This window comes from Stenotrophomonas sp. YJH_SMC_57 (assembly GCF_059369755.1).
Window position 1 is genome coordinate 228,013 of the sequence record NZ_JCAFSZ010000001.1, and the last position, 114,124, is coordinate 342,136.

Genomic DNA, 114,124 nt, shown 5'->3' on the forward strand with positions numbered 1-114,124 from the left:
CATCGCCGCGATGAAGATCATGCCTGACCACTACGCCAGCCACCGCACCCGCTTCGACCTGCGCGGCTACGTCATGCTGGCCTTTGCGATGGTGGTGTTGTCGCTGGCGCTGGACGGCATCTCCGGCCTCGGCACCCCGCACGCGCTGGTGATGCTGATGACCGTTGCCGGCCTGGCTGCGCTGGTGGGTTACTGGCTGCATGCCGCCAACTCCACCGCGCCGTTGTTCTCGCTGGCACTGTTCCGCGTGCCCAGCTACCGCATCGGCATCCTTGGCAACCTGTTCTCGCGCATCGGCAGCAGTGCCATGCCGATGCTGATCCCGCTGCTGCTGCAGGTCGGCCTGGGCCTGGGCCCGATGAACGCCGGCCTGATGATGGTGCCCGTCGCTGCGGCGGGCATGGTGTCGAAGAAGCTGGCGGTGAAGCTGGTCGAGCGCTACGGCTACCGCCGCGTGTTGATGATCAACACCGTGCTGGTGGGGCTGGCGATGGCCAGCTTCATCCTGATGACACCGGGCCAGCACCTGGCGTGGCGCCTGCTGCAGCTGGCGTTCTTCGGCGCGGTCAATTCGCTGCAGTTCACCGTGATGAACACCGTGACCCTGCGCGACCTCGACCGCGAGTTCGCCAGCTCCGGCAACAGCCTGCTGTCGATGGTGATGATGCTCGCCGCCGGTTTCGGTGCCGCCGCGGCGGGCAGCCTGCTGGCTGCGTTCGGTACCCACTTGGACAGCAACAGTGCCACCGCCGCGCTGCATGCCACGTTCCTGTGCGTGGGTGCGATCACGCTGACCTCGACGATGATTTTCTGGCAGTTGCCGGACACCAAGCCGGAGCCACGACAGGTCGAGCACGTAGCGGAGTGAGGGGGTCGGCAGGGCCTGCGGCCCTGCACCTGCTGCAGGCAACGGCAACGGCAACGGCCAAAGCGGCATTCCGTGGGGTGGCGGGGCGGTGTCGGGTCGCGGGGACGCCGTGAACCCGTCCTTGGGGGCTTGGCCGCGGCATCCATGCCGCGGACACCCCGCAACCCGACACCGCCCCACCTCTGACAGATTCCGGCGGCTGTGGGTAGGTGTCGACCTTGGTCGACACATCTGTCAGATATCGAAATACATCTGGGGTCAGATCCGACAGATCGCGGAAAACTGTCGAAGGCGGGGTGGGTCCGGTTGCGGGGGCGTGAGCAGCATGGATGCGGCGACCGAGCTTACATGGACGTACTTGCAGCGGCCCCCGCAACCGGACCCACCCCGCCATCCCACGGAATGCACGCTTTTGATGTTGACGTTGATCCGGCGGGTGCAGGGCCGCGGGCCCTGCCGAACCCCTACCTGCCCATCACCCGGGCGATCGCTTCCACCAGCAGTTCCCCGGTCACCGGCTTGCGCAGGAAGCCACCAATACCTGCCGCTTCCACCTGTTGCTGCAGGTCCGGATCGGTACGCGCAGTCACCGCCAGCAGCGGCAGCATGTAGCCCTGGTTGCGCAGGTGCTGGGCCAGCTCGAATCCGCTCAGGCCCGGCAGGTCCAGGTCGAGCAGGCCGACGTCGAAATCGCCGGCACTGATCTCGCGCAGCGCCGCCAGCGCATGACCCGCATGGGTTACCTCATGGCCTCGTGCGCTCAGCAAGCCGCGCACCACGTCGGCCACGGTCGCGTCGTCCTCGACCAGGAGCACCCGCAGCGGCGGCATGTTCGCAGCCTCCTCGCGGTGCGTTCCGCCCTCGGCCTCGGCACTGGCATCAACCACCATCGGCAACGGCAGGGTAACGCCGAAGCAGGTGCCGCGGCCCAGCTGGCTTTCCACCTGGATGCGCCCCTGCATCGCCTGCGCCAGTTCGCGGCAGATCGCCAGGCCCAGGCCGCTACCACCGTACTGTGCGGCGGTACGTGCACCGTCGGCCTGCTCGAAGCGCCGGAACAGGCGCTGCTGCTGTTCCTGGCTGATGCCGGGGCCGGTATCGCGCACCTCGAAATGCAGCGCGCGCAGCTCGCCATCGCTGCGCGCGTGCAGCGTGATGGTGCCACGGCTGGTGAACTTGACCGCGTTCGAGAGCAGGTTGAGCAGGATCTGGCGCACCCGCATCGCATCGCCGGTGGCCTGCAGGCCAGGCGGCAGCTGGTTGTCAAGGGTGAAGCGCAGGCCCTTCTGCGCAGCCAGCGGCCCCATCAGCGCGGCCAGATCCTGCAGCAGGCAGCTCAGCGCGAACGGCTTGTGCTGCAGTTCCAGTCGCCCGGACTCGATCCGTGCCAGGTCCAGTGCATCGTTGACCAGGTGCAGCAGATGCTCACCGGCGTGCCGGATCGACTGCGTGTAACCGCGCTGCTGCGGGTCCAGCGGCGACGCCAGCAGCAGTTCACTCATGCCCAGCACGCCGGTCATCGGCGTGCGGATTTCATGACCGAGGTTGGCCAGGAAGCGGGTCTTGGCGGCCGAAGCCTGCTCGGCCAGTTCCTGCTTGTGCAGCGCCAGCTGGTAGGCATGACGACGCTGCAGGCGACGCCGGTACAACCAGGCGAACCAGCTGGTCAGCAACAACGCGATGGACGCCAGCACCAGCAGGCCAGACAGGCTGCGCCACCACGGCGGCTGCACACGGAACTCCAGGCTCTGCACCCGCGACCAGACATGGTCGGCCGAGCGTGCCTGCACTTCCAGCCGATAACTGCCCGGGGGCAGGCGCGAGAACAGGCGCTCACCGGCCGGTCCGACTTCGACCCAATCCGGATCGTAGCCGGCCAGGCGGTAGCGGTACGTATTGGAAGCCGAATCGGCGAACGACAGCAGCCGCGCGACGATGCGCAGGTCGCGATCGCCATCGGCGATCTGCAGCGGTGCGTCATGGGTCAGGTCGAGCACCTGCTCGTTGCGGCGCACCTCGACCCGTTCGATCACCAATGGCGCACGCCGCACCGACGGCCGTACCTGTTCCGGATCGAACACCACCACGCCGGCCGGCGTTCCGGCCACCAGGTGGCCGTCACCCGACATCACCAGGGTGTGCTCGCGGAATTCCTGGCTGGGCAGGCCATCGTGCACCCCATACAGGCGCACGCTCTGGCCGTCGGTGCCGATGCGGACCAGGCCGCGCGCACTGGTGGCCCACGCGACGCCCTGCGCGTCCACCACCAGCCCGGACGCGGAGATCGCCGGATAGCCCTGCTCGGCGCCGACCACCGCCTGCCTCTCCAGCCGCCCCTGGCTCCAGCGATAGCGCGACAGCCGGCCATCCTCGGACAGCCACACCTGGCCATCGCGGCCCACATGCAGCGCGTGGATCGCGGTCGCCGGAGCGCCCGGCACCGGCTGGAAGCGCTCGCTTTCCGGCAACCACTGCAGCAGGCCACGGCTGCTGGCCAGCCAGATGTGATCCTGTGGCCCGCATTCCACATCCAGGTTGAGCTGGCCCTGCTGCAGGCCACGCTGGCCGTTGTCCAGCTGGCGACGCAGGCGCCCGTCCAGGTCGCGCTGCTGCAGGCCGGATGACAGCATCAGCCACAGGCTGTCGCCATCGCAGGTCATCATCGATTCGATGACCCCTTCCATGGTGGCATCGGCACCGGCATCACGCCCCCAGCGGCGCAGATCGCGCAGCTTCGGGTCATAACGCAGCAGTGCATCGTTGGAACCAATCCAGACCTGCCCGCGCCGATCCTCGCGCACCGAGCTCAGCCAGTGCATGCCATTGACCCAGGTGCGGTGCTGTTCGACCTTGCCGGTCTTCGGATCGAAGCGGTCCAGCGCACCATGGCTGCCGACCGTCCAGATGCCACCATTGCTGGACGGGCTGGTACCCAGGACGAAGGCGTTGCGCAGCGAGCTGGGGTCGTCCTCCAGCCGTGACAGCACCGAGAACTGCCACCAGCGGGGCAGCAGGTGCCACAGCCCGGCGTTGGTACTGGCCAGCCAGATTCCGCCCTCGCGGTCCTCGTAGGCGCCAGTCCAGTTCGGCCGTACCGGGCCACGCGCCACCGCGCTGTACAACGGCACGGCCTGGTACTGGCCATCGACCGCACGGCCGAGGCCGGTCCGGGTGTCCAGCCAGTAGCCGCCCTGTTCGTCGCGCAGCATCATGCCCAGCACCTGCTCCCCTCGCGGAAGCTTCCACGGCGGCGTCTCGAAGCGACCGTCGGGGCGGCGCACGGTGGCACCGGCCATCGTGCTGATCCACAGGCTGCCGTCGGGCTCGGCGGTCAGGCCATTGATCAGCAGGCTGGGGATGACGTCGGTGCCGACACGTTCGAAGTCGGTTCCGGTCCAGCGCGCTACGCCATGCTTGGTACCGATCCACAAGCTGCCGTCGGCCAGGGTTGCCAGATACGGAACCGATGCGGCCGGCAGGCTGCGCGGATTGTTGGCCTCCGGCAGGAAGCGCTGCAGCCGATCCTGGTTGTCCAGCCGGTACAGCCCTCCCTCGTGGGTGCCGAACCAGACCGAACCATCCGGCGTGGCCGCCAGGCTCCAGACCGTATTGGTTCCCATCAACGGCTGGCTGCTGCGGTCGTAGAAGTGCAGCTGGCGGCGGTCGGCCGACATCCGCACCAGGCCGGCATTCTCGGTCCCGATCCAGAGCTGGTTGCGCGCATCGACCAGCACCGACCAGATCCGGTTGTCGCGCAATCCATCTTCCGAACGCCAGATCCGGTAGTTGCGCCCGTCGTAGCGTGCCAGACCGTCGTTGGTGGCAATCCACAGGTAGCCGTAACGGTCTTCGGCCATGCGGTTGACGGTATTGGACGGCAGGCCGTCAAACACCGTCACCTGGCGCGGACTCGGTGGCACGGGCTGTGCGGCAGCGGGTGACAGGCAGCACAGGAGGATCAGCAGCAGCATGGCCGCCCGCAGATACGCCACCGATTGCCTCCTCACGCTGTCCTGATGATTCCCGCGCCGCGGGCGTCGGCATGGTAAACCGAAAGTCGCGTCGTTCACGCCTGGCGCCGACGCTTTCAGGGCATGTCCTGTCGCTTGGCGCGAGCTTGAACGATCGCCGCCACCAGCATGTCGCCAGTGACCGGCTTGCGCAGGAAACCATCGAACCCGGCGGCGAGGACCTGCGACTCGGCATAGGCATCGGAACGCGCCGTCACCGCCACCAGCGGCAGCTCATAGCCCAGCGCACGCAGCTGGCGGGCGATCGCGGTGCCATCCAATGCCGGCAGATCGAGGTCGAGCAGGCCAACATCGAAGCCGTCGGTGGCGATCTCGGACAAGGCCCCCAGGCCGTGCAGCACGTGCACGACCTCATGCCCCCGGCTGCGCAACAGGCCGGCGATGACCTCGGCCACGGTGGCATCGTCCTCCACCAGCAGGATGCGCAGCGGCGGCAGTACCGGCAACGCCGAAACTTCACCTGCTGCGGCGGCCACCTGCCGCGTCCAGGGCAGCGGCAACCGTACCCTGAAGCGCGCGCCCTTGCCCGGCGAGCTCTCCACGTCGATGCGCCCGCCCATCGCCACCGCCAGCTCCTGGCAGATCGCAAGGCCCAGCCCGCTGCCGCCATAGCGCGACGCCGTGCGCGGGCCATCAGCCTGCTCGAAACGGTGGAACAAGCGTTCCTGCTGCTCTGCGTTGATGCCCGGCCCGCTGTCGTACACCTCGAAACAGACGCCCCCGCCGTTGTCCTCCAGGCGCACGGCCAGGCCGACATGGCCGCGCTCGGTGAACTTGATCGCGTTGCCCAGCAGGTTGAGCAGGATCTGGCGCACCCGCATCTCGTCACCGCTGACGCTGATCGGACCCTGCGGGTCATTGCCACGCTGGAAATCCAGCCCGCGCTGCCTGGCCATGGGCTGCATCAGCAGCTGTACCTGGTCGAGCAGGCCGGCCAGATCGAACGGACGCAGGTCCAGCTCCAGCCGTCCGGCCTCGATGCGGGCGAGGTCCAGCGCATCATTGACCAGCCGCAACAGATGGCTTCCGGCCTGCTGGATCGAGCCGGCATAGCTGCGCTGCACCGGGTCCAGCGGCGTGGCCAGCAGCAGCTCGCTCATGCCAAGCACACCGGTCATCGGCGTGCGCACCTCATGACCCAGCGTGGCCAGGAAGCGGCTCTTGGCCTGCGAAGCCTGCTCGGCCAGTTCCTGCTTGTGCACGGTCAACTGCCATTGCTGGCGGCGACGCAGGCGGACCCTGATCGACCAGGCCAGGGTGAGCAGCAGCAGTGAACCGATCAGGATATAGCCGAAGATCGCCATGCCGCTGCGCCACCACGGCGGCAGCACCTTCACCTTCAACTGCTGCGAGGCCGTCCATGCACCGTTGGCGGTGGCCGCCTGCACTTCGATGACGTAGCTGCCAGTGGGCAGCCGGGACAACGTACGCTGGCCATCCCCGCCCTGCTCCACCCAGTCCTGGTCATAGCCGCGCACCCGGAAGCGGTAGCGGTTGCCCTGCGGATTGGCATACGACAGCAAGCGTGCGTCGATCTGCAGGTCACGATCATCCGGCCCCAGCAACAGCGTGCCGGTGTCCGGCAGGCGTTGCCAGCCGCGCGCATCATCGCGGCGCACGCGCACCTCGGCAATCACCAGCGACGACGCGGGCAGTGCGACGTCAACGGCATTCACATCGAACGCGACCAGGCCGGTCTGGGCCACGGCGAGGACGCGGCCATCGGCGTTCACTGCCGGCGGCCGGCTGGTGAACTCGGCATCGGACAGGCCATCGCGTTCATTGAACAGTTGCAGCCGTCGCGCCTTGGGATCCCAGCGCAACAGACCGCGCGGCGTGGTCGCCCACACCCGGCCGTCGTCGGCCAGCGCCAGGCCGCCCATGCTGACCGGCGGCACGCCGGCACTTCCATCAACGCGCTGGATCAGGCGCAGGCTCATGCCATCCCACTGGTAGCGTTCGAGCGCGCCCTGCCGGGCCAGCCACAGCTGCTGCGGGTCGACCCACACCAGATCGAAGATCAGCCCGCTGGAAACGCCCGGCACCGCCTCGAAGCGCCCCGCCTGCTCGCGCCAGATGCCCATCTCACCCATGACCCACGCCTTGCCATGGGCATCGAAGCGGATCTGCTCGATCGGTGAATCGGCCGCCTTGCGGAAATCGTCCAGCGGATAGCTGCGCAACACGCGGCCATCGGCACTGCGCTGCTGCAGGCCCAGGTTCATCACCGACAGCCAGACCGTGCCATCGGGAGCCTGCCGCATCAGATCGATGCGCTGGCGCAGGTCGGCGCCACCGTCAATCCGCCAATCCTGCAGCGCGCGGCTGGCCGGGTCGTACACGCTGATGCGGCCAGCACGGCCCAGCCACAGACGCCCATCCGGCCGCGGCAGCACCGACCACACCGCGCCACTGCCGATCTCGCGGTCGCTGGCCAGCAGGCGCAGCGTGCCGTGCGCATCCAGCTGGTACACGCCATGTGCCGAGCCTACGTAATACGCCTGGCCGTCGCTGGCCGCGCTCAGCAGATATTGGCTGTCCAACGGCTTGCCATCGAGCTGGTTCCAGATCGAGAAACGGCGCCAGTCCGGCGGCAGGTAGGCCAGACCCTGGGTCAGCAGCGCCACCCACAATCCACCCTCGTGGTCCTGCAGCAGATCGAGCACCCCGCTCTGGGCGGTGAGGAAACCACTGCCACGGTCGCCGCCGAGCCGCCACAACGCGCTGGCATCTCCGCGCAGCAGACCGTCGGACGTACCCGCCCAGTAGCCGCCCTGGCGATCGGCCAGCACCAGTGCCGAACGCAGGCGGGCACTGTCGGCCCAACGCGGGCGACTGACCCGGTCCTGCGCATCGATGCGATAGAGACCGTCGTTCTGGCTGCCGATCCAGATCGAGCCATCCGGATCGCGGCTCATCCGCAGCACGCTCAACGTGCCCAGCTCCCGCGCCGCCACCGGCTCGAATCCATGGCCGTTCCAGCGTGCCACGCCGGCCTCGGTGCCGATCCACAGGCGCCCGCGCGCATCGACCAGGCTGCTGTAGATGGTGTTGCTGGGCAGGCCGTCCGCGCGCGCAGGATCATGCTTGAAGAAGCGCAGGCTGCCGTCCTCTCCAAACCGGCAGACCCCTTGGCTGCTGGTACCGATCCACAAGGCGTTCTCGGCGTAGGCCAGCGTCCAGAACTGGCCCAGGCACGGGCCGTTCACTGCATCGAAGGTGCTGAAGTGCTCCCGGTCGGCATCCAGGCGCGCCAGCCCCTTGCCGTTGATGCCCACCCATACGCGGTCCAGCGGATCGACCAGCAGCGTCTCGATCTCATTGCCCGGCAGCGAGCCCGGCTGTTCCGGATCATGCTCCCAGACCCGCAGGCTGGCACCGTCGTAACGCACCAGGCCGCCATCGGTGGCAGCCCAGACATGGCCCTGGCGATCCTCGGCCAGCGCCAGCACCATGCGCGAGGGCATGCCTTCGGCCGCGCCGAAACGGCGCAGGCGCGGTGTTTCCGCCATATCCAGGGGCGCAGCCACTGCGGCGAACGCCATCAGCAGCAGTCCCATTCCCGCGATGCCCCGCCACCACAGGCGCCAGCCGCTCTTCATCCTGAACCCCCTGTCCAAGCCTGATTGTCACACAGGCCCGCGTTCATGACTGCAACAGCCTGTTTCCACGGGCAATGGCACCACGAACTGTTGCAGCCATGCACGCATCGTTGGCAGGGGCCTGTGCGTATGATCGCAACGTCCCCCTTCCGGAGCCCGCCATCGATGCGTCCCTGCCTGGCCCTGCTGCCGATGCTGCTCGCCACCGCCCCCGCCTGGGCGGATGCGGACACCTACCGCCTCGATCCGGTGCATACGCGGGTGTTGTTCAGCATCGACCACGCGGGTTACTCGCAGGCCATGGGCACGGTCTCGGGCAGTGAAGGCCGCCTGCAGTTCGATCCCGACAACTGGCGCGAAGCCACGCTGGACGTCGAGGTGCCCGTGTCGCGATTGGACCTCGGCGACGCCAAGTGGAACCAGGCCACGCTGGCCCGCAGCCTGCTCGACGGCGAACGATTCCCGAACGCCCGATTCGTCTCCAGCCGGGTCGAGCCCATCGATGCCAAGCGTGCCCACGTGATCGGCACGCTTACCCTGCGCGGGGTCAGCCAGGAGGTCACGCTGGAGGTGACCCTCAATGCCATCAAGCGCTATCCGCTTCCCCCATTTCGACGCACCGCCGGTTTTTCCGCCAGCACCACGCTGAGCCGGCGCGCGTTCGGCATCACCGCCTGGCCGGGCGTCATCGGTGATGCAGTACAGCTGAGGATCGAGGCTGAAGCCACTCTCGACCGCAGCGACGCCCCGGGAACTCCCGCTCCCGTTCCGCACTCCGACCCCAAGACGGCCCGCTAGAGGACCTTTCATGACCGCCAAGAACACCCCCGCCGCCTGGGGGAGTGTCAGCCAGATCCTGCATTGGTTGATCGCACTGCTGATCCTCGCCCTGGGCGTGGTCGGCCTGACCATGGGTGAATTGCCCAAGACCCCGAAGTATTTCTGGGTCTACACCGCGCACAAGTCGATCGGCATCACCGTGCTGGCGCTGGTGCTGTTCCGCCTCGGCTGGCGCCTGTATGCCGGCGCGCCCAAGCCGGTGCCGGGTGTGCCCAGCTGGCAGGAGCGCATCGCCAGTGCGACCCACGTGCTGTTGTATGTGCTGATGTTCGCCATTCCGCTGTCGGGCTGGCTGTACGACTCGGCCAGTGGCCTGCGCCCGTTCCGCTGGTTCGGGCTGGTTGACGTACCCAAGCTGAGCGGCCCCGACCCGCAGGTCGTCGCGGTGTCCCATGCCATCCACGAATACGGCTTCTGGCTGTTGATCGCAGTGGTGCTGGCCCATGCCGGCGCTGCTTTCTACCACCACCTGTTCCAGCGCGATGCGACGTTGTCCCGCATGTTGCCGCGCGGCTGGCTCGCCTCCCCTCAGAAGGACTGACCGATGACCCTGAAACTGACCACCCCGGCCGCCGTGGCCGCCGCCCTGGCCGGCATGCTGGCCACTGCCCCGGTGCTCGCCGCCGACTACGCGCAGGCCCCCGGTGCCGGTTCGATCCTGGTGTTTGCCACCAAGTACGACGGTGAAGTGTTCACTGGCAGCTTCCCGGGCTTCGCCACCAAGCTCAGCTTCGATCCGGCCAACCCGGCCGCCGGCTCGCTGGACGTGGTGATCCCGCTGGCCGGTGCCAAGAGCGGCAACAGCGACCGCGACTCGACCCTGCAGACCGCCGACTTCTTCAACGTCGGCAAGTTCGCCACCGCACGCTATACCGCCAAGGGCTTCCGCGCGGTGGGCAACGACCAGTTCGCCGCCGATGGCACGCTGGAACTGCGCGGCGTCAGCAAGCCGGTCACCCTCACCTTCACCTGGAAGCCGGGCACCCAGCCGGTGCTGACCGGCAAGGCCACCGTGAAGCGCCTGGACTTCGGCGTGGGCGGCGGTGACTGGGCCGACACCAAGACCATCCCCGACGAAACCGCGATCAGCACGATCGTGAAGTTCAACGCGAAGTAAGACGATCCCGGTAGTGCCGGGCGCTGCCCGGCATTAACGGATATCGGGTGGTTGCCGGCCAGCGGCCGGCACTACCTGATCGCATTCGGCCAGCCAGGCCTGCACGGTGGCCGCATCGAACGGCCAGTCCAGCTCGCGCTGCCTTGCCTCGTCGCGCAGCACCGGTACCCGCGCGCCATAGCGCGTCTCCAGCGCAGGCTGGTCGTCCAGGAACACCGACTCGAACTCCGGTGCCCGCGCCTTGGCCAGTTCGGCCAGGGCCAGGTCGCACAGGTGGCAATCGTCACGCTGGATCAGGGTCAACACCGGTTCGGCTCCCGTGGCGGAAATGCTGCGCCGCAGCCATCGGATGGCCCGGCAAGCCGCTAGAATAGCGGCTTGTCCGGTACCCGCAGTTTGGCATCCATGGCTGTCAGCACGTTCGACGTTTTCAAGATCGGCATTGGTCCGAGTTCCTCGCACACCGTCGGGCCGATGAAGGCCGCCGAGCGATTCATCCATCGCTGGCTGCTCGATCCGGGCCGCCTGCACGAGGTCGCACGCATCCGCGCCGATGTCTATGGCTCACTGGCGCTGACCGGCCGTGGCCATGGCACCGACAAGGCGATCCTGCTCGGCCTGGAAGGCCAGCGGCCGAACCTGATCGACCCGGACATCATTCCGGCCACCCTGGAGCGCATCCGCAGCAGCAAGCGCATCCAGCTGATGGGCCAGCACGAGATCGCCTTCGACGAGAAGCGCGACCTCGGCATGAACAAGCGCCAGAAGCTGCCGTACCACACCAACGGCATGCGCTTCACTGCGTACAACGCCGACGACGAAGTGATCGCCACCCGCGACTACTACTCCGTTGGCGGCGGTTTCGTGGTCAACCAGGACGACGCGGCCGATGACCGCATCGTGCCCGACGAGACGCCGCTGCCCTACCCGTTCAAGAGCGGCGACGAGCTGCTGGCGCAGACCGCGCGCAGCGGCCTGAGCATCGCCCAGCTGATGTTCGAGAACGAGAAGTGCTGGCGCAGCGAGGACGAGATCCGCGCCCAGCTGCGCGAGATCTGGAGCGCGATGCAGTCGTGCGTGACGCGCGGCATCCGTGAGGAAGGCGTGCTGCCGGGTGGCCTGAAGGTGGGCCGTCGCGCACCGGCGCTGTACCGCGAACTGTCGTCGAAGCCGGAAGCAGCAATGCGCGACCCGCTGACCACGCTGGACTGGGTCAATCTGTACGCGCTGGCAGTGAATGAGGAAAACGCCGCCGGTGGCCGTGTGGTCACCGCGCCGACCAACGGTGCCGCCGGCGTGCTGCCTGCAGTGCTGCACTACTTCGACCGCTTCTGCCCCGGCGCCAACGAGCAGCGCGTGTTCGACTTCCTGCTGACCTCGGCGGCGATTGGCATCCTGTACAAGGAGAACGCCTCGATTTCCGGTGCCGAAGTGGGCTGCCAGGGCGAAGTGGGCGTGGCCTGCTCGATGGCGGCCGGCGGCCTGGTCGCGGCGCTGGGCGGTAACCCGAGCCAGATCGAGAACGCCGCGGAAATCGGCATGGAACACAATCTGGGCCTGACCTGCGATCCGATCGGCGGCCTGGTGCAGATTCCGTGCATCGAACGCAACGCGATGGGCGCGGTGAAGGCAATCAACGCCTCGCGCATGGCCATGCGTGGCGACGGCAAGCACAAGGTATCGCTGGACAAGGTGATCAAGACCATGCGCGATACCGGCCGCGACATGCAGGACAAGTACAAGGAAACCAGCCGCGGTGGCCTGGCGGTGAACGTCATCGAGTGTTGAGGTGTAGAGCCGGGCCCATGCTCGGCTTCGCATGACCGGATGCATTACGCTGGGGGCTCCCTCGCCCCCGAGAACGCCATGCGCCTGCTCGCTGCCGCCCTGCTCGCCTGCCTGCCGATGTCCGCCCTGGCCGCGCCGACCTATGGTCCGCGGCTGGAAGGTTTCGACTACGGCTATCCGGTGAAGACCTTCGCGCTGGAATCGCAGCAGCAGCCGCTGGAAATGGCCTACCTGGATGTCCTGCCCAAACGACGGGCCATCGGGGTGGTGGTGTTGCTGCACGGCAAGAACTTCTGCGCGGCCACCTGGCAGCAGACCATCGCCCCGCTGCTGGCCGCGGGCTACCGGGTGATCGCACCGGACCAGGTGGGTTTCTGCAAATCCAGCAAGCCCGAGCGCTACCAGTACACATTCGCGCAGCTCGCCGCCAACACCCACGCCCTGCTGCAGCAGCTGCAGCTGGGTGATGTGCCGGTGCACCTGGTCGGCCATTCGATGGGCGGCATGCTCGCGGTACGCTATGCGCTGATGTACCCGCAGGACCTGCGCAGCCTGTCGCTGGTCAACCCGATCGGGCTGGAAGACTGGAAGGCGCTGGGCGTGCCGTGGCGCAGCGTCGACGAGTGGTATGCCGGCGAGCTGAAAACCAGCTACGACAGCATCCGGCGCTACCAGTTGGACGTCTATTACGATGGCCAGTGGAAACCCGATTACGAGCCGTGGGCAAGGATGCAGTCGGGCATGTACGAAGGGCCGGGCAAGCAGGCCGTTGCCTGGAGCCAGGCGCTGGCCTCGGACATGGTGTTCAACCAGCCGGTGGTCTACGAACTGAAGCACCTGCAGGTGCCGACCACCCTGTTCATCGGCCAGAAGGACCGCACGGCGATCGGCCGCGACCGCGCATCACCTGGGCTGAAGGCCACGCTGGGCAACTACCCGGTGCTGGGCAAGGCCGCGGCGGCGGCGATTCCCGGCGCAACGCTGGTCGAGTTCGCCGGGCTGGGCCATTCGCCGCAGGTGCAGGATCCGAAACAGTTCAACGCCGCGTTGTTGAAGGCGTTGAAGTCGCGCTGAGGGGGGCGCGCCGGGCGATGCCCAGCGATCCCTTACCGCACGATGCGCAGCACGTCATCCAGCAACGCGGCGGCGGTGACTTCCGCGCCCGCGCCCGGTCCCTGGATCAACAACGGCTGGCGCTGATAGCGATCGCTATGGATGGCCACGCGGTTGTCGGTGCCCGCGCCCTGCGCCAATGGATGATCGGCAGGCAGCTCGCGCAGGCCCACCTGCGCACCCTGGCCATCGACGCGACCGACAAAACGCAGCACGCGCCCATTGTCGCGCGCCTGCTGCCAGCGTGCCTGCAGCGGCGCATCCAGCTGTTCCAGCGCGGCCACTGCATCTTCCAGCGGCAACGCGGCGAGCGCTTCAGGCACCAGCGAATCCACCTGCACCTGCGACGCATCCAGCGCCAACCCGCTGCTGCGGGCCAGGATCAGCAGCTTGCGGCGTACATCCTCGCCGGACAGGTCCAGCCGCGGATCCGGCTCGGTGTAGCCAGCCGCCAGTGCTTCGCGCACTGCGGCCGAGAACGGTGACTGGCCGTCATAGCGATGGAACAACCACGCCAGCGATCCGGACAGGACGCCCTCGATGGCATGGATATGGTCACCGCCGGCCACCAGCGCACGCAGGCTGCTCAGCAGGGGCAGGCCTGCCCCCACGGTGGCGCTGTCGCCGTAGCGTGCGCCACTGTCGGCGCAGCTTTCGGCAATCGCCTGCGCGCGCGCCAGCTGCGCGCCTCGCCCCAGCTTGTTGGCGGTCACCACGTGCACACCGCGCGCCAGCCACTGCACGTGCCGTGCGGCCACGTCTTCACTGGCGGTTGCGTCAACCACTACGTCACCACGCTCCAGCCCTTCCGCACTCGCCCACGGCGGCGAACTCTGGCCATCGCGCGGTGCTCGCCGTGCAAGTTCCAGCGGCAACGCCAGGTCGCGATCGATCTCCAGCGCAGTGCGCGAATTGGCCAGCCACTGCACGCTGGGCAGTTCCAGCCCGCGTGCCTGCAGCACCTGGTAGCGCTGCACGAACGCCGAACCGACCGTGCCGGTGCCGAGCAGCGCCAGGCGTCCCGCGCCCAGCGCAGGAATGTCAGCGGCCAGTGCGCTCATGCGTCCACCACCTGCTTGCGGCGTGCAGCGGCATCGATCACCGCTTCGGCGCGCTGCAGCGCGGCGCCGAGATCGGCCAGCAGGTCACGCTCGGCCTCGATGCCCACCGACAGGCGCAGCAGCCCTTCGCTGATCCCGGCCGCCGCACGCGCTTCGGCGGTCATCGCCGCATGGGTCATGGTCGCCGGATGCGCGATCAGGCTTTCGACGCCGCCCAGCGATTCGGCCAGGGTGAAACAACGCAGGCCATCAACGAACGCGCGCACCGCCGCGTGCGGATCGTCGCCGGCACAGTGCGCCAGCTCGAACGACAGCATCGCGCCGAAGCCCTCCTGCTGGCGTGCGGCGATGGCATGGCCCGGGTGATCGGCCAGGCCCGGGTAGTACACCGCGCCGACCGCCGGATGCTGCTCCAGCAGGGCAACAATCGAGGCGGTGTTTTCCTGGTGCACGCGCAGGCGTGCATCCAGCGTGCGCAGGCCGCGCAGGGTCAGGAACGCATCGAACGGCGAGCCGGTCAGGCCCAGCGCATTGCCCCACCACACCAGCTGCTCGTGCAGTGCCGGATCGCGCGCAACCACTGCGCCACCGACCACGTCGCTGTGGCCGTTGATGTACTTGGTGGTGGAATGCAGCACCAGGTCCGCGCCAAACGACAGCGGCTGCTGCAGGGCCGGCGACAGGAAGGTGTTGTCGACCACGACCAGGGCGCCGGCCTTGTGCGCGGCATCGATGACGAAGCGCAGGTCGGTGATGCGCAACAGCGGGTTGGACGGGGTTTCCACCAGCACCAGCTTCGGCTGGGTGGCCAGCGCCTGCGCCAGCGCACGCGGATCGGTCAGGTCGGCGGTGACCAGTTCGAAGTGGCCCTTCTTCGCCAGCGCGTTGAACAGCCGCCAGCTGCCGCCGTAGGCATCGTGCGGCACCACCAGCGTGTCGCCCGGCTGCAGCAGCGCGTTCAGCACCAGATTGATCGCGCCCATGCCGGTGGCGGTGACGACCCCACCGGCGCCGCCCTCCAGATCCGCAAGCGCTTCACCCAGCAGGTCACGGGTCGGGTTGCCACTGCGCGTGTAGTCGTACTGGCGCTTGTTGCCGAAGCCTTCAAAGCTGAAATTCGACGACAGCACGATCGGCGGAGTGACCGCACCATGCGCGGTATCACGATCGATGCCGGCACGGACAGCGGCAGTGGTACGGCTACAGGACGGCTCGTTGGCGTGCAGGCTCATGCGGACTCTCCAGAGGTACGGAAGGCGGTGGCGAGGATCGCGTCGATGCGATCGGTTTCTTTGAGGAAGGCGTCGTGGCCATAGGGCGAGCGCAGCACGCGCAGGCTGCCGCGCGGGCCCAGTCCTTCGACCAGGCCGACCAGGTCAGCCAGCGGCACCAGGCGATCGCCCTCCACAGCCACCACCACGGTCGGTGGCAGGATCGCGGCAGGGTCCACGCGGTGCAGGTCGATCGATTCGGACAGGCGCAGGTAGGCGGTCACCGGCGTGCGCGCGACGTACTGCGCCCCGGCGGCGTCGAGATAGTCTTCGGCGGCCACGCGCACGCGGCCATTGATCACTTCCGGCGCCGCATCGAAGCGCTCGCCGAATTCTTCCGGGGTGCGGTAGCTGAGCATGGCGAACTGGCGGGCCAGTGCCAGCCCGTGATCTTCGCCGCACTGCAGCTGGCCGAGCGCGACGGCGCGGCGCTGCAGTGCGCGCCAGGCCGCGGCATACGGGTGCGGGCGATGTGCGCCGCTGGCCAGCACCAGCTGGCGCACGCGGGCACGATGGCGGATCGCGAACTGCTGGCCCACCAGCGCGCCATACGAATAGCCGACGAACGCTTTCAGCGCGCGGATGCCCAGATGATCCAGCAGCAGCGCCAGCGCATCGGCCTGGTCGGCGGTATCGATCGGAACGTCCAGCGCACCGTCGGCCCCGATGAAGTCAAAGGCCAGCACGCGCAGCTGCTGTGGGTCCAGCGCGCGGCCACTACCGACCAGGTCTTCGGCCCAGCCCTTCTCGCTGAACTGCGGGTTGGACGCCACATGGCGGTGGGCGGAAATGCCACCGGCCAGCACCACCACCGGCGCATTCGCCGGGCCGACCCACTCATAGCGCAGGCGAACCGGGCTGGGGCCGGCGTGGCGCATCGACAGCACCGCGGCGAACTCACCGCGCTCGGCATGCACGCGGTCATCGACCGGCACGCTGACGGGGACAAAGGGTTCGGGGCGAAGCGCGGTACTGGCGGCGAAGCTCATGGCGGGATCCGGTTGGGGAATCGGCCATCGAGCCTTCGCGGGGCCCGCGTTCGAGATGCACGTGGGGTGCATGGTTCGAACCATCTTTCGGTGGACGCCACGGTCCCCGCAGGATTTGGCACCTACGCAGTCGCTTGCGCGCCTGCGGGCTGCCCCGGCTTCAAAGGGCCTGTCCCTCTGCCGGTCTCGATGGTGGGGCCACGATGCCAGCCCTTTCCAGCACTGTCAATCCCTTCATGCGGATAAAGCGATGGATATTTGCAGATGAACTCTGCGGAGGCCGTCCCGGTCGTCCCGTTCAGGATCGGGTACAGTCCCGGCGGCCCCTTTTGACCGGAACCACGGATGCCACGCCTGCCCCTGACCTGCCTGCTGCTGTGCCTGCTGGCGAGCGCGACGGCCCATGCAGGCGACTGGCGCCAGGGCTGGGGGCTGGTGCCCAAGGCCGCCCCTGCCACCGCTGGGGAATCTGCCCGGGATGCCACGCCGATGGCTCGACTGCGCCTGCAGCCGGTCGGCGAACAATGGCAGGCGCGGATCGACAACGGGCTGGCGGGGCCGTTGCAGATCGAACTGCGCGCGGCGCCGGGACACCCGGTCGAAGGCCTCCCGGTCGAATCACTGCTGCAGGGTGACAGCAGCCTGGTGGTCGGCCATCTGCCCGCCCCGATCGATGGCCGCATGCTCGATCTGCGCCTGCAGTCGGTGCCAGGCAATCCGTCCGCACAGGCAGAAGACGTCGCCTATCGCCTGCCCTTCGAGGCCGCCCGCCTGCGCGTGGACCAGGCGCCGCAGGGCCGGTTCAGCCACGATGACGAGGAGAACCGCGAGGCGGTCGACTTCGCACTGCCGGAGGGCACCCTGGTGCTGGCCGCGCGCGAGGGTACGGTGATGCAGATCCAGGATGGCTTCCAGGGCAACGGCCAGGACCGCGAACGCGATGGTGCCCGTGCCAACTTCATCCGCGTGCTGCACAGCGACGGCAGCATGGCCCTGTATGGCCACCTGCAGGCCGGTGGCATGCGCGTGCGTCGCGGCCAGGCGGTGCAGGCCGGGCAGCCGATCGGCCTGTCCGGCAACAGTGGTTACAGCAGTGCCCCGCACCTGCACTTCGTGGTGCAGGTCAACCGCGGAATGGGCCTGCGCTCGGTGCCGGTGCGCATCTTCGCCGCACAGGGCCAGCTGCAGTTCGCCCGCCAGGCCGGGGCAGACGGCGGCATCGGGCGCTGACCGGCGCCGGCCGGTATAATCGGGCGCTTATCTCTTTGAAAAGCGCCCCGGGCGGGCGCCACTGCCATGTCCGAAGTCGCCAACGAAGCGTCGCGTCGCCGCACCTTCGCCATCATCTCCCACCCTGACGCCGGCAAGACCACGCTGACCGAAAAGCTGCTGCTGTTCGGAGGCGCGATCCAGATGGCCGGTTCGGTCAAGGGCCGCAAGGCCGCCCGCCACGCCACCTCCGACTGGATGGCACTGGAAAAGGAGCGCGGCATCTCCGTGACCTCCTCGGTGATGCAGTTCCCGTACGAAGGCAAGATCGTCAACCTGCTCGACACCCCCGGCCACGCCGACTTCGGCGAGGACACCTACCGCGTGCTGACCGCGGTGGACTCGGCGCTGATGGTGATCGACGTGGCCAAGGGCGTGGAAGAGCGCACCATCAAGCTGATGGAAGTGTGCCGCCTGCGCGACACCCCGATCATGACCTTCATCAACAAGCTCGACCGCGAGGGCAAGGACCCGATCGAGCTGCTGGATGAAGTGGAAACCGTGCTCGGCATCCAGTGCGCCCCGGTGACCTGGCCGATCGGCATGGGCCAGCGCCTGAAGGGCGTGGTGCACCTGCTGACCGGCGAAGTGCACCTGTACGAACCCGGCCGCAACTTCACCCGCCAGGACTCGACCATCTTCCCGTCCATCGATGCCCCCGGCCTGGCCGAGAAGATCGGTGCGCAGATGCTGGCCGACCTGCGCGACGAACTGGAACTGGTGCAGGGCGCCAGCCACCCCTTCGACCTGGACGCCTACCGCGCCGGCAAGCAGACCCCGGTGTTCTTCGGTTCGGGCGTGAACAACTTCGGCGTGCAGCCGCTGCTGGACTTCTTCGTCGAGCACGCCCCGCCGCCGCAGGCGCGCACCACTACCGGCCGGATCATCGCACCGGAAGAAAACAAGCTGACCGGCTTCGTGTTCAAGATCCAGGCCAACATGGACCCGCAGCACCGTGACCGCGTGGCGTTCATGCGCGTCTGCTCCGGCCGTTTCAGCGCCGGCATGAAGACCTTCCACGTGCGTACGGGCAAGGAGATGAAGCTGGCCAACGCGCTCACCTTCATGGCCAGCGACCGCGAGATCGCCGCTGAAGCCTGGCCGGGCGATGTGATCGGCATCCACAACCACGGCACCATCTCCATCGGCGATACATTCACCGAGGGCGAAGCGGTCACCTTCACCGGCATTCCCAACTTCGCCCCGGAACTGTTCCGCCGTGCCCGCCTGCGCGATCCGCTCAAGCTCAAGCAGCTGCAGAAGGGCCTGGCCCAGCTGTCCGAAGAAGGGGCCACCCAGTTCTTCCGCCCGCTCACCAGCAACGACCTGATCCTGGGTGCGGTCGGCGTGCTGCAGTTCGACGTGGCCGCCTATCGCCTGAAGGACGAGTACGGCGTGGAAGCCACGTTCGAGCAGGTCAGCGTGACCACCGCGCGTTGGGTCCACTGCAGCAACGAGAAGAAGCTGGAAGAGTTCCGCGAGAAGAACGCGCTGAACCTGGCCCTGGACGCGGCCGGCCACCTGGTCTACCTGGCTCCGACCCGGGTCAACCTGCAGCTGGCGCAGGAACGTTCTCCGGATGTGCGCTTCTCGGCCACCCGCGAAGCGGCGCATACGGTGTCGGCCGGCTGAACCGCAAGGAGGCCCGCGGCGGTTCATCCACGCATGGCGTGGATCTACTGATCGCGGGCGCATCTGCGCAACGCGGGGATTCACCGACCATACGGTGATGGGCGTGCATGCGCCGCCCATCGCGGCGATGATAGAGGGGTGCGGGTCCCCCTCCCCGCGAACGATGCCCACGCCATGTCCACGACTTCCGTTGCTTCGATCCGCGAAGAAATCGCCAGCGCCCTGACCCACGGCCTGGGCGCCGTGCTCGCCCTCGGCGCGGGCGCGGTACTGATCACCCTGGCCGCCATCTACAGTGACGGCTGGCAGCTGGCCGGCGCCATCGTGTTCGGCATCGCGCTGCTGCTGCTGTATACGGCTTCCACCCTCTATCACGCCATCCAGCACCCGGTCGCCAAGGGTCGCCTGAAGGTGTTCGACCACTGCGCGATCTACGTCCTGATCGCCGGCACCTACACCCCGTTCACCCTGATCGGCCTGCGCGGCCCGTGGGGCTGGGGGCTGTTCGCGGCGATCTGGACCCTGGCCCTGGCCGGCGTGGTGTTCAAGCTGTTCTACACCGGCCGCTTCAAGCGCCTGTCCACCGCCATCTACGTGGCCATGGGCTGGCTGGTGATCGTGGCGGTCAAGCCGATGCTGGCCTCGATCGACGGCTGGACGCTGGGCTGGCTGCTGGCCGGTGGCCTGTCATACACCCTGGGCACCTACTTCTACCACCGCGAATCGATCCCCTATTCGCATGCGATCTGGCACCTGTTCGTGATCGGCGGCAGCGTCTGCCACTTCGTCGCGGTCACCATGCAGGTGTTGTAAGACAGGGCCCGCGCGCGGGTTGTGCACACCGCGCACATGGGTGCTTCGCGCCCTGTCCACGATGAGGGGGCAACCATGGCAGCGTGAATGCTGCCGCCTCCCCCGCCACATCGCGCACCTCCCGCTGGCGCCTCCGCCGACCCGGCCCGCGCGGCCGGCGCTGGCTGACGGTCCTGATCTTCCTGCTGGCGGCGGTCCTGCTGCTGATCGCACTGTGGGACTGGAACTGGTTCAAGGGGCCGGTCGAACGCGCCGTGCAGGCGCGCACCGGCCGGGCACTGCACATCGGCCAGCTGGATGTGGATCTCGGCCGCACCAGCACGATCCGCGCCGACGCGATCACCTTCGCCAATGCCAGCTGGGCGAAGCAACCGGACATGGCCAGCGCCGACCGCGTCGAGATCGACGTGCGGGTGTGGCCGCTGCTGCGTGGCAGCGTGCAGCTACCCGAAGTGCGCCTGACCCGGCCGGACGTCCTGCTGGAAACGGCCCCGCGCAAGGGTGAGCCGGGCAACTGGGATTTCCTCGGTGACAGCGCTGGCGGGCCAGGCCTCCAGCTCAAGCGCCTGCGCATCGACGACGGCCGCCTGCAGTTCCTCGATGCACTCGGCCGCACCGACATCCGCCTGGATGTGCGCAGCGGCCAGCCGAAACAGGCCGATGCCGCACCGCCGCTGCTGGTGCAGGGCAAGGGCCGCTGGCAGGGCAACCCGTTCACCCTGCGCGGCGGCACTGAATCACCGCTGCAGCTGACCGACAGCGACCACCCGTTCCGCATCCACCTCGATGGCCGCGCCGGGGCAACCCACGCGGTGGCCAACGGCACACTTACCAATCCGTTCCAGCTGCGCGTGTTCGACCTGCAGTTCGCACTGAGTGGTCAGGATCTGGCCGACCTGTACCCGCTGCTCGGCATCGCCATTCCGTCCTCGCCGCCGTACGCGTTGAATGGCCGCCTCAAGCGCGACCACGACACCTGGCGCTACGAGCAGTTCACCGGCAAGGTCGGCGACAGCGATCTTGGTGGCAACCTGCAGTTCGACGTCGGCGGCGCACGCCCGCGGCTGACCGCCACGCTGGAATCCAGGCGACTGGACTTCGACGATCTGGCCGGCTTCGTCGGTGCACCACCGAAGACCGGCAGCGGCGAGACCGCGAACGCCGAGCAGAAGGCCGAGGCCGCGCGCATCGCCGCGCGTGCCCGGGTACTGCCCGACACCCCGTACAACCTCGGCAAGCTGCGCGCGATGGATGCCGATGTGCGCTGGAAGGCCCACCGCATCAACGCGCCGTCGTTGCCGCTGGACGACATGGATGCGCACCTGCTGCTGGATGACGGCGTACTGCGGTTGGACCCGCTGAACTTCGGCGTGGCCGGCGGCGATATCCGCAGTACGATCCGCATGGACGCGCGGCAGGCGCAGATCAGCACTGCACTGAAAGCCAGCGTGCGCGGTGTGCAGCTGGGCCAGCTGTTCCCGGATGCAAAACTGGCCGAGCAGGCCAAGGGCGGCATCGGCGGCGAAGTCGACCTGAGCGGCCGTGGCAACTCGATCGCCGCGATGCTGGGCAGCAGCAGCGGCAAGGTCGGCCTGGCGATGGGTCGCGGCCATGTCGGCAACCTGGTGATGGAACTGGCCGGGCTGGATGTCACCGAGTCGTTGAAGTTCCTGGTGACCGGTGACAAGCAGATTCCCCTGCGCTGCGCCTTCGCCGACTTCGGCGTGCGCGACGGCCTGATGACCAGCCAGGCACTGGCGGTGGATACCACTGACACGATCATCATTGGCGAGGGCACGGTCAGCCTGCGCGACGAGACCCTCGACCTGCTGCTGAAGCCGCGTCCGAAGGACAAGAGCATCCTGGTGCTGCGCTCTCCACTGCACATCAGTGGCACGTTCAAGGACCCCTCGTTCCGGCCGGACTTCAAGGCGCTTGGCATTCGTGGCGCGGTGGCCCTGGCGCTGGGCAGCATCGCCCCGCCGGCGGCGCTGCTGGCGACCATTGAACTGGGACCGGGCAAGGATGCCAATTGTGGCGGGCAGTATGCGAAGTAGAAGCGTTGTTCGCGGCGCCTGAGTGAAGCGTAGTTTGAGGGTTACGGGTGACGCAGGCAGGACACGCCGTGAACCCATCCATGGGGGCTCGATGGCGCCATCCATGGCGCCAACGGTCCTGCCTGCGTCACCCGTCCCCCTCCCGACAGTTTCCCGCGCGCGCGGAACGAGAATGGAAATTCAAGGTCAAAAGAAAAAAGCAGAGTCAAAAGCTGTTGCCAACCAAGGTTGGCAGCTACCAAAAGCAGATCGTCTGCGGCGAATCTCACCGCGCTCGCGGCAATGTATCCAGAGGTAGAGGGCATGGGCGTGCAGGACCGTTGGCGCCATGGGCCCGAGGCATGCCTCGGGCGGGTTGGGCAGGACGCCCAACCCCGGTCTTGCCGTGTGCGCAGGACAGCGCACACGAGCAAGGCGCCATCGAGCCCCCATGGATGGGTTTACGGCGTGTCCTGACCAGCCGCACCCTCCGCCTCCCAACGTATCAGGAAAGCGCTGCTTTGGCTTTGGCTCTGGCTGCAAAAAGCGGGCCGGCGGGCCGCAGGCCCGCCAGCGAACAACTCATCCCGCCACGATGTACTGCTGCAGCTGATCCAGCTCCCTGCGCTGTGCATCGATCACCGACTTCACCAGATCACCGATGGAAATCACCCCCAGCACCTGCGCGCCTTCCACCACCGGCAGATGGCGGATGCGGTAATCGGTCACCAGCTGCAGGCAGTGCTCCACCTGCTCGCCCGGCGACACTGTCACCACCTGGGCCGTCATGATCTCGGCCACCGCCGTATCCCGCGACGAACGATCGCGCAGCACGATCTTGCGCGCGTAATCGCGCTCGGACAGGATGCCGACCAGTCGCGGCCCATCCATCACCAGCACCGCGCCGATACCCTTCTCCGCCATCAACCGGATCGCATCGATCACCGCCGCATCCGGCGCGACCGCATGTACTTCAGGAGACTTGCCGTCCAACAGTTGCCGTACCGTGGTCATCCGCCTGCCCTCCAAGGGTGGGTTGCAGGGCCGAGTCTGCCACGGCCGATGCTAGCCACGCGTCAACCAGGTACAGCGGCCGCTGCTTGGACTCTTCATACAGCCGCCCCAGGTATTCCCCGATCAGGCCCAGCGCGATCAGCTGCACGCCGCCCAGGAACAGGATCACCGCCATCATCGTCGGCCAACCCGCCACCCGATCGCCATACAGCGCCGCCTTGACGATCACCCACAGGCCGAACACGAAGGCCACCGCCGCCGTTGCCAGCCCCAGATAGGTGGCGGCCCGCAGCGGCACGGTAGAGAAACCGGTGATGCCCTCCAGGGCGAAGTTCCACAGCCGCCACAGGCTGAACTTGCTGGTACCAGCCACGCGCGCATGGCGGTGATAGGGCACCGCCACCCGCTTGAACCCGACCCAGCTGAAGAGGCCCTTCATGAACCGATGACGCTCGCGCATCTCGCGCAGTGCGCTCAGCGCGCGCGGCGACAACAGGCGAAAATCCCCGGTGTCGGCAGGGATCGGCGTGCGCGACAGGCGCCCCATCACCCGGTAGAACATCGCCGCCGTGGCGCGCTTGACCCAGGCCTCGCCATCGCGGGCCATGCGCGTGCCATAGACGTTGTCGTGCCCCTCGCGCCAGCGCGCGACGAACTGCGGCACCAACTCCGGTGGGTCCTGGCCGTCCGCATCGAGGATCATCGCCGCCCCCTCGCGCACCAGGTCCAGGCCGGCCGTCAGCGCGGCCTCCTTGCCGAAGTTGCGCGAGAGCTTCAGCGCCGAGACCCGCGCATCGGCCTGGGCCAGGCCGGCGATCACCGGCCAGGTGTCGTCGTGGCTGCCGTCGTCCACATACAGGATGTGGCCTTCGATGTCGGGCATGCCATCCAGCACCGCGCACAACCGCGGATGCAGCAACGGCAGTGCCAGGGCCTCGTTGTAGGCGGCGATGACAAAGGTAAGCCGTTCACGGGTCATGCCCGGATTGTACGTTGCCGGCGCGCATGCGGGCCGCCACCTGCAGACCCGGCAGGCCGCGCCCTCACTCCTCCGACAGGTACGCCGCCCCCCCCAGCTGCCGCGCCTGGCGCTGGATCCATGCCGCACGCCGCTGTACATAGGGCCCCGGCGCCGCCGCGTTGTAGCGCCGTGGTGCCGGCAGCACCGCCGCCAGCCGCGCGCTTTCGGCCGGGCTCAGCCGAGCCGCGTCCTTGCCCCAGAATTTCTGCGCCGCGGCCTGTGCGCCATACACACCATCCCCGAACTCGGCGATGTTGGCGTACATCTCCAGGATGCGCTCCTTCGGCCACAGCGCTTCGATCAGCACCGTGTACCAGACCTCAAGGCCCTTGCGGACCCAGCTGCGGCCCTGCCACAGGAACAGGTTCTTGGCCACCTGCTGGCTGATCGTGCTGGCACCGCGCAGGCGGCCCCCCTTTGCGTTGTGGTCGCGTGCCTTTTCGATGGCCTGCAGGTCGAATCCATTGTGGTCGGGAAAGCGTTGATCTTCGGCCGCCACCAGCGAGATCGGCAGGCTGGGCGCCATCTGGTCCAGGTCGCGCCACTGGTAATGCAGCCGATAGGACCAGTCCGCCTCACCCAGCGCCTCACCGTAGCGCCACAGCATCACCATGGACCCGGGCGGGTCGATGAACCGCAATACCAGTACCTGCAGGCAGCTGAAGGCGGCCAGCAGCACCGGCAGCCACAGCAGCCGCTTCCAGCGCCAGCGCCTGCGGCGAGGGACGTCCGCCCCGGCCTCGACCTTGTGCTGCTCTCCCGCTGCCCCCATTACTGGTGCATCCTTCTTCTGTCTGGTTGTCGGCGCATTATCCGGCAACCGCCTCCGTTTACGCGCGATGTGAGCCGATGACCGCCAACTCCGATTCCCTGATCCGCTTCCTGCTGCCCGACGCCGGCGTCCGCGGCGTGCATGTGCACCTGCAGGCCACCTGGCAGGAAATCCTGTCCCACGCCCAGTACCCGGATACCGCTGCCGAGCTGCTCGGCGAGGCCTGCGTGGCCTCGGCGCTGTTCACCGGCCACACCAAGATCGATGGCCGCCTGTCGATCCAGCTGCGCAGCAGCACCGCCCTGCGCACGCTGTTCGCCGAATGCACCGCCGCCGGTACCCTGCGCGGCATCGCCCAGCTCAGCGACGGTGCCGACGCGCCGCGCGACCTGTCCAGCCTGGGCGATGACGCCCTGCTCGCGATCACCATCGAGAACCCGGGCCTGGACCCGCGCGAACCGCAGCGCTACCAGAGCCTGGTCGGCCTGACCGCACCGGAACTGGACGAAGCCTTCGAGGACTACTTCCGCCAGTCCGAGCAGCTGCCGACCCGCCTGCTGCTGGCCGCCGACCGCAACGGTGCCGCCGGCCTGCTGCTGCAGAAGCTGCCGGGCGACGAAGGCGACGAGGACGGCTGGGCCCGCGCCAGCGCCCTGTTCGAGACCCTGGGCAAGGCCGAACTGCTGGCCACCCCGGCCGAGCAGTTGCTGCACCGCCTGTTCCACGAGGAGAAGCCCGAGCTGATGGGCAGCAAGCCGCTGTCCTTCGCCTGCTCCTGCTCGCGTGAACGGGTCGCATCGATGCTGCAGTCGCTGGGCGAGGAGGAGGCCCGTGCCGCCGCCGAAGCCACCAACGCAGTCGAGGTGCGCTGCGAATTCTGCGGGCGTGAGTATCACTTTCCTTTGACGGAGTTCGGCATACTGTTCCACGGTGCCGAGGGGACTGTGCCGGCACCTGAACGGCTTCAGTAATCGGCTGGTCTTGCATCTGGGGGGATCAAGGCTTGTTAAGAATTCATAAACGCCCTACGATCAAGTTCCCGTTTCCGCGGGAACTTCCGTTGTTCATCCCTGTCTGAACTGGTCCGATGCGTACCTTCCTGCGTCTACCGCTGGCCCTGCTGATCGCCCTTGGAGCGATTGCGGGCGCGCATGCGCAGAGCAAGGACACCCGTACCGTGCTGCCGGTGTGGAACAAGGGCAGCGGCAAGGTCGAGGCCCTGCTGTATCTGGAACCCACCGGCGAACAGGCAGCCGGCGCCCGCTGGCACTTCGGCCGCAACTCGCTGGATGCCGCCTTCGGCCTGTCCTCCGGCGATTCGCTGGGCCTGCTCTGCAACAGCAGCAGCGGAACCAGCATCAGCGGCCTGGCCAGTCACTGCATGCTGGCCAGCCTCGGCGACGATGACGACCTCAACAGCCGCCGCTTCACCGGCACCGCCGCACTGAACCGTGGCAACAGCCGCCTGGGCATCACCGCCGGTACCGGCCGTGAAACCCTGCCGGCCTGGCTGTCAGGCCCGAACAAGACCCCTTCGCTGCGCGCCGAGCAGAACGACCTGACCGTGTTCGCGCAGAAGAACATCGGCCGCGAGGGCTTCGTCTCCATCGCCGGCACCTATGCCAAGGCCCGCCTGGTACCGCTGGCTGATGCCTCACCGGCCATCGTCGATCGCTGGGACAGCAAGAGCCTGAGCATCGGCGCCGGCTACGGCAACTTCACCGGCAGCATCATCGGGCGTGTCGTCGACGTGCCGGGCAAGCCTGGCAAATGGGAAGGCCTGGGAATCGGGCTGACCTGGCGTACTCCCTGGTCCGGCCAGCTCACCGTTGGCGCCGAGAACGTGATCAGCCGCGGCAAGAATCCGTTCTCGCCGCGCAATGAAAGCAACGATGACGGCACCGTGCCGTACGTCCGCTACGAGCAGGATCTCTGACCGGACAGCACCGGCGGGGCTCACAATCCGGGCGTTGAATGGGAACGGGTGCCGCAGGGCGCCCGTTCTTTTTTTGCGCCGCAGCAATCCTGAATGGCCGATGGACGGAAAGAATTCTTTCGCCTGCACACTGCAACAACCGAAATATTTTCTTTCACATGAAACTAACGCCAGGCTGGCGAGCTGGGCTGGAACGGCCTCAAGTCATTGAATTCAATGACGTCAATGACCTGCCCCCATCGCATTCAGCCCTGCCACGCCCTGTATTAACACACCTTTAATTTTTGGGAACGCACCAGTACTATCGGCTCAGCCTCGCGTTTTTTGGAGCGCCTTTTCGCTCCGTACGCAGGCAATCACCCAGCCAAGATTTCTTGGAGAGAGAGAGCCAATGAACTTCAAGTCCAACAAGCTGCGCGACGCCGTCCTGGTCGCGCTCGTTGCCGGTGTGGCGTCCACTGCCACCGCCCAGGCTCAGGAAGCGACCAACCTGGACCGCATCTCGGTCACCGGTTCGCGCATCAAGAGCACCGACATCGAAACCTCGCAGCCGGTGCTCAGCCTGACCCGTGCCGACATCGAAAAGCAGGGCGTGACCTCGGTCGCCGACATCCTGCAGCGCGTCGCCGCCAACGGTGCCGCCCTGAACCGTACGTTCAACAACGGCGGTGACGGCTCGGCCGGCGTCAGCCTGCGCAACCTCGGTTCCGAGCGCACCCTGGTGCTGGTCAACGGCCGCCGCTGGACCACCGGTCTGGATGGCAGCGTCGACCTGAACACCATCCCGACCGCGATGATCGAGCGCATCGACGTCCTGAAGGACGGCGCCTCGACCATCTACGGTTCGGATGCCATCGCCGGCGTGGTGAACATCATCACCAAGCAGAACTTCGATGGTGCTGAAGCCAACGTCTACAAGGGCCAGTACAGCGCCGGCGACGGCGAGCGCACCGCGGCCGACTTCACCCTCGGCACCACCACCGATCGCGCTTCGCTGGTGCTGGGCGTGTCCTACGTTGACGAGAAGGCCGTGATGGCCGGTGATCGCAAGATCTCCGCCGGTGGCCCGCCGTTCTTCAGCGGCCAGAGCGGCACCGGTATTCCGGGCTCCTATGTCCGCAATGATCAGCGCTACGTCATCATCAATGGTGTGGAAACGCCGTTCGTCTCCAACCAGCACGGTTACAACACTGCGCCCGACAACTACCTGCTGACCCCGAACGAGCGCACCTCGCTGTTCGCCGTCGGTTCGTACAACATCACCGACAACATCACCTTCCGTACCGAGGCGATGTACAACGAGCGCAAGTCCGAGCAGCTGCTGGCTGCGATGCCGGTGACCGGCATGACGCTGTCCGCTGACAGCATGTACAACCCGTATGGCGTCGACCTGACCGGCGTCAACCGCCGTTTCAATGAAACCGGCGGCCGTTCGTTCAACCAGAACGTCAAGAACTGGCACTTCTACGGTGGTTTCGAAGGCTTCTTCGAGTTCGCCGGTCGCAACTTCGACTGGGATGTCGGCTACCGCTACGACAAGACCGACCAGAACGATCTGACCTACGGCCTGTTCAATGTACAGCGCCTGGAAGAAGCGTACGGCCCGTCGGCCATCCGCGATGGCAGCCCGGTCTGCTTGAACTCGGCAGGTGCCGTCATTGCCGGTTGCGTGCCGATCAATCCGCTCGGTGGCCTGGGCTCGATCTCGCAGGGCGCTCTGGACTACACCTCGTTCACCGCGCACGACTCGGCGAGCCTGGTATCGAAGAGCTACTACGCCAACATCTCCGGCGAAATCGTGCAGCTGCCGGCCGGTGCGCTGAGCTTCGCTGCCGGCTACGAAGGTCGTAAGGAAAGCGGCCAGTTCGATCCGGACGCCTTCATCGCCTCGGGCCTGAGCACCGGCAACGGTGCAGCACCGACCAAGGGTGCCTACGACCTGGACGAGTTCTACGTGGAACTGTCGATCCCGGTGCTGGCAGACCTGCCGGGCGCCAAGCTGCTGGACTTCAGCATCGCCTCGCGCTTCTCGGACTACAGCAACTTCGGCAACACCACCAACAACAAGTTCGGCTTCCGCTGGAAGCCGATCGATGACCTGATGGTGCGTGGTAACTACTCCGAAGGCTTCCGCGCACCAAGCATCAACAATCTGTACCGCGGTGACACCGACTCGTTCGAGACCTACGCCGATCCGTGCGCCCGGGCCAACAACCCGACCGGCGCCGTGCTTGCCCAGTGTATTGCACAGGGCGTTCCGGCCAACTTCGTCCAGCCGAACACCGATGGCGAGCCTGGCCCGCTGCAGACGGTCGAGCCGTTCACCTGGAAGTCGAACCCGAACCTGAAGCCGGAAACCTCGACCAGCAAGACGCTGGGCCTGGTGTGGAGCCCGAGCTTCGTCACCGGTCTGAACGTCACCCTGGACTGGTGGCAGATCAAGATCGAAGACGCCATCACCCGTCCGGCGATCGGCGACATCATGGATCGTTGCTACGGTGGTACCGCACAGCAGCAGGCAGCCTACTGCGGCCTGATCACGCGTGATCCGAACTACGGCACCGCCAACGAGCGCTACACCATCACCAACGTCGACATGCCGCTGATGAACCTGGCGTCGTACAAGGTGGAAGGCTGGGACCTGGGCGTCCTGTACCGCCTGCCGGAAACCTCGTTCGGCCAGTTCACCGTCAGCCTGGACGGCACCTACCTGTCGAAGTGGGAAACCAAGTCGACCGAGGATGCCCCGGTTGAAGGTCGCCAGGGTCGCTACCTCGACCAGGATCCGTACTGGCGCGTCCGTTCCAACCTGTACGTCGACTGGTCCTACGGTGATTTCGGCGTCAACTATGGCCTGCGTTACAAGTCGGGCATGACCGAGGTCTGCTCGCTGGGCGGCGCACTGCGCAGCTACTGCTCGGATCCCGACAACCGCGAAAACCACATCGGCGCCACCACCTACCACGACGTCCAGTTCCGCTACAACACGCCGTGGAAGGGCACCATCATGGTCGGCCTGAACAACGTGTGGGACAAGAACCCGCCGGTGTCCTACTCGGTCCGCGCCAACATGTTCGACCCGCAGTACGACCTGCCGGGCCGCTACATGTACATGCAGTACAAGCAGAAGTTCTGATCGATCCACTGATCGGCTGATGCAGCAACGGCCCCGCAAGGGGCCGTTGTTCTTTGTGGCGCCGGCCATACGTGGATGGCACGCAATAAAAAAGCCGCGGCAGTGCCGCGGCTTTCTCGTGACCAGCTACGGCGATCTTCAACCGTTCGGAATCAGCGTCTCGATGAGGTGCTCGACATAGGCCTCGAAATCCTCGCGGGCCTGCTTGGGCTGCTGCAGCTGCAGCGACAGCTGCAGGAAGCCGACATACGCGGCATAGGCCAGGCGCGCGCGATGCCGCGCATCGGTGGAGCTGAGCCCGGCCTGGCGGAACGAGGCAATCAGGTAGTCCAGGCGACGCTGCGACACGCGGTCGATCACCGGGCGTACCATCGGATGATCCAGCGCTTTCAGCAGTTCGCTGTAGATGATGTGCGGCTGCACTTCGTGCGCCACCATCTGGAACAGCTGGCGCAGGCGTACGCGCGGATCGGGCACATCCTCGAGGCTGCCGAACACCTGTTCCTGTTCGAACAGTTCCCAGCGTTCCAGCGCCGCCTGCAGCAGGGCATCGCGGGAAGGGAAATGCCAATAGAAACTGCCCTTGGTCACACCCAGGCGCCGTGCCAACGGTTCCACCGCGACGGCACCCACACCTTGTTCAGCAATCAGGTCGAGGGCCGCCTGGGCCCAGTCTTCGGCACTCAGGCGGCTGTTGCGGCCGGCGCGCGGTTCGCCGGCGGAAGCGTCAGGTTGATTCATGGGCTGATTTAACCATACGCCGGGGTTCGTTGCAGTACGCCGTTGCGGTCGAAACCGTTACGCCCCCCGCCGGACTACCTGCCGCAGTGCACCATACCCTGCAGTATTGACTTCGCCCTCAAGCAATCCATACTATCCGGTATGGTTACGTCCCCTACTCCCGCTGCGTTCCATGACCTGCGCCTGGACGCTGCCCATGGCGCGCGTTTGGCGGCGACCGCCAGTGACCACGGCCGCCGCGGCCGGGTGCTGTTCGCGCATGGCTTTGGCCAGACCCGCCACGCCTGGAATGCCACTGCGCGCGCACTGAACGCGGCCGGCCTGCAGACTCTGGCCTACGATGCCCGCGGCCATGGTGATTCGGACTGGAATGCCGCCGACCTGCCGTATCACGGCGAACAGTTCGCCGATGACCTGATCGTCCTGGCCGGCGAGCAACCGCGCCCGCCCGTGCTGGTTGCCGCGTCGATGGGCGGCCTGTTCGGGCTGCTGGCCGAATCGCGCTGGCCCGGCCTGTTCTCGGCGATGGTGCTGGTCGACATCACCCCGCGCTGGGACACCGCCGGTGTCGAACGCATCCTTGCGTTCATGACGGCCCACCCGGACGGTTTCGCGTCGCTGGCCCAGGCCGCCGATGTGATCTCGGCCTACATGCCGCACCGCCCGCGCAAATCCGAGCAGTCGCTGCGTGCGCTGCTGCGCGAGGACGGCAACGGCCGCTGGCGCTGGCATTGGGATCCGCGCCTGGTGGCCGAGCTGGCCCGCGACAGCGAGCAGCACCAGGATGCGCTGGCCGAAGCCGCACGTCAGGTGAAATGCCCCCTGCTGCTGGTCAGCGGCGGCCGCAGCGACCTGGTCACGCCGCAGACCGTGGCCGAATTCCTGGCGTTGGCGCCGCACGCGCGCCATGTGCAGCTGCCGCAGGCCACGCATATGGTCGCTGGCGATGACAACGACGCCTTTACCGCTACTGTGTTGGACTATCTGGACGTGTTGCCCGCAGCGGATGCTGCAGCTTCGTCCGCCACAAACGAGCACGTCACCGGAGCACGCTCATGAGCATCGTTCTTCCCTTCCTCGCCCTGCTGCTGGCAGGCGCGTTCGTCGCCTACCACCGCATGCGGCTGGTTACCTGGACGCTGATCAGCGTGGCCCTGCTGGTCGCCTGCTGGTTCATTCCCTACGTCAACCAGACCGCCACGATCGTCGCGGCCGCGGTGCTGGCGGTGATCGCCGTGCCGCTGCTGCTGCCGTTCATCCGCAAGCCGCTGCTGACCGCCCCGATGATGAAGGTGTTCCGCAAAGTGCTGCCGCCGCTGTCGCAGACCGAGCGTATCGCGCTGGAAACCGGCTCGGTCGGTTTCGAAGGCGAGCTGTTCACCGGTGATCCGGACTGGAACATCCTGCTGAACTACCCCAAGCCGCAGCTGACTGCTGAAGAGCAGGCCTTCCTCGATGGCCCGGTCGAAGAGCTGTGCACCATGGTCAACGACTGGGAAATCACCCATGTCCATGCCGACCTGCCGCCGGAACTGTGGGCCTTCATCAAGAAGAACAAGTTCTTCGGCATGATCATTCCGAAGGAATACGGCGGCCTGGGCTTCTCCGCGCTGGCCCACCACAAGGTAATCCAGAAGCTGGCCTCGGTGTCCTCGGTGGTCAGTTCCACCGTCGGCGTGCCGAATTCGCTGGGCCCGGGTGAACTGCTGGTGCATTACGGCACCCAGGAACAGAAGGACCAGTACCTGCCGCGCCTGGCCGATGGCCGCGAGGTGCCGTGCTTCGGCCTGACCGGTCCGTTCGCCGGCTCCGACGCCACCTCGATTCCCGACTACGGCATCGTCTGCAAGGGCGAGTGGAACGGCGAGCAGGTGCTCGGCGTGCGCCTGACCTTCGACAAGCGCTACATCACCCTGGCCCCGGTCGCGAGCCTGATCGGCATGGCCTTCCGCATGTACGACCCGGATGGCCTGATCGGCGATACCCGCGACATCGGCATCACCCTGGGCCTGCTGCCGCGCGACACCGCCGGCGTGGAAATCGGCCGTCGCCACTTCCCGCTCAACTCGACCTTCCAGAACGGACCGATCAAGGGCAAGGATGTGTTCATCCCGCTGACCCAGCTGATCGGTGGCGCCGCGATGGCCGGCAAGGGCTGGAACATGCTCAACGAGTGCCTGGCCGTGGGCCGCTCGATCACCCTGCCCTCCACCGCCAGCGGCGGTGCCAAGGCCGGTGCCGCCGTCACCGGCGCCTATGCGCGCATCCGCAAGCAGTTCGGCCTGTCGGTCGGCCGCTTCGAGGGCGTTGAGGAAGCGCTGGCCCGCATCGGCGGCAAGGCGTACAAGATCAGCGCGCTGTCGCAGGCTACCGCTGCGGCGGTCGATCGTGGCGACGTGCCGTCGGTGCCGTCGGCGATCGCCAAGTACCACTGCACCACCATGAGCCGCGAAGTGATCTCGGACATGATGGATGTGATCGGCGGCAAGGGCATCATCCTGGGGCCGCGCAACTTCGCCGGCCGCAGCTGGCAGGCCGCACCGATCGCGATCACCGTGGAAGGCGCCAACATCATGACCCGCAGCCTGCTGATCTTCGGCCAGGGTGCGATCCTCTGCCACCCGTGGGTGCTGAAGGAAATGAAGGCGGCGCAGGATCCGGACACCCGCGCCGGCCTGCAGGAGTTCGACCGCAGCCTGTTCGGCCACATCCGCTTCGGCATCTCCAATGCCGTGCGTTCGTTCTGGTTCGGCCTGACCGGCGCGCGCTTCGGTGCTGCTCCGGGCGATGACTACACCCGCCGCTACTTCCGCAAGCTGGACCGTTACTCGGCCAACCTGGCGCTGATGGCCGACATCTCGATGATGACCCTCGGCGGCAAGCTGAAGTTCAAGGAATCGCTGTCCGGACGCCTGGGCGATGTGCTGAGCCATGTCTACATGACCAGCGCCATGCTCAAGCGCTACCACGACGAAGGCGCACCGCAGGCCGACCAGCCGCTGCTGGCCTGGGCCTTCCATGACAGCGTGCACAAGATCGAGGAATCGCTGTCGGCCGCCCTGCGCAACTTCCCGATCCGTCCGATCGGCTGGCTGATGTGGGCGCTGATCTTCCCGCTGGGCCGTCGTGCCGAGGCTCCGGGCGACCGCCTGAGCCGCCGCGTCGCTGCGCTGCTGATGGCGCCGAACGAAGCCCGCGACCGCCTGGCCGATGGCGTGTTCCTGACCCCATGCGAGAACAACCCGGGTGGCCGCATCAACAGCTACCTGAGCAAGGCGATCATGGCCGAGCCGGTGGAGCGCAAGTTCCTGAAGGCGCTGAAGAGCAAGGGCATCGAGGCGCTGGACTTCAAGGCGCAGCTGGACGAAGCCGTGGCCGAAGGCGTGATCACCCAGGACGAGCGCAGCCTGCTGGAAGAGCTGCGCACGCTGACCCTGGACACCATCACCGTGGACGACTTCGACACCCACGAACTGCGCGCGGCCAGCTACTACGACCGCCAGCACAAGGACCCGCATTCGCAGGCGGCCTGACCGCCCGCGACACGCGTTGCCTTCGACGGCGGGCCTCGGCCCGCCGTCGCTTTATCCGCCGACCGGAATACCCACCATGTCCACGCCCCTGCTCTCGCTCTATCACCGCCTGCAGCGCTGGCCCGCCGGCAGCTGGCTGTTCTCGCGCGCGGTGTGCTTCAAGGCGCCCTACTTCGCCAGCATCGCGCCCACCATCACCGCACTGGAGCCAGGCCGCTGCGAAGGCGTGATCCGCCAGCACCGCCGCATCAACAACCACATTGGCACGGTACATGCGATCGCGATGTGCAACCTGGCCGAGCTGGTCGGCGGGGTGATGGTGGACGCCAGCCTGCCGGCAGACATGCGCTGGATCCCCAAGGGCATGGACGTGAAATACCAGGCCAAGGCCTTGGGCACGTTGAAGGCCGTGGCGACGCCAATGTTGTCCATCGTCAGTGCTGCGGACGGCTACGACCTGCCCGTGAAGGTCAGCGTGACCGATGCGGCAGGGACCGAGGTGTTCCATGCGACCATCGCAATGTGGGTATCGCCGCGCCCTCCGCGCACAGGCTGATCAACCATGACGACCACTGAACTGCTTGTGCGCCTGGCAGGCATTCACAGCCTGGGGTTTGCCGCCTTCCATCTGGCGTTCTGGCGGCTGTTCGGCTGGAAACACGAGCTCGCCAAGCTCGGCACGCTCAACCGCGCGATCATGCAGATCCTCAATCTGCGCGTGATCTATGTGTTCCTGGGAATGGGGCTGATCGCGCTGATCTTTGCCCCGGACCTGGTCGACACTCGTCTGGGGTTGGTCCTGCTGGGTTTCATGGCGGTGTTCTGGGTGGGCCGCACACTTGAGCAATTCATCTTCCTGCGTATCAACGACTGGCGCGTACACCTGCTGACGGGCCTGTTCGTGCTGGGTGCGGCGCTGCATGCCGTGCCAATGTGGCTGGGCTTCATGCGCGCCATCAGCCGCTGAGCGGCGGCGCCTGCCAGCACGCGCCCACGTCAGAGCGCTCGCGACACCAGCGCCAGAATGGCCGGTACGGCCTGGATCATGAAAATGCGCCGGCTCACGCTGTACGCGCCATAGCACCCGGCCACCACCACGCAGGCCAGCGAGAACGTCACCAGCACCGGCTGATCGATCACCAGCCCCACCCCGATGCCCGCCGCCAGGAAGCCGTTGTACAGGCCCTGGTTGGCCGCCAGCACGCGCGTGGTCTCTGCCTTCTCCGGCGTGTTGCGGAAGGTCTTCAGGCCCAGCGGGCGCGTCCACAGGAACATTTCCAGCACCAGGAAATAGACGTGCAGCAGGGCGACCAGCAGGGTCAGGGCGAGTGCGATCCAGTACATGGGCGGTTCCTTGGATAGATGGATGGGGTGATGGGGTCAGAGCCCTCTCCGTGGGAGAGGGAGCCGACCCCGCGCGGCTCAGCGGTCGCGCGGCAGCTTCTTTTCTTCGCGCAGCACACCGAATGCGGCGGCGGTCATGCACGCGGCAACCACCACGCCGCCGATGAACACCACGTGTGAACCAAACAGCGACAAGCCCTTGTGCACCCACGCAAAGCTCAGGTCCGCGCCGCGGTACACCACGGTATCGATGGCCGCACCGGCCTTGTAGCGCCACTGCCGGTCCACGCGGGTATAGATGGTTTCGCGTGCCGGCTTGGCCAATGCGAACTCGCTGGCGCGGGTCATCACCTGCACCACTGCGACCATCAACGGCATGGGTGAAGCGGCAAGCACCGAAAAGCCGATCAGGATCGCAAAGCCAGGGATCAACAGGGCCGGCGCGATACCGTGGCGCGACAGCAGCCAGCGGGTCAGGCCGAGCTGCATCAGCAGCGCCAGTGCGTTCACCGCCAGGTCGATACGCGAGAAGAAGGCCGTGGCAGCGCCTGCATCGTTGAACGCCGCACGCACGATGCTGGCCTGCTGGTTGTACAGCAGGGTGCCCACGCCCACACCGAACACCACCATGATCGCCAGCCAGCGCAGCAACGGCTCACGCACGATCAGTTTCAGACCGTCCAGCACGCTGCCACCCATCGGCTGCTCGCCGGATACCAGCTGCTGCTCCTGCTCACGCAGCACCGCCCAGTGCCTCAGCCGCCAGATGCTCAACAGGCAGATGGCGAGGAATCCGGCCGAGACCAGCATCAGGTTGGCGATGCCCACACGCTGCACCAGTGCACCGGTGATGATCGGCCCGAGAAAGGCACCGATGGTGCCTGCCGCGCCGATGTAACCGTAGAAGGCACGTGCCTGCGCGTTGGAAAACACATCGGCCATGAAGCTCCAGAACACCGCCACCGCGAACAGGTTGAAGACGGTGATCCAGAAAAAGAACGCCATGCCTCGGCCCGGCACACCGCTGTCGAACAGTACGTAGAAACCCAGCAAGGTGACGATGAAGAACCCATACACCGCCGGCAGGAATACCCGCCGCGGAAAGCGACTGACCAGCCAGCCATACACCGGCTGCAGCACCAGCATGATCACGAACACGCAGGAGAACAGGAACTGCAGGACGAAATCCTTCAGCGCGATGCCATGGCTGGCGAACCAGGCGATCAGCATCGGCGGGAACACCGTTTCCAGGTCGGCCGAGGCGGCCATGGCCTCACGCACCGGGCGCAGCACGTAGTAGCCGCTGAGCAGGCAGAAGAAGTACAGGAACGACCACCACAGCGCCGGCGACTCACGCAGTGCCGCCGTCAGCCCACGCAACGGCCCCTTGCCCTTCACCGCGCTCACGCGGTGTCCCTCGCCAGAAGACGGCGGTTGGACAGCGGCATGGCAGGCTCCGGGGGCGGTGAAGCGCGTACGTTAGCCAATGCACTGCAACATCGCCAGCAGCAGCCACGCAGAAGGCCGCAACGCAGTGTCACGGCCCCGCCCGGACGACACGTTCCGATACATGCTTTCGGGGCGTCAAAATTCCAACTTTTTCAACGAGATGCGCATTCATCTTCGCTTTGTTTGTGCACAAGGGAAAAGCGGCGCTAGAATCGCCATCAGCAGTCGCGCACGGGTCCAACCGATGAAAAAGAACAGCCTGCGTCGTCCGATCCGTTCGGCGGCCACCGGTTTGCTGGGCATGTTGATGCCCGTTGCCTTGTCCACTACCGCGCAGACCCCGCCGGCATTGCCACCGATGCCGGCCAACATCGAATCGGCCGCCGCCACCGCCGTCGCCCACACCCAGCCGGCGGCCTACCGCACCGGCCTGGTGCCACAGGTGCAGGCGCCGGCCGCAGGCTTCAATGTCGCCAACATCGAGTCGATGGCACAGCAGCTTACCTATGGCGAGCGCGTGCCGGGCATGGCGGTGGCGATCGTGCAGGGTGGCCGCATCCTCAGCGCGCGCGGCTATGGCGTCACCGACGTCAACAATCCGCTGCCGGTCGATGCGCACACCGTGTTCCGCCTGGCCTCGCTGTCCAAGGCATTCGCCGGCACCATGGCCGGCCTGCTGGTCAACGACGGCACCCTGCGTTGGGACAGCAAGGTCACCGACTACGTGCCAGGCTTCCGCCTGAATTCACCGGAGGCCACCGACCGCCTGACCGTCGCCGACGTGCTCAGCCATCGCGTCGGCCTGCCGTACAACGCCTACGACCGCGACATCGAAGGCAACGCCGAGTACTACGCGCTGACCCAGAAGCTGGCCAATACCAGCCTCAAGTGCCTGCCGGGCGACTGCTACGCGTACCAGAACGTGGCCTTCAGCCTGATCGGCGACGTGGTCTATGCCGCCTCGGGCAGCTTCTACGAGCAGTCGGTCGAGCGCCGCATCTTCAAGCCGCTGGGCATGAACGATGCCAGCCTCGGCCTGGCCGGCATCCAGGCCAGCTCGCGCTGGGCGCGTCCGCACGTGCGCAGCCGCAACGGCTGGGTGTCGCTGACGCCGAAGCCGACCTACTACCGCGTCGCCCCGGCCGCCGGCGTCAACGCCAGCGCCAGTGACATGGCGCAGTGGCTGCTGGCCCACACCGGCCATCGCCCGGACGTGCTGCCGGCACCGCTGCTGGCCACGCTGCACTCCAGCCTGATCAACACCCCCGGCGAGATGCGTTCGGGCTGGCGCCGCGAGCGCCTGCATTCGGCCGGCTACGCACTGGGCTGGCGCACCTTCGACTACGCCGGCCACGATGTGGTGTTCCATGCCGGTGCCGTGCAGGGCTATCGCGGCCTGGTTGCGCTGGTACCGGAACGCGATCTCGGCATCGCCATCATGTGGAACGGCGAAAGCGGCCTGCCCAGCGGCCTGCTGCCGACGGTGCTCGATTCCGCGCTCGGCCTGCCAGCGCAGCGCTGGCTGGACGTGGACACCGACTTCGGCAGCGACAACCTGATGGCCGAGGGCGCGAGCCCGGCGCAGCAGGACAAGCGCAAGGGCAAGGGTGCTTCGAGCAACCGTGCGGTGGCGTCGCCGCGCTGATCTGGCGAGCTGTGCCTTAAGTATGAGGGGCGGCCTGCGGGCCGCCCTTTTTGTTCGTCTGCAGCGAGCCGTGCTCGCCTGCCGGTGATCGGTGACGCAGTCGACTGACAGCCGACTCTACCGTTGCCCACGCCGGCGAACACCCATAAAAAAACCCCCTCCCTGCTGGGCAACAGGGAAGGGGGTTTCAGGGTACGGCTATCGGGAAATACTTAGATCAGCGGCGCCGGGGTTGCCGGCAGAGCGACCGGAGCGGCCTTCTTCTTGCGGGCGGCCGGCTTGCGCTTGGCAACCTTCTTCGCTGCCTTCTTCGGGGCAGCCTTCTTGGTCGCCTTCTTCGCGGTCTTCTTGACTGCCTTCTTGGCGGTCTTCTTCACCGCCTTCTTTGCAGTCTTCTTTACTGCCTTCTTGGCCGGCTTGCGGGCAGTGGCCTTCTTGGCAGTCTTCTTGGTGGCCTTCTTGGCTACCTTCTTGACGGCCTTCTTCGCGGTCTTCTTGACGGCCTTCTTGGCAGTGGACTTCTTGGCTACCTTCTTCGCCGCCTTCTTCACTGCCTTCTTCGCAGTGGTCTTCTTGGCGACCTTCTTTGCAGCCTTCTTCACTGCCTTCTTGGCGGTCGCCTTCTTCGCGACCTTCTTCACTGCCTTCTTGGCGGCGGCCTTCTTCGCGACCTTCTTCACCGCTTTCTTGGCGGCGGGCTTCTTCTTCGCAGCTTTCTTGGTTGCCATGGGATGGCTCCTCGTCAGTGATAGGGAGTTGAAACGCCCAGGTGGATCAAACCCGCGGGTGCTGCGTGCGGGGACCGCCGGCGCGTCAGGCGCGCCGTTACGGATGCGGCAATGCCCGCCTCGATCGGCGGAGCGGGCATCGGAACGGGAGGTGCCTTGCATTTCTCCGGGGGAAGCGGGGCCATGTCCACCGTCATCAGGATCGCGGTGGTCTTGAAGGGGCTGCTTCGCATCGGACGATTGATTCTGCGCACTCGGTTGGGCAGGCAAGGTCTGCTGAGGCGAAACCTAATCACGGTTTTTTTTACTGTCAACAACCCCCGCGAAAAATTTTCACATCCGCGCCATTCCCGGTGGCACCTGCACGGCCGTTGCGCTCCGCCCGCAACGACCCGCAAAGCACGATGCACGCACGCCAGCGACAACACCAGCAACGCATGCGTTGCACAAAAACCACTTGAAATAGGCACTCCGCGCAGATGCATGCATGAGATCCGCAATGACGGGCGCGCATCGCAAACGGCGGTCGTCGGCAGCGCCAACGCCAGCACAACGGCACCGCAACGGGGGGCGAAAAGTTTTCACATCCAGACGCGCCGACGCAGGGTGGAAACGCGGATTTGCGCAAAACTGCGCACGCCCGTCGGCACCGCCCACAGGCCCGCTGATGCCGCGCCGAGGGTACGCAGCGAACCCTGCGTCATGAGTCCGACGCGTTCGCCAAAACAAAAACGGCCACCCGAAGGTGGCCGTGTCCGAACCCGGAAGCGACGACTCAGTGGTCTTCGTTTTCCAGGGCTTCGGCGTATGCGTCCGGGTCCAGCAGTTCGTTGACCTCTTCGGCGTTGGTCAGTTCGACCACGAACATCCAGCCTTCGCCGTAGGCATCTTCGTTGATGGTTTCCGGCTTGTCGGACAGGGCCGAGTTGACCTCGACGACCTTGCCGCTGATCGGGCTGTAGACGTCCGAGGCAGCCTTCACCGACTCGACGACGGCGATCTGTTCACCAGCCTTGGCGTCAGCGCCGACTTCCGGCAGTTCGACGTAGACCAGGTCACCGAGCAGGCCCTGTGCGTGGTCGGAAATACCGACGGTAACGCGGCCGTTGCCTTCGACACGGGCCCACTCATGGGACTTGAGGAACTTGAGGTCGCCGGGGATCTCGCTCATGGGACTGCTCCAGAGATATGCAGGGGTGGAAAAAACGGGGCTAGTGTAACCAACCGGCCGCCACTGCTGTCAGTGACGGCCGGCACGTTCGGATCAGGCGTCGGCAAGCACGCCGGGCTGGGCCTGGCCTTCGCGCACGAAGGGGAACTTGACCACGCGCACCGGCACCTGCCGGCCGCGGATGTCGACGGTAACCTCGCCGAGTTCGCCGGCCGGCACCCGGGCAAACGCGATGCCCTTGGCCAGGCTTGGCGAGAAGGTGCCGGACAGGATCTCGCCCTGGCCGCTGGCGGTGGTCACCGCCTGGCCGTGGCGCAGCACGCCCTTCTCGTCCATCACCAGGCCGATCATCTGGCGCGCGGTGCCGGCAGCCTTCTGCGCTTCCAGCACGTCGCGGCCGATGAAGTCGCGGCCTTCGTCCAGCGACACGGTCCAGGCAAGTGCCGCTTCATAAGGGCTGATCTCTTCGTCCATGTCCTGGCCGTACAGGTTCATGCCGGCTTCCAGGCGCAGCGTGTCGCGCGCACCGAGGCCCGCCGGCTTCACGCCCGCGGCCAGCAGGCGGTTCCAGAACGCGACCACCGCATCCTGCGGCAGCAGGATCTCGAAACCGTCCTCGCCGGTGTAGCCGGTGCGGGCAACGAACAGCTCGACGCCCTCGTCCGACTGCACCTGCAGGGCAGCAAAGCGGCCCAGCTTGGCCAGCGCTGCACGGTCGCCTTCGCCAGCCAGGCCGATCACGATGTCGCGCGCCTGCGGGCCCTGCACGGCGAGGATGGCCAGGTCCGGGCGCTGCTCGACGGAAACGCCGAACGGCGCGGCCTGCTCGCGCAGCCAGGCCAGATCCTTCTCGCGGGTGGAGGCGTTGACCACCATGCGGAAGAAGTCGTCGCCGAGGTAATAGACGATCAGGTCGTCGATGACGCCGCCGCGCGGATTCAGCATGCACGAGTACAGCGCCTTGCCCGGCACCTTCAGCTTGTCGACCGAGTTGGCCAGCAAGCGGCGCAGGAACGGCTTGACCTGGTCACCGCGCAGGTCGACCACGGTCATGTGGCTAACGTCGAACACACCCGACTCGCGACGCACCAGGTGGTGCTCATCCAGCTGCGAGCCGTAGTGGATGGGCATGTCCCAACCCCCGAAATCGACCATCTTGGCGCCGAGGGCGCGGTGGGTATCGTTGAGCAGCGTCTTCTGGGTCATGACCGGGTCCGGCAGCAGAGGAAACAAGAATCCCCATTATCCCAGATCGGTCGCCCGCAGGCGCGCCGCAGCGCAGCGGCTACAGGGGGCGGTCTGCTGCCTCGACCTGCAGCGTGCTGCCCTGCACCGCCACCACCCGCACCAGGCTGCCAGCCTGCAGTTCCGGGCCGCTGACCTGCCAGTAGGCGTCGTCGATGCTGACCCTGCCTTGCCCGCCGACGATGCCCTGCTGCAACGGCACCACCCGTCCGACCAGCTGCTCGGCGCGGCGGTTGAGCAACGGCGCATCGCTGGGCCGCGCCCTCGCCCTGCCCCAGCGCCGGTAGCACTGGATCGAAACAATGCTCAACAGCACGAACGCCACCACCTGCCACAACAGGGGAATGCCACTGAACACGGCCACCAGCACGAACACGGCCGCCGCACCGATGCCGATCCACAACATGAACGCGCCTGGCGCCAGTGCCTCGGCGGCAAACAGCAGCAATGCCAGTGCGCCCCAGCCTACGACTTCCCAACGCATGTCAGCCCCCGATCGGCGGGGGTCGCTTGCCCGCCGGTGCATTGCCCTGGGAGGCCAGCGCCTGCTTGGCCAGCTCGGCCACGCCGGCGATGGAACCGATCACGCCACTGGCTTCCATCGGCATCAGCACCAGCTTCTGGTTCGGCGAGCTCGCCAGTTCCTTGAACGCCTCCACGTACTTCTGGGCGACGAAATAGTTGATCGCCTGCACGTCGCCCTCGGCGATCGCCGCCGACACCACCTTGGTGGCCATGGCCTCGGCCTCGGCCAGGCGCTCGCGCGCCTCGGCATCGCGGAACGCGGCCTCGCGGCGGCCCTCGGCCTCCAGCACGGTGGCCTGCTTCTCGCCGTCGGCGCGCAGGATCTCCGACTGCCGCGAGCCCTCTGCCTCGAGGATCTGCGCGCGCTTCTCGCGCTCGGCCTTCATCTGCCGGGCCATCGCATCCAGCAAGTCGCGCGGCGGCTGGATGTCGCGGATCTCGATGCGGTTGACCTTCACGCCCCAGGGGTTGGTGGCGTGATCGACCACGCTCAACAGCTGGGCGTTGATCACCTCGCGCTGGCTCAGCGATTCGTCCAGGTCCATCGAACCGATCACGGTACGGATGTTGGTCTGCACCAGGGCGATCATCGCCACTTCCAGATTGGCCACCTCGTAGGCGGCCTTGGCCGCGTCCAGCACCTGGAAGAACACCACGCCGTCCACGCGAACGGCCGCGTTGTCCTTGGTGATCACTTCCTGGCTGGGCACGTCCAGCACCTGCTCCATCATGTTCACCTTGCGCCCGACGCCGTAGACGATCGGGATCAGGAAGTGCAGGCCGGGGGTCATGGTGTGCGTGTAGCGCCCGAAACGCTCGACGGTCCATTCGTATCCCTGCGGCACCATCCGTACTGCCTTGAACAGAATGACCACGGCCACGAAGGCCAGTACCACGGTAAAGAACATGGTGGGGAACATCGCGCTTTCCTTATCTATGACGTCCAGGCCCCAGCATAGCGCGTGAAGGCGGCATGCACAGCCTGGGCTACCAGGGCACCCGTCCGCGCAGGATGTCGGCGAACATCACCCAGTCACCCACGAACGAATACAGGGGATGCCGGAAGGTGGCCGGGCGGTTCTTCTCGAAGAAGAAGTGGCCGACCCAGGCGAATCCATAACCGCAGGCGAGCGCGGCCAGCAGCAGGGCCGGCTGTCCACGCAGGATCGCTGCGGCGAGCAGCAGCAGGACTCCACAGCTGCCGATGAAGTGCAGCCGGCGCGACACCGGATGGCGGTGCTCGCTGAGGTAGAACGGATAGAACTCGCGGAAGCTGGCGAAACGGGACATGCACGTGCTCCGGGGGCCGTGGTCACCGCCATCATGCGCCTTCCCGCAGGGAAAGCGGCAGCAAAAGCAGTCGGGCATGGCTCGACTCTACAGAAGGCCGGAGCAGCCGAGCACGCTCCGACGCTACACAGAGGGGGTGCGCGGCCCGAACATGATCACCGCCATGCCGGCCAGGCACAGGGCTGCGCCGATCAGATCCCAGCGGCTGGGGCGGATGCCGTCGACCAGCCACAGCCAGAACAGCGCGGTGCCGATGTAAACGCCACCGTAAGCGGCATAGACGCGGCCGCTGGCGGTCGGATGCAGGGTCAGCAGCCACGCGAACAGGGCCAGGCTGGCCGCCGCCGGCAGCAGCAACCAGATGCTCCCGCCCTTGCGCAGCCACAACCAGGGCAGGTAACAGCCCACGATCTCGGCCAGCGCGGTCAGCAGGAACAGGGCGAGTGTCTTCACGCCTTTTCCGCCGCCTTGGCGCGCTGCCACAAGGCTTCCTGCGCATCCAGGTCCATCGCCGCCAACGTGCTGCCCTGCGCTTCGGCCTGCGCTTCCATCGAACGGAAGCGACGCTCGAACTTATGGTTCGCCCCGCGCAGTGCGGCGCCCAGGTCGATCTCGGCGTGGCGGGCCAGGTTAGCGCAGACGAACAGCAGGTCGCCCAGTTCTTCCTGCAGCCGCACCTTGTTGCCGGCAAGGTCACCGCGCTCGAACTCCTCGCGCAGTTCCTGCAGCTCCTCGGCCGCCTTGTCCAGCACCGGCAGCGGGCCCGGCCAGTCGAAACCGACCTTGGCCGCACGCGACTGCAGTTTCACCGCCCGCTGCCATTCCGGCAGGCCGCGCGAGATGCCGGCCAGCGCGGAGGTGTCCTGCTCGCCCTTGGCGGCGCGCTCGGCACGCTTGATCGCTTCCCAGTTGCGCATCACCCCATCGGCATCATCGACGCTGACGTCGGCGAACACATGCGGATGGCGACGCTGCATCTTGTCGCTGATCGCACGGGCGACGTCAGCAAAGGCGAAGGCGCCCTGCTCCTCGGCCATGCGCGCATGGAACGCCACCTGCAGCAGCAGGTCGCCCAGCTCGTCACAGAGATCGTCGAGGTCGCCCCGGTCGATCGCATCGGCGACCTCGTAGGCCTCCTCGATGGTGTACGGCGCGATGGTCGCGAAGTCCTGCTCCAGGTCCCATGGGCAGCCGCCCTGCGGATCGCGCAGGCGCGCCATGATCGACAGCAGGCGCTCCAGTTCGGTGCTGGCAGCGCTGCGCTGGGTGGGGGTGTCATGCGCGCTCATGCGGCCTCCAGGGTCAATCGGACAACCAGTCGCGCCACGGCAGGCTGGTGTCACCAAGGGCAATGAAATCGCCGTTCAACAGGGTTTCGCGGCGGTTGTAGCGGAAGGGCTTGCCGGTCGCGGCCGACAGTACCGCGCCGCCCGCGGCGTGCAGCACGCACTGGCCGGCGGCGGTATCCCATTCGGAGGTCGGGCCGAGCCGCGGGTAGACGTCCAGGCCGCCTTCGGCGATCCGGCAGAACTTCAGCGACGAGCCCTGGGCAATGGTCTCGATGCGGCCCATGCGGGCCAGCAGCGCCTCGGTCTGCGCTGAACGGTGCGAGCGGCTGGCGGCCACCCGCAGCGGCGCGGTGGCCGGCGTACGCGTGCGCAGCACGGTGTCGTGCAGGCCCTGGCGCCGGTAGGCCAGCTCGCCACGCATGGCATGCCAGACGATGCCGGTGACCGGGGCCAGCACCACGCCGAAGGCCGGCGCCCCCTGGTAGATCAACGCGATGTTGACGCTGAACTCGCCATTGCGCTTGACGAACTCGCGGGTGCCGTCGAGCGGGTCGACCAGCCAGTACGCGCCCCAGTGGCGACGCTGCTCCCACGGCACCTGCGCCGATTCCTCGGACAGGATCGGCAGGTCCGGGGTCAGCTGCTGCAGGCCCTGTTCGATCACCTGGTTGGCGGCCAGGTCGGCCGCAGTAACCGGGCTGTCGTCATCCTTGATCTGCACGTCAAAGCCATCGGCATAGACCTGCATGATGGCGTGTCCGGCTTCCTGGGCGATGGCGATGGCCGTCTCGCGCAGGTCCGTGGTCAGCTTGATCATCGCGCTCCCTGCAGCCACTGGCGGGCGATGAACAGCGCTGCCAGCGAGCGTCCTTCGGAGAAGTCTTCGCGCAGCATCAGCTGGTCCAGCTCGGCCAGTTTCCACGGCACGACTTCCAGTTCCTCCGGCTCGTCGCCGGGCAGTTTCTCCGGGTAGAGATCGCGTGCCACCACCAGCCACGACTGGTGGCTCATGTAGGTCGGGGCCAGGGTCATCGCGCGCAGCACGTCGACCCGGCGCGCACCGTAGCCGGCCTCTTCCTTCAGCTCACGGTCGGCCGCCTGCTCGGGGGTCTCGCCGGCGTCGATGCGGCCCTTGACCAGGCCCAGCTCATAGCGATGCATGCCGGCCGCGTATTCACGTACCAGCAGCACGGTCTCCTCGTCGAGCATCGGCACCACCACCACCGCACCATGGCCACGGCTGACCAGGCGCTCGAAGCGGCGGTGCTCGCCGTTGGAGAACTCCAGGTCCAGATGCTGGCGCTGGAAGGGGCCGTTTTCCTCATCGGTGATCCGATGGATGATCGGCAAGCGACGGCCGGCACGGTCATCGTTCATGCGGAGTCTCCGCGGCGGCCGGCGTCTGCGCCGGGGCCGATAGAATGTGCAGGCAGCAACATGTTCATGAGCCCGAAATGCTAGCAGACCCAACCCCCTCCCCGCTGGCCCGCCAATGGCGGCAGCGCGACCTGCAGGTGCTGTGGCACCCCTGCACGCAGATGCGCGAGCATCCGCACACCCTGCCGCTGGTGCCGATCGCCCGCGGCGAAGGCGCATGGCTGATCGACCACGACGGCAATCGCTACCTGGATGCGGTCAGCAGCTGGTGGACCAACCTGTTCGGCCACGCCGAGCCGCGCATCGGCGGCGCCATCGCCGCCCAGGCCGGGCAACTGGAACAGGTGATGCTGGCCGGTTTCGGCCACGAGCCGGCCATCATCCTGGCCGAGCGCCTGCTGGCACTGGCGCCGCGCCAAGCCGGCCGCGAGCCGCTGGCGAAGGTGTTCTACGCCGACAACGGTTCAGCCGGCGTGGAGGTGGCGCTGAAGATGGCGTTCCAGTATTTCCAGAACCGCGGTGAGTCCCGCCGCACCCGCTTCATCTCACTGGAGAACGGCTATCACGGCGAGACCCTGGGTGCCCTGGCGCTGGGTGACATTCCGCTGTACCGCCGTGTCTATGCGCCGCTGCTGGCCGAAGGCCTGTTCGCGCCCTCGCCCGATGCCTATCTGGCCGAGCCGGGCCAGAGCCCGGCCGACCGTGCGCGCCACGCCGCCGATGGGCTGGCCACGCTGTTCGACCAGCACCCGGGCGAGATCTGCGCGGTGATCCTGGAGCCGCGCCTGCAGTGCGCGGGCGGCATGCGCATGTACGACCCGGTCTACCTGCAGCGCGTGCGCGAACTGTGCGATGCACACGGTGCGTTCATGATCGCCGACGAGATCGCCACGGGCTTCGGCCGCACCGGCACGCTGTTCGCCTGCGAACAGGCCGGGGTGATGCCGGACCTGATGTGCCTGTCCAAGGGCCTGACCGGCGGCTTCCTGCCGCTTGCCGCGGTGCTTGCAACACAGGCGCTGTACGATGCCTTCCTGGATGACTCGCGCGAGCGTGCGTTCCTGCATTCGCACAGCTACACCGGCAATCCGCTGGCCTGCGCGGCCGCCCTGGCAACACTGGACATCTTCCGCGACGACGATGTGATCGCCCGCAACCGCGGGATCGCCTCGGTGATGGGCACGCTGGCGGCACCGTTTGCCGACCATCCGCACGTGGCCGATGTGCGCCAGGCCGGCATGGTGGTGGCGTTCGAGCTGTCGCGTGACGGCGACAAGCGCACGCCGTTCGACCCGGGCCTGCGGCTGGGGCTGCACGCCTACAAGGCTGCATTGAAGCGTGGCGTGGTGCTGCGCCCGCTGGGCGACGTGCTGTACTGGATGCCACCCTATTGCGTGGACGACGAACAACTGGAACTGCTCGCACATACCACGCTGGCAGCCATTGACGAGGCGATTGCATGCGCGTGACCCGCTGCCCCATCGACCTGGCGCTGCACAGCGGCCAGACCCTGACCCTGCCGGAAGAGACCGCCAACCACCTGGTGCGGGTGATGCGCCTGCGCGAAGGCGATGCCTGCGTGCTGTTCAACGGCGACGGCCATGACTACAGCGCCACCCTCACCGTGGCCGGCAAGCGCGAGGTTCAGGTCCGCATCGACGCAGTGGAGAGAGTGGACAACGAATCACCGTTGGCCATCACCCTGGTGCAGGGCATCGCCCGTGGCGAGAAGATGGACCTGATCCTGCAGAAGGCCACCGAACTGGGCGTGGCGGCGATCATTCCGGTCAACGCCGAGCGCACCGAAGTGAAACTCGATGCTGCCCGCGCCGAGAAACGCGTGGCGCACTGGAACAATGTGGTGACTTCGGCCTGCGGCCAGTCCGGGCGTGCGCGCATTCCGCAGGTCGGTTCGCCGCTGTCACTGGCGCAGGCTGCGGCGGCACTGCCCGCCGATACATTGCGGCTGACACTGGACCCGCAGGGCGCGCATCGGCTGTCGACGCTGGATGCCGCGCCCACAGGCGGCATCGTGATTGCCATCGGTCCGGAAGGCGGCTGGTCGCCGCGCGACCGCGACCAGTTGGCGGCGGCCGGGTTCCAGGGATTGCAGCTGGGCCCGCGCATCCTGCGCACGGAAACCGCCGGCCTGGCCGCGATCGCGGCGCTGCAGGCACGGCTGGGAGACCTGGGGTAAGGCTGATTCGTGGTAGTGCCGGCTGCTGGCCGGCATCCACGGGATCATGCGGTTGCCGGCCAGCGGCCGGCACTACCGGGAATTCAAATTGCCCGGCGGATGTCCGATCAGGCCGCCAGCGAATCCAACGCGGCTTCCAGCGCGTCCAGGTTCGGCAGCAGCGCGCTCTGCTCCCCCAGCAGCACGCGCATGTGCACGATCTGCGGCAGGGTTTCCTCGGAGGCATCGGCCAGCAGGCCGTCACGCGGCACCGAGATCAGCTGCGGGAAGTTCTGCGTCAGCAGCGCGTAATAGGGGCGCTGCGCGTTGCCGGACAGCGCCTTCAGCACCACCACCTTGTTGTGGCCGCCGACGGCTTCCTCGCCCAGCCCCGAAAGCCGCGCAAACGACACCAGTGGCACCTGCCAGCCATGCCAACCGATCTCGCCGACCAACCAGCGCGGTGCATCGGCAATCGGCTGCACCGGCACGCGCGACATCATTTCCGCCACCGTGGCGTTGGGCAGCAGCACGCGTTCGCTGCCGGCCTGGATCAGGACGCCGCGGATCTCATCATTGCTGGCGTAGCTCATGGTGCCTCTCCGTTGTCATCCTGCTCACCCCAGCGCGCGGCGATGGCCTGCGCCAGTTCCTGCGGTTCACCGGCAACCATGCCGGCGGCAACCACGGCCGTGGCCGCCGCCGGGTCATAGCAGCCCTCGCCCACCTGCCCGGCCACCCAGGCCCCGGCAGCGGCGAGGTCCAGCGCCGGACCGACGTGGGCCAGGTCGGCGCCGCTGAGCAGCACCAGCGCGGAGTATTCGGCCGGCAACGCTGCGATCGAGATACCTGCGGCATCGCTGAGGAAATGCAGGCCGTCACTGGCTGCCTGCACACCGATGTCGTCGGCCAGCACGTGCACTTCCCCGGGTACGGCGCGCTGGCCGGCCTCGGCCAACTGCACCGGCAACGGCGACACCCGTGCCATCTGCTTGACCAGGTTGCCGTAACGACCGCCATCCAGGCGCATGTGCACCAGCACCGGCACGCTCAATGCAGGCGGCAGCGCACCGAGCAGGCGGCGCAGCGCATCCGGCCCGCCGATACCCGCCAGTACCAGCAGCGAACCGGCGCGCGCGCCTGCCGGTGCCGCAGCGTCCAGGTCGACCAGGCTCAGGTGATCGGTATCGAACGAAGGCAACGGCGCTTCCACCGCACCGCTGCGGGCAGCGGCGGCCGGTGCATCCGCCACGTCATCGACCAGCGACCATGCCGTGTGGTCGAACGACATCGGCGGTGCGGCCGCGGCGACAGGTGCGGCCACCGGAGGCGACGGCAGCGGCGATGCCTCCAGCGGCTCTGGCAGTACCGGCTGCAACGCGGCCAGCGCCTGCTCCAGGGCGACCGGCTCATGCAGGTGCGCCGGCGGCGAATACAGGGTGTCAGCCGGCACGGCGTCGGCCCAGTTCAAGGCCTGCTCCAGGTGCGGCTGCAGGGCTTCCTCCTGCGGCGCAGGGGCCGGCGACGGATGGCCCGGCTCCAGCTGCAGGCTGGGTTCTTCCTCGGCGCCGGGCGGCAGCACCTGCTGGTGACCATGCAGCTTGGCCGCCAGATGCCGTCCCCAGCGCTGCGCGTCCCAGCCATCCCGGCGCGCCGCCAGTTCGGCCTCGTCGAATACCAGGGTCAGGCCCGGCGCGGACAGCACGGGGTCAAGGCGCTCCAGCGCATCCTCGATGGCCGCCTCCAGGGCGACCACCACGATCTGCGGACTGGCGTCCTGCAGCTGCTGCGGCTCCAGGCCGTTCGGGTCGTCTTCCAGCACCAGCTGCACATCGGCGTGCGACAGTGCCTCGCGCAGGCGCTCACGCGCCGCACCCGGGCGGGCCAGCAGGGCGACGGCCGGGGCCGGATGGACTTCACTCACGGACACGGGCGATCCCCAGCAGGTCGTACACGTTACGCATCAGGTCCAGTTCCTGGTACGGCTTGCCCAGGTAACGCTGGACACCGATCTCGAAGGCGCGCTGGCGGTGCTTGTCGCCACTGCGCGAGGTGATCATCACGATCGGCACTTCCCTGTAGCGCGGGTCGGCACGCATGGCGGTGGCGAGCTCGTAGCCATCCATGCGCGGCATCTCGATGTCCAGCAGCATCAGGTCGGGCACGCGCTCTTCCAGCCGCTCCAGCGCTTCCACGCCGTCGCGGGCAACGCTGACCTCGAAGTTGTGGCGTTCGAGGATGCGGCCGGTGACCTTGCGCATGGTCAGCGAGTCGTCGACCACCATCACCAGCGGCACCTGGCGCTCCTGGCGCGGTGCGTTGGCCAGCACCGGCAGCGTCGGGTTGGCCAGGAAACGACGCACCAGCGGTGCAACGTCGAGGATCACCACCACGCGGCCATCGCCGGTGATGGTGGCGCCGTAGATGCCTGGCACCGAAGCAATCTGCAGGCCGACCGGCTTGACCACGATTTCACGGTTGCCCAGCACCTGGTCGATCGCCACGGCGGCACGCAGGTCGCCAGCGCGGACCAGCAGCAGCGGTACCTGGTCCTGGCCATCGGCACGCGCCGGGGCCTGGCCGACCAGGGTGCCGAGGTCATACAGCGGGTAGTCTTCACCGCTGTAGCGGTAGCTGCTGTCGGCCGCTTCAAAGCGCTCGCGCGACAGGCGGCCGATACCACTGACCGAGGCAACCGGCACCGCGAAGGTGGTTTCACCGATCTGCACGAACACCGCCTGGGTGACGGCCAGCGTCTGCGGCAGGCGCAGGGTGAAGCGCACGCCCTGGCCGCGTACCGACTGGATGTCGACCGAGCCACCGAGCTGGCGCACTTCGTTGCGCACCACGTCCATGCCCACGCCACGGCCCGCCAGCTGGCTGACCTGGTCGGCGGTGGTGAAGCCGGAAGCGAAGATCAGGTTGTCCAGTTCCTGCTCGTTCGGCTGCGCATCGGCGGCCAGCAGGCCACGGTCGATGGCGCGGCGGCGGATCGCTTCGCGGTCCAGGCCGGCGCCGTCGTCGGCCACTTCCAGCACGATTTCCGAACCTTCGCGATGCAGGCGGATGGCAATCTCGCCTTCCTCCGGCTTGCCGGCGGCGCGGCGCTGTTCCGGTGCTTCCAGGCCATGGGCCACGGAGTTGCGCAGCATGTGCTCCAGCGGCGCGACCATGCGGTCGAGGACGTTGCGGTCCAGTTCGCCGTGGGTGCCTTCCAGGGTCAGGTGAACCTGCTTGCCGGTGTCCAGGCCCGACTGGCGGACCACCCGGCGCAGGCGCGGCACCAGGCCATCGAACGGCACCATGCGCGCGCGCATCAGGCCATCCTGCAGTTCCGAACTGACGCGCGACTGCTGCTGCAGCAACGAGTCGTACTGGCGCGACAGGTCGTCAAGCACGCCCTGCAGGCCGCCAAGGTCGGCCGCCGATTCGTTCAGTGCGCGGCTCAGCTGCTGCAGCGTGGAGAAGCGGTCCAGCTCCAGCGGATCGAACTTCTGGTCGGCCTGGTCCTGCTCGCGCTGGTAGCGGGCCACGATCTGCGCCTCGGTTTCCAGATCGAGGCGGCGCAGCTGGTCGCGCAGTCGCGCATTGGTGCGCTCCAGTTCGCCCATGGCGCCGCGGAAGGCACCGAGCTGCTGTTCAAGGCGCGAACGGTAGATCGCCACTTCACCGGCGTGGTTGACCAGGCGGTCGAGCAGATCGGCACGCACACGCACCTGTTCCTGCTGCGGTCGCGCCAGCGGGTCTTCTTCGACCATGCCTTCGATCGGCAGCGGTGCCGACAGCGGAGCGTCGACCACGGCGGTCGACGTGCCTTCGGCCGGCGCGGGTACGCTCTCGCCCACGCTGACCGCATGGACGGCCGCCGCGGCGGCGGCGATATCGGTGGTGGTGCGGACGTCGAAGGCGTCGACCAGGTCCTGCGCCGGCTCGACCACGCGATGGGCACCGGTACGGGTGAGCAGCTGGTGCAGGCGATCGAAGCCACGTTCCAGCAGCTGCACGTCACGGCGCTCGATCTCGGTGCGGCCGGCGGCCACCGCTTCCAGCAACGATTCGATGCTGTGGCCAAGGTCGCCGATGGCATTGATGCCGGCCATGCGTGCGCCACCCTTCAGGGTATGCAGGTCGCGCTGCAGGCCGGCCAGCACCTCGCGGTCCTGCGGCGCATCGCGCAGTTCGCTGATCAGGCCATCGCAATGATCCAGCAGGTCCTTGCCTTCCTCGACGAAAATGTCGACCAGCTCGCGGTCATACACGCTGAAGTCGAGTGCATCGGCGCTGTCCGTGACTTCTTCCCCGGCAACCGATTCATCATGGACCGGTGCACTGGGCGCGCCGTCGATCTCGACCGGCTCGGCGGCGGCAGGCACGGTGGCCTGGCCCGGTGCGTCTTCGAGTTCGAAGAAGCGCACCGGCGCGGCGGCATCCACCGGGGCGGGCTCATCCACCGTCGCCGGGGACGGCTGGTCGGCGCTCTCTCCTTCACCGACCGCCGCCTCCCCGCCGACGTCCGCATCCTCGGCAAAGGCATCCGCCTCGCCCGGCGCGAGTTCGCTGGCCTGGAGGCCGAGCACGGGCCACTGCCCGTCGTCGTCCAGGGTCTGCTCTTCGTCGATCACGTGCAGGCCGGCCTCGAGCGCGGCTGCCAGTGTGACCGGTTCTGCAAAACCCGGCGCAGCCATTTCATCCTGCAGGCTCGACAGCCCGCTGTCGAGTGGCAGTGCAGCAGCTTCGTCAATGAAGCTGTCCTCGCTATCCAATCTGTCGGCAGGCAATCGCGTATTCAGGTCGATTGCGTCAACTTCTGCGGCCGCAGGCAGTTCATCGGTGTCGCGGTCATCCACCGGCAGTGCGCTGGCGTCGAGGTACGGCGACAGATCGTCTGCGGCGGTCAGATCGGCTTCGGCGACCTGCGTCGGTGCAACATCCGCTTCGGCCGCCGATGCAACCGGCGCACTCACGACCGGCTGGATCGATTCAATCGACCCGATATCCACACTGGCGGCTTCGCCCTCGCCCGGCACCGCCGGCCAGCCGGCATCGAAGTAGCGCGACAGATCATCGCTGCCGGTCAGCTCAGCGGCATCCAGGCCCGCGCCGATCGCGTCCGTGCTCTCCGCTGCCTGCGCTTCGGCAGCACGCGGCTCCAGCACCGGCTCGTCAGCCCCGGCTGCGGCAGCATCCGGCACCTCGGCAGCCTGCGTATCGGCTGCGGCGCCAGACGCTGCTTCGGCCTCCAGCGCCAGATCGTCGTCTTCGTCTTCCAGCCCGACCATCGGCCAGCGCGCTTCCGGCAGTTCGCCGGCCAGCGCCTGCAGGCGCTGCACCAGTGCTTCCTGCGGTGCAATCCGCGGCTGCTCGGCCTGCAAGGCTTCCATGGTCGCGGTGATCGCCTGCGCGGTCGCGTCCAGCGCGGCCACGCCTTCGTCACCCGGCACCACATCGGCGGCCAGTGCACGCTTGATGTAGGACTCGGCGCCGCCGGTGACGGCGGTGATTTCCGGCACTTCGGTCATCGCGAAGGCGCCATTCATGGTGTGCACCGCGCGCAGCAGCGCGTCGCTGACCGGCTGCGGCGCCTGCTGCGCCGAACGCAACCAGTCCTGCAGGGTCGCCTGGTGCACTTCCACTTCGGCTTCGAGGATCTCGCGCAGCACGCTGTCGATGTTGGCGGGCGTGCCCACAGCCTCGGGTGCCGCCTCAGCGTCAGTGTGTACCGATGCAATCGCTTCGGCTTCGAGAATGCGGCTGATCTCGTCCTCGCCTTCGGCCTCGGTCTCGAGCACGGGTGCCAGCGGTGCAGCTGCAACCGGCAGCGGCACGTAGTAGGTTTCTTCACCGGTGCCGACACGATCGGCAATGGCCTGCATGGCCTGCAGGTCCACGCTGATGCGCTGGCCGTGGCGCAGCGCGCCGTTCAGCTGCGGCAGCGCGGCATGCGCGTTGTCGACCATGGCCAGCACCGCCGGCGAGGCCGGGCGGCTGCCATCGAGCACGCGGTTGAGCATGCCCTCGATCTTCCACGCGAACTCGCCCAGGGTGCGTGCACCGACCAGGCGGCCACTGCCCTTGAGGGTGTGGAAGATGCGTCGGATCGGCCGCAGCCGGTCCATGTTGTCCGGCTGCATGCGCCATGCTGGCAGCAACGTGCCGAGATTGGCCAGTTCGTCGTCGAACTCTTCCAGGAACACCTCGCGGATGTCCTCGTCGATGTTCTCGGCGTCATCATCGAAGCCTGCTTCGAAGCCGGACTCGGCATCCGTCGCAACGGGCGCTTCGGCAACGGTCGGTGCAGCCACGGCCTGCGGATTGAAGTCCGCGGCGGCCGCGCTCAGCTCGGCGAAGAACTGCGCGTCAGCTTCGCTGAAATCGATCGGTGCGATGGTGTCGATGTCGATCACCGACACCGCGGGAGCATCCGCAGGCGCGGCGTCCAGTCCGGCAACCGCCGGAGCCTCGTCCGCCACCGTTGCCGGGCTGGCGTCGACGATTTCCAGCGACGGGTGCAGCCCGGCATCGTCGTCCAGCGACAGCGTCTCCATCGCATGCAGCGACAGCACATCGTCGGCGTTGTCCAACGCGTCGGTGTCGAAGCGGAACACCACGTCATCGTCGGCCACAACGGCGTCGTGCTCGGCGGCAACCGGATCGAATACCGGCGCGACATGCGCATCGATGTCGATACCTGCCGTCGCGTCTGCGTCCTCGCCGGCATCGACAGCGACCGCATCCGCCGGTGCCGACGGCACGGCCTCCGAAAGCGTCCACTGTGCCGCAGCGCCCTGCCCTGCATCGTCCTGTTCGAAGCTGACCGGATCGAAGCTGGCAAAGGTCGGGCTGCGCTCATCATCGGCAGATGAGAGCGGGTCGGCATCCGGATGGAACGGCGCAAGATCCCATTGCGGGACGTCGGGGGCGGGCGCACTGGAAGCGGCGAAGACCAGCGGCGTCTCCGCGTCGTCCTGCAGCGACAGCGGCGCGGCAGCGGCTTCGATCGCGGCGGAGCCGAGCGCACCGAACATCAGGCGGTTGTCGACAAACTCCGGCGCGGGTGCGACCGGTGGCGGATCGAACGTGAAGTCCGGCAGCGGCACCGGCACGGTGCCTGCCGCAGGCGCGGCCGGTTGCACCGGAATCTCGATGCGCTCCGGCTGCAGGGCCTCGGCCTGCAGCGCAACCGGCTCACGTTCGACCGGCTGTGCCGCGAACGGTCCCGGCTCGACCGCGTTGCGGTCCGGCAGCGGCCAGTAGCGCAGCGCCTCGAGGCTGCTGCGGGTGATGTCGAGGATGTCCTCACGACCCGGACGGCGGTCGCGCAGCGCTTCCAGGTAGTACTCCAGGCTGGCCATGGCGTCGGCCAGGGTGTCCAGCTGACGACCGCTGGGCACGCGCTGGCGTCCGATCAGCTCGGCCTCGATGTACTGCTGCACACCGCGCAGGTAGTCGGCAGCGGTGCCCAGGTCGAGCATGCGCAGTGCGCCGGCCACATCGCCCAGCAGGCGCGGCACGTCCTGCAGCTCGGCATGGTTCCAGCTGGTTTCGATGAAGGCGACGAAGTGTTCGCGCGCCGCCGCGAAGTTGGCGATCGCTTCATGCGCCAGCACTTCGACCGTGCGCCGGTTCTCGACCGCGCTCGGGTCGTCCTCGCCACTGCCGCCGGCGCCCAGATGGGCCACCTGGTCGTCCAGCGAGGCATCCACGTAGAGCAGCGCGCCGGCAATATCCAGCAGCAGGTTCTCGTCGATCTGCTGGCGGCCCTCGACCACGCCGCGCAGCGCGTCGCGCTGCTGCACGACCACGCCACGGGCCACGCCCAGGCCCATCATGCCCAGGGTATCGGCCACCGCGCCCAGCTCGTTGGCCTGGGTCTGCAGCTGTTCCGGTGCACCGCCGGTACGCAGGTGCAGGTCCAGCGCATCCTTGATGCGCAGCAGTTCTTCCTTCACCGCGCTGCCGACGGTATCCAGCAGTTCGCGGTTGCGTCCACTCAGGCTGCCACGGGCATGGTCCAGTTCGGCCTCGGTGGCGGTGATGCTGTCCGGTGCGAATGCCAGCAGCACGCTGTCATGCACGCCGTCCTCGCCACGCGCGGCGCGGATCTCGTTGAGCAGCGGCATCAGCACGATCGGAATATCGCGGTGGCCGTTCTGCAGGCGTTCCAGGTAATCGGGCAGCAGCACGCTGCCGCGCATCAGCGTCGCGCAGGCCTCATCACGATCGGCGGTGCGGCCCGCACCAATGGCATTGGCCAGCTGTTCAAGCTCTTCGGCCACCATCGCCGGGGCGTACAGCTCGACCATGCGCAGGGTGCCCTGCACCTGGTGCAGGAGGCCGGCGCAGATGCGCATGCGGCTGGCATCGCTCGGGTCTTCCGCGTAGTACTCGACCTCGTTGCGCACCTGGCGCAGGGTCTCGTCCAGCTCGGGCTTGACCCAGCCCAGCGCCGCGTGGCTCATCGCATCGCGCAGACTGCTCATGGACGCGCTCCGGTCGCCGCCGCGCGGGAGCCGCGCGAATTCTGGCGTGGGAAATGGAAATGCTTCATCGAGGGGTTCCTTGCTCGCCGCCCTGCCCGCGTCACGCCGGCAGCTTGAAGTCAGCGACCGAACGACGCAGGTCGGCCGCCAGCTGCGCCAGGTGGCCGATCGATTCGGCGGTCTGCCCGGCACCCTGCGAGGTCTGGCCGGTGATCTGCCGGATCACGCCCATGGTGCGGGTGATGTCCGAGGCGGCCGCGGACTGCTGCTGGGCGGCGATGGAGATGTTCTTGATGAGGGTGTTCAGTGCATTGGACACGCGCTCGATCTCGGTCAGCGCAGTGCCCGCATCCTCGGCCAGGCGCGCACCGGACACCACTTCGGCGGTGGTCTGCTCCATCGAGGTGACCGCTTCATTGGTGTCGGCCTGGATCGCCTGCACCAGGTTTTCGATGCGTCGGGTCGCACCCGAGGTACGTTCTGCCAGGCGCTGCACTTCGTCGGCCACGACCGCGAAACCGCGACCGGCCTCGCCCGCCGAGGCGGCCTGCACGGCGGCGTTCAACGCCAGGATGTTGGTCTGCTCGGAAATGTCGTTGATCAGTTCCACGATCGAGCCGATTTCCTGCGACGACTCACCCAGGCGCTTGATGCGCTTGGAGGTTTCCTGGATCTGGTCGCGGATCTGGTCCATGCCCTGGATGGTCTCGCGCACCACGCCGGCACCCTCGGCGGCGATCACCACCGAGCGCTGTGCCACGTCGGCCGATTCGGCCGAGTTGCGCGACACCTGCTCGATGCTCGCCGCGATTTCGCCGATGCGGTCCGAAGCCGAGGTGATCTGGTTGGCCTGGTGGCCCGCCGCCTCTGCCAGCTGCATGGCGGTCGCCTGGGTCTCCTGGGTGGACAGCGCGACCTTGGCCGAGGTGTCGTTGATGGTGGTCACCAGGTGGCGCAGCTCGTCGACCGCGTAATTGATCGCGTCGGCGATGGCGCCGGTCATGTCCTCGGTCACCGAGGCCTTCACCGTCAGGTCACCCTCACCGAGCGAGGAGATTTCATCCAGCAGGCGCATGATCGCCTGCTGGTTGCGGCTGTTGAACTCCACCTGGGTCTGGTAGCGCAGTTCCTGCTCGCGCGAACGGCTGCGCACGTTGGTGGAAACGAAGCCGATGATCGCGATCAGTGACAGCGCGCCGGACACCACGCCGATCCAGAAGTTCGGGAACAGGCGGGTATCGGATACCGAGCCGAACGAGGAGAACGCTTCGAACAGCTTGCGGCTGTCATCCAGCATGTGCGCCGAGCCCTGGCCCAGCGCGGTGGCGGCCGACTGCGCGGCGAACAGCTGGCGCGAGCTGGCCAGGATCGCGTCGGCGTCCTGCTTCATCGCCTCCCACTTCTGCTGCGATTGTTCCAGCGCGGCGATGGCGGCGGCCCCGCGTACGGCGGTGATGCCCAGTTCGTCGTTGCCGTTGCGCAGGCCGTCGAGCACCTGCGAGAACACGGTGATGTCGCGGGCCAGCGCGTCACCGGCGGTGGCCGCGGCGCTGCCACCGGCCCGCATTTCAGTCACGCGGCGGGCCATCGAACCGGCCACCACCACCTGCTGCAACGCGCTGTACACCTGCGCCGACGGTGCGCCGGAGGCGGACATCGCGCGCACCAGCTCGTTCAGCTGGGCCTGCAGGCCCGGCACCGCGCCGGTGAAGTTGTTGGCGTTGCCGGCCAGGGCCAGCACCGCCGGCTCGCTGGCGACCAGCTGCCCGGCCTGCTTGCCCAGCGGCGCCCAGGTTTCACCCAGCGTGGTGATCGCGCCGGACACGCCCGGCTCCTTGCCGTAGCGGCCCTGCAGGGTCGACACGTTCTGTTCGATCGCGTTGCGGGTCGCCTTGAAGGCGGTGAACGCCTGCGCGTTGCCGCCGACGGCGTCACGACCCTGGTTGGCCAGCTGCTGTGACAGCACCTGCAGGTCGGCGGCCTTGGAGCCGGCGTCCGCCAGACGGCTGCCCTGCCAGGTGGCGACGCCGGTGTTGACGCCGAACAGGATCATCGATGCCAGCAGCAGGAACAGCCAGAGGTTGCTGCCGCCCAGCCGCAGCTTGCCGGATTTGGTGGCGTCCGAAGCAGTACTCATCGTTCAACCTCGATCTTCAATGCAGGGGGCGATGCCCGGCCTCAGGCCGCGGCTTGCCGGAATTCAGGGGTGCGCGACAGCAGCGAGAGCGAGAACACGCCCCAGTCGTGGCCGTCGGCATGGAAGGCGCGATCGACGAAATGGCCGTAGCGCCCTTCGGCCAGCGTGCCGGCCGCGATCTGCTGGTCCAGCTCGAAGCTGCGCTGGCCGAACAGTTCATCGATGGTCAGCGCAACGTCGCCACCGGCCTGGCGCATGATCAGCACGCGCTGGCCTTCCTGCTGCACGGTGCGTGTGCCTTCCAGGAAGTACTTCAGGTCGACCACCGGAAACAGGTTGCCGCGCAGGTTGCCCACGCCCAGCAGCCACGGCTGTGCACATGGCACCGGAGTCACCGGCGGCATCGGCACGATTTCCACCACTTCGCGGAAATCGGATACCAGCCGGCGCTGGCCGACGCGGTAACCGACGCCACGCCACAGGTCCAGGGCGAACTGCCGTTCGGGCAGCTGCACCGCATGGGCCAGGCTGCGCCGTTCGTAGGCCTCGAGGATGTCGAAGGGCGAGCGCATCAGGCCACCAGTTCGTTGATCCGCGCGATCAGTTCATCTTCGCGCGGCGGCTTGACGATGTAATCGGCCGCGCCCTGGCGCAGGCCCCATGCCTTGTCGGTTTCCATCGCCTTGGTGCTGACGATGATCACCGGGATGTGCTTGATCGCCGCGTCACGGGCCATCGCCCGGGTCGCCTGGAAGCCGCTCATGCCGGGCAGCACCACGTCCATCAGCACCAGCTGCGGCACCTGGTCGCGGACCAGCTGCAGTCCATCCTCGGCGTTGTCCGCTTCCAGCACCTCATGGCCGGCACGGCGCAGCCACTGGGTGAACACCGCGCGGTCGGTCGGTGAATCCTCGATCAGAACGATACGAGCCATTGTGCCTTTCCCCCCTGGTCAGGCGTTGACGTATGTGCGGATGGCACCCAGCAGTTCTTCACGCGTGAAAGGCTTGGTCAGGTATTGCTCCGAGCCGACGATGCGTCCCCGCGCCTTGTCGAACAGGCCATCCTTGGACGACAGCATGATGACCGGGGTCGCCTTGAACAGCTGGTTGCCCTTGATCAGCGCGCACGTCTGGTACCCGTCCAGGCGCGGCATCATGATGTCGACGAAGATGATCTGCGGTTGCTGGTCTGCGATCTTGGCAAGCGCTTCAAAGCCGTCGGTGGCGGTGACCACCTCGCAGCCTTCGCGCTTGAGCAGCGTTTCCGCAGTCCTGCGGATGGTCTTCGAATCATCGATGACCATCACCCGGAGTCCTGCGAGTTCCCCGCCCGCAGTCGTGTTTTCAGTCATTGCCTATCCCCAAGCGCACGGCCCGATCTCTGGCGGGGGCCGCTACGAAAGCGTATCTATATCGCACTTTCCGCGCCCGCTTCAAGGCCGGCCCACAGCGCAGGGGGTGGCGGCCGGCTGAACGTGACGGGGTTCGCAATGATTGCGCTGCCGCCGGGCGGACGCTGCGTTGCAGTACGGCGGGGAGGCGCGCGACCGGCGTTGCCGCTACCATCAACGCCTTGCCTGACAGGTGCGCCCATGCCGTTGAACGTCATCGTGGTGATGGACCCCATCGCCCACATCAAGATCGCCAAGGACACCACCTTCGCCATGCTGCTGGAAGCCCAGCGCCGCGGCCATGCCCTGCACTACGTGCGCCCGGGCGGCCTGGCCCTGGAAGGCGGCGTTGCGGTGGCCCAGACCGCGCCGCTGCAGGTGCGCGACGACCCGTCCGGCTGGTATGAGCTGGGCACGTTCAGCCGTACCGAGTTCGGCCCCGGCCAGATCGTGCTGATGCGCAAGGACCCGCCGGTCGACGCCGAGTACATCTACGACACCCAGGTGCTGGACGTGGCGGCCACCGCCGGCGCCTGCGTGGTCAACAACCCCCAGGGCCTGCGCGACTACAACGAGAAGCTGGCCGCCCTGCTGTTCCCGCAGTGCTGCCCGCCGACCCTGGTCAGCCGGGACGCCAAAGCGCTGAAGGCCTTCGCGCTGGAACACGGCCAGGCCGTGCTGAAGCCGCTGGACGGCATGGGTGGACGCTCGATCTTCCGCAGCGGCCAGGGCGATCCGAACCTGAACGTGATTCTGGAAACGCTGACCGACGGCGGCCGCAAGCTGGCGCTGGCCCAGAAGTTCATTCCCGACATCACGGCCGGTGACAAGCGCATCCTGCTGGTTGATGGCGAGCCGGTCGACTACTGCCTGGCACGCATTCCGCAGGGGGACGAGTTCCGCGGCAACCTGGCCGCCGGCGGCCGTGGCGAAGGCCGCCCGCTGAGCGAGCGCGACCGCTGGATCGCCGCCCAGGTCGGACCGGAAATGAAGCGCCGCGGCATGCGCTTCGTCGGCCTGGACGTGATCGGCGATTACCTGACCGAAGTCAACGTGACCAGCCCGACCTGCGTGCGCGAACTGGACGCCCAGTACGGCCTGAACATCGCCGGCACCCTGTTCGACGCGCTCGAGGCCGGCCTGCGCTGATGGCTGCCGCACCTGCCGTGCTGCCCCCGCCACCGCGCGAAGCGCAGCGGCTGGGAGCAACCATCGCGCTGTCGGTCGTGGTCCACGCCCTGCTGATCCTGGGCGTGGGCTTTGCGGTGAAGGGCGATGCGCCGCTGGTGCCGACGCTGGAGGTGATCTTCAGCCAGACCCGCACCGCGCTGACCCCGAAGCAGGCCGACTTCCTTGCCGCGGCCAGCCAGGAAGGCGGCGGCGAGCACGACCGTGCACAACGCCCGCGCGACAATCAGGCCGGCATCGTGCCGCAGGCGCAGGCCGGGGTGAGCCCGGTGCCGCAGCAGCAACAATCGGCCGCGCCGGCTCCGCCGCCGCAGGCACGCGTGGTCAGCAGCCGCAATGGCCAGGACACGGTGGCGCAGGCACAGGCGCGACCCACGCCGGAGCAGCCCGAACCGGATGCGCCACTGAGCGCACGCGAGCAGCGCGATGTGGAAATGGCGCGGCTGGCGGCCGAGGTGCACCTGCGCTCGGCGCAGTACGCCAAGCGCCCGAACCGCAAGTTCGTGTCGGCCAGCACGCGGGAATATGCCTACGCCAATTACCTGCGTGCGTGGGTCGACCGTGCCGAGCGGGTGGGCAACCTGAACTATCCGGACGAGGCCCGGCAGCGCCGCCTCGGTGGCCAGGTGGTGATCAGCGTGGGCGTGCGCCGCGATGGCAGCGTGGAGAGCAGCCGGATCCTGCGTTCGAGCGGCACGCCCTTGCTGGATGAAGCGGCGCTGCGGGTGGTGAAGATGGCGCAGCCGTTCCCGCCGTTGCCGAAGACAGACGATGCGATCGACATCCTGCAGGTCACCCGCACGTGGGTGTTCCTGCCCGGCGGCACCCTGCACGACGACCGATAGGGTTTTGCTGCCCGGGCCTGCGGCCCGGGACCCGCTGCAGGGCTGAAGCAACGGCAACGGCAACAGCGGCGGTCGGTGCACTGAGGCTTGGCGGGGCGGTGCCGGGCGGCGGGGACGCCGCAAGTACGTCCCTGTAGGCTTAGCCGCGGCATCCATGCCGCGGATACCCCGCCACCCGACACCGCCCCACCTCCGACAGATCGCGGCGCCTCATCGCTGTTGGTGGGTGTCGACCTTGGTCGACACACATCCACGCCACGCGTGGATGCGAGCGAAGCGATCGGCTTTTGATTTTGATTTTCTTTTTTGATTTTCCGTGGCGGACGCACACGGAAACTGTCAAAGGCTGGGCGGGGTGGGTTCGCGGGGTATCCGCGCCATGGATGGCGCGGCTAAGCCCCCAGGGACGGGTTCACGGCGTCCCCCGCGAACCCACCCCGCCCGGCCAAGCGCGGCTTTTGATTTACGCGATCAACCAACCTCGCCACGAGGGGCTCAGCCGTTGGCCTTCGCCTTCGCCTCGCGCGCGGCCTGCTGCTCGACCAGGGTCAGCGCCACGTTGTCGCGCAGGTACGCCGGTTCAACCTTCTCCGGTGCGATGGCTTCGCCACGCGCGAAGGCCGGCACCGCCAGTGCCAGTACATCCGACGCACGCGGCAGTGCAGTGGCATCGAAACCGCGCAGGCCTGCCCCCAGCTGTGCCACCAGCGCGCCCTCGGCCGCGCCGAAACCGGTGCCGACACCGTAGGCCCGCAGCCCGTCCGGCAGCGCCACCGCCGCCGGTGCGCAGACACGCTCGGCATCGCGCGCCACCGGCAGGCCGTCCACGCGCTCGAAGCGCGCAACGTACAACTCGCCCATCCGCGCATCGATCGCCGACAGGATCTGGTCTTCTTCCGCCGGCGCACGCAGCGCCAGCACCTGCAGCGTCGACACCGGCAGCAGCGGGCGGTCCAGCGCAAGGGCGATGCCCTGGGCAATGGCGATGGCCAGGCGCACGCCGGTGAACGCACCGGGGCCGCGGCTGAGCGCGATACCGTCCAGCTGGCGGCGGCTGATGCCGGCTTCCGCCAGCAGCGCCTCCGCCCACGGCAGGCTCAGCTCGGCATGCCGGCGCGGGGCGATCTCGAAACGTTCCAGCACCTGCCCATCGACATGCAGGGCAACGGAACAGGCTTCGGTGGCGGTTTCAAAGGCGAGCAGTTTCATCGGATCAGGTCAGAACAGGGGGAACGTGGCGCCGGGCGCCAGATCCGGGCCCGCCGCAGCGGTGGCCGGAACGGCATCATCGGCCACGGGTGGCCATTGTGGCGTAAAGAAGGCCTGCACATCGGCCAGGCTGCGGGTGCGCCGGAACGGCGGCAGCGAATCGAGGAAGACCCGGCCATAGCCGCGGTTGAGCAGGCGCGGGTCGCACAGCACCAGCACCCCGCGGTCGCTCTCGCTGCGGATCAGGCGACCGACGCCCTGCTTCAGCGCGATCACCGCCTGCGGCAGCTGCTCGTCGCGGAACGGGTTGCCGCCCTGGCTGCGGATCGCCTCCAGCCGCGCCTCGTACACCGGGTCGTCCGGAGCGGCGAAGGGCAGCTTGTCGATCATCACCACGCTCAGCGCTTCGCCGACCACGTCCACGCCCTCGCGGAAACTGGCCGAGCCGAGCAGCACGCCATTGCCCGATTCGCGGAAGCGCTGCAGCAACGTCGCGCGCGGCGCCTCGCCCTGCACGAACAACGGCCACGGCCCGTCGCGCAGCGCTTCGGCGGCCTCGCGCAGGGCGCGATGCGACGCGAACAGCAGGAATGCCCTGCCCTGCGACGCCTGCAGCACCGGCCGCAGGGTCTGGATCAACGCGGTGCCGAAGCCACGCGCGGCCGGATCGGGCAGGCCTTCGGGCAGGTAGCACAGCGCCTGCTCGGGCCAGTTGAACGGACTCGGCTGGACCAGGGTATGCGGATCGTCCAGGCCCAGTCGCGTGGCAATGTGATCAAAGCCACCGCCTACGGTCAGCGTAGCGGAGGTGAAGATCCATGCCGCCCGGCTGCGTTCACGGTGCTCACGCAGCGGCCCGGACACATCCATGGGCGTGCGCTGGCAGCGGAAACCACGCGGGGTGAGCTCGTACCAGAGCACATCGGCCGCACCCGCCACGTCCGCAGGGTCGGTGTCGAAATCCAGGCTGGGCTCGTCATCGCCCAGCCAGCGGCTGAGCCGCGAGACCGCTTCGCGCGCCCGCGCATGGCAGGCATCGAGGCCAGCGGCAGCTTCGCGCAGTGGTTGCAGTGCCTGCTCCAGCGTCACCAGCCCCGCCATCACCGTATCGAAGCCGTCGCGTACCTGCGGCATTGCCAGTGCCCGCCACTGCGTGCCGCGCGACGGCAGGCCTTCCATCGCCGAGCGCAATGCCAGCAGTGCCTGCTGCAACTGGTCGACCGGCTCCTGCAGGGCCGACTGCGCACCGCCCACGCCACGCGCTTCGGCCAGGCAGTCGCGGCCCAGCTCCTGCCACGGGCGCATGCCGAACCCCTCGCCGAAGAACTGCGCGGCCAACTCGGGCAGCTGATGCGCCTCGTCGATGACGAACGCCTGCGCCCCTGGCAGCAGTTCGCCGAAACCATCCTGTTTCAATGCCAGGTCCGCCAGCAGCAGGTGATGGTTGACCACCACCACGTCGGCCGCCTGCGCACGTTGCCGCGCACGCACCACGAAGCAGTCGTCCCAGAACGGGCAGTCGGTGCCCAGGCAGTTGTCGACGGTGGAGGTGACCATCGGCAGCAGCGGAGAGTCGTCGGCCAGCCCGTCGAGCTCGGCGATGTCACCGAATTCGGAGCGGCCGGACCAGGCCAGGATGCGCTGGAACTGCGCCGCCTGTTCGGGGCTGGAGAATCGTGGCTCGCCACGCGCCTGCTGCAGGCGATAACGGCACAGGTAGTTCGCACGCCCCTTCAGCAGCGCGCTGCGCAGGCCCACGCCGAGCGCCTGGCGCACGCGTGGCAGATCGCGGTGGTAGAGCTGGTCCTGCAGCGCGCGGGTACCGGTGGAGATGATGGTACGCAGCCCGGACAGCAGCACCGGCACCAGATAGGCGAAGGTCTTGCCGGTACCGGTACCGGCCTCGGCCAGCAGCAGATCGCGCTGCTGCAACGCATCGGCGATGGCCTCGGTCAGGCGCAGCTGGGCCGGACGCGGGACGAAGGCATCCAGGTGCGAGGCGAGCGCGCCGCCGTCGCTGAGGGCTTCGCGGCTGGCATGGACAAGGTCGGACATCAGAGGGAAAGGATACCCGGCCGGGCGCTGCCCGGCACCCGTTTCAAGCCAGAGCACAAGCAAAGGCAACGTCACTTGTTCATCGCTCTGGATTTCTACGTGCTGGGTGGGCCGGGAGGGGCAGGCAGGACACGCCGTAAACCCATCCTTGGGGGCTCGATGGCGCCATCCATGGCGCCAACGGTCCTGCCTGCCCCTCCCGCCCCACCCTCGACAGTTTCCCGGTGACGGAGGGACATGCTTCGTAGAGTCGAGCTTGCTCGACTGGGATGTCAGAAGCGTTGGAGGAAGCGGGGAAAGAAGAAAAGAAATCACAGCGAGCGCGCGCAGCGCGCGATCCGCTTTTGATCTTCTTTTTCTTTTCCGTGGCTGGCAGCGCACGGAATCTGTCAGAGGTCGGGCGGGGTGGGTTCGCGGGGGTGTCCGCGGCATGGATGCCGCGGCCAAGCCCCCAAGGACGGGTTCACGGCGTCCCCCGCGAACCCACCCCGCCCGGCCAAGCGCGGCGTTTGCTCCACGCGACCATGCGGGCAGCCACGAGGGGCTGCGCCGTTGGCTGGAAATCTAGTACCGCTTGATCCCCGGCACGGTGCAGCTTTCCAGCTGCGCATGCGCCGACAGCGCATTCTCCTTTTCGCCACGCGCCAGGCGCGACTGCTCGATCGTGGCCCAGTGCCGGCGGCACAGCGGCCCCGTCTTCGAACCCAGATCGATCGCCTTGCGTGCGAACGTCTCCGCCTGCGCCCACTGGCCCTGCAGCAGCGCCAGCTCGGCGCGTTCCTGCAATACCGACGGATCACCCGCCACGATCTCCAGCGCATGGTCCAGACTGCTGGCCGCGGCGGCCAGATCATTGGCCTGTCGCTGCGCCTGCGCGGTCACCCGCAGGTCTTCCACCTGCGAATCGCGCAGCGGCTGCACCGACAGCTCCTTGTCGTCCGGGCCGGCGGCGGCGTCCACGGCGGCCAGGCGCTGCGCCGGCGTGGTGGTATCAACCGGCGGCTTGGCCACCGGCGGTGCGCTGCTCACGCACGCGGCCAAGGCCAGGCTGAGGCCGGTCAGGGCCAGGGGCTGCAGCAGGGATCGCATGTTCATCGGCATCATCGGCTTGGAGGAGGTGTGGCGGCAGCGGGTGCCGCGGCGGGTTCCGCAGGAGCTTCCGGCTTGCGGTCCAGGCCGAACCAGCTGCGCCAGCCCCCACCTTCGCCCTCCGCTCCGCCCTGCCCATCCGGCGATATCGCCGGCGCACACGGTGCATAGGCCGGCGCGTAGCCCACCACGAACGGGAAGCGACGCGCGCCCGGGCAGCCTTCATCGGTACTGTTGATGCCGGTGGGTGCCACCGACTGCCAGTCCAGGCCCTTGTTGCTGACACGCAGCGGAGCACTTGGCAGACGCTGGAAAATACCCGACCACACTCTCATCGCACCGGTGGCACCGTACAGGCCCGCCTGCTCGTTCTGGTCGTTGCCGATCCAGATCACCGCCAGATGATCGCCGGTATAACCGGCGTACCAGCTGTCACGGCCATCATTGGTGGTACCGGTCTTGCCGGCCGGCTGCAGCCGGCCCAGGCCGTCGGCGTTGAGGCGCTGCGCGGTACCACTGGCGACCACCTGCTGCAGCCCGACGCTGATCAGGTTGGCGGCGATCGAGTCGCCCTCCTGTGCCGGCGCCGGGGTCTTGTCATAGCGCTTGAGCAGCTTGCCCTGCGGATCGAGCACGCCACGCACCGCGTGCAACGGCTGGATCTCGCCGCCGGACGCGAGGAATTGATACAGCTGCGCCATCGCGTACGGGCTCTGGTCGGTCGAGCCTAGGATCACCGCCGGATTCGCCTCGGCCTTGATGCCGGCCAGCACATGGATCAGCTGGGTCACGCGCTCGGGACCGACCTGCATGCCGACGCGCACGGTGGCCTGGTTGTAGGAATGGGCCAGTGCATCGATCAGGCGCACGGTGCCGTGGCTGCGGTTGTCCGCGTTGCCGGGGTTCCAGTTGCGGCCGCGGCCGAGCTGCACCGTCACCGGGGAATCGTCGACCCAGCTGGCCAGCGAGTAGCGGTCCGGCTGTGCCAGCGCCAGCAGGTACACGAACGGCTTGAGCAGCGAACCCACCGGACGCTGCGCTTCGATCGCGCGGTTGAAGCCGACCTCGGAGACTTCGCGGCTGCCGATCACCGCCAGCACGTCGCCGTTGTGCACGTCGGTCAGCACCATGCCGGCCTGCAGTTCGGGGCGTCGCTTGCTCTCCAGCGACTTGATGGTGCGGGTCACCGCGCCTTCGGCGTAGGCCTGCGCCGACGGCGACATACCCGACATCACGCTCAGGCCTGCGCCCTGCAGCGCCGATTCCGGATAGTCATGCCCCAGCTGGCGACGGACCAGGTCGACGTAGGCCGGGAAGCGGTTGGCCGCCACCAGGCCCGGTGTCTTCGGCACGCCCAGCGGTGCCTTCAACGCACGCTGGTACTCGGCGTCGTCGATCAACGTGGCCTCGTGCAGCTTGCCCAGCACGAAGTTGCGGCGATCCAGCGCGCGCTCCGGGTTGCGCCGCGGATCGTAGAAGGACGGACCCTTGACCAGGCCGATCAGCAGCGCGATCTGCTCGGTTTCCAGCGACGACAGGTCGCGGCCGAACCAGAACTCGGCACCGGAGGACATGCCGTGGATGGCCTGGCTGCCACGCTGGCCCAGGTACACCTGGTTGAGGTAGGCCTCGAAGATGGTGCGCTTGTCGTAACGCGCTTCCATGATCAGCGCGTACAGCACTTCGTTGAACTTGCGGGTGACCGTCTGTTCCTTGCCGATGCCGAGCAGGCCACTACGGGCCAGCTGCTGGGTCAGCGTGGACGCGCCCTGGCGGCTCTGGCCACCGGAGCGGATGGTCACCCACACCGCGCGCGCGATGCCGGACAGATCGATACCGTGGTGACGGTTGAAATCCTTGTCTTCCACCGCCTGCAGGCCGGTCACCAGCAGGTCCGGCGCCTCATCCATGCGGATCAGGCGGCGCTCTTCCTGCTTCTGGCCGTACAGGGTGGCGATGCGCGCAGGATCCAGCCGCGCAGCCTTCAGCGCCTTGCGGTTGTCGGCATCGCGCAGCGAGGCCACGCCGCCATCGGCCAGCGACAGCTCCACCCGGCGCGGGGCGACCCGGCCGTCAACGTCGTTGTAGCCGCGGCTGGAGATCACGAAACGACCGCCATTCACCGCGTAGGTGGCCGGCTCCTTGCCCTGCCCGTCATCGCGGTAGGCCGAAGCGGCCAGCTCGGTCTTCAGGGTGGCCGCATCCATTGCCTTGCCGGGCGCAAGCACCAGCGGGCGGGCGTACACGCGCGTCGGGATCTGCCAGCGCAGCTCACCAAAACGCTGCGTCACCTGTTGGTTCAGGTACAGCGTATAGGGAATGAGGAAACCCAATCCCAACGCGACCGCAGCCATGCTCCAGGTGATCAGGCGACGCCGCCACAGCGGACCGTTCTCCTGCTGGTCGTCGTCGTCGAAATCGTCGATGTCGTCGGAATCGTAGCGTCGGGGCACGGGAATGCGAGAATGTAGGGTCTGGCGAGTCTACCCCAGCCGCTGCGGCTGGCGAATTCTCCCGGGTCCCCCTGCTTAAGCTGGAGTTGCAACCGGATGGCGATGTCGCTGGCCGAGATCCGATACCTGATCAACCGCCTGACGGGCCTGGCCCGGCGGAGCCTGGCAAGCCTGCGCACCCGTGGCTGGCGGGCCACCTGGCAGCGCATCCGCGTTCATACCCAGCGCGCCGTTCCGGCTCCGCGCACGCCGCTGTACCTGCCGCCGGCACAGGCGTTTGCCCCCTTCACGGTGCCGTTCAGCGAGTCGCCGGAGGTGAGCATCGTCATCCCGGTCTACAACCACGTCGACCACACCCTGGCCTGCCTGCGCGCCCTGGCGGCGCACCCGCCGGCGGCGGCCTGCGAGATCCTGGTAGTGGATGACGGCAGCAGCGACGCCACCGTGCAGTGGATGCCGCAGGTGGCCGGGCTGCGCTATGAAGTTCGCGAGCACAACGGCGGCTTCATTGAAGCCTGCAATGATGGGGTGTCGCGTGCCCGCGGCCGCTACGTGGTGCTGCTCAACAACGACACGGTGCCGCAGCCGGGCTGGCTCGATGCCCTGCTCGACACCTTCGGCAACACGCCCGACGCCGGCCTGGTCGGCAGCCAGCTGCTGTACCCGGATGGCCGCCTGCAGGAATCGGGCGGGGTGATCTTCGCCGATGGCAGTGGCTGGAGCTACGGCCGCTTCGAGGCCGCCGATGATCCGCGCTTTGCCAGCCTGCGCGATGTCGACTACTGCTCGGGTGCGGCGCTGATGCTGCCGCGCACCCTCTGGCAGCAGCTGGACGGCTTCGATACCCGCTACAAGCCGGCGTACTACGAGGACACCGACCTGGCCTTCCGCGTGCGTGCCCAGGGCCTGCGCGTGCTGGTGCAGCCGGCCAGCCGGGTGATCCACGACGAGGGCACCAGCAACGGCACCGACACCGGCAGTGGGGTGAAGGCCTACCAGGTGCGCAACCAGGCCATCTTTGCCGCCCGCTGGGCCAGCGAACTGGCCCGTCATCCGGCGGTCGGCGAAGTACCGTCTCCGGCGCTGCTGCTGCGCGGCCGGCGCCAGGTGCTGATCCTGGACGAGGAAGTTCCACAACCGGATCGCGACTCCGGGTCGCTGCGCCAGGTCAACCTGATCCGCCTGCTGCTGCAGGGCGGTGCCCACGTGGTATTCGTACCCACCCGGCGCGAACATGCCGGTGCGGCGACCGAAGCGCTGCAGCGGATGGGCGTGGAAGTCTGGTATGCGCCCTTCCTGGACGGCGTGGCCGGCTGGCTGCGCAGCCACGGATCGCGTTTCGACGTGGCAATGCTGGTACGCCACCACGTCGCCCATGAGTGCCTGCCGCTGCTCAAGCGCTACGCACCGCAGGCACGCACCGTGTTCGACACCGTCGACCTGCACTACCTGCGCGAACGCCGCGGTGCCGAGGTAGCCGGAGACGCGACTCTCCTGCGCGCTGCCGAGCGTACCCGCAGCAGCGAGCTGGCAGTGATGGAGCAGTGCGACATCACCGTGCTGGTCAGTGCAGCCGAGCGTGAGCAGCTGCAGGCCGATGCCCCGCGGGTGCAGGTGGAACTGATCTCCAACCTGCACGAGGTTGCCGGTGCAGGTGCCGTGTTCGAGCAGCGCCACGACCTGGTGTTTGTCGGCGGCTTCCGCCACCCGCCGAACCTGGATGGCATGGAATGGTTCATCGGCGAGGTCTTCGCCAACATCCGCGCCCGGCTGCCGGAGGTGCACCTGCACTGCATTGGCGCCGCAGCACCGGAGTCGTTGCTGGCGCTGGCCGCACGCCAGCCCGGCGTGCAGATGCATGGATTCGTCGAAGACATCACGCCCTACATGGACGGCGCACGCATTGCCATCGCGCCGCTGCGGTTCGGCGCTGGAGTGAAGGGCAAGATCAACCTGAGCATGGCCCATGGCCAGCCGGTGGTCGGTACCACCTGCGCAGTGGAAGGCATGCACCTGCATCCGGGCCGGGATGTACTGGTGGCTGACGACGCGCTCGGTTTCGCCGATGCGGTGGTCCGCCTGTATCAGGACCCGCATCTGTGGCAGCGATTGTCCGATGCCGGCCTGGCCAATGTCGCCGAGCATTTTTCGCTCGATGCCGCACGTGCGACCGTGCAGCGCGTGTTCTTCGCCTAATCCGCCCGCCCACCCGCGCGACGCAGGCGGTCTTCGAACGCCGGCAGTTCCGCCAGTTCCGGCTGCAGCACCCGCGCCTGTCCGGCGGCATGCGCGGCAAAATCCAGGTCGCCATTGCCAAGCCGTTCGCTGCCGATCGCAAGCCAGCGCTGTGCCAGGCGCTGACGGGCAGCAGGCAGGCCGTTCGCAGTGGGCGACAGGGTCTGCCAGGCCTGCAGGCAGGCGCCGGCGGCCTGCACCCGGTTCTGCCGCAGGTTGTCATCGAAGCAGGCACGGCTGGCGGGCAGCAGGCGCGCGGCGGCCGCTTTCACCCGGGAATCGCGCGGCGCCAGGGCCTGCGCTTCACGCAGCGCGTCGAACGCGCTGTGTCCCGGTGGACTGATCCACTCCCCGGCGCGCTCGGCGCGCTCGATCCTGCGCAGCAGCTCGCGCAACTGCCGTTCGCGCTGCGCGGTGCTGGCCGCCGGTTGCTGCAACGACTGCTGCGCCTGATGCGCGCGTTGCAGGCGCTGCGCCAGCTGCTGGCGCGCCGCGGCCGACGCGCCCAGCGCTTCGGCCAGTGCTGCATCACGCCGTGCTGCGTCGAACTGGAAATCGTCGGCCTGGCTCTGGCTGCGCGCCAGCACGGCCTGCAGCACCTGCTCGCGGCCACGCAGGGCCGTGGGATCCTCCGGCGCCACGGCCAACACGGCCAGGAATCCCTTTGCCGCATTTTCAAGTTGCTGGCGCTGCAACGCGCGCTGCGCCTGCCGCAGGCGCAGGTCCACGGCACGTGCCAGCGCCTCCTGGCTGGCCGGAAGGTCGGCATGGCCGGCATCGAACTGGCGGGCGCGCTGCACGATCGCAGCCGCCTCGGCCAGCTCCCCTCGCCCGGCCAGCGCACGTGCCTGCTGCAACAGATCGCTCAGGGCATCCTCGCGCCCTTCCAGCGCCGGCAGATTGTCCGGCTGCACTGCCAGGATGCGCTGGAACAGCGGCAATGCACTGCTGTCGCCATCATCAAGCCGCCCCGCCGCAAAGGCATTGCGCGCCTGTGCCAGCAGCGCACCGATGCCGGCCCCCGCGTTGCGTCGCGCCTGCAGCTGATGCGCGACAGCCTCGGCTTCGCTCTGCGGCACCTGCAGCTCGCGGGCCAACGCCAGTGCCTGCGCGCTGCCGTCGAGGTCGTTGTTCTGCAGCCTGTCGCGTGCCTGCTGCAGTGCCGCCGCAGCCGTTCGGGCCAGGCCTTCGCGCGCCTGCGGCCGATCACCGTCCAGGGCCAGCACCGCCTGGTAGCGCTCGCGTGCGCCACTGCCATCGGCCGCGCTCAACCGGCCCGCGGCGAGTGCGCGGTCACCCTCGGCCAGCAACTGTTCGATCTGCGGCTCATCCCAGAACCAGTCGGCCAGCGGCTTGCGCAGCAGCACCAGCAGCACGAACACGGCCAGCGCGGCGACCAGCGCCCAGCGCCAGACCCGGCGCGCATGGCGTGCCTGCAGCCACCACCAACGGCCTTCGCGGCGGACGCGGTCCAGCGCAGGATGTTCAGCGCCATGCGGGCGATGCGGGGGCTCGCGTTCCATGCGTGCAGGGTAGCCGGGGCAGCGTGAAGCTCAGCCGAGGCGACGTGCCTCGCTCACGCCCGGCAGCGCGTCCAGCTTGCCCAGCAGGGTCGACAGCTGGCCGTAGTCGCTCACCTTCAACCGCAGGCGCAGATGGGCACGGCCGCTGTTGCGCACGTTGTCACTGTGGATGTCGAGCACGTAGGCGTCTTCCTGGGCGATCAGGTTGGTGATGTCCTTCAGCAGCCAGCGACGATCAACCGCGGTGACCACCACGTCCACTTCGTAGCCGCCACCGGCCTGGCCCCATTCCACCGGCAGGATGCGCTGCGGGCTGGTGGCGGCCAGGCGGGCCAGCGCTGCACAGTCTGCCCGATGCACGGTGACACCCCGGCTACGGGTCAGGTAGCCGACGATCGGCTCGCCTGCCACCGGCTGGCAGCAGCGTGCCAGCTGCACCAGCAGGTTGCCCACGCCCTGCACGGTGAACTTGGACTTGCCCAGGTTCTCCCGGCGCGCGGTCGGGCGCGGCAACGCCGGCGCGGCTGCCGGCTGGCTGGCCGCGCGCTCGGCTTCCAGCAGGGCGCGGCTGACCTGGTTCGGCCCGGTATCGCCCAGCGCCACCTGGATGTAGAGGTCATCGACACTGTCGGCATGGAATTTCTTCGCCGCCACCGCCAGATCCGAATGCTGCAGGCCCAGCCGCTTCAGCTCGCGCTCGAGCAGCTCACGCCCGGCCTGCACGTTGCGCGCACGGTCCAGCTTGTGGAACCAGCTGCGCACCTTCTCGCGGGAGCGGTTGCTGGCCAGGAAGCCATTGGCCGGCATCAGCCAGTCGCGGCGCGGGTCGGCCTCCTTGCCGGTCAGGATCTCGACGCGGTCGCCGCTGCGCAGGCGGTAGGTCAGCGGCACGATGCGGCCGTTGACCTTGGCGCCACGGCAACGGTGGCCGACCATGGTGTGCACCTGGTAGGCGAAATCGAGCGGCGTTGCGCCCTGCGGCAGGTCCAGCACCTCGTCCTTCGGGCTCAGCGCGTAGACCCGGTCCTCGGTCAGCTCGGCATCGAGCGCTCCGGCCAGTTCGTTGCCCTGCCCGTCCTGGGCCTGCTCCAGCAGCTGGCGCATCCAGGTGATCTTGCGGTCGAAGGACTTCTCCGCGCCCTTGCCGCCTTCCTTGTACTTCCAGTGCGCGGCCACGCCCAGTTCGGCCTGCGAGTGCATCTCGTGGGTGCGGATCTGCACTTCGATGGTGCGCCCTTCCGGACCGACCACGGCGGTATGCAGCGAGCGGTAGTCGTTGGCCTTGGGACGAGCGATGTAATCATCGAATTCGCTCGGCACCGGCGCCCACAGTGCATGCACCACGCCCAGCGCGGCGTAGCAGGCGGCGACATCGTCGACCATCACCCGCACCGCGCGGATGTCGTACAGCTGGTCGAACGCCAGCCGCTTCTTCTGCATCTTCCGCCAGATGCTGTAGATGTGCTTCGGGCGGCCACTGACCTCGGCCTTGATGCCCTGCGCGACCAGTTCGCGCGAAAGTACCTTCTTGACGTTCTCGACGTAGCGCTCGCGCGCGATGCGGGTCTCGTCCACCTCACGGGCGATGCGCCGGTAGGTCTCAGGCTCCAGATGGCGGAAAGCCAGATCCTCCAGCTCCCACTTCAGCTGCCAGATGCCCAGCCGGTTGGCCAGCGGTGCATGGATATCGCGGGTCAGCTGGGCCAGCGCGCGGCGCTGTTCGTCATCCAGCTTGTCGGCAGCGCGCATCCGCGCCAGTTGCCGGGCCAGCAGGATCGGCACCACGCGCAGGTCGCGGATGATCGCCAGCAGCAGGCGGCGCAGGCCCTCACTGTTGCGCCCGGCCTCGCGGCCAGCGTGCAGCGCCCATACCGGATCAGCAGCGTCCTGGCCATCGAGCAGGCCGATCACCGCCGCCTTGTGGTTGCCCAGTGGCAACGCGTCCAGGTGGGCACGCAACCCGGGAAGGTCGAACAGCAGGGCCGCGACCACCGCACCTTCGTCGGCTGAAAGCATCGACAGCGCATCAAGGGTGTCACCCAGCACTGACCAGCTGGCGCGCATCTGGTGGTCGCACTCCGGGGCATCCCAGTGCCCGCGCAGGGCCTGGCGCAGCGGAGCGGGCAGCACCGCTGCCGAGGGACGGTTCAACAAGGCATCCAGGCCGGGGACGGAAGCGCGGTTCACAGCATCGAGCAGGCAAGACAGAGGCCCCTACACTAGCGCCGGCGCCGTTCAGGGACAATCGCCGCGGCCACCATCGCCCGGCATGTGGACATGCCGCTACACTCGCGGGTAAACCCAGGAGAGTCCCGCCATGCCCTCGATCGTTCCGCACTTCCGTCCACGACTGCTGGCCTGCGCCGCTCTGCTGCTGGCCGTATCGGCGCCTGCGCTGGCCCAGCGCGTGGTGGAAGGCGACCTGCAGCAGCAGATGTCGCCCGCCGAGTTCAAGGCCGCCGGGCTGGACAAGCTGGATGCGGCGGAACTGGCCACGCTCAACCGCTGGCTGCAGGGCAAGGTCGAGGCGGCCACCACCCAGGCCGTGGCGGCTGTCCGCGAGGAGGCGCGCGAGGAAGGACGCCAGGAAGTGATCGTGAAGAACCGGGGCTTCTTCGATTTCGGCAGCAGCGAACCCATCACCGGCGTGCTGCAGGGCGAGTTCCGCGGCTTCGGCAAGGGCCGCATCTACGTGCTGGACAACGGCCAGGAATGGGAACAGACCGATGCCACGACCCTGGCCGGCGTGCGCAAGGCGTCGCCCCAGGTAAGCATCAAGCCCGGGGTGATGGGCGTCTGGTACATGAAGGTTGACGGCGTGAACACCCAGCCCAAGGTCCGCCGTACCAAGTAACGGCGCGTCCTGGAGGTAGAGCCGGGCACCGGCTCGGCTCTACCGGATCGGACTCACGCCTGGCGCAGTGCGGTTACCCGCTGCGCCAGCTTCTTCGCCGAGATGCCGGTGCGCGCGCCCAGCTCCTGCGCGAACAGTGACACCCGCAGTTCCTCCAGGTCCCAGCGCAGTGCCTGCCATTGCGGGCGTTCACGCAGGCCCTGCGCCTCAGCATCGCGCAGCGCGTCCAGGAACGGATGCAGTTCCAGCATGCGTGCCTGGTCGCGCGGCGGATCGCGCTTGGCCCGCTCGGTGCGCAGGATCATCGCCTTCAGGTAACGCGGATACTGCGCCAGTGCATCGGCTGGCGTATCACGCAGGAAGCCGGGGTGGATCAGTCCGGCCAGCTGCGCTTCCATGTCATCCAGGTTGCCGCGCGCCCAGCCCATCAATGGCGCCTCCAGCATCGGCTTCAGCTCGGCCACCAGCGCCAGGATGGTCTCGGCCAGTTTCAGCCGCGACATCGCCTCGCCGAACAGCGCCTTGGCCGCGTGGTCGCGACGCTGCTCGAAGACCGCCGCATCGCGGATGTCCTCCAGGCCTTCGGCCAGCACCGCGTTCATCGCCGCATCGACCAGATCGCCGCGCAGGCGCTCCTGCGATTCGATGGCCGCGTACAGCAGGCCGGTCTTGGCGCCCACCGGCAGCTGCTTGCGTGCCTGCTTGACCTTCTCGGCCAGCGCGATCTCCAGCAGGCGGCGCACGCCCAGCGGATGGGCTTCCTGCGCCTGCTGCCGATCGGCAAAGATGCGCAGCGCCACGCTGTCACCTTCATCGAGCAATGCCGGATAGGCCGGCACACCCGCTTCGCCGGGAACCTGCAGCGGAATCGGCGTGGCCGGGAACGTGCGCAGGCCATCGGCCGCCATCTCGCGCCCGGCACGCGCCGCGAAGGCATCGCCGGCACGACCACCGAATTTCGCGCGCAGCGCATCGAGGTCACGCGACGTGGCCAGCACCTTGCCGTGCTCGTCGCGCAGGCGCAGGTTCATGTGCAGGTGCGGTTCAATCGCACCGGGCTCGAAATCGAGCGCGGTCACCGTGGCACCGGTCGCGCGTGACAGGAAGCGTGCCAGCTCACCGGTGATGGCATCGGCGCTGGGCTGCGGGAACGCCTCGAAGAACGCGCGGCCGAAGTCCGGCGCCGGCACATAGTTGCGGCGCATCGCCTTGGGCAGGCTGCGGATCAGCGCCGAGGCCTTGTCCACCACGAAGCCCGGCGCAAGCCAGCCCAGCTGCACCGGGTCCAGTGCATTGAGCAGGTGCAGCGGCACGTCCAGGGTCACGCCGTCATCGTCGGCGCCCGGTTCGAAGCGGTAATGCAGCGGCAACCGCGCCTGGCCCAGCGCCAGGTACTTCGGGTAGCGCTCCTGTTCACTGCCTTCGCCGGGCAGCAGGTCGACCAGCGACCAGTGCAGGGTCTTGCGCTGCTCCGGCGCCAGCCCCTTCCACCAAGTATCCAGACCCGCCGCCGAATGGATCTGCGGCGGCACCCGGTCCAGGTACCAGCGCGCCTGCCAGTCCTCGTCGGCAACGATGCCGGCGCGGCGCAGCTTGGCTTCTTCCTCGCGCGCGACCTCCAGCACCTTCTGGTTGTCGGCCACGAAGCTGGCACGGGTGTTGATCTCGCCGGTCACCAGCGCCTGCCGCACGAAGATGTCGTGCGCCTCGCCCGGCTCGATGCGGCCGTAGTGCACCGGCTTCTTCGGCGCCAGCACCAGGCCGAACAGGCTGATCTGCTCGGACGCCAGCACCTGGCCCTGCGCGCGCGACCAGTGCGGATCGAAATGCTTGCGCAGCAAAAGGTGCGGCAGTTCGGCAATCACCCAGTCCGGCTCGATCGCGGCCAGGGTCATGCCCCACACCTTCTGCGTATCCAGCAGGTTGGCCACCAGCAGCCAAGGCGGCGGCCGCTTGGACAACGCCGAGCCCGGGAACGGCAGGAACCGGCGCTGGCGCGGGGCCTGGAAATCGCCCTTCTCGGTGCGATGGCCGATCTGCGTCGGCAGGCCCGCCACCAGTGCGCGGTGCAGGGTCTGGTAGGCCCCAGCACGCACGCGTTCGCTGAAACCGACGCCAGCCGGCACCTGTTCCTTCTGCGCGCGCACGGCCACGGGTGCCGGCGCGGCTTCGGCCTTGCCCTCGCGGGCCAACCGCGCGGCACGGTGCAGCTGGCCACGGGTGGCCTTCACCGCCGCCGCGTCATCACGCGCCGGCGCCGGCGCACTGCTGCCGGCCAGCAGCGGCGCCATCGACGCCTCGTTGGCCTCTTCCTTCCAGCCCAGCTCCTCGCAGAGCAGCCGCAGCTGGCGATGCAGCTCGCGCCACTCGCGCATGCGCAGGAAACCGAGGAAATGACGGCCGCACCAGTCGCGCAGCTTCGATTGGGTCAGGTCTTCATGGGCCTGCCGATAGGCATCCCACAGGCGCAGCACGCCGACGAATTCGGAGCGGCCATCGGCAAACTGCGCATGCGCGCTGTCGGCCGCGCCACGGGCTTCCGGCGGGCGTTCACGCGGGTCCTGGATGCCCAGGAACGAGGCGATCACCAGCATCGGCCGCAGGCAGCCGGCGGCCTGCGCGGCGACCAGCATGCGCGCCAGCTTCACGTCCACCGGCAGGCGTGCCATCTGCTTGCCGACGGTGGTCATGCGCCGCTCGGCATCGATCGCGCCCAGCTCGGTCAGCTGCTGCCAGCCATCGGCTACCGCACGCTCATCGGGTGCTTCCAGGAACGGGAAGTCCTCGATGCGGCCCAGGCCGAGCTGCAGCATGCGCAGGATCACCCCCGCCAGGCTGGAGCGGCGGATTTCCGGATCGGTGAACTCCGGCCGCGCCTGGAAATCAGCTTCGGCGTACAGGCGGTAGCAGATGCCCTCGGCGATACGGCCGCAGCGACCCTTGCGCTGATTGGCGCTGGCCTGCGAGATCGGCTCGATATGCAGGCGGTCCAGCTTGTTGCGTGGGCTGTAACGCTTGACGCGGGCGAAACCGGGGTCGACCACGTAGCGGATGCGCGGCACCGTCAGCGAGGTTTCGGCCACATTGGTGGCCAGCACGATGCGCCGGTTCGGGCCCGGGTTGAACACCCGGTCCTGGTCCTGGTTGGACAGCCGCGCGTACAGCGGCAGCACTTCGGTATTGCGGTACTTGCGGCGCTCCAGCGACTGGTGCGCGTCGCGGATCTCACGTTCACCCGGCAGGAAGATCAGCACGTCGCCGCGCGCATCCAGGCGGGTGATCTCGTCAATGGCCGACACGATGGCATCGTTGACGGTGCGTTCGCCCTGGTCTTCGCCCTCGCCTTCCAGCGCGCGGTAACGCACTTCCACCGGGAAGGTGCGGCCCTCGACGCTGATCACCGGCGCATTGTCGAAATGCTGGGCGAAGCGCTCGGTATCGATGGTAGCCGAGGTGACGATCAGCTTCAGGTCCGGGCGCTTGCGCAGCAGTTGCTTCAGGTAGCCCAGCAGGAAGTCGATGTTGAGGCTGCGTTCGTGCGCTTCGTCAACGATGATCGTGTCGTAGTTCGACAACCAGCGGTCACTGGCGATCTCCGCCAGCAGGATGCCGTCGGTCATGAACTTGATGCGGCTGTCGTCGCTGACCTTGTCGTTGAAGCGCACCTGGTAGCCGACCAGCTGGCCCAGTTCGCTCTGCAGTTCCTGCGCCACGCGGCTGGCCACCGCACGTGCGGCAATCCGTCGCGGCTGGGTGCAACCGATCATGCCGGCCTGGCCACGGCCCGCGGCCAGGCACAGTTTCGGCAGCTGGGTGGTCTTGCCCGAACCGGTTTCGCCGGCAATCACCACCACCTGGTGGTCGCGGATCAGCTCGATGATCGCGTCGGCTTCACGCGCAATCGGCAGCTGCGGGTCCAGAGTAATGGATGGCTGCTGTTGCGCCCGCATCTGCCGGCGCTGCACCGATGCCTGCAAGGCCTGCTCGAAGGTGGCGGCCAGCGCCGCATCCTGTGGCTTGGCCTGGCGACGCGAAAGCATTCCCAGCAGACGGCCCCGGTCGCGGCTCATGGCGCCGTCGATGGCGGCACGCTGTTGGCGCAGGCGGGGCGATGGATTTTTATCGATAGAGTTCATCAATCGGTTCGTTCAAAACTTTGAAAGCGACCAGTCATCACGACCGGTTTATTGTGAAGGCCAACGATTCCACAAGGAGGAACCCCATGGCGAAGACCAAGAGCACGACCAAGGCCAAGACCGGCAAGCAGAAGCTTGCAGCGGCGGCACCGTCGGCACCGAACATCGATATCGGGATCACCCAGGGCGACCGCAAGAAGATCGCCGACGGTCTGTCGCGCTTCCAGGCCGATGCGTTCACGCTCTACCTGAAGACGCACAACTTCCACTGGAACGTGACCGGGTCGATGTTCAACTCGCTGCACACCATGTTCGAGACGCAGTACACCGAGCAGTGGGCGGCACTGGACGACGTGGCCGAGCGCATCCGCGCGCTGGGCTTCAATGCCCCGGGCTCCTACCGGGAATTTGCTGCGCTGACCTCGATCGCCGAGGAACCGGGCCTGACCGACAGTGCGGACTGGCGTGAAATGGTACGCCAGTTGGTGGTCGCCAACGAAGCGGTCTGCCGTACGGCACGTGAAGTGCTGGACGTGGCGGCCAAGGGTGACGATGCCCCGACCGAGGATCTGATGACCCAGCGCCTGCAGACCCACGAGAAGTACGCCTGGATGCTTCGCTCGCTCCTCCAGTAAGGGTTTGGGGGGCTCGGCAGGGCTGCGCCCTGCACCCGCGGTAGTGCCGGCCGCTGGCCGGCAACAGCAACAGCAAAAGCTGGCTTCCTGTGGGTAGGCGGGGTGGGGCCGGTGGCAGGGGACGCCGTAAACCCGTCCATGGGGGCTTGGCCGCGGCATCCATGCCGCGGACACCCCTGCCACCGGACCCACCCCGCCTTCGACAGTTTCCCGCTGCTGGCGGTAGGTGCCGACCGTTGGTCGGCACGGGGTCAGAGCCGTTTTCCTTCGGAAAACGGCTCTGACCCCATTTTGTTTGTCGATATCTGACAGATTTCATCCACGCATGGCGTGGATCTACTGGCCACCGGGCCAAGTCTGGGGGAGAGCCCCCTGAGTCAGGGGGCGGCCGCGAAGCGGCGGGGGTCTGGGAGCTGGTAAGTGGGGCCCGCGTTTCGCGCAGCGAAGCGTGGGAGCGGCAGCGCGCATGCGATGGCGCGTTCCCAGGGCGCAGCCCTGCCGCCGCCTCCGGGAGGTAAACTACCCGGATGGCTTCCCGTCCCGCGCACGACCTGCTCCAACGCGTCTTTGGTTACGACGATTTCCGTGGTCCGCAGCAGGACATCGTGGAGCATGTGGCTGCCGGTCACGATGCCCTGGTGCTGATGCCCACCGGCGGCGGCAAGTCGCTGTGCTACCAGGTGCCGGCCCTGCTGCGTGACGGTTGCGGCATCGTCATTTCGCCGCTGATCGCGTTGATGCAGGACCAGGTCGAGGCGCTGCGCCAGCTGGGCGTGCGCGCCGAGTACCTCAATTCGACCCTGGACGCCGAAACCGCCGGTCGCGTCGAGCGCGAACTGCTGGCCGGCGAACTGGACATGCTCTATGTCGCGCCCGAGCGCCTGCTGACCGGCCGTTTCCTGTCGCTGCTGTCGCGCAGCCACATCGCCCTGTTCGCCATCGACGAAGCGCACTGCGTGTCGCAGTGGGGCCACGACTTCCGCCCGGAATACCGCCAGCTCACCGTCCTGCACGAGCGCTGGCCGGACATTCCGCGCATCGCGCTGACCGCCACTGCCGACCCGCCCACCCAGCGCGAGATCGCCGAGCGCCTGGACCTGGCCGAAGCCCGCCACTTCGTCAGCTCCTTCGACCGCCCCAACATCCGCTACACCGTTGTGCAGAAGGACAACGCCCGCAAGCAGCTGACCGATTTCCTGCGCGGCCATCGCAGCGAAGCCGGCATCGTCTACTGCATGTCGCGGCGCAAGGTCGAGGAAACCGCCGAATTCCTCTGCGGCCAGGGCTTCAATGCGCTGCCCTACCACGCCGGCCTGCCGCCGGAGGTGCGTGCCAACAACCAGCGCCGCTTCCTGCGCGAAGACGGCATCGTGATGTGCGCCACCATCGCTTTCGGCATGGGCATCGACAAGCCGGACGTGCGCTTTGTAGCGCATACCGACCTGCCCAAGTCGATGGAAGGCTATTACCAGGAAACCGGCCGCGCCGGCCGCGATGGCGAGGCCGCCGAGGCCTGGCTGTGCTATGGCCTGGGCGACGTGGTGCTGCTCAAGCAGATGATCGAGCAGTCCGAGGCCAGCGAGGAGCGCAAGCAGCTGGAGCGTTCCAAGCTCGACCACCTGCTGGGCTACTGCGAATCCATGCAGTGCCGCCGCCAGGTGCTGCTGGCCGGTTTCGGCGAGACCTATCCGCAGCCCTGCGGCAACTGCGACAACTGCCTGACGCCGCCGGCCGCCTGGGACGCCACCGTCCCCGCGCAGAAGGCATTGAGCTGCGTCTACCGCAGTGGCCAGCGCTTTGGCGTCGGCCACCTGATCGACATCCTGCGCGGCAGCGAGAACGAGAAGGTCAAGCAGCAGGGCCACGACAAGCTGAGCACCTATGCCATCGGCCGCGACCTGGATGCGCGCACCTGGCGCAGCGTGTTCCGCCAGCTGGTGGCCGCCAGCCTGCTGGAAGTGGACAGCGAGGGCCACGGCGGCCTGCGCCTGACCGATGCCAGCCGCGCCGTGCTGACTGGCCGCCGCCAGATCAGCATGCGCCGCGATGCCGCCGGCACCAGCAGCGGCCGCGAACGCAGCGCACAGCGCACCGGGCTGTCGGTGCTGCCGCAGGACCTGGCCCTGTTCAACGCCCTGCGCGGCCTGCGCGCCGAACTGGCACGTGAACAGAACGTGCCGGCCTTCGTGATCTTCCACGACAGCACCCTGCGCAACATCGCCGAGCAGCGTCCGACAAGCCTGGACGAACTGGCCCGGGTCGGCGGCATCGGCGGCACCAAGCTCAGCCGCTACGGCCCGCGCCTGGTGGAGATCGTGCGCGAGGAAGGGTAGCGCCGGGCCAACGTGGCGATGCCCACCCTGGTGCAGCCCCAACCTTGAACCGGCTGTTCAGCTGGAAGTGCATCTGCGCCCACTTGCCGCTAAATTGACGCCCATGTCTTTGGCCTCGACCCTGCTCCGTGTCGTGCTCATGCTCAGCCTGTTGCTCAACGGGCTGAACGCGGCCATGGCCAGTGGTCACGAGGAGATGGGCCGGATGGGCCATGCCGTGGCCGCCGCCGAGGACGGCGAGGCCGACTGCCACCACCACGCCGGCATGCAGGCCGAACAGGCTCCGCAGGCCAAGGCCCCCGCCCACGACGCCCATTGCCAGATCAAGGACTGCGTGCGCAGCTGCGCGCAGCACCCGTTGCTGGTGGTGCAACCCCTGCCGTACCTGGCCGGCCCGGCATTGTCGCTGGCCCCGCAACGGATGCCGGCCAATGGCCGCCCGGCGCCGCCACTGCCGCCGATCTCGCGCCCTCCCATCGGCTGATTCCACGCGTACCGTGCGCGCTGCGCACCAGAGCCGGCTGTTTGCCGGCATCTATCCGTGTCTGGAGTCACCACCATGAATACCCGCATTCCCCCCGGCCCGGGCGCTGTGCCCATGCCCTCGCGCCGCCTGTTCGTGCAGGGCCTGGCCGCCGGTGGCGTCGTCGCCGGCATCGCCGCCGTCGGCGTGCCGCAGCGCGCGCTCGCCGCTGCCACGTCCACGCCGCGCCTGGCCGGCGCCCCCGCCGTGCTCAGCGACACCCGCGTCGAGCTGTCCATCGGCGAATCGCTGGCCAACTTCACCGGCCGCACCCGCCCGGCGATCACCGTCAACGGCTCACTGCCGGCACCGATCCTGCGCTGGCGCGAAGGCCAGAGCGTGGACCTGTTCGTGCGCAACACGCTGCAGCGCCACCCGACCTCGATCCATTGGCACGGCATCCTGCTGCCGGCCAACATGGACGGCGTGCCCGGCCTGAGCTTCAACGGCATCGGCCCCGGCGAGACCTACCACTATCACTTCGACCTCAAGCAGTCGGGCACCTACTGGTACCACAGCCACTCGATGTTCCAGGAGCAGGCCGGCCTGTACGGCGCGCTGATCATCGACCCGGCAGAGCCGGCGCCGTACCACCACGACCGCGAGCACGTGATCCTGCTGTCGGACTGGACCGACATGGACCCGGGTGCGTTGTTCCGGCGCATGAAGAAGCTCGCCGAGCACGACAACTACTACAAGCGCACGCTGCCGGACTTCCTGCGCGACGTGAAGCGCGATGGCTGGTCGGCCGCGCTGTCCGACCGTGGCATGTGGGGGCGGATGCGGATGACCCCGACCGACATCTCCGACATCAACGCGCACACCTACACCTACCTGATGAACGGTACCGCGCCGGCCGGCAACTGGACCGGGCTGTTCCGCAGCGGCGAGAAGGTGCTGCTGCGCTTCATCAACGGCGCCTCGATGACCTACTTCGACGTGCGCATCCCCGGCCTGAAGATGACCGTGGTCGCCGCCGACGGCCAGTACATCCATCCGGTCAGCATCGACGAGTTCCGCATCGCACCGGCCGAGACCTACGACGTGCTGGTGGAGCCCACTGGCCAGGATGCGTTCACCCTTTTCTGCCAGGACATGGGCCGCACCGGCTTTGCCGCCGGCACGCTGGCGGTGCGGCATGGCCTGCAGGCACCGATTCCGGCGCGCGACCCGCGCCCGTTGCTGACGATGTCCGACATGGGGCACGACATGGCAGGGCATGACATGGGCGGCCACGCTGGCCACGACATGGCCGCGATGAAAAGCATGGAAGGCGGCTGCGGTGCCAGCATGGGCCACGGCGCACATGGCGGTGGCAGCGATGCCGCCAGCAAGGCACCGAAGCACCCGGCCAGCGAACGCAACAACCCGCTGGTGGACATGCAGAGCTCAGCCACCGAACCCAAACTGGACGACCCGGGTATCGGCCTGCGCGACAACGGCCGCCAGGTGTTGACCTACGGAGCGATGCGCAGCCTGTTCGAGGACCCGGATGGGCGTGAACCGGGCCGCGAGATCGAGCTGCACCTGACCGGCCACATGGAGAAATTCTCCTGGTCGTTCGATGGCATCCCGTTCGCCAGCGCCGAGCCGCTGCGGCTGAACTACGGCGAGCGCATGCGCATCGTGCTGGTCAACGACACCATGATGCAGCACCCGATCCACCTGCACGGGGTGTGGAGCGATCTGGAAAACGCGCAGAACGAATTCCAGGTGCGCAAGCACACCATCGACATGCCGCCGGGCACCCGCCGCAGCTATCGCGTGCGCGCCGACGCACTCGGTCGCTGGGCTTACCACTGCCACCTGCTGTACCACATGGAAGCAGGCATGATGCGCGAAGTGAGGATCGAAGAATGAGCCGCACACTGCTTTCCCCCAGCCTGCTGGCCCTGGGCCTGGCGACTGCACTTCCGGTGTTCGCGCAGTCGCATGCCGGCCATGACATGGCCGCGATGGACGCGCCTGCGAAAGCCACGACAACGCCAGCCGAGCAGGTCGATCATTCGAAGATGGATCACTCGAAGATGGATCACGGTACGACGCAGCCGGCGACGATGGATCATTCCTCGATGGATCATTCCTCGATGGACCACGCCGCGATGGGCCACGGATCGCCTGCACCGACCGAGCCACGCGAGCCGATCCCGATCCCGACCGACGCCGACCGCGCCGCCGCCTTCCCGCCGATCGCACATGGCGCGATGGAACATGCGCCGGAGATCAACAGCCTGCTGCTGATCGACCGTCTTGAACACTGGGATGGCAAGAGCAGCAACGGCCAAGCCTGGGAGGCGACCGGTTGGATCGGCGGCAACATCAACCGCCTGTGGCTGCGCACCGATGGCGAACGCAGCCGTGGCCGCACCGAGTCGTCATCGCTGGAAGCCCTATACGGCCGCAGTGTGTCGCCCTGGTGGGACGTGCTGATCGGCGTGCGCCAGGACTTCCGGCCGGCCGATTCGCGTACCTGGGCCGCGCTCGGCATCCAGGGCCTGGCCCCTTACAAGTTCGAAAGCTCGGCCACGCTGTACATGGGTTCCGGCGGCCAGGTACTGGCCAAGGCCGAAGTCGAGTACGACGTGCTGCTGACCAATCGCCTGATCCTGCAGCCGTTGCTGGAAGCCACCGTGGCGGCCAAGGACGAACCGGAGTACGGCATCGGCCGCGGCCTGAACAAGGTGGAAGCCGGCCTGCGCCTGCGCTACGAGTTCAGCCGCCGCTTCGCGCCGTACATCGGCATCAGCCACGAACGCACGTTTGGCGACACCGCCGATCATGCCGGTGACCACGCGCGCGACACGCGCTGGGTGGCCGGCGTGCGCATGTGGTTCTGAGCAGCGGAGTGTGAGCAACCGCCAGCCCCGGCAGCCGCCGGGGCCGGCTACACTGCGCCACGTTCCAATGCAGGCCCCACCATGTCGTTGCAGATCCGCCGCGCCACCCTCGCCGATGTCGAAGCGCTGTCGGCCATCGCCATCGCCACCTACAACGAAACCTGGGGCGACTCGTATCCGCCGCAGGAACTGCACGATTTCCTGCAGGCGCACTACAGCAGCGGGCCCCAACGCGCCGAGCTGTCCGACCCGCGCAGTGCAGTCTGGCTGCTGATGGACGCCGACAACGTGGTCGGCTACCTGGCCGCCGGTGCCAACACCCTGCCGCATGCGGATGCGCGCGAGGGCGACATTGAACTGAAGCGTTTCTACATCCTGGCCGCCTACCAGAACGGCGGCCATGGCGCGCCTGATGGACGCGTTCATGGACTGGCTGGACAACCCGCAGCGCCGCACCCTGTGGGTGGGCGTGTGGGAAGAGAACTTCGGTGCGCAGCGCTTCTACGCACGCTATGGCTGCAGCAAGGTGGGCGAGTATGAATTCATCGTCGGCGACACCCACGACCGCGAGTTCATCCTGCGTCGGCCGTGACCGCCTCCCTGTAGAGTCGAGCTTGCTCGACTGCTGTCGGACAGCCAGTCGAGCAAGCTCGACTCTACAAAGAGCGAACCACTCAGAAATCGAACAGTTCGGACAGGAAGCTGTCCTTCTTCTTTTTCTTGTAGCCGTGACCATGCTGCTGGCCACGGTTGTCCTCGTAGCGCTGGCCGAGATGGCGGGTGTCACGGTGCATCACCGGCGGCGGCGTGGACGCCGGCTGCTGCTGCACAGGCGCAGGCGGCGGCACCGCGGCTCCGGCACCGGCGCGCTCGATGATCTTGTCCAGCTCGCCACGGTCCAGCCATACACCACGGCACCCCGGGCAGTAATCGATCTCGATGCCATGGCGTTCGGCCATCTGCAGGGTCTGGGTCGTGCATACGGGGCACAGCATGGGCATTGCTCCTGTCGGTCTGGCATCGACTGTACCTGCCCTGCGATGACTGTGCGGCAACACATGACCGATGGCACAGGGACTTCCGGCGCGTGCCGGCGGAAGCGGTCGGCCCGACACTGCGGCCTTGTCCCGCAGGGAGTGCGCGCATGACCATGCTGTCCCGCCTGCCCAACCCGGTGCGCCTGTTGCTGGTGCTGCTGGGCGTTGGCCTTGGCCTGAACCTGCGCGATATCGCCGCGTCCATCGGTGCGCCGATTCCTGCGCTGCCCATCCCCTATGGCGGCAGCCTGCTCGACAATGCACTGGCCGTACTGCTGGCGCTGTTGCTGGCCGCGCTGCTGCGCCCCCGCGGCGTGGGCCTGCTGGCCAGTCTCGGGCTGCGCGGCAACGGCTGGAGCGGACCGTTGTGCGTGCTGCTGGCCAGCCTGCCCTGCTGGCTCGGCCTGGCCCTGCTGGGCACACCTAACACCGCGCTGACCGTCCTGGACGCAACGATGCTAGCGGTGCTGTTCCCCGTGGCCGAAGAGGTGCTGTTCCGCGGCCTGGGTTTCATCCTGCTGGTGAGGATCGTGCGCGGCCCGTGGCCCCTGTTCGCACTGCCGCAGGCGTTGCTGTTCGGCTGGGTGCACTGGCTCGGCTTCGGCGGTTTCGAGGGCGGTGGCACCGCGCTGTTCATCGGTGCGGTGATCGCCTTCGGTGGCTTCATCTTCGCCTGGCTGGACCACCTCGACGGCGACACCCTGTGGTGCGGCCTGGTGCTGCACGTTTCGATGAACCTGGCCTGGAATGTGTTCAGCCTCGATGACGCCATCGCATTGGGCTGGCAGGCCACCAGCCTGCGCATCGGCACGGCCCTGCTGGCGGTGGCCGCGCTGGCCTGGCACAGGCGTCATCGCCGCCTGACGCGCTTGTAACGCCCACTTAGCCTGCCGTGCACGCCGGGATCACTACCGGCTTGCGCATACTTGCGCGCCTTTTCACCGTTGCTGTCCGGAGTTGTCGCGTCATGTTGCTGTCCAAGCGCCACGTTGAGCCCCGCGTCCTGCTGATCGAGGACGCGGAGGAAACCCGCGAACTGAGCCGGCTGGCGCTGGAAAGCCAGGCCTGCCATGTGGTGGGCGTCAGCTCGGCCGAAGCCGCGTTGGGCCTGCTGGCCGCCGGTGAGCGCTTCGACCTGCTTTTTACCGACGTCAACCTGGGCCGGGTGAGCGGGATTGAAGCCGCCAACCAGGTGCGCGACCTCTATCCGTACCTGCCAATCCTGGTCACTTCGGGCATGGACCAGCACCGCGTGCTGCCACAACTGCGCGACGGCATCCATTTCCTGCCCAAGCCCTACAACATGAGCGAACTGCTGGATGCCATCCGCCTGTGCTTCCGGCACGCCGATGTGGGCGTGCTGACCGGACCGGACGCACAGGCAGCCTGAGGCATTCATCCACGGATGGCGTGGATCGGCTGAATCCGCGTCTCATCGGCGTGGCTGGCACCTGCCATCAACCGCTGCTGTACGGCCCGGTACCCGGAAACACCTTCAGCAACGCGCGGGTGATCATGTCCGGGTACACCGTGAAGTGGTCCTCGTCATCGATCACCATGTTCTCCACCTTCAACGATCGCCCACTGTTGCGCAGCTGTTCGGCGAACTCGGCGTTGTGGCGCAGCATGTCGTTGCGGGTGAAGTAGCGCGGTTCCGGCTTGACCGTTTCGAAGCTGCCCACTGACAACACCACCGTGGTCGGCTGCGAGGGCGCCCTGGCCTCGGCCTGCAGGCGCGGTACAAGATGGTCGTCAAACCACAGCGACGGGCTGGACAGGATGTAGGTACGGAACATGTCCGGACGCGTGGTCAATACGTAGGCGCCGAACAGGCCGCCGTAGGAATGGCCCGCGTAAGCGCGCCGTGCCGGATCGGTACGGTAGCGCGCATCGATCATCGGCAGCACGCGCTCGGCGAGGAAATCGCGGTAATGCGCGGCGCCGCCATAGCTGACGTCATCACTGTAGTCACGCGGATCGGTGCGCGCCGGATCGCTGGGCGTGTAGTCCCGCGAGCGGCTCTGCCTGGAGGTCAAGCCTTCCTGCGGCGGCAGCCCGACCAGGATGAAATCCTCCAGGTTGACACCCTTCTGCCCCACCATGTTGCGCACGCTGCGCACCAGCGGGAAGCTGTACAGCGCATCGGTCACGTACAGCACCGGGTAGTGCTTCTCCCGATGCGCGGCGTAGTCGGCCGGCAACGCCACCCAGACCGGGTAATCGCGGCCGACCGGATCGTGCACGCGCAGCGCTTCGGTATCCGGCAACACCACGCCCGGCGCAGCGGTGGCCGCGCTTTGCTTCGCTTCACTCTGCGTTGCCGGCGGTGCCACCGACATCGCACAGCCACTCACGGCCAGGCAGGCCGCCACACTCCATCCACGCACACGCTGCATCCACACGCTCCCGTTGCGGGCGGCGCACCGGATGGCGCCGCTGCCGCATCCTTGCATGGCGTGCGACGCGGTGCCAGTGCGGTCAGGGCGAGGCCGGCGGCGGTGCCGGGAACAGCGTGCGCAGCGCCTGCAACGCGGCCGGATGATAGATCGTGGCGTGGGTTTCCTCCGGCAGTGGCAGGTACTTCACCAGCGGCGACGGCGAGGCCTGTTCCAGCAGCGTTGCCAGCTGCGCGGCAGAGGCTGCCAGTTCCGGTTGCCCGCTGCTGGCCAGGAACACGCGCGGCTGCGCACGCGTCACCGCCGACAACTGCTTGGCTGCACCGGCCAGCATCGTGCCCCGGTTCCACCACAGGCTGGGGTCCAGCGCGATGTAGCTGTTGAACAGCGTCGGTTCCTGCAGCAGCGTCTCGACCACGAACAGCCCGGCCAGCGATTCGCCGATCAACGCGCGCTCGTCGGTGGTCGGGTAGCGCTGGCGCACCTGCGGCATCAGTTCATCGCGCAGGAACGCGCGATAGGCCGCCGAGCCACCGATGCGCGGCGCGATCTTCTGGTCCTGCGGATCCTTGCTGGGGCCGGTCATGTCACGGCGGCGTTCGGTGTTCTCGATGCCGACCAGCAGGAACGGACGCATGCTGCCGTTGCCGCTCAGTACCTGCACCAGCCCGGCCACATGCAGGAAGTCCTCGCCGATACCGCCATCGGGCATGTAGAGCACCGGCAGCGGCGCCTTTGGGTCCAGGCCCCACGGCTGCGGGCGGTAGACGTTGATGCGGCGCGTTTCGCCCAGCGCCTTCGACTGTACGGTGAAGGTCTCGCCAATGACCAACGGGGTTGCGGCGGCGGCCTGTGCGGACGGCGCCGGTTCGGCGGCCATCAGCGGCGTGGCGGAGACGGCGGACAACAACAGCGACAGCACGATCAGGCGCATGGGCGGCCCATCCTGGGAAAGATGGCCGAGCATAGCGCTCCGCCAGAGGGATCGGCGGCTTCGGCACGCTCAACACCCGTGCCAGATGCGTAGATCCACGCCCTGCGTGGATGGATCACTGTAGAGCCGAGCCCACGCTCGGCTCAGCACCCCACGCGAACCGCGGCCGAGCATGGCTCGGCTCCACAGGGAGCCTGCACGGATATGTCGCGTTCGCACCGCAATTTTGCCGCGTGACGCGCTCGCGCCGCTGCTACGGATCATGAAAGTGCAGCACGCTTTACACGCGCCGGTTCACAGCAAATGCGCCACCCGATGTGGTTCGCGCCATTCCACAACGCGATTCGCCAGGCCACAAGAACAGATACGTCGTGTCCTGTCGCTCGCTGCATCGGAGCCCTCTGTGACAATAGTGTCGCGCTGTGGGTGGCAGAAATTCTTCCCACATTTCAGATTGAAATCCGCACGCGGGCGTAACCAATATGCGGCGCCACCGACAACGGGTGGCACCGGGCCTGCAAGCCCGTAATAACATTCACGCTGTTGTTTGCGCTCATCTGTCGGCATCGTCTCCGGACCGTGCCGGCGGGTATCCGTCGGCCTTCATGGCGGGCGGTGCGTGGGGGTTTTCGGACCCGCCGGTTACTGCGTGATGTCTCCGGGCTCGCAGCCATGCACCGTCCGCCACCCGTCCTGCACGGTGGTGCTACTGCCCAAGAGCCGAGGAATCCGAGATGACCCTACGTCCGCCCCAAGCGCCCTACTGCACCCTCGACAGCGTCAATGACGATGACAACCCCACACCGGATCTCAGCACATTCTGGGGATGCCTCAAGCGCATCCGCGATGGCGACGGCGCCGACAGCCTGCCCTGGCCGGAAGCCGATCTGCCGCCCGGGCGGGAACAGGCGATGGCACGCGCGGAGCGTGCCGCCGTTGGCATGCTGACCGTGGCGGAAATGCTGCACGCCGCCGAACGCTGCCGGTCGATCGCCACGCCCGACCGCCATCTGGATGAAGGGGTGATCGATGGGTTGTTCTTCGCCTGCCGCGGGCTGGCGGAACTGGTGTGCCGAGATATCCGCCCGGCGTAGCCGCCGTTGCCCCCATAACCGGTCCATACTTGGGATGGACTGGTCGCCAGTCCCTTCGAAACCTACAAGGAGGTTTGCATGTTGAATGCCGTGCTCATCGCCGCGCTGGCCGCCAGCCCGACCGCGCCCGTACCGTATGCCGACTGCCTGCTCGGCAACATCCAGCCCGGGCTGTCTGATCGTGCCGTGCAACTGGTGCAGGAGGCTTGTGCTGCAAAGCATCCGGAGAGCTTCGCCGCGGCGATGGAACTGGAACGCAGAACCAGTCTGCAGCGGCTCAACTATTTCGAGGCGGCAAGAGCGGAGGCGGCACGTTCTGCGAATGCGGCAGCAACAGCCGCACAGGAGGCTGCCGACGCGGCGGCGGCTAAAGCGAAGACTGCGCGGTCGAAGTAGTTGGCCTGGACGAGCGGCACAAAAAAGGCACCGCATGGCGGTGCCTTTTCGAATGACCTGGGTCACTGGTGCAATTGGTGGGCCGTGAAGGATTCGAACCTTCGACCAAAAGATTAAAAGAAAGCTGGCGCTTCCTTTGAAAACAACCGGTTGCGCCGCTCTATTTTTCCGCCCATCGAGCGTGGAACCATTGCAGGTCCTAAGCTCACTCGACAATTTTTCCGGCGTCTCAAGCGATATGCACGGGATCCACGACCTAGACTCCACCGTTTGACGCCGGTTGCCGAGCCGTTGGCGAACTGGTGTGCCGCGACGTACAACCATCGTGAGTGTGCGGTCGGGAACGGCAATGAGAAAGGCGCCCAGGCGCCTCCTCACAATCCAGTGGCAAATCAGGAGCGCTGCACGTTGGAATCCAGCCACGCCTGCACGCCCTGCAGCTCGGCCCCGATCTTCGCATTGAAGGTTCGCTCCACATCCCACGCAACGCCCCTCCCTTGGGCAAAGGCCGCGCGATACTTCTTTATCATGTTGCCCGGGTCGTTAGCCAGTTCCTGCATGAGCTGGGGTACACCCCAGATCGTCAGCTCGAAAGGTTCGCCGAACGCCTTCTGCAGAATATCCGGAAGGTCGCCGTAGCGGATGGTGTCACCTGCCAGATACACGATCTCGTTGCGGATCGCAGGTGTGTGGAACACGATGCGCGCTGTCATTGCGCCGATATCATCCGGCGTGGTCAAGGTGACAGCGTTGCTCGCCGAGCCCAGGGCGTTCACTTTATGCCCAATCAGGTCGACCACGCCGAAGTCGGGCTCGAAGAGGTAGCTGGTGAACATCCCAGTGGAGATGATCACCCAATCCATCGCAGTCTGCGAACGCAGATACTCGCGCACGTCCAGCTGGGCGTCGAACAGATCCTGGGGGCCACCGCGCCCAATGGCATCGAAATCGACACCGAACTGCCAAGGGAAGTAGCGGGGAATACCAGACTTCACCGCCGCACGCGCGACCTTCATTGGCGTATCGCGGCCTGCGGCATAGCCGGTGCATCCAATCACTGTGTCGAACTGCGCGAAGGTGGCCGCCAACGCTTCTACTGATTCAGTTACCAGATCGCCAGTAACGATATTCACCCCCAAGGCGCGGATTTCATCAACCACCCGCTGCTTCTCCGGCCGTTCTGAGTCGATCGACGTCACCCGTAGCATCACACTGATCCGTGTGCCTGGATGACTTACGGCCAAACGTGCAAGGTTCCGGATGACAGGCATTCCAAGCTCGCCTGCGCCGAGCACCAGGATCGACCGAGAGGGGGTAGTGCTGATAGATGACATGGAAATCGCCTTGTGTGTGTACGATGGCGGCGATTCTGCTCGCCTAATGGCCCACACGTAAGAAGGCACATCGATGATACCGACCGCACCGTTCATGAGTCCGGAAGAACTCCTAAGGCACTCTCAAGCCATATGCGACGGGATGAGCGAGGACGAAGATGGACTGCGCCGGGAGGTTCTGGCGCACGCTGGTAGCCGCTGGTCCCTGGGTATCATCCATGCGCTTGGCGTGTATGGAACGCTGCGTCATGCCGAGGTCGCGCGACGGATGAAGGGGATCACCCAGCGCATGCTTACGCGCACCCTCCGGCAATTGGAACGTGACGGGTTGATCAGCCGGCAGGATTTCCACGAAGTACCGCCACATGTGGAGTACAGCATCACAGCGTTGGGCAAGGACCTTCTTGTACTGATGATTCCCATGTGGACATGGGTAGTGGCTCATGCGGAGGAATTCCGCCAATGTCGGCAGAATTTTGATTCTTCAGACGGGAAATGAAGATATGGGCCAGTAGCGGCGCAGGCAGGTAGCTTCACCCACTGGGGGGACGCTCCATCGCGTCATCACCGAGGTATTCGCGTCGGTCACATCCGACGCCAAGCGTTTGGCCTTGTGTGGGCTACAACATCGGGGCCTCAGCGAAGGCACCGCAAGAACGCATATGGTCACGTCACCGAAGAGATGCGACAGCGATACGACCACGAACTGCCGGTGGTTCAACTGCCTCATAAGCCGCACGTGCTCGAGCGTGGAACCACTTAATTTTTCCGGAAATATGAAAAAGGCGCCGCAAGGGCGCCTAAATCATTGATGCAATTGGTGGGCCGTGAAGGATTCGAACCTTCGACCAAAAGATTAAAAGTCTTCTGCTCTACCGACTGAGCTAACGGCCCATTGCACTGCCCCTGCCTTTCGGCGGGGTGGGCATTCTACCCTACTTTGGCAGGTCGCGCGAAACCCCGGTGTGTCGGGGTTGCCGGCCAGCGGCCGGCACTACCAGCGGGCTTAAACCTTTGGGGCCACCGTCGCATCCCATCTGTGACCCTTCCCCGGAGCCATGGATGCGCCTGATCGTCAGCCTGCTTGCCGCCCTGCTGCTGCCCTGCGCGGCCCTGGCCGCCCCGCCCCAGGTCGTCACCGATGATATCGCCCGCTTCTGGGCCACCTTCGACGCGGTGCGCGCCGAGCCCGACGCCGAACGCCAGGTGGCGCTGGTCCAGCAGCGCTACATCGATCCGGGCAGCCCTGGCCTGCATGCGCTGATGCAGGTACGCCACTACACCGCCCGCGAGTACGCCGAGGCCATGCAGGCGTGGCCGCGCTTCTGGGCCTCGGTACGTCCGCTGACCGCCAACGCGCAACAGGCCAGTGCCACGCTGGAGCGCGATCTGGGCGCGTTCCGGGCGCTCTACCCGGCGCTGCGCCCGGCCACCATCACCTACGCGGTGGGCGTGCTTCGCACCGGTGGCACCACACTGGGCAACAAGGTGCTGATCGGAGCGGAGATGGCGCTGGGCGACGAGCGCGTGGACGTGAGCGAGCTGCCGGAGCCGATGCGCAGCCGCCTGCGGATCTTCTACGACAGCCGTCCGGGGGCGAACAACGCGCAGAACAACCTGCACGAGTACGTGCATACCCAGCAGCGCGAAACCACGGGCAGCCTGGCCCAGTACGTGGTGCGCGAAGGCGTGGCGGAGTATGTGGCCGAGCGGCTGAGCGGGCGTCGGCCGGCATTGCCGCTGTACCGCTACGGACCCGCGCATGAGGCTGAAATCCGCACGCGCTTCATCGCCGAGATGGACGGCGAAGACCTGGACAACTGGCTGTACAACAGCGCCCGCAACCCGTTCGGGGTAGGTGATGTGGGCTACTACGCCGGCTACCGCATCGCGCAGGAATACATGCGACAGCAGGCCGATGAGAAGGCCGGTATCGCGCGGATGATCGAGCTGGACTATGCCGATGCGGGGGCGGTGCGGGCGTTCATCGAGGCATCGGGGTGGTTGCGGCAGCGGTAGCGCCGGGTTGTGCCCTGCGAGTCAGGGAGTGCGAACCAAGGTTCGCACCCACCGAGGAGCAGTTCGCACCCACCATCTTGGAATTCACACCCATCGGGGAAGCCGGCCAGCGGCCGGCACTACCAGAGGCGGTCAGGCGTACAGCGTCGGGTCGGCCACGCCGGCTTCGGCGAAGCCCTGCGCGCGCAGGCGGCAGGCGTCGCAGTGGCCGCAGGCGGCGCCGTTGGCGTCGGCGTTGTAGCAGGACACGGTCAAACCGAAGTCCACGCCCAGGCGCACGCCTTCGCTGACGATCTGGCCCTTGCTGAGGAACTGCAGCGGTGCGTGCACCTTGATGCCCGCGCCTTCCACGCCCGATTTGGTGGCCAGGTTGGCCAGTGCCTGGAACGCGGCCACGAACTCGGGGCGACAGTCCGGGTAGCCGGAGTAGTCCACGGCGTTGACGCCGCAGAAGATGTCGTTGGCGCCGAGCACTTCGGCCCAGCCCAGGGCCAGCGACAGCATGATGGTGTTGCGCGCCGGCACGTAGGTGACCGGGATGCCGGCACCGCCGGCCTCGGGCACGTCGATGTCGTCGGTCAAGGCCGAGCCGCCGATGCTGCGCAGGTCCACGTCCACGGTCTTGTGCGCGACCACGCCCTGCGCCTTGGCCACGCGCGCGGCGGCATCCAGTTCGGAGGTGTGGCGCTGGCCATAGCGCACGCTCAGGGCATGCACGGCGAAGCCCTGTTCCTGGGCCATGGCGATGACGGCGGCTGAATCCATGCCGCCGGAGAGAAGCACGACTGCCTTCTTCATGGGTAAAACATCCGGTTGGGAGGGGAAAGCCAGCACGCTGTCCCGCGCCGGAGCTACATCAGGGGACGCCGCCCAGGCTCATCGGCCGGGCTCGTCGTTCCACAGGATTTTATGCAACTGCATCTGGAAGCGCACCGGCAGCCGGTCTTCGACGATCCAGTCGGCCAGCTGGCGCGCGGTGATCTCGCCCTTGCTGGGCGAGAAGAACACCGTGCAGCGCTTCACCAGGTCGTGCTCGGCCAGCAGGGCCTTGGCCCAGTCGTAGTCTTCGCGGCTGCAGATGACGAACTTGATCTGGTCGCGCGCGGTCAGCAGCGGCAGGTTTTCCCAGCGGTTGCGCGCCACTTCGGCCGAACCCGGGGTCTTGATGTCGACCACGCGCGATACGCGCGGGTCCACCGCACTGACGTCCAGCGCGCCGGAGGTTTCCAGCGAGACGTCCATGCCGGCGTCACACAGCTTCTGCAGCAGCACCAGGCAACGCTTCTGCGCCAGCGGCTCGCCACCGGTCACGCAGACATGGCGCACGCCCTGCGCCAGCACCTCGGCCACGATGTCGTCGATGTCCCACCAGGTGCCGCCGTGGAAGGCATAGGCGGTGTCGCAGTACTGGCAGCGCAGTGGGCAGCCGGTCAGGCGTACGAACACGGTCGGCCAGCCGGCGGTATCGGCTTCGCCCTGCAGCGAGGTGAAGATCTCGGTGATCTTCAGGCGTGGCAGCGGCGACTGCACGATGTCGCTGGGGGTGGCGACGGCATTGGACGGGATAACGGCGGTCATGGCGGGTACGTCTTGGTGGGGCACGTGGCGGGTGGGCTACCGTGGCCGGTAACGAAAGCAGCCGAACATGGCCCGGCTCTACAGCAGCGACCGGGCGGCATGGCCTGGCCGGCGTTTACGGAAACCGGAAACGCAAACAGCCGAGCGGGGGCTCGGCTCTACAGGAAACGTATTGTACGCCGGATCAGCGGATCTGCTTGCCCAGCCGGATCGACTGCAGGCGGTCCTGCGCGGTGCGCGCGGCGTCCGAGCCGGGGTACTGCGCCACGACGGTCTCCAGCGTCTGCTGGGCCTGGTCGACCTTGCCCTCGCCATACTGCGAGAGGCCGACCTTGAGCAGGCCGCCAGCGGCCTTGTCGTGGGTCGGATAGCGCGAGAGCAGTTCACGGAACTGGGTCTCGGCCATCGGGAAATTGCGGGTGGCGTAATAGCTCTCGCCCAGCCAGTACAGCGCGTTCGGCGCGTAGACGCCGTTCGGGTACAGCTGCAGGAAGCTCAGGAACAGCTGCGCCGAATCGTCGTACTTGCCGGCCTTCAGCGATTCGAAGGCCACGTTGTACGAGGTGCGCTCGTCACCGGTGGCGGCCAGGCTGCCGGCATCGCCATGGACCGAAGGCGGCCGCTCGGAAGTGGCCGCCGCTGCGGGGGTTGCCGGGGCCGGAGCGGCCTTCGGTGCAGTCGCCGGAACGGGCGGCAGGGCCGGGGCGGCGTTGCCCCCTTCCAACCGGTTCAGGCGGCTGTCCAGATCCAGGTACTGGTCCTGGGCGGACTGCTTGAGCTGGGCGTTGTCGTGCTGCAACTGCTCGATCGAGGCCTGCAGGCTGGTGACCTGCTGCCGCAGCTGATTGATCTGGTTCAACAGGTCCTGGTTGGCACTGTTGTTGTACATCTGCTGCTCGAGCGCGCCGACACGGTCGGCCAGGCTCTGTCGCTGTGCATGCGCCGGTGCGGCAGCCACGAGGGCTGCCGCAACGACCAGCATCAGTTTGATGCCAATGCGCATGGATTACTGCGCGGTGTAGACGATTTCGACGCGACGGTTCTGCGACCAGCAGGACTCGTTCGACTCGGTGCAGACCGGACGCTCTTCACCGTAGGACACGACGGTCAGCTGCGAAGCCGAGCCACCGTTGGCCTGCAGGGCCGAGTTGACGCCGTTGCCACGACGCTCGCCCAGGGCCTGGTTGTACGCGCGCGAACCGCGCTCGTCGGTGTGGCCCTGCAGGGTGATGCGCGAGGACGGACGGTCACGCAGGTACTTGGCGTGGCACGCCATGATGGCCTGGAATTCCGGCTTCACGTCTTCCTTGTCCAGGTCGAAGTAGACAACGCGCTGGCGCAGGCAAGCGTCGGTGTCCAGGTCGCCCGGGCCGTACAGGCCGGAAGTCGACGGGCCGGTCGGGGTGGTGGTCGAGGTGCCGGTGTCAACCGGGGCTGCCGGCTCTTCCTTCACCTTCTTCGAGCAACCGGCCAGGACGGCCACAGACAGCAGGGAAACAAGCAGAACGCGGGTGGACTTGTTCATGGCGATACCTTTGTGGCTCCTAGGCCGATGAGGGGTTCAAGACAGCAAAATGTTAACACTCTTTTAGCGCTGGGTACGGTATGGGGACCATGCCGGTTCGCGCACATCACCATCGGCCAGGACCAGGCGCTGGCGAACCCGCGCATCGGCCGAAACGGCATACAACACACCACGGCCACCTTCGCGGGCGGCGTACAACACCATGCTTGCGTTGGGCGCGAAGCTCGGCGATTCATCCAGCGAACCCGGGGACAGCGTGCTCCAGCGGGGCGAACCCAGCGAGCTGTCCATCATCGCGATCTTGTAGCTGTTGCCCGAGCCCTGGGCGACGGCGATCTTCTTGCCATCGTAGGACACGGTGGGCTTGGCGTTGTAGTTGCCCTGGAAGGTCACGCGCTCGGCACTGCCGCCGCCCGCACCGACCTTGTAGACCTGCGGACGGCCGCCGCGGTCGGAGGTGAAGTACACCGCGCTGCCGTCCGGTGCCCAGGTCGGCTCGGTGTCGATGGCGAAGTGGTTGGTCAGCTGGGTCAGCTGCTTGCTGCCCAGGTCCATCACGTAGATTTCCGGATTACCCGAACGCGACAGGGTCAGGGCCAGCTTGCGGCCATCCGGCGAGAACGCCGGGGCGCTGTTGATGCCGCGGAAGCTGGTGACCAGCTCGCGTGCGCCGGTGGCGATGTTCTGGATGTAGATCGCCGAGTTGCCACGCTCGAAGCTGACGTAGGCCAGCTTGCCGCCATCCGGGCTCCACGACGGCGACAGCAGCGGCTCGGCCGAACGCACGATGGTCTGCGGGTTGTAGCCATCGGAGTCGGCCACCATCAGCGCATAGCGCATGGCGTCGCCCTTGCCGCTGGCGGTCACGTAGGCGATGCGGGTCCAGAAGGCGCCGCGCACACCGGTGATCTTCTCGTAGATGGCATCGGCCATCTGGTGCGCGACGTCGCGCATAGCATTGCCGCGCGCGGTCATCGCCAGGCCCAGCAGGCGCTCGCCCTTGGGCACGTCGAACAGTTCGTACTCGACGCGGTAGGCGCCGGCACCGGCGTCGAGCACGCGGCCGACCACGATGTAGTTCTGCTTCAGCGCGCGCCAGGTGGCGAACTGGATGTCGCCGCCGCGGAACGGCTTTTCGACGATCTGCGCTTCCGGCAGCGTGCGGAACTGGCCGGAGCGCTCCAGGTCGGCGCGGACCACGCCGGCGACGTCGGTCTGCGGTGCAGCCGCCGAACCCTGGTAGGGCATCGGCACGATGGTGATCGGCAGCGCGGAGGCATTGCCGCCGATGATGTCGATATCCAGCCCCTTCTGCTGCGCGACGGCAGCGAAAGGCAGCAACAGGGCCGCAAACACGGCAAGCCAGCGAGGCATCTTTTTCATGGAGCGCTCAATAGGGGGAAACCGGAACGAGGGATAGCAAAGCGGAAGTGAACCGCTTCGCAATCATGAACCAAGGGTACGTGAATTCCGGGTCAGTTCCAGCCCGTGCTCTCACGCACCGTTAACGTCGCGGCCACCTTGATGGTGGCCGGGGCCAGGGGCGACCGGACGGCCGCCCTGCCCGCCCACTCAATCCTGCGCAGTGAAGGTCAGGTTGAGCGTGCGGTTGAACACCGACTCGAAGCCGCGGTACGGCAGCGGCTGCGCATTGAGCACCGCCGCCTCGATCGAGCGCTTGCCGGCCTCGTCATAGGGACAGTTGGCGCCAACCTTGGCCTGCAGCACCTGGCCACCCGGAATCTGGGTGATCGTCACCTGGCACTTCTGCCCCAGGGGCACGCTGTCCGGACGCGTCCAGGTGTCGCGCACCTTGGCCTGGATGGCCGCAGCGTACTTGGCGGTCAGGTCATCACTGTTGCCGCCGCCACCGGCCGCCGGCTGCGCGGCACCACTGGCGCCGGCAGCGGCCGTACCAGCGGCATTGCGCGCGGCAGCCACCTGGCGCAGCTTCTGCTCAGCCAGCTTGGCTTCCTTCTCGGCCTGCTCACGCTTGGCACGGATCTCGGCGATCTTCTTCTGCTTCTCGGCCTCGGCCTTGTCCGCAGCCTGACGCGCCTGGTCGGCCAGCTTCTTCTTGGCATCTTCTTCCTGCTGCTTGGCCAGGCGCAGCTTCTGCTCCGCTTCTTCCTGGCGCTTGCGTTCGGTCAGGTCGATCTGCTCCTGGCGGCGCTTGGCTTCCTGTTCCTGCTTGGCCTTCTCCTGCGAGATGGCCAGCGCGTTGGCTGCTTCCTGGTCCTTGGTATCAGGCTGCGCGACTCGCTCCTGCGCCTGTTGCTGCTGGGGCGTCGGGGCGTCCTGCGGGCGCGGTTCGGGAATGGGCTGCGGCGGCGGCACGGTGTCTTCCGGCACCGGGATCGGCTCGGCGACCGGCGGCGGCAGGTCTTCCAGCTTCTCGGACTGGCGCAGGGCCTGGCGCGCGGCGGATGCTTCGGACGCGGACAGCGCCAGGCTGGCCTCGACCGACGGGTCGCCGGCGGCGGCATCGGTGTTGCGCTCGGGCGACCACAGCCAGGCGCCGATGAAGACCAGCGCGACCAGCAGATGCACCAGCACCGCCAGCGCCAGGGGCAGGCCCCAGCCGGGTTCGCGCTGATGCGAAGGTGGCAGGGCGTCAGCGTGCATCGGTGGCCAGGCCTACCTTGTCTACCTTGGCGCGCTTGATCACATCCATCGCGGCGATGACCTTTTCATAGGCCACGGCACGGTCAGCGGCGACGATCACGCGCACGCCCTTGTCCTGGGCGGCGATGCCGGCCAGGCGCCCTTCCAGTTCCTCGGCCGAGACCGCGGCCGGTTCCTTGGCGTCGGGCAGCTTCAGGCTGAGCTGGCCGTCCTGGCGTACCGAGACGATCACCGGGTCCTGCTTGCTTTCCAGCGCCTTGGCGTTGGACTGCGGCAGGTCGACGTCGAAGCTCAGGGTGAGCAGCGGCGCGGTGACCATGAAGATGATCAGCAGCACCAGCATGACGTCGATGTAGGGAACGACGTTGATTTCCGATTTCAGCTTGCGGCGCTTGCGGCGACCGATGGCAGCGGACATGGCTTGGACTCCCGGGTCAGGCGCTTACTCGTCGCCAGCGCTCTGGCGCTGCAGGATGGAGCTGAACTCTTCGGCGAAGGTCTCGAACCGCACCGACATGCGCTCGACGCGGGTGGTGAAGCGGTTGTAGGCCCACACCGCCGGAATCGCCACGAACAGGCCGATGGCGGTCGCAAAGAGTGCTTCGGAAATACCCGGCGCAACGGCGGCAATGCCGGCCTGCGCGCCGCTGCTGATCATGTCGTGCATGGTCACCATGATGCCGAACACGGTACCGACCAGGCCCACGTACGGGGCGGTCGAACCGATGTTGGCCAGCAGTTCCAGGTTGCGCTCGAGCTGGTCCACTTCGCGGGTGTAGGTGGTGCGCATGGCACGCTGCGCGCCTTCCAGCTGCGCACGGCCATCCAGCCGGCGCTTGTCGCGCAGGCGGGTGTACTCGCGGAAGCCGGCTTCGAAGATCGCCTCCAGGCCGCCGACGTTGCGGCTGCGGTCGGTGGCCGAGCTGTACAGCTTGCCGAGGTCGGCACCGGACCAGAAACGGTTCTCGAACTCGTCGGCTTCGCGGGTGGCCTGCTTGAACACGCGGGCCTTGCGGAAAATGATCACCCAGCTGACGAACGAGCCGACCAGCAGCAGCAGCACGATGATCTTCACCGGCAGGCTGGCCTTGGCCATCAGTTCGAGGTAGTTGATGCCGCCGCCGGTGGTGGCCTGGGCAAGGGTCTGTGTCGCGGCGTTGCTGACGTCGGCCGGCAATGCCTCGGTGACCGTGGCCTGCAGGGCCAGGAGCGTTGCGATCATCCGTTGTTCCTCAGTGTTCGGATTCGGGGTGGAGGTGGGGTTGCAGCACCGCAAGGACGGATTCGTCCATGCCGCGCGGGCGGAAACTGGCCGCTTCCAGTGCGGCGATGCGGACCTGGGCCGACAGCAGCAGCTCGCCGTCGCGCAGGATCTGCTGGTCGAAGACCATGCTGGCCTTCTTCAGCTGGACCAGCGTGGCGCTCACCTGCAGGGTGTCATCCAGCCGTGCCGGCCTGATGAAATCCATCTGCATCGAGCGCACCGCGAAGACCATGCCGTGCTCGGCGCGCATGCGCTCCTGGCCGTAGCCCAGCGCACGCATCCATTCGGTCCGGGCCCGTTCCATGAAGGCCACGTAGCGGGCGTGGTAGACCACCCCGCCAGCGTCCGTATCTTCCCAGTAAATGCGTGTCGGCCAACTGAATCGCGGCTCAACCGACATCGGGAACCTCCGCGAACAGGTCCTGCGGCGGGTTCTTCGGCTTCAGGCCCATGTGCCGGTAGGCCTTGTGGGTGGCCATGCGGCCGCGCGCGGTGCGCACCAGGAAGCCCTGCTGGATCAGGTAGGGTTCGACCACGTCTTCCAGCGTGCCGCGCTCTTCGGACAGCGCCGCGGCCAGCGATTCGATACCGACCGGGCCGCCATCGAAGTAATCGACCATGGTCTTCAGCAGGCGCCGATCCAGCTCGTCGAAGCCCTCCGGGTCAACCTTCAGCATCTGCATCGCGGCCTGCGCAACAGCTTCGTCGATGTGGCCACCGGCCTTGACCTGGGCATAGTCGCGCACGCGGCGCAGCAGGCGGTTGGCGATACGCGGCGTGCCACGCGCGCGACGCGCGATCTCGCCGGCACCATCGGCGGTGCAGTCGATGCCGAGGATGCTGGCCGAGCGGCGCACGATCCGGGTCAGCTCTTCGACACTGTAGAACTCCAGGCGCTGGACGATGCCGAAGCGGTCGCGCAGCGGCGCGGTCAGCAGGCCGGCGCGGGTGGTGGCGCCGATCAGGGTGAACGGCGGCAGGTCGATCTTGATCGAACGGGCCGCAGGGCCCTCGCCGATCATGATGTCGATCTGGAAATCTTCCATCGCCGGGTACAGCACTTCTTCGACCACCGGCGACAGGCGATGGATCTCGTCGATGAACAGCACATCGTGTGGCTGCAGGTTGGTCAGCAGCGCGGCCAGGTCGCCGGCCTTCTCGATCACCGGGCCGGAGGTCACCCGCAGCGCCACGCCCAGCTCGTTGGCGATGACGTGGCTGAGGGTGGTCTTGCCCAGGCCGGGCGGCCCGAAGATCAGCACGTGGTCCAGCGCGTCGCCACGCCCCTTGGCCGCCTGGATGTAGATTTCCATCTGCTCGCGCACCGGCACCTGGCCGAGGTAGTCGGCCAGCCGCTTGGGGCGGATGCTGGCGTCGGCGGCGTCATCCTCGCGGGTGGCGCCGGCGCCAATGATGCGGTCGTCGGTCATGTGCTGATTATGCGGCAAAAGTACGGGTTTCGGCCGGGCTGCGCCCGGCACCCGCTAACGGCAACGTCAACTTCAAAAGCCGGTTTCCTGGGGAATGGCGGGGTGGGTCCGGTTGCGGGGACGCCGTAAACCCGTCCATGGGGGCTCAGCCGCGCCATCCATGGCGCGGATGCCCCGCAACCGGACCCACCCCGCCTTCGACAGATCGCCGCGATCTGTCGGGATGACATGGCTGCTCTTGGTGGGTGCCGACCTTGGTCGACACGGTAGATCCACGCCATGCGTGGATGGAAGCATGGCGGTATCGAGGAAGGAAGAGGCCCTAGATCTCCACCTGGGCGCCCAGTTCCACCAATCTGTTGCCCGGAATCCGGAAGAAGCCCGTCGCCGGCGCGGCGTTGCGATGCATCAGCGCGAACAGCTTGTCGCGCCAGATCGGCATGCCGCGGTTGGCGGTGGCGACGATGGTCTCGCGGCTGGCGAAGAAGGTGGTGTCCATCGGGTCGAAGTAGATGCCACCGTGGTCGCACGAGCGCATCAGCGCCAGTGGCACGTCTGGGGTCTCCATGAAGCCGAAGCGCACGTAGACCCGGTAGAACTCGTCGCCCACCGATTCGATCTTCAGCCGCTGCCCTTCCATCGCATACGGGATCGGCAGGGTTTCCACGTGCAGGAACACGTTGCGCTCGTGCAGCACCTTGTTGTGCTTGAGGTTGTGCATCAGCGCGTGCGGGGCCACGGTCGGGTCGGCGGTGAGGAACACCGCGGTGCCCGGCACGCGCACCGGCGGCGCCAGCATCAGGCCCGGCAGGAAGGTATCCAGGCGGATGCCGTCCTTGCGGATCTCATCGCGCAGCAGCTCGCGGCCACGGCGCCAGGTGCGCATCATGGTGAACAGGAAGATGCCCAGCACCACCGGGAACCAGGCGCCCTGCAGCAGCTTGGCGCCGTTGGCGATGACGAAGCCGAGGTCGATGATGAAGAACACCACGCACAGCGGCAGGATCCAGTTGCGCGCCTTCGGCCACAACGAACGCGCCACCAGCGCCAGCAGCAGGGTATCGATCAGCATGGTGGCCGATACCGAGATGCCGTAGGCCACGGCCAGGTTCGACGAGCTGCGGAACGCCAGCACCAGGCCGATCACCATCACCGCGATGCCCCAGTTGATGCCGGGGATGTAGATCTGGCCAATGGTGTCGTGCGAGGTGTGCTTGATGCGCATGCGCGGGATGTAACCCAGCTGCATGGCCTGGCGCGAGACCGAGAACGCACCGGTGATGACCGACTGCGAGGCGATCACCGCCGCCATCGTGGCCAGGATGATCATCGGGTACAGCGCCCACGGCGGCACCGCCTCGAAGAACGGGTTCTTCAGCGCCTCGGGGTGGTTGAGCACCAGTGCGCCCTGCCCCAGGTAGTTCAGCACCAGGCACGGCAGCACGAAGAAGTACCAGGCATGGCGGATCGGCTTGGCGCCGAAGTGGCCCATGTCGGCATACAGCGCCTCGCCACCGGTCACCGCCAGCACCACCGCGCCAAGGATGAAGATGCCGTGCCAGCTGTGCTCCATGAAGAAGCGGATCGCCCACCACGGGTTGAAGGCCTTCAGCACTTCCGGCGCATCAACGATGTTATAGATGCCGATCGCGGCCAGCGAAATGAACCAGACCGAGGTGATCGGGCCGAACGCCTTGCCGATCTTTTCGGTGCCGAAGCGCTGCGCGGCGAACACCATCAGCAGCACCACCACCGTGATCGGAACGATGAAGGCATGCAGTCCGGGCGCGGCCACCTCCAGGCCTTCAACCGCACCCAGCACCGAGATCGCCGGGGTGATCACACCGTCACCGAAGAACAGCGAGGCACCGAAGATACCGAGGATGCCGACCACATACGCCGAGCGCGACCCGTTGCGCAATGTGCGCTGGGTCAGCGCCATCAGCGCCATGATGCCGCCCTCGCCGTCGTTGTCGGCGCGCATGATGATGGTCACGTACTTCAGCGTGACCACGATGTTCAGCGCCCAGAACGCCAGCGACAGCACACCCAGCACGGTGTCGTGGTCGCTGTTGAGCCCGTAGTGCGGTGAGAACGCCTCCTTCAGGGTGTACAGCGGGCTGGTACCGATATCGCCGAAGACCACGCCGATCGCACCGATGATCAGCGCCATGCCTCCCGCGGGAGGGGCGTGACCGTGGCCACCGGGGGCGGCTGCGTGCGGGGTTTGACTGCTGGACATGGGACTCCTGGCGGGGCTCAGGCGGTTCGTTGGGGGAAAGGAAGGCGGCTCAGCGCAGCGCCGACTGCAGCGCCTTGCGGATCACGGTGGCCACTTCGTCGCCTTCATTGAAGGCATCACGGGCCATGCGCGCCGCTTCGGCCGGCTTGTAGCCCAGCTGCTGCAGGGCCACGGTGGCGTCGGACAACGGGTCGGCCGGGGCCGGGCCACTGCCGGTGGGCAATGCCCCGCCCGCGCCGAACTGGGCGGCGCGGTCGCGCAGTTCCAGCACCATGCGCTCGGCGGTCTTCTTGCCGATGCCCGGAATGCGGGTCAGCGCGGTGATGTCACCGGCCTGGACCATGCGCGCGAACTCCTCGACGGTCACCCCGGACAGCACGGCCAGCGCGATCTTCGCGCCGATGCCACTGACCTTCTGCACGTCGCGGAACAGGCGCCGCTCGCCCTCGCGCAGGAAGCCGTACAGCGAGACGCTGTCTTCCTTCTGCGAATAATGGGTATACAGGGTGACCTCGCGGCCGAGCTCGGGCAGGTCGTAGAAGGTGCTCATCGGCGCCTCCAGCTCGTAGCCCACCCCGTTCACGTCCACCACCAGCCACGGCGGCGCCTTGTAGGCGACGATGCCGCGCAGTCGACCGATCATTGCGTGCAGCTCCTCATTTGCGGCCCCACGCCTGGCGGGCGCTGAGCCCCAGGCGGTTGGCCGTTGCCCTTACGTGGGCATGGGTGATCGCCACCGCCAACGCGTCGGCCGCGTCGGCCTGCAGCTTGGTTTTCAGGTTGAGCATGAGCCCGACCATGTGTTGAACCTGTTGCTTTTCGGCGCCACCGCGACCGACCACCGCCAGCTTGATCTCGCTGGCAGCATATTCGTGCACCGGCAGGTCACGCAGCACCACGGCGGAAATCGCCGCGCCACGGGCCTGGCCCAGCTTCAGCGCCGAATCGGGGTTGCGCGCCATGAAGACCTTTTCGATGGCCACTTCGTTGGGCTGGTATTCCCGGCACAGGTCGGCCAGGCCCAGCACCAGCAGTTTCATGCGCTGCGGGAAGTCGTCGGCGCCCAGCAGCACCAGCGGCTGGTGGTGCACGTGGCTGACGCGGCCGGCGGCGTCGACATCGATGATGCCGACCCCGGTCCGCTGCGAACCGGGGTCGATGCCGAGGATGCGGGTCATGCCGCACTCCTGGCGGGACGGAACGGGAAGCGCTGGCAGGCGTATGGGCTCATGTCTGTCCGCGGTGACCGTTCAACGGCCCGCGCCCAGGCCGTCAGGACGGCTCAGGCGTAGGCGTCGGCGCCGAGTTCGGCGTTGGAGTACACGTCCTGCACGTCGTCCAGGTCTTCGAGCATGTCCAGCAGCTTCTTGACCTGCAGGGCGACTTCGCCCTCGACCTTGATGTCGTTGTCCGCGCGGAAGGTGATCTCGGCGTGGCCGGCGACATGACCGGCGGCGGCCATCGCGTCCTTGACCGCGTTGAACGCGTCAGGACTGGTGACCACGTCGATCGAGCCGTCGTCCGGGTAGACCACGATGTCATCGGCGCCGGCCTCGATGGCGGCTTCGGTGATGGCGTCCTCGTCGGCACCCGGGGCGAAGCTGATGACGCCCAGGCGCTTGAACATGAACGCCACCGAGCCTTCGGTACCCATGTTGCCGCCGCACTTGCTGAACGCATGGCGGACATCGGCCACAGTGCGCACGCGGTTGTCGGTCAGGCAGTCGACGATGACGGCCACGCCGCCCGGGGCATAGCCCTCATAGCGGATTTCCTCGTAGTCGACGCCTTCCAGCTCACCGGTGGCCTTCTTGATGGCGCGTTCGATCACGTCCTTGGACATGTTCACGGCCAGGCCCTTGTCCATCGCCACGCGCAGGCGCGGGTTGTTGTTGGGGTCGCCTCCACCGCCGCGCGCGGCCACGCCGATCTCGCGGATGATCTTGGTGAAAATCTTGCCACGCTTCGCGTCGGACGCGTTCTTGCGGGCTTCGATGGAGGGGCCTCTACCCATGGGTGCTACCGTCTGGCTGCTTCAGGATCAAGGCGCGGATTCTACCTGATCGGGGGCTGCAACCGTGTCTAGGGCGGAGGGATGCCGCCAGGCGTGGCCCGGCGAAGAGCGTGCGAACCAAGGTTCGCACCCACCAAGGCAGGACGGTTAGCACCCACCAAGGTAGGACGGTTAGCACCCACCTAGGCAGGACGGTTAGCACCCACCCCCTTATGCGGCAGCGGCGTCGCGGCTGTGGTCGAACTGGCCGTGGCGCAGGAAATACGCGGTCTGCCGTGCGGCATCGGGCGATACCACCAGGCCGCTGTGGCTGGTGCGCACCACGCAATGGTCGGCCAGGCCCGGCAGTCGGGTCTCGGCCAGCGCCACCGTGCCATCGGAGGCGTCGTCCATCGCGCCCAGCAGGCTGCCCAGCCCATGCGGCACCGAGCCGGCGATCAGCCCGACCTCGGCCTTGCCCTGCCAGTCCGGCAGGCCATCCAGCAGCAGCTCGCTGCTGCGCCCCAGCGCCAGGCCCCAGCCATGGTCGGACAGCGACCGCGCGGTGCCGCTGCCACGCAGCGGCGAGCCCAGGCAGACCACGCGCTGCACATCCAGCTGCGGCTGGCGACGCAGGGCCTCCAGCGCCAGCAACCCACCCAGGCTGTGGCCGACCAGCGACAACGGCCCGGCGTCGGCCAGGCGCTCCAACAGTTGCGGCACGGCCACGTCGGGGCCACCGAACACCGAGGAATAACCGAAGGCGTGCACCTGGAAACCACGCGCGCGCAGGCGCCAGGCCAGCGGCCCGACCCAGGCACGGGCATTCCAGATGCCATGCAGCAGCAATACGGGGGGAGTCATGCAAACAGCCTGGCGGTCAGCGGGGCAGGAACGTACTGCAATTGAACACGCGCGCGCAGCAAGCGGCGGTGAACGTCAGGCCGCGCGCGGCGCGCGGCGCAGGATGAATTCGAGGTCCTGGGTGTCACCCACCGGGAACAGGTACTCGCCGGCCTTCTCGAAACCATAGCGGGCGTAGAAGCGTTGCGCACCGAAGTTCTCCGACCACACGCCCAGCCACAGCGTGCGCGGGCCTTCGTGCTCCAGCCAGGCCAGCGCGGTTTCCAGCAGGCGACTGCCCCAGCCACAACTCTGCTGGGTCTTGATCAGGTACAGGCGCTTGAGTTCGCCATCACCGGGCTTCACCTCCGGATGCGGCAGGCCACAGGGGCCGGCGGCGGCATGGCCGACCGCCTCCCCGTCCAGTTCCAGCAGCCACACCGCGTAATCCGGGTGGGCCAGGATCACGCGCTGGCGCTCGACCGTGTAGGCCTCGTCGAGGAAGGCCTGCAGGTCCTGCGGCGGGTACAGATGGCCGAAGGTCTCGGTGAACGTGCGGGCGGCCAGCGCCGACAGGGTCGGCGCGTCGTCCACGGTGGCGCGGCGGATGGAATACATGCAGGAAGTTGACGTCAGGGTGAAGCGCGGGTCAAGCCTTTTCCGGCGCTTCGGCGGCTTCGTCTTCCTCGTCCTCTTCCTCGTATTCCTCTTCGTCCTCGTCCTCTTCTTCCTCGCCTTCCTCGTCCTCGTCGTACTCTTCCTCTTCGTCGTCCTCGTAATCCTCAACGCCGAAGTCTTCACCATCCCAACGGCCTTCGCCGTCGGCGACGAAGGTCAGGGCCATCGCCGCCGGGTTGGTACCGACACGGACCAGCCAACCCCCGAACACGCGCGCACGCTCGGTGACCAGGTTGGCCTCGGAGCCTTCATTGCCCAGCTTTTCCCACTCCAGCGAAAACGCAAACTCGGTCATTGCCTGGATCTCCTGATCAGTTGGTCTTGGGGCGAACCTGGATGTGCACTTCTGCCAGCTGCGCGTCGACGATCGGCGACGGCGCGTCGGTCATCAGATCCTGTGCACCGGTGGTCTTCGGGAACGGGATGACGTCGCGGATCGATTCGGTGCCGGCCATCAGCGCGGCGATGCGATCGATGCCGAAGGCGATGCCACCGTGCGGCGGCGCGCCGTAGTTCAGCGCGTCGAGCAGGAAGCCGAACTTGGCGCGGGCCTCTTCGGCGCCGATGCCGAGCAGTTCGAACACCGCGCTCTGCATGTCCGGACGGTGGATACGGATCGAACCGCCGCCGATTTCATTGCCGTTGAGCACCATGTCGTAACCACGCGAGACGGCGGTACGGGCGTTGGCGCGCAGGTCGGCGATGTCGTCCACGGCCGGCGCGGTGAAGGGGTGATGCAGGGCGACGTAACGCTGTTCTTCCTCGTCCCACTCGAACATCGGGAAGTCGGTGACCCACAGCGGCGCCCAGCCGTCGGCGACCAGGCCGAAGTCCTTGCCGGCCTTCAGGCGCAGCGCGCCCATGAAGTCGGAGACCTTGTTGTAGCCACCGGCGCCGAAGAACACGATGTCACCGTTGCCGGCGCCGACGTGGGCGACCAGGGCGGCGAAGGATGCCTCGCTGAAGAACTTCTGGATCGGCGAGCTGACTTCGCCGTTGTCGGCGATCTTGATGTAGGCCAGGCCCTTGGCGCCGTACTTGGCGGCGTGCGCGGCGTACTCGTCGATCTGCTTGCGCGACAGCGAGGCGCCGCCCGGGATGCGCAGCGCGGCGACGCGGCCTTCGGCGTCATTGGCCGGGCCGGTGAACACGGCGAACTCGCTGTCCTTGACCAGCTCGGCCACGTCGACCAGCTCCAGCGCGATGCGCAGGTCCGGCTTGTCCGAGCCGTAGCGGCGCATGGCTTCAGCCCAGGTCATGCGCGGGAAGCTGGCGTCCAGTTCGACGTCGACCACTTCCTTGAAGATGGCGCGGATCATGTTCTCGACGAAATCCTGCACGTCGCGTTCGCGGACGAAGGCGAACTCCATGTCCAGCTGGGTGAATTCCAGCTGGCGGTCGGCACGCAGGGCTTCGTCGCGGAAGCAGCGCGCGATCTGGTAGTAGCGGTCGAAGCCGGCCACCATCAGGATCTGCTTGAACAGCTGCGGGCTCTGCGGCAGGGCGTAGAACTCGCCCGGGTGCATGCGCGCCGGCACCAGGAAGTCGCGCGCGCCTTCCGGGGTGGCCTTGGTCAGGATCGGGGTCTCGATGTCCTGGAAGCCCTTTTCGTCCAGGTGGCGGCGCAGCGCCTGCACCAGCTTGATGCGGGTGCGCTGCATGCGCTGCATTTCAGGGCGGCGCAGGTCCAGGTAGCGGTACTTCAGGCGGGTTTCCTCGCCCGGGTTCTCGTGGGCGTGGAACGGCAGCGGCGCGGCCTTGTTCAGCACGGTGATGGCGGTGGCGATCACTTCCACCTTGCCGGTGCGCATCTTGTCATTCACTGCATGGCGGGCACGCACCACGCCTTCCACCTGCAGCACGTCCTCGTAGCCCAGCGACGCGGCCACGGCGAACACTTCGGCGTTGTCCACCTCCACCGTCACCTGCACGATGCCTTCATGATCTCGAAGATCGATGAAGCAGACGCCGCCCTGGTTACGGGCCACGTCGGTCCAGCCGGCGAGGGTGACAGTCTGGCCAATCAGGGTCTCATCGACCAGGCCGCAGAAGTGGGTACGCATGGGGGAAGCTCCGCTGGAGAACGCCGGCACCGGATGGGGGCCGGAAAGCCTCGTATTCTGCGGCCGAGGCCCCGGCCGGGGCAAATGTGGTCAGTCACACCGGCTTTATCCGTCTGGTCCTTATAGTCGCGCACCACCTACCGTATGGGGAGTTGCCATGAACATGCCGTCCCTGGCCAGCCTGGCCGTGACCCTCAGCCTGGGCTGCCTTGCCAGCGTGGCCCTGCCCGCGCCCGCCGCGCACGCGCAGAGCGGCGTGGTCCGCTGCGAAAGCCAGAGCAACCGCGAACGGGTCTGCAATACCGGCTGGCGCGGCGCGCAGCTGGTCCGCCAGCTGTCCGGCTCGGCCTGCGAGGAGGGCCGCACCTGGGGCAGCCGCAACGGCAGCATCTGGGTCACCAATGGCTGCCGCGCCGAGTTCGTCGAGGCCCGTGGCGGCTGGGGCGGCGGCAATGGGGGGGGCTGGGGCGGCAACAATGGCGGCTCGGGCCAGACGATCCGCTGCGAGAGCCAGAACAACCGGGAGCGCAGTTGCCCGGTCGGCTGGCGCAATGCCCGCCTGGTGCGCCAGCTGTCCGGCAGCCCCTGCCAGGAAGGCCGCACCTGGGGCGTGCGCAACGGCGCGGTCTGGGTCAGCAACGGCTGTCGCGCCGAATTCGCCGAGGCCCGCGGCTGGGGCGGCGGCGGCGGTGGCTGGGGCGGTGGCAACAGCAACTACTCGGTCACCTGCAGCAGCAACAACAATCGCTCGCAGACCTGCGACTGGGATGACCGCCAGGGCCGGCCGGTACTGCAGCAGCAGCTGTCCGGCAGCGCCTGCCAGGAAGGCCGCAGCTGGGGCTACGCGCGCGGGCAGGTGTGGGTGAGCAACGGCTGCCGCGCGCGCTTTGGTACGCGATAAGGGACTGGGCGCGGGCGCGCGCCTGCGTGGGGAGTGCCGGCCGGGCATCCACGCGTGACCTGGTGCTACTGGGGTGCCTTCTCGTCACCCCAGGGTGCCGGCGGCAGGCCGACCGGCTTGCTCAGGTCGAACTGCACGCGGAAACGGCGCCCGTCGGGACGGGTCAGTTCGTAGACGAACGTCTGGTCGGGGTCGATTTCCATCGCCCAGGTATTGAACGTCGAGGCCAGCATGTCGGCCCGTCGGAACATCGCCACTGAATCGGCATCGGCCGGAAACTGCTGGCGCTCGGCGGTTCCCGGCGGCGTGCTGTCGCCGCCGTACAGGGTGATCGCATCCGGGCTGCCGTCCTGGTGGCGATGATCGTGCTTCAGGCGCAGGCCATTCGGCGTACGGGTCAGCACCCAGGTGCGCGAATGGTCGTCGCCGACATGGAACGGGATGCGCAGCTCGTGCGCCGGGTCGGCACAGCCACGCACGTGCATGACCAGGCGCTGGCCCGCGAACGGGTCCTTGCCGGTGGGTGCCGGCGTGTCCTCCACCACCTTGCCGGCGTAGGCCTGGCCGCAGTGCGCGGCAATGGCCGCCATGAAGGCATCGGCCGGTGCGGTCGCCAGATCATGGGCGACCGTATCGGAGCGCTGCGAACAGGCCGCGAGGCCGAGCAGGAGGGCGGAAGCAGTGACCACGGCAGGCAGTTTCATGCCCCAACCCTAACGGCCTGCGCCGATGGGCGCAAACCGCGCGGAAAGACCGTGGCACCTCAGCGGTGAAGCCAGACCTCGCAGCCGCCCACGTCCTGCTTCTGGCCACCGGCAGCATGGCGACGGGTGATTTCGGCCAGCCATTGCGCACGTTCGGGGCTGCTCGCAATCGTGTTGGGGCAGCTGACCAGTGCGGCCAGCGGCAGCCCACCCAGTGCCGCGTCATCTGCGGCCAGCGATGCCAGCACGGCGTCCGATGCCCAGTCCGGAATCATCACGGCACGGCGGCCGGAGAAGTACGGCAGTTCGGAGGACCAATCC

The 114,124-nt window shown here is 67.4% G+C and carries 96 protein-coding genes, 1 tRNA gene, 1 pseudogene and 1 riboswitch (2 of these 99 running past the window's edge); of the genes and pseudogenes, 37 read left to right on the plus strand and 61 right to left on the minus strand.

Annotated features, from left to right (window positions below; translation table 11 throughout):
• Positions 1 to 868: the 3' portion of a multidrug transporter subunit MdtD gene (gene mdtD / locus AC5P7U_RS01015; protein WP_495220727.1), read on the plus strand. 542 nt of this gene lie to the left of the window's left edge; the window shows 868 of its 1,410 coding nt (coding positions 543–1,410); its start codon lies off the left edge, out of view; the stop codon is at positions 866 to 868.
• 464 nt (positions 869 to 1,332) lie between these two features.
• On the opposite strand, the gene AC5P7U_RS01020 is transcribed toward mdtD, so the two are convergent.
• Positions 1,333 to 4,860, minus strand: a complete 3,528-nt coding sequence (locus tag AC5P7U_RS01020) for a hybrid sensor histidine kinase/response regulator (RefSeq protein WP_308309432.1) — start codon at positions 4,858 to 4,860, stop codon at positions 1,333 to 1,335.
• A gap of 95 nt (positions 4,861 to 4,955) precedes the next feature.
• A complete protein-coding gene (locus tag AC5P7U_RS01025; protein ID WP_197564541.1) occupies positions 4,956 to 8,501 on the minus strand; it encodes an ATP-binding protein in 3,546 nt (1,181 codons plus the stop codon).
• 165 nt (positions 8,502 to 8,666) lie between these two features.
• On the opposite strand from AC5P7U_RS01025, the gene AC5P7U_RS01030 reads away from it, so the two are divergent.
• The 3 genes from AC5P7U_RS01030 to AC5P7U_RS01040 are packed head-to-tail and all read left to right on the plus strand — an operon-like array spanning position 8,667 to position 10,458.
• A complete protein-coding gene (locus tag AC5P7U_RS01030) occupies positions 8,667 to 9,299 on the plus strand; it encodes a YceI family protein (protein WP_006463931.1) in 633 nt (210 codons plus the stop codon).
• Positions 9,300 to 9,309: 10 nt separating this feature from the next.
• Positions 9,310 to 9,882, plus strand: a complete 573-nt coding sequence (locus AC5P7U_RS01035; protein ID WP_005410672.1) for a cytochrome b — start codon at positions 9,310 to 9,312, stop codon at positions 9,880 to 9,882.
• Between the two features lie 3 nt (positions 9,883 to 9,885).
• A complete protein-coding gene (locus AC5P7U_RS01040; protein ID WP_008268387.1) occupies positions 9,886 to 10,458 on the plus strand; it encodes a YceI family protein in 573 nt (190 codons plus the stop codon).
• A gap of 33 nt (positions 10,459 to 10,491) precedes the next feature.
• Here AC5P7U_RS01040 and AC5P7U_RS01045 read toward each other — a convergent pair whose 3' ends face one another.
• Positions 10,492 to 10,764, minus strand: coding sequence for a glutaredoxin family protein (locus AC5P7U_RS01045; RefSeq protein WP_006463935.1), 273 nt, complete (start codon positions 10,762 to 10,764; stop codon positions 10,492 to 10,494).
• Positions 10,765 to 10,863: 99 nt separating this feature from the next.
• Between AC5P7U_RS01045 and AC5P7U_RS01050 the strand changes: the two genes are divergently transcribed.
• Together AC5P7U_RS01050 and AC5P7U_RS01055 are read left to right on the plus strand one after the other, a co-directional pair.
• Positions 10,864 to 12,246, plus strand: a complete 1,383-nt coding sequence (locus AC5P7U_RS01050) for an L-serine ammonia-lyase (protein ID WP_006464040.1) — start codon at positions 10,864 to 10,866, stop codon at positions 12,244 to 12,246.
• Positions 12,247 to 12,324: 78 nt separating this feature from the next.
• Positions 12,325 to 13,320 carry an alpha/beta fold hydrolase gene (locus tag AC5P7U_RS01055; protein ID WP_312561579.1) on the plus strand — a complete coding sequence of 332 codons (996 nt, stop codon included), beginning with the start codon at positions 12,325 to 12,327 and terminating at the stop codon, positions 13,318 to 13,320.
• 32 nt (positions 13,321 to 13,352) lie between these two features.
• Here AC5P7U_RS01055 and AC5P7U_RS01060 read toward each other — a convergent pair whose 3' ends face one another.
• Genes AC5P7U_RS01060 through metX form a run of 3 tightly spaced genes read right to left on the minus strand, consistent with a single transcriptional unit; the run spans position 13,353 to position 16,680 of the window.
• Complete coding sequence (locus AC5P7U_RS01060) at positions 13,353 to 14,420, minus strand: homoserine dehydrogenase family protein (protein ID WP_006464045.1); 1,068 nt, start codon at positions 14,418 to 14,420, stop codon at positions 13,353 to 13,355.
• Positions 14,417 to 15,652 (minus strand): O-succinylhomoserine (thiol)-lyase, encoded by a 1,236-nt coding sequence (locus AC5P7U_RS01065; RefSeq protein ID WP_414554953.1) that lies wholly within the window; start codon positions 15,650 to 15,652, stop codon positions 14,417 to 14,419. Before AC5P7U_RS01065 ends, AC5P7U_RS01060 begins: the two co-directional genes overlap by 4 nt.
• Complete coding sequence (metX, locus tag AC5P7U_RS01070; RefSeq protein ID WP_197564538.1) at positions 15,649 to 16,680, minus strand: homoserine O-succinyltransferase MetX; 1,032 nt, start codon at positions 16,678 to 16,680, stop codon at positions 15,649 to 15,651. The genes AC5P7U_RS01065 and metX overlap by 4 nt, the downstream gene beginning before the upstream one ends.
• Before the next feature lie 77 nt (positions 16,681 to 16,757).
• Positions 16,758 to 16,876: riboswitch (SAM riboswitch) on the minus strand.
• A 149-nt stretch (positions 16,877 to 17,025) separates the two neighbouring features.
• Here metX and AC5P7U_RS01075 point away from each other — a divergent pair.
• The 4 genes from AC5P7U_RS01075 to AC5P7U_RS01090 all read left to right on the plus strand — a co-directional run bounded on the left by AC5P7U_RS01075 (position 17,026) and on the right by AC5P7U_RS01090 (position 22,451).
• A complete protein-coding gene (locus AC5P7U_RS01075; protein WP_414554954.1) occupies positions 17,026 to 17,910 on the plus strand; it encodes a M23 family metallopeptidase in 885 nt (294 codons plus the stop codon).
• Between the two features lie 66 nt (positions 17,911 to 17,976).
• Positions 17,977 to 19,581: a peptide chain release factor 3 gene (locus tag AC5P7U_RS01080; RefSeq protein WP_006464054.1), complete on the plus strand. Its 1,605-nt coding sequence runs from the start codon at positions 17,977 to 17,979 to the stop codon at positions 19,579 to 19,581.
• Positions 19,582 to 19,755: 174 nt separating this feature from the next.
• Positions 19,756 to 20,394, plus strand: coding sequence for a PAQR family membrane homeostasis protein TrhA (trhA, locus tag AC5P7U_RS01085; RefSeq protein WP_005418403.1), 639 nt, complete (start codon positions 19,756 to 19,758; stop codon positions 20,392 to 20,394).
• A gap of 83 nt (positions 20,395 to 20,477) precedes the next feature.
• Positions 20,478 to 22,451 carry an AsmA family protein gene (locus AC5P7U_RS01090; RefSeq protein WP_197564536.1) on the plus strand — a complete coding sequence of 658 codons (1,974 nt, stop codon included), beginning with the start codon at positions 20,478 to 20,480 and terminating at the stop codon, positions 22,449 to 22,451.
• Positions 22,452 to 23,012: 561 nt separating this feature from the next.
• Here AC5P7U_RS01090 and AC5P7U_RS01095 read toward each other — a convergent pair.
• The 3 genes from AC5P7U_RS01095 to mtgA form a co-directional block, all read right to left on the minus strand.
• Positions 23,013 to 23,444 carry a CBS domain-containing protein gene (locus AC5P7U_RS01095; protein ID WP_012511858.1) on the minus strand — a complete coding sequence of 144 codons (432 nt, stop codon included), beginning with the start codon at positions 23,442 to 23,444 and terminating at the stop codon, positions 23,013 to 23,015.
• Complete coding sequence (locus AC5P7U_RS01100; protein WP_049455965.1) at positions 23,404 to 24,423, minus strand: glycosyltransferase family 2 protein; 1,020 nt, start codon at positions 24,421 to 24,423, stop codon at positions 23,404 to 23,406. Before AC5P7U_RS01100 ends, AC5P7U_RS01095 begins: the two co-directional genes overlap by 41 nt.
• 64 nt (positions 24,424 to 24,487) lie before the next feature.
• Positions 24,488 to 25,237: a monofunctional biosynthetic peptidoglycan transglycosylase gene (gene mtgA / locus AC5P7U_RS01105; RefSeq protein ID WP_006464101.1), complete on the minus strand. Its 750-nt coding sequence runs from the start codon at positions 25,235 to 25,237 to the stop codon at positions 24,488 to 24,490.
• A gap of 77 nt (positions 25,238 to 25,314) precedes the next feature.
• Here mtgA and hslO point away from each other — a divergent pair, with 77 nt between their 5' ends.
• The 3 genes from hslO (at position 25,315) to AC5P7U_RS01120 (ending at position 30,309) form a co-directional block, all read left to right on the plus strand.
• Positions 25,315 to 26,208, plus strand: a complete 894-nt coding sequence (hslO, locus tag AC5P7U_RS01110; RefSeq protein ID WP_006464103.1) for an Hsp33 family molecular chaperone HslO — start codon at positions 25,315 to 25,317, stop codon at positions 26,206 to 26,208.
• A gap of 116 nt (positions 26,209 to 26,324) precedes the next feature.
• Positions 26,325 to 27,173: an XOO1806 family protein gene (locus AC5P7U_RS01115; RefSeq protein ID WP_006464105.1), complete on the plus strand. Its 849-nt coding sequence runs from the start codon at positions 26,325 to 26,327 to the stop codon at positions 27,171 to 27,173.
• Positions 27,174 to 27,564: 391 nt separating this feature from the next.
• A complete protein-coding gene (locus tag AC5P7U_RS01120) occupies positions 27,565 to 30,309 on the plus strand; it encodes a TonB-dependent receptor domain-containing protein (protein ID WP_197564364.1) in 2,745 nt (914 codons plus the stop codon).
• A gap of 138 nt (positions 30,310 to 30,447) precedes the next feature.
• On the opposite strand, the gene AC5P7U_RS01125 is transcribed toward AC5P7U_RS01120, so the two are convergent.
• Complete coding sequence (locus tag AC5P7U_RS01125; protein WP_006464233.1) at positions 30,448 to 31,050, minus strand: TetR/AcrR family transcriptional regulator; 603 nt, start codon at positions 31,048 to 31,050, stop codon at positions 30,448 to 30,450.
• Between the two features lie 141 nt (positions 31,051 to 31,191).
• On the opposite strand from AC5P7U_RS01125, the gene AC5P7U_RS01130 reads away from it, so the two are divergent.
• The 4 genes from AC5P7U_RS01130 (at position 31,192) to AC5P7U_RS01145 (ending at position 35,550) form a co-directional block, all read left to right on the plus strand.
• Positions 31,192 to 32,109 carry an alpha/beta fold hydrolase gene (locus AC5P7U_RS01130; RefSeq protein WP_197564363.1) on the plus strand — a complete coding sequence of 306 codons (918 nt, stop codon included), beginning with the start codon at positions 31,192 to 31,194 and terminating at the stop codon, positions 32,107 to 32,109.
• Positions 32,106 to 34,583: an acyl-CoA dehydrogenase gene (locus AC5P7U_RS01135; RefSeq protein ID WP_006464326.1), complete on the plus strand. Its 2,478-nt coding sequence runs from the start codon at positions 32,106 to 32,108 to the stop codon at positions 34,581 to 34,583. Before AC5P7U_RS01130 ends, AC5P7U_RS01135 begins: the two co-directional genes overlap by 4 nt.
• Positions 34,584 to 34,659: 76 nt before the next feature.
• Positions 34,660 to 35,139, plus strand: a complete 480-nt coding sequence (locus AC5P7U_RS01140; protein WP_164241735.1) for a hotdog fold domain-containing protein — start codon at positions 34,660 to 34,662, stop codon at positions 35,137 to 35,139.
• Between the two features lie 6 nt (positions 35,140 to 35,145).
• Positions 35,146 to 35,550, plus strand: a complete 405-nt coding sequence (locus AC5P7U_RS01145) for a hypothetical protein (protein ID WP_006464412.1) — start codon at positions 35,146 to 35,148, stop codon at positions 35,548 to 35,550.
• 29 nt (positions 35,551 to 35,579) lie between these two features.
• On the opposite strand, the gene AC5P7U_RS01150 is transcribed toward AC5P7U_RS01145, so the two are convergent.
• Positions 35,580 to 35,927 (minus strand): DUF1304 domain-containing protein, encoded by a 348-nt coding sequence (locus AC5P7U_RS01150; protein WP_164241737.1) that lies wholly within the window; start codon positions 35,925 to 35,927, stop codon positions 35,580 to 35,582.
• 78 nt (positions 35,928 to 36,005) lie between these two features.
• Positions 36,006 to 37,334 (minus strand): NTP/NDP exchange transporter, encoded by a 1,329-nt coding sequence (locus AC5P7U_RS01155; RefSeq protein WP_006464416.1) that lies wholly within the window; start codon positions 37,332 to 37,334, stop codon positions 36,006 to 36,008.
• A gap of 286 nt (positions 37,335 to 37,620) precedes the next feature.
• Between AC5P7U_RS01155 and AC5P7U_RS01160 the strand changes: the two genes are divergently transcribed.
• Positions 37,621 to 39,021: a serine hydrolase domain-containing protein gene (locus tag AC5P7U_RS01160; RefSeq protein WP_006464418.1), complete on the plus strand. Its 1,401-nt coding sequence runs from the start codon at positions 37,621 to 37,623 to the stop codon at positions 39,019 to 39,021.
• Positions 39,022 to 39,233: 212 nt separating this feature from the next.
• Here AC5P7U_RS01160 and AC5P7U_RS01165 read toward each other — a convergent pair whose 3' ends face one another.
• The 10 genes from AC5P7U_RS01165 to nudE all read right to left on the minus strand — a co-directional run bounded on the left by AC5P7U_RS01165 (position 39,234) and on the right by nudE (position 46,646).
• Complete coding sequence (locus tag AC5P7U_RS01165) at positions 39,234 to 39,749, minus strand: hypothetical protein (protein ID WP_006464420.1); 516 nt, start codon at positions 39,747 to 39,749, stop codon at positions 39,234 to 39,236.
• A gap of 775 nt (positions 39,750 to 40,524) precedes the next feature.
• Positions 40,525 to 40,920 (minus strand): glycine cleavage system protein GcvH, encoded by a 396-nt coding sequence (gene gcvH / locus AC5P7U_RS01170; RefSeq protein ID WP_006464497.1) that lies wholly within the window; start codon positions 40,918 to 40,920, stop codon positions 40,525 to 40,527.
• 93 nt (positions 40,921 to 41,013) lie between these two features.
• Positions 41,014 to 42,126: a glycine cleavage system aminomethyltransferase GcvT gene (gene gcvT / locus AC5P7U_RS01175; protein ID WP_197564362.1), complete on the minus strand. Its 1,113-nt coding sequence runs from the start codon at positions 42,124 to 42,126 to the stop codon at positions 41,014 to 41,016.
• Between the two features lie 79 nt (positions 42,127 to 42,205).
• On the minus strand, positions 42,206 to 42,649 hold the full coding sequence (locus tag AC5P7U_RS01180) for an NfeD family protein (protein ID WP_049458043.1): 444 nt from the start codon (positions 42,647 to 42,649) through the stop codon (positions 42,206 to 42,208).
• A gap of 1 nt (position 42,650) precedes the next feature.
• Positions 42,651 to 43,610, minus strand: a complete 960-nt coding sequence (locus tag AC5P7U_RS01185; RefSeq protein ID WP_008268117.1) for an SPFH domain-containing protein — start codon at positions 43,608 to 43,610, stop codon at positions 42,651 to 42,653.
• A gap of 67 nt (positions 43,611 to 43,677) precedes the next feature.
• On the minus strand, positions 43,678 to 43,980 hold the full coding sequence (locus AC5P7U_RS01190; protein ID WP_006464557.1) for an Mpo1-like protein: 303 nt from the start codon (positions 43,978 to 43,980) through the stop codon (positions 43,678 to 43,680).
• Between the two features lie 123 nt (positions 43,981 to 44,103).
• A complete protein-coding gene (locus AC5P7U_RS01195) occupies positions 44,104 to 44,433 on the minus strand; it encodes a YnfA family protein (protein WP_053451368.1) in 330 nt (109 codons plus the stop codon).
• Positions 44,430 to 45,269 (minus strand): nucleoside triphosphate pyrophosphohydrolase, encoded by an 840-nt coding sequence (mazG, locus tag AC5P7U_RS01200; protein ID WP_006464561.1) that lies wholly within the window; start codon positions 45,267 to 45,269, stop codon positions 44,430 to 44,432. The genes AC5P7U_RS01195 and mazG overlap by 4 nt, the downstream gene beginning before the upstream one ends.
• Before the next feature lie 13 nt (positions 45,270 to 45,282).
• Complete coding sequence (cysQ, locus tag AC5P7U_RS01205) at positions 45,283 to 46,086, minus strand: 3'(2'),5'-bisphosphate nucleotidase CysQ (protein ID WP_197564361.1); 804 nt, start codon at positions 46,084 to 46,086, stop codon at positions 45,283 to 45,285.
• A complete protein-coding gene (gene nudE, locus AC5P7U_RS01210; RefSeq protein WP_006464605.1) occupies positions 46,083 to 46,646 on the minus strand; it encodes an ADP compounds hydrolase NudE in 564 nt (187 codons plus the stop codon). Before nudE ends, cysQ begins: the two co-directional genes overlap by 4 nt.
• Positions 46,647 to 46,723: 77 nt before the next feature.
• Here nudE and bioA point away from each other — a divergent pair, with 77 nt between their 5' ends.
• Both bioA and AC5P7U_RS01220 read left to right on the plus strand, forming a co-directional pair.
• Positions 46,724 to 48,115, plus strand: a complete 1,392-nt coding sequence (gene bioA / locus AC5P7U_RS01215; RefSeq protein WP_308308202.1) for an adenosylmethionine--8-amino-7-oxononanoate transaminase — start codon at positions 46,724 to 46,726, stop codon at positions 48,113 to 48,115.
• A complete protein-coding gene (locus AC5P7U_RS01220; RefSeq protein ID WP_006464648.1) occupies positions 48,106 to 48,843 on the plus strand; it encodes a 16S rRNA (uracil(1498)-N(3))-methyltransferase in 738 nt (245 codons plus the stop codon). Before bioA ends, AC5P7U_RS01220 begins: the two co-directional genes overlap by 10 nt.
• 107 nt (positions 48,844 to 48,950) lie before the next feature.
• Here the strand turns inward: AC5P7U_RS01220 and AC5P7U_RS01225 are convergent, their stop codons facing one another.
• From AC5P7U_RS01225 to pilG, 7 genes are all read right to left on the minus strand, one after another.
• Entirely contained in the window at positions 48,951 to 49,415 is a 465-nt protein-coding gene (locus AC5P7U_RS01225) for a chemotaxis protein CheW (protein WP_006464650.1), read from the minus strand.
• Positions 49,412 to 50,752 carry a chemotaxis protein CheB gene (locus AC5P7U_RS01230; protein ID WP_197564823.1) on the minus strand — a complete coding sequence of 447 codons (1,341 nt, stop codon included), beginning with the start codon at positions 50,750 to 50,752 and terminating at the stop codon, positions 49,412 to 49,414. Before AC5P7U_RS01230 ends, AC5P7U_RS01225 begins: the two co-directional genes overlap by 4 nt.
• Positions 50,739 to 57,302 carry an Hpt domain-containing protein gene (locus AC5P7U_RS01235; protein ID WP_197564822.1) on the minus strand — a complete coding sequence of 2,188 codons (6,564 nt, stop codon included), beginning with the start codon at positions 57,300 to 57,302 and terminating at the stop codon, positions 50,739 to 50,741. The genes AC5P7U_RS01230 and AC5P7U_RS01235 overlap by 14 nt, the downstream gene beginning before the upstream one ends.
• 100 nt (positions 57,303 to 57,402) lie before the next feature.
• Entirely contained in the window at positions 57,403 to 59,439 is a 2,037-nt protein-coding gene (locus AC5P7U_RS01240; RefSeq protein ID WP_006464977.1) for a methyl-accepting chemotaxis protein, read from the minus strand.
• A 41-nt stretch (positions 59,440 to 59,480) separates the two neighbouring features.
• Entirely contained in the window at positions 59,481 to 60,011 is a 531-nt protein-coding gene (locus tag AC5P7U_RS01245) for a chemotaxis protein CheW (protein WP_006464979.1), read from the minus strand.
• Entirely contained in the window at positions 60,011 to 60,373 is a 363-nt protein-coding gene (locus AC5P7U_RS01250; protein WP_005410717.1) for a response regulator, read from the minus strand. Before AC5P7U_RS01250 ends, AC5P7U_RS01245 begins: the two co-directional genes overlap by 1 nt.
• 18 nt (positions 60,374 to 60,391) lie before the next feature.
• Positions 60,392 to 60,793, minus strand: coding sequence for a twitching motility response regulator PilG (pilG, locus tag AC5P7U_RS01255; RefSeq protein WP_005418455.1), 402 nt, complete (start codon positions 60,791 to 60,793; stop codon positions 60,392 to 60,394).
• 240 nt (positions 60,794 to 61,033) lie between these two features.
• On the opposite strand from pilG, the gene gshB reads away from it, so the two are divergent.
• A complete protein-coding gene (gene gshB / locus AC5P7U_RS01260) occupies positions 61,034 to 61,981 on the plus strand; it encodes a glutathione synthase (protein WP_197564820.1) in 948 nt (315 codons plus the stop codon).
• Positions 61,981 to 62,865, plus strand: coding sequence for an energy transducer TonB family protein (locus AC5P7U_RS01265; RefSeq protein ID WP_197564819.1), 885 nt, complete (start codon positions 61,981 to 61,983; stop codon positions 62,863 to 62,865). The genes gshB and AC5P7U_RS01265 overlap by 1 nt, the downstream gene beginning before the upstream one ends.
• A gap of 495 nt (positions 62,866 to 63,360) precedes the next feature.
• Here AC5P7U_RS01265 and tsaB read toward each other — a convergent pair whose 3' ends face one another.
• The 4 genes from tsaB to mrcB all read right to left on the minus strand — a co-directional run bounded on the left by tsaB (position 63,361) and on the right by mrcB (position 69,671).
• The gene (tsaB, locus tag AC5P7U_RS01270; protein WP_006465043.1) at positions 63,361 to 64,074 is read right to left on the minus strand and encodes a tRNA (adenosine(37)-N6)-threonylcarbamoyltransferase complex dimerization subunit type 1 TsaB; all 714 of its coding nucleotides are present in this window, start codon (positions 64,072 to 64,074) and stop codon (positions 63,361 to 63,363) included.
• A 9-nt stretch (positions 64,075 to 64,083) separates the two neighbouring features.
• The gene (gene yoaA / locus AC5P7U_RS01275) at positions 64,084 to 66,129 is read right to left on the minus strand and encodes a DNA repair helicase YoaA (protein ID WP_006465045.1); all 2,046 of its coding nucleotides are present in this window, start codon (positions 66,127 to 66,129) and stop codon (positions 64,084 to 64,086) included.
• Between the two features lie 564 nt (positions 66,130 to 66,693).
• Entirely contained in the window at positions 66,694 to 67,233 is a 540-nt protein-coding gene (locus AC5P7U_RS01280) for a hypothetical protein (RefSeq protein ID WP_495220728.1), read from the minus strand.
• Positions 67,230 to 69,671 carry a penicillin-binding protein 1B gene (gene mrcB, locus AC5P7U_RS01285; protein ID WP_006439397.1) on the minus strand — a complete coding sequence of 814 codons (2,442 nt, stop codon included), beginning with the start codon at positions 69,669 to 69,671 and terminating at the stop codon, positions 67,230 to 67,232. Before mrcB ends, AC5P7U_RS01280 begins: the two co-directional genes overlap by 4 nt.
• Before the next feature lie 96 nt (positions 69,672 to 69,767).
• Between mrcB and AC5P7U_RS01290 the strand changes: the two genes are divergently transcribed.
• Positions 69,768 to 71,867 carry a glycosyltransferase gene (locus AC5P7U_RS01290; protein WP_197564805.1) on the plus strand — a complete coding sequence of 700 codons (2,100 nt, stop codon included), beginning with the start codon at positions 69,768 to 69,770 and terminating at the stop codon, positions 71,865 to 71,867.
• Here the strand turns inward: AC5P7U_RS01290 and AC5P7U_RS01295 are convergent.
• Both AC5P7U_RS01295 and AC5P7U_RS01300 read right to left on the minus strand, forming a co-directional pair.
• Complete coding sequence (locus AC5P7U_RS01295) at positions 71,864 to 73,429, minus strand: hypothetical protein (RefSeq protein WP_414555913.1); 1,566 nt, start codon at positions 73,427 to 73,429, stop codon at positions 71,864 to 71,866. The genes AC5P7U_RS01290 and AC5P7U_RS01295 overlap by 4 nt on opposite strands.
• A 30-nt stretch (positions 73,430 to 73,459) precedes the next feature.
• Positions 73,460 to 75,616, minus strand: a complete 2,157-nt coding sequence (locus tag AC5P7U_RS01300; RefSeq protein WP_197564803.1) for a bifunctional (p)ppGpp synthetase/guanosine-3',5'-bis(diphosphate) 3'-pyrophosphohydrolase — start codon at positions 75,614 to 75,616, stop codon at positions 73,460 to 73,462.
• A gap of 130 nt (positions 75,617 to 75,746) precedes the next feature.
• On the opposite strand from AC5P7U_RS01300, the gene AC5P7U_RS01305 reads away from it, so the two are divergent.
• Positions 75,747 to 76,283 carry a hypothetical protein gene (locus AC5P7U_RS01305; RefSeq protein WP_006439150.1) on the plus strand — a complete coding sequence of 179 codons (537 nt, stop codon included), beginning with the start codon at positions 75,747 to 75,749 and terminating at the stop codon, positions 76,281 to 76,283.
• Positions 76,284 to 76,336: 53 nt separating this feature from the next.
• Here the strand turns inward: AC5P7U_RS01305 and hrpA are convergent, their stop codons facing one another.
• Positions 76,337 to 80,419 carry an ATP-dependent RNA helicase HrpA gene (gene hrpA, locus AC5P7U_RS01310; RefSeq protein WP_414555915.1) on the minus strand — a complete coding sequence of 1,361 codons (4,083 nt, stop codon included), beginning with the start codon at positions 80,417 to 80,419 and terminating at the stop codon, positions 76,337 to 76,339.
• An 86-nt stretch (positions 80,420 to 80,505) separates the two neighbouring features.
• On the opposite strand from hrpA, the gene AC5P7U_RS01315 reads away from it, so the two are divergent.
• The 6 genes and pseudogenes from AC5P7U_RS01315 to AC5P7U_RS01340 all read left to right on the plus strand — a co-directional run bounded on the left by AC5P7U_RS01315 (position 80,506) and on the right by AC5P7U_RS01340 (position 87,339).
• Positions 80,506 to 81,054 (plus strand): Dps family protein, encoded by a 549-nt coding sequence (locus AC5P7U_RS01315; RefSeq protein WP_006439098.1) that lies wholly within the window; start codon positions 80,506 to 80,508, stop codon positions 81,052 to 81,054.
• Between the two features lie 527 nt (positions 81,055 to 81,581).
• Positions 81,582 to 83,387, plus strand: a complete 1,806-nt coding sequence (gene recQ, locus AC5P7U_RS01320; protein ID WP_006439030.1) for a DNA helicase RecQ — start codon at positions 81,582 to 81,584, stop codon at positions 83,385 to 83,387.
• 103 nt (positions 83,388 to 83,490) lie between these two features.
• Entirely contained in the window at positions 83,491 to 83,871 is a 381-nt protein-coding gene (locus AC5P7U_RS01325) for a CopL family metal-binding regulatory protein (RefSeq protein WP_414555395.1), read from the plus strand.
• Between the two features lie 75 nt (positions 83,872 to 83,946).
• On the plus strand, positions 83,947 to 85,770 hold the full coding sequence (locus AC5P7U_RS01330) for a copper resistance system multicopper oxidase (protein WP_414555397.1): 1,824 nt from the start codon (positions 83,947 to 83,949) through the stop codon (positions 85,768 to 85,770).
• A complete protein-coding gene (locus tag AC5P7U_RS01335; RefSeq protein WP_414555399.1) occupies positions 85,767 to 86,747 on the plus strand; it encodes a copper resistance protein B in 981 nt (326 codons plus the stop codon). The genes AC5P7U_RS01330 and AC5P7U_RS01335 overlap by 4 nt, the downstream gene beginning before the upstream one ends.
• Before the next feature lie 81 nt (positions 86,748 to 86,828).
• Positions 86,829 to 87,339: pseudogene (locus tag AC5P7U_RS01340) on the plus strand (GNAT family N-acetyltransferase).
• 82 nt (positions 87,340 to 87,421) lie between these two features.
• On the opposite strand, the gene AC5P7U_RS01345 reads toward AC5P7U_RS01340, so the two are convergent.
• Complete coding sequence (locus AC5P7U_RS01345) at positions 87,422 to 87,742, minus strand: TFIIB-type zinc ribbon-containing protein (protein ID WP_006438908.1); 321 nt, start codon at positions 87,740 to 87,742, stop codon at positions 87,422 to 87,424.
• Positions 87,743 to 87,891: 149 nt separating this feature from the next.
• Here AC5P7U_RS01345 and AC5P7U_RS01350 point away from each other — a divergent pair, with 149 nt between their 5' ends.
• Complete coding sequence (locus AC5P7U_RS01350; RefSeq protein ID WP_006438907.1) at positions 87,892 to 88,659, plus strand: CPBP family glutamic-type intramembrane protease; 768 nt, start codon at positions 87,892 to 87,894, stop codon at positions 88,657 to 88,659.
• A gap of 92 nt (positions 88,660 to 88,751) precedes the next feature.
• A complete protein-coding gene (locus tag AC5P7U_RS01355) occupies positions 88,752 to 89,174 on the plus strand; it encodes a response regulator (protein ID WP_006438906.1) in 423 nt (140 codons plus the stop codon).
• A gap of 67 nt (positions 89,175 to 89,241) precedes the next feature.
• Here AC5P7U_RS01355 and AC5P7U_RS01360 read toward each other — a convergent pair whose 3' ends face one another.
• Both AC5P7U_RS01360 and AC5P7U_RS01365 read right to left on the minus strand, forming a co-directional pair.
• Positions 89,242 to 90,180: an alpha/beta hydrolase gene (locus tag AC5P7U_RS01360; protein WP_006438905.1), complete on the minus strand. Its 939-nt coding sequence runs from the start codon at positions 90,178 to 90,180 to the stop codon at positions 89,242 to 89,244.
• Between the two features lie 82 nt (positions 90,181 to 90,262).
• Positions 90,263 to 91,114 (minus strand): alpha/beta hydrolase, encoded by an 852-nt coding sequence (locus tag AC5P7U_RS01365; protein ID WP_414555405.1) that lies wholly within the window; start codon positions 91,112 to 91,114, stop codon positions 90,263 to 90,265.
• Between the two features lie 734 nt (positions 91,115 to 91,848).
• Between AC5P7U_RS01365 and AC5P7U_RS01370 the strand changes: the two genes are divergently transcribed.
• Together AC5P7U_RS01370 and AC5P7U_RS01375 are read left to right on the plus strand one after the other, a co-directional pair.
• The gene (locus AC5P7U_RS01370) at positions 91,849 to 92,208 is read left to right on the plus strand and encodes a hypothetical protein (RefSeq protein ID WP_006438903.1); all 360 of its coding nucleotides are present in this window, start codon (positions 91,849 to 91,851) and stop codon (positions 92,206 to 92,208) included.
• A 78-nt stretch (positions 92,209 to 92,286) separates the two neighbouring features.
• On the plus strand, positions 92,287 to 92,604 hold the full coding sequence (locus tag AC5P7U_RS01375; RefSeq protein WP_495220729.1) for a hypothetical protein: 318 nt from the start codon (positions 92,287 to 92,289) through the stop codon (positions 92,602 to 92,604).
• Positions 92,605 to 92,996: 392 nt separating this feature from the next.
• Here the strand turns inward: AC5P7U_RS01375 and AC5P7U_RS01380 are convergent, their stop codons facing one another.
• Entirely contained in the window at positions 92,997 to 93,938 is a 942-nt protein-coding gene (locus tag AC5P7U_RS01380) for an aromatic alcohol reductase (RefSeq protein WP_414555407.1), read from the minus strand.
• 142 nt (positions 93,939 to 94,080) lie between these two features.
• On the opposite strand from AC5P7U_RS01380, the gene AC5P7U_RS01385 reads away from it, so the two are divergent.
• Complete coding sequence (locus tag AC5P7U_RS01385) at positions 94,081 to 94,437, plus strand: winged helix-turn-helix transcriptional regulator (RefSeq protein WP_227416532.1); 357 nt, start codon at positions 94,081 to 94,083, stop codon at positions 94,435 to 94,437.
• A gap of 319 nt (positions 94,438 to 94,756) precedes the next feature.
• On the opposite strand, the gene AC5P7U_RS01390 is transcribed toward AC5P7U_RS01385, so the two are convergent.
• Positions 94,757 to 94,832, minus strand: a tRNA-Lys gene (locus AC5P7U_RS01390).
• A 168-nt stretch (positions 94,833 to 95,000) separates the two neighbouring features.
• On the opposite strand from AC5P7U_RS01390, the gene AC5P7U_RS01395 reads away from it, so the two are divergent.
• Positions 95,001 to 95,957, plus strand: a complete 957-nt coding sequence (locus AC5P7U_RS01395; RefSeq protein WP_414555747.1) for a DUF2268 domain-containing putative Zn-dependent protease — start codon at positions 95,001 to 95,003, stop codon at positions 95,955 to 95,957.
• 132 nt (positions 95,958 to 96,089) lie between these two features.
• On the opposite strand, the gene queC is transcribed toward AC5P7U_RS01395, so the two are convergent.
• From queC to aspS, 18 genes are all read right to left on the minus strand, one after another.
• A complete protein-coding gene (queC, locus tag AC5P7U_RS01400) occupies positions 96,090 to 96,755 on the minus strand; it encodes a 7-cyano-7-deazaguanine synthase QueC (protein ID WP_014038216.1) in 666 nt (221 codons plus the stop codon).
• A gap of 78 nt (positions 96,756 to 96,833) precedes the next feature.
• Positions 96,834 to 97,535: a 7-carboxy-7-deazaguanine synthase QueE gene (queE, locus tag AC5P7U_RS01405; protein WP_308308092.1), complete on the minus strand. Its 702-nt coding sequence runs from the start codon at positions 97,533 to 97,535 to the stop codon at positions 96,834 to 96,836.
• A gap of 184 nt (positions 97,536 to 97,719) precedes the next feature.
• On the minus strand, positions 97,720 to 98,538 hold the full coding sequence (ybgF, locus tag AC5P7U_RS01410; RefSeq protein ID WP_164242868.1) for a tol-pal system protein YbgF: 819 nt from the start codon (positions 98,536 to 98,538) through the stop codon (positions 97,720 to 97,722).
• 3 nt (positions 98,539 to 98,541) lie between these two features.
• Positions 98,542 to 99,060, minus strand: a complete 519-nt coding sequence (gene pal, locus AC5P7U_RS01415) for a peptidoglycan-associated lipoprotein Pal (protein WP_005410748.1) — start codon at positions 99,058 to 99,060, stop codon at positions 98,542 to 98,544.
• 63 nt (positions 99,061 to 99,123) lie between these two features.
• Positions 99,124 to 100,443 (minus strand): Tol-Pal system beta propeller repeat protein TolB, encoded by a 1,320-nt coding sequence (gene tolB, locus AC5P7U_RS01420; RefSeq protein WP_414555749.1) that lies wholly within the window; start codon positions 100,441 to 100,443, stop codon positions 99,124 to 99,126.
• Positions 100,444 to 100,632: 189 nt separating this feature from the next.
• Positions 100,633 to 101,685, minus strand: a complete 1,053-nt coding sequence (gene tolA, locus AC5P7U_RS01425; protein WP_197564766.1) for a cell envelope integrity protein TolA — start codon at positions 101,683 to 101,685, stop codon at positions 100,633 to 100,635.
• On the minus strand, positions 101,675 to 102,103 hold the full coding sequence (tolR, locus tag AC5P7U_RS01430; protein WP_006438804.1) for a protein TolR: 429 nt from the start codon (positions 102,101 to 102,103) through the stop codon (positions 101,675 to 101,677). The genes tolA and tolR overlap by 11 nt, the downstream gene beginning before the upstream one ends.
• Before the next feature lie 24 nt (positions 102,104 to 102,127).
• A complete protein-coding gene (tolQ, locus tag AC5P7U_RS01435; protein ID WP_006438802.1) occupies positions 102,128 to 102,907 on the minus strand; it encodes a protein TolQ in 780 nt (259 codons plus the stop codon).
• A gap of 10 nt (positions 102,908 to 102,917) precedes the next feature.
• Positions 102,918 to 103,349, minus strand: a complete 432-nt coding sequence (gene ybgC / locus AC5P7U_RS01440) for a tol-pal system-associated acyl-CoA thioesterase (RefSeq protein WP_006438800.1) — start codon at positions 103,347 to 103,349, stop codon at positions 102,918 to 102,920.
• Positions 103,339 to 104,379 carry a Holliday junction branch migration DNA helicase RuvB gene (ruvB, locus tag AC5P7U_RS01445; protein ID WP_008264609.1) on the minus strand — a complete coding sequence of 347 codons (1,041 nt, stop codon included), beginning with the start codon at positions 104,377 to 104,379 and terminating at the stop codon, positions 103,339 to 103,341. Before ruvB ends, ybgC begins: the two co-directional genes overlap by 11 nt.
• A gap of 322 nt (positions 104,380 to 104,701) precedes the next feature.
• Positions 104,702 to 106,621, minus strand: a complete 1,920-nt coding sequence (locus AC5P7U_RS01450; RefSeq protein WP_006438676.1) for a potassium transporter Kup — start codon at positions 106,619 to 106,621, stop codon at positions 104,702 to 104,704.
• Positions 106,622 to 106,670: 49 nt separating this feature from the next.
• A complete protein-coding gene (gene ruvA, locus AC5P7U_RS01455; protein ID WP_005410756.1) occupies positions 106,671 to 107,264 on the minus strand; it encodes a Holliday junction branch migration protein RuvA in 594 nt (197 codons plus the stop codon).
• A gap of 13 nt (positions 107,265 to 107,277) precedes the next feature.
• Positions 107,278 to 107,799 (minus strand): crossover junction endodeoxyribonuclease RuvC, encoded by a 522-nt coding sequence (gene ruvC / locus AC5P7U_RS01460; RefSeq protein WP_008268142.1) that lies wholly within the window; start codon positions 107,797 to 107,799, stop codon positions 107,278 to 107,280.
• Positions 107,800 to 107,903: 104 nt separating this feature from the next.
• A complete protein-coding gene (locus tag AC5P7U_RS01465) occupies positions 107,904 to 108,635 on the minus strand; it encodes a YebC/PmpR family DNA-binding transcriptional regulator (RefSeq protein ID WP_008268284.1) in 732 nt (243 codons plus the stop codon).
• A gap of 210 nt (positions 108,636 to 108,845) precedes the next feature.
• Positions 108,846 to 109,478, minus strand: coding sequence for an esterase/lipase family protein (locus AC5P7U_RS01470; protein WP_006438579.1), 633 nt, complete (start codon positions 109,476 to 109,478; stop codon positions 108,846 to 108,848).
• 75 nt (positions 109,479 to 109,553) lie between these two features.
• Complete coding sequence (locus tag AC5P7U_RS01475; protein WP_006438577.1) at positions 109,554 to 110,075, minus strand: GNAT family N-acetyltransferase; 522 nt, start codon at positions 110,073 to 110,075, stop codon at positions 109,554 to 109,556.
• A 31-nt stretch (positions 110,076 to 110,106) separates the two neighbouring features.
• Entirely contained in the window at positions 110,107 to 110,430 is a 324-nt protein-coding gene (locus tag AC5P7U_RS01480) for a hypothetical protein (RefSeq protein WP_006438575.1), read from the minus strand.
• Between the two features lie 16 nt (positions 110,431 to 110,446).
• Positions 110,447 to 112,198, minus strand: coding sequence for an aspartate--tRNA ligase (gene aspS / locus AC5P7U_RS01485; RefSeq protein WP_006438573.1), 1,752 nt, complete (start codon positions 112,196 to 112,198; stop codon positions 110,447 to 110,449).
• Positions 112,199 to 112,355: 157 nt separating this feature from the next.
• On the opposite strand from aspS, the gene AC5P7U_RS01490 reads away from it, so the two are divergent.
• Complete coding sequence (locus AC5P7U_RS01490) at positions 112,356 to 113,099, plus strand: DUF3011 domain-containing protein (RefSeq protein WP_197564943.1); 744 nt, start codon at positions 112,356 to 112,358, stop codon at positions 113,097 to 113,099.
• A gap of 65 nt (positions 113,100 to 113,164) precedes the next feature.
• Here the strand turns inward: AC5P7U_RS01490 and AC5P7U_RS01495 are convergent, their stop codons facing one another.
• Together AC5P7U_RS01495 and AC5P7U_RS01500 are read right to left on the minus strand one after the other, a co-directional pair.
• Positions 113,165 to 113,803 carry a hypothetical protein gene (locus tag AC5P7U_RS01495; RefSeq protein ID WP_049456811.1) on the minus strand — a complete coding sequence of 213 codons (639 nt, stop codon included), beginning with the start codon at positions 113,801 to 113,803 and terminating at the stop codon, positions 113,165 to 113,167.
• 59 nt (positions 113,804 to 113,862) lie between these two features.
• Positions 113,863 to 114,124, minus strand: the 3' end of a protein-coding gene (locus tag AC5P7U_RS01500; RefSeq protein ID WP_495220730.1) for an ArnT family glycosyltransferase. It continues 1,295 nt past the right edge of the window; only the last 262 of its 1,557 coding nucleotides appear in the window; the start codon falls outside the window, past its right edge; its stop codon occupies positions 113,863 to 113,865.

Excerpts from the sequence above, each read along its gene's own strand:
- AC5P7U_RS01065 (WP_414554953.1), bottom strand. The coding sequence starts at position 15,652 with ATGAGCCTGCACGCCAACGAGCCGTCCTGTAGCCGTACCACTGCCGCT.
- AC5P7U_RS01035 (WP_005410672.1), top strand. The coding sequence starts at position 9,310 with ATGACCGCCAAGAACACCCCCGCCGCCTGGGGGAGTGTCAGCCAGATC.
- AC5P7U_RS01145 (WP_006464412.1), top strand. The coding sequence starts at position 35,146 with ATGACGACCACTGAACTGCTTGTGCGCCTGGCAGGCATTCACAGCCTG.
- pilG (WP_005418455.1), bottom strand. The coding sequence starts at position 60,793 with ATGACTGAAAACACGACTGCGGGCGGGGAACTCGCAGGACTCCGGGTG.
- AC5P7U_RS01290 (WP_197564805.1), top strand. The coding sequence starts at position 69,768 with ATGGCGATGTCGCTGGCCGAGATCCGATACCTGATCAACCGCCTGACG.
- queC (WP_014038216.1), bottom strand. The coding sequence starts at position 96,755 with ATGAAGAAGGCAGTCGTGCTTCTCTCCGGCGGCATGGATTCAGCCGCC.
- AC5P7U_RS01050 (WP_006464040.1), top strand. The coding sequence starts at position 10,864 with ATGGCTGTCAGCACGTTCGACGTTTTCAAGATCGGCATTGGTCCGAGT.
- AC5P7U_RS01030 (WP_006463931.1), top strand. The coding sequence starts at position 8,667 with ATGCGTCCCTGCCTGGCCCTGCTGCCGATGCTGCTCGCCACCGCCCCC.
- AC5P7U_RS01235 (WP_197564822.1), bottom strand. The coding sequence starts at position 57,302 with ATGAGCAGTCTGCGCGATGCGATGAGCCACGCGGCGCTGGGCTGGGTC.
- AC5P7U_RS01335 (WP_414555399.1), top strand. The coding sequence starts at position 85,767 with ATGAGCCGCACACTGCTTTCCCCCAGCCTGCTGGCCCTGGGCCTGGCG.
- AC5P7U_RS01140 (WP_164241735.1), top strand. The coding sequence starts at position 34,660 with ATGTCCACGCCCCTGCTCTCGCTCTATCACCGCCTGCAGCGCTGGCCC.
- AC5P7U_RS01345 (WP_006438908.1), bottom strand. The coding sequence starts at position 87,742 with ATGCTGTGCCCCGTATGCACGACCCAGACCCTGCAGATGGCCGAACGC.
- AC5P7U_RS01130 (WP_197564363.1), top strand. The coding sequence starts at position 31,192 with ATGGTTACGTCCCCTACTCCCGCTGCGTTCCATGACCTGCGCCTGGAC.
- AC5P7U_RS01450 (WP_006438676.1), bottom strand. The coding sequence starts at position 106,621 with ATGTCCAGCAGTCAAACCCCGCACGCAGCCGCCCCCGGTGGCCACGGT.
- AC5P7U_RS01370 (WP_006438903.1), top strand. The coding sequence starts at position 91,849 with ATGACCCTACGTCCGCCCCAAGCGCCCTACTGCACCCTCGACAGCGTC.
- yoaA (WP_006465045.1), bottom strand. The coding sequence starts at position 66,129 with ATGTCCGACCTTGTCCATGCCAGCCGCGAAGCCCTCAGCGACGGCGGC.
- tolA (WP_197564766.1), bottom strand. The coding sequence starts at position 101,685 with ATGCACGCTGACGCCCTGCCACCTTCGCATCAGCGCGAACCCGGCTGG.
- AC5P7U_RS01025 (WP_197564541.1), bottom strand. The coding sequence starts at position 8,501 with ATGAAGAGCGGCTGGCGCCTGTGGTGGCGGGGCATCGCGGGAATGGGA.
- metX (WP_197564538.1), bottom strand. The coding sequence starts at position 16,680 with ATGAGCTTCGCCGCCAGTACCGCGCTTCGCCCCGAACCCTTTGTCCCC.
- AC5P7U_RS01150 (WP_164241737.1), bottom strand. The coding sequence starts at position 35,927 with ATGTACTGGATCGCACTCGCCCTGACCCTGCTGGTCGCCCTGCTGCAC.
- AC5P7U_RS01475 (WP_006438577.1), bottom strand. The coding sequence starts at position 110,075 with ATGTATTCCATCCGCCGCGCCACCGTGGACGACGCGCCGACCCTGTCG.
- ruvB (WP_008264609.1), bottom strand. The coding sequence starts at position 104,379 with ATGACCGACGACCGCATCATTGGCGCCGGCGCCACCCGCGAGGATGAC.
- pal (WP_005410748.1), bottom strand. The coding sequence starts at position 99,060 with ATGAACAAGTCCACCCGCGTTCTGCTTGTTTCCCTGCTGTCTGTGGCC.
- AC5P7U_RS01125 (WP_006464233.1), bottom strand. The coding sequence starts at position 31,050 with ATGAATCAACCTGACGCTTCCGCCGGCGAACCGCGCGCCGGCCGCAAC.
- AC5P7U_RS01280 (WP_495220728.1), bottom strand. The coding sequence starts at position 67,233 with ATGATGCCGATGAACATGCGATCCCTGCTGCAGCCCCTGGCCCTGACC.
- ybgF (WP_164242868.1), bottom strand. The coding sequence starts at position 98,538 with ATGCGCATTGGCATCAAACTGATGCTGGTCGTTGCGGCAGCCCTCGTG.
- AC5P7U_RS01115 (WP_006464105.1), top strand. The coding sequence starts at position 26,325 with ATGCGTACCTTCCTGCGTCTACCGCTGGCCCTGCTGATCGCCCTTGGA.
- AC5P7U_RS01245 (WP_006464979.1), bottom strand. The coding sequence starts at position 60,011 with ATGCGCTCGCCCTTCGACATCCTCGAGGCCTACGAACGGCGCAGCCTG.
- AC5P7U_RS01495 (WP_049456811.1), bottom strand. The coding sequence starts at position 113,803 with ATGAAACTGCCTGCCGTGGTCACTGCTTCCGCCCTCCTGCTCGGCCTC.
- AC5P7U_RS01080 (WP_006464054.1), top strand. The coding sequence starts at position 17,977 with ATGTCCGAAGTCGCCAACGAAGCGTCGCGTCGCCGCACCTTCGCCATC.
- AC5P7U_RS01250 (WP_005410717.1), bottom strand. The coding sequence starts at position 60,373 with ATGGCTCGTATCGTTCTGATCGAGGATTCACCGACCGACCGCGCGGTG.
- AC5P7U_RS01120 (WP_197564364.1), top strand. The coding sequence starts at position 27,565 with ATGAACTTCAAGTCCAACAAGCTGCGCGACGCCGTCCTGGTCGCGCTC.
- tsaB (WP_006465043.1), bottom strand. The coding sequence starts at position 64,074 with ATGAAACTGCTCGCCTTTGAAACCGCCACCGAAGCCTGTTCCGTTGCC.
- AC5P7U_RS01315 (WP_006439098.1), top strand. The coding sequence starts at position 80,506 with ATGGCGAAGACCAAGAGCACGACCAAGGCCAAGACCGGCAAGCAGAAG.
- AC5P7U_RS01330 (WP_414555397.1), top strand. The coding sequence starts at position 83,947 with ATGAATACCCGCATTCCCCCCGGCCCGGGCGCTGTGCCCATGCCCTCG.
- ruvC (WP_008268142.1), bottom strand. The coding sequence starts at position 107,799 with ATGACCCGCATCCTCGGCATCGACCCCGGTTCGCAGCGGACCGGGGTC.
- AC5P7U_RS01190 (WP_006464557.1), bottom strand. The coding sequence starts at position 43,980 with ATGTCCCGTTTCGCCAGCTTCCGCGAGTTCTATCCGTTCTACCTCAGC.
- mazG (WP_006464561.1), bottom strand. The coding sequence starts at position 45,269 with ATGAGCGCGCATGACACCCCCACCCAGCGCAGCGCTGCCAGCACCGAA.
- nudE (WP_006464605.1), bottom strand. The coding sequence starts at position 46,646 with ATGAACGATGACCGTGCCGGCCGTCGCTTGCCGATCATCCATCGGATC.
- recQ (WP_006439030.1), top strand. The coding sequence starts at position 81,582 with ATGGCTTCCCGTCCCGCGCACGACCTGCTCCAACGCGTCTTTGGTTAC.
- tolR (WP_006438804.1), bottom strand. The coding sequence starts at position 102,103 with ATGTCCGCTGCCATCGGTCGCCGCAAGCGCCGCAAGCTGAAATCGGAA.
- AC5P7U_RS01075 (WP_414554954.1), top strand. The coding sequence starts at position 17,026 with ATGCCACGCCTGCCCCTGACCTGCCTGCTGCTGTGCCTGCTGGCGAGC.
- ruvA (WP_005410756.1), bottom strand. The coding sequence starts at position 107,264 with ATGATCGGTCGACTGCGCGGCATCGTCGCCTACAAGGCGCCGCCGTGG.
- AC5P7U_RS01395 (WP_414555747.1), top strand. The coding sequence starts at position 95,001 with ATGCGCCTGATCGTCAGCCTGCTTGCCGCCCTGCTGCTGCCCTGCGCG.
- AC5P7U_RS01040 (WP_008268387.1), top strand. The coding sequence starts at position 9,886 with ATGACCCTGAAACTGACCACCCCGGCCGCCGTGGCCGCCGCCCTGGCC.
- AC5P7U_RS01480 (WP_006438575.1), bottom strand. The coding sequence starts at position 110,430 with ATGACCGAGTTTGCGTTTTCGCTGGAGTGGGAAAAGCTGGGCAATGAA.
- AC5P7U_RS01135 (WP_006464326.1), top strand. The coding sequence starts at position 32,106 with ATGAGCATCGTTCTTCCCTTCCTCGCCCTGCTGCTGGCAGGCGCGTTC.
- AC5P7U_RS01240 (WP_006464977.1), bottom strand. The coding sequence starts at position 59,439 with ATGAGTACTGCTTCGGACGCCACCAAATCCGGCAAGCTGCGGCTGGGC.
- AC5P7U_RS01380 (WP_414555407.1), bottom strand. The coding sequence starts at position 93,938 with ATGTCATCTATCAGCACTACCCCCTCTCGGTCGATCCTGGTGCTCGGC.
- AC5P7U_RS01325 (WP_414555395.1), top strand. The coding sequence starts at position 83,491 with ATGTCTTTGGCCTCGACCCTGCTCCGTGTCGTGCTCATGCTCAGCCTG.
- AC5P7U_RS01490 (WP_197564943.1), top strand. The coding sequence starts at position 112,356 with ATGAACATGCCGTCCCTGGCCAGCCTGGCCGTGACCCTCAGCCTGGGC.
- tolQ (WP_006438802.1), bottom strand. The coding sequence starts at position 102,907 with ATGATCGCAACGCTCCTGGCCCTGCAGGCCACGGTCACCGAGGCATTG.
- AC5P7U_RS01060 (WP_006464045.1), bottom strand. The coding sequence starts at position 14,420 with ATGAGCGCACTGGCCGCTGACATTCCTGCGCTGGGCGCGGGACGCCTG.
- AC5P7U_RS01375 (WP_495220729.1), top strand. The coding sequence starts at position 92,287 with ATGTTGAATGCCGTGCTCATCGCCGCGCTGGCCGCCAGCCCGACCGCG.
- hrpA (WP_414555915.1), bottom strand. The coding sequence starts at position 80,419 with ATGAACTCTATCGATAAAAATCCATCGCCCCGCCTGCGCCAACAGCGT.
- AC5P7U_RS01360 (WP_006438905.1), bottom strand. The coding sequence starts at position 90,180 with ATGCAGCGTGTGCGTGGATGGAGTGTGGCGGCCTGCCTGGCCGTGAGT.
- AC5P7U_RS01350 (WP_006438907.1), top strand. The coding sequence starts at position 87,892 with ATGACCATGCTGTCCCGCCTGCCCAACCCGGTGCGCCTGTTGCTGGTG.
- AC5P7U_RS01100 (WP_049455965.1), bottom strand. The coding sequence starts at position 24,423 with ATGACCCGTGAACGGCTTACCTTTGTCATCGCCGCCTACAACGAGGCC.
- AC5P7U_RS01385 (WP_227416532.1), top strand. The coding sequence starts at position 94,081 with ATGAGCGAGGACGAAGATGGACTGCGCCGGGAGGTTCTGGCGCACGCT.
- AC5P7U_RS01465 (WP_008268284.1), bottom strand. The coding sequence starts at position 108,635 with ATGGGTAGAGGCCCCTCCATCGAAGCCCGCAAGAACGCGTCCGACGCG.
- AC5P7U_RS01095 (WP_012511858.1), bottom strand. The coding sequence starts at position 23,444 with ATGACCACGGTACGGCAACTGTTGGACGGCAAGTCTCCTGAAGTACAT.
- ybgC (WP_006438800.1), bottom strand. The coding sequence starts at position 103,349 with ATGTCGGTTGAGCCGCGATTCAGTTGGCCGACACGCATTTACTGGGAA.
- gcvH (WP_006464497.1), bottom strand. The coding sequence starts at position 40,920 with ATGAGCGAGATCCCCGGCGACCTCAAGTTCCTCAAGTCCCATGAGTGG.
- AC5P7U_RS01165 (WP_006464420.1), bottom strand. The coding sequence starts at position 39,749 with ATGGCAACCAAGAAAGCTGCGAAGAAGAAGCCCGCCGCCAAGAAAGCG.
- gcvT (WP_197564362.1), bottom strand. The coding sequence starts at position 42,126 with ATGACCCAGAAGACGCTGCTCAACGATACCCACCGCGCCCTCGGCGCC.
- AC5P7U_RS01185 (WP_008268117.1), bottom strand. The coding sequence starts at position 43,610 with ATGTTCCCCACCATGTTCTTTACCGTGGTACTGGCCTTCGTGGCCGTG.
- AC5P7U_RS01160 (WP_006464418.1), top strand. The coding sequence starts at position 37,621 with ATGAAAAAGAACAGCCTGCGTCGTCCGATCCGTTCGGCGGCCACCGGT.
- gshB (WP_197564820.1), top strand. The coding sequence starts at position 61,034 with ATGCCGTTGAACGTCATCGTGGTGATGGACCCCATCGCCCACATCAAG.
- AC5P7U_RS01220 (WP_006464648.1), top strand. The coding sequence starts at position 48,106 with ATGCGCGTGACCCGCTGCCCCATCGACCTGGCGCTGCACAGCGGCCAG.
- hslO (WP_006464103.1), top strand. The coding sequence starts at position 25,315 with ATGACCGCCAACTCCGATTCCCTGATCCGCTTCCTGCTGCCCGACGCC.
- AC5P7U_RS01365 (WP_414555405.1), bottom strand. The coding sequence starts at position 91,114 with ATGCGCCTGATCGTGCTGTCGCTGTTGTTGTCCGCCGTCTCCGCCACG.
- AC5P7U_RS01225 (WP_006464650.1), bottom strand. The coding sequence starts at position 49,415 with ATGAGCTACGCCAGCAATGATGAGATCCGCGGCGTCCTGATCCAGGCC.
- AC5P7U_RS01355 (WP_006438906.1), top strand. The coding sequence starts at position 88,752 with ATGTTGCTGTCCAAGCGCCACGTTGAGCCCCGCGTCCTGCTGATCGAG.
- AC5P7U_RS01295 (WP_414555913.1), bottom strand. The coding sequence starts at position 73,429 with ATGGAACGCGAGCCCCCGCATCGCCCGCATGGCGCTGAACATCCTGCG.
- mtgA (WP_006464101.1), bottom strand. The coding sequence starts at position 25,237 with ATGGGGGCAGCGGGAGAGCAGCACAAGGTCGAGGCCGGGGCGGACGTC.
- AC5P7U_RS01055 (WP_312561579.1), top strand. The coding sequence starts at position 12,325 with ATGCGCCTGCTCGCTGCCGCCCTGCTCGCCTGCCTGCCGATGTCCGCC.
- aspS (WP_006438573.1), bottom strand. The coding sequence starts at position 112,198 with ATGCGTACCCACTTCTGCGGCCTGGTCGATGAGACCCTGATTGGCCAG.
- trhA (WP_005418403.1), top strand. The coding sequence starts at position 19,756 with ATGTCCACGACTTCCGTTGCTTCGATCCGCGAAGAAATCGCCAGCGCC.
- bioA (WP_308308202.1), top strand. The coding sequence starts at position 46,724 with ATGCTAGCAGACCCAACCCCCTCCCCGCTGGCCCGCCAATGGCGGCAG.
- AC5P7U_RS01265 (WP_197564819.1), top strand. The coding sequence starts at position 61,981 with ATGGCTGCCGCACCTGCCGTGCTGCCCCCGCCACCGCGCGAAGCGCAG.
- AC5P7U_RS01180 (WP_049458043.1), bottom strand. The coding sequence starts at position 42,649 with ATGCGTTGGGAAGTCGTAGGCTGGGGCGCACTGGCATTGCTGCTGTTT.
- queE (WP_308308092.1), bottom strand. The coding sequence starts at position 97,535 with ATGACCGCCGTTATCCCGTCCAATGCCGTCGCCACCCCCAGCGACATC.
- cysQ (WP_197564361.1), bottom strand. The coding sequence starts at position 46,086 with ATGATCAAGCTGACCACGGACCTGCGCGAGACGGCCATCGCCATCGCC.
- tolB (WP_414555749.1), bottom strand. The coding sequence starts at position 100,443 with ATGAAAAAGATGCCTCGCTGGCTTGCCGTGTTTGCGGCCCTGTTGCTG.
- AC5P7U_RS01470 (WP_006438579.1), bottom strand. The coding sequence starts at position 109,478 with ATGACTCCCCCCGTATTGCTGCTGCATGGCATCTGGAATGCCCGTGCC.
- AC5P7U_RS01305 (WP_006439150.1), top strand. The coding sequence starts at position 75,747 with ATGCCCTCGATCGTTCCGCACTTCCGTCCACGACTGCTGGCCTGCGCC.